Source organism: Rhizobium sp. TRM96647, assembly GCF_025780115.1.
Classification (GTDB): Bacteria; Pseudomonadota; Alphaproteobacteria; order Rhizobiales; family Rhizobiaceae; genus Mycoplana.
Map to the genome: position 1 here is coordinate 223,905 of NZ_JAOXHF010000006.1, position 105,990 is coordinate 329,894.

The 105,990-nt window shown below is 64.5% G+C and carries 94 protein-coding genes, 2 pseudogenes and 1 riboswitch (1 of these 97 cut by a window edge); of the genes and pseudogenes, 28 read left to right on the forward strand and 68 right to left on the reverse strand.

Annotation, left to right across the window (positions count from 1 at the left end):
- The 3 genes from OCK02_RS13690 to OCK02_RS13700 all read right to left on the reverse strand — a co-directional run.
- Nucleotides 1–718: the 5' portion of a homoserine dehydrogenase gene (locus tag OCK02_RS13690; RefSeq protein WP_263813531.1), read on the reverse strand. The gene continues 317 nt to the left of window position 1, outside the view; only the first 718 of its 1,035 coding nucleotides appear in the window; its start codon is at nucleotides 716–718; its stop codon lies beyond the left edge, outside the window.
- 65 nt (nucleotides 719–783) lie between these two features.
- Complete coding sequence (locus OCK02_RS13695) at nucleotides 784–2,544, reverse strand: monovalent cation:proton antiporter-2 (CPA2) family protein (RefSeq protein ID WP_263813532.1); 1,761 nt, start codon at nucleotides 2,542–2,544, stop codon at nucleotides 784–786.
- 353 nt (nucleotides 2,545–2,897) lie between these two features.
- Nucleotides 2,898–3,524: a glutathione S-transferase family protein gene (locus tag OCK02_RS13700; protein WP_263813533.1), complete on the reverse strand. Its 627-nt coding sequence runs from the start codon at nucleotides 3,522–3,524 to the stop codon at nucleotides 2,898–2,900.
- A 251-nt stretch (nucleotides 3,525–3,775) separates the two neighbouring features.
- On the opposite strand from OCK02_RS13700, the gene OCK02_RS13705 reads away from it, so the two are divergent.
- Nucleotides 3,776–4,660, forward strand: a complete 885-nt coding sequence (locus tag OCK02_RS13705) for a LysR family transcriptional regulator (protein WP_263813534.1) — start codon at nucleotides 3,776–3,778, stop codon at nucleotides 4,658–4,660.
- A 55-nt stretch (nucleotides 4,661–4,715) separates the two neighbouring features.
- On the opposite strand, the pseudogene OCK02_RS13710 reads toward OCK02_RS13705, so the two are convergent.
- Nucleotides 4,716–5,604 (reverse strand): annotated as a pseudogene (locus tag OCK02_RS13710) (LysR family transcriptional regulator).
- Nucleotides 5,605–6,198: 594 nt separating this feature from the next.
- Here OCK02_RS13710 and OCK02_RS13715 point away from each other — a divergent pair.
- Nucleotides 6,199–6,834: a hydrolase gene (locus OCK02_RS13715; RefSeq protein ID WP_263813535.1), complete on the forward strand. Its 636-nt coding sequence runs from the start codon at nucleotides 6,199–6,201 to the stop codon at nucleotides 6,832–6,834.
- A 272-nt stretch (nucleotides 6,835–7,106) separates the two neighbouring features.
- Here the strand turns inward: OCK02_RS13715 and OCK02_RS13720 are convergent, their stop codons facing one another.
- The 6 genes from OCK02_RS13720 to OCK02_RS13745 all read right to left on the reverse strand — a co-directional run bounded on the left by OCK02_RS13720 (nucleotide 7,107) and on the right by OCK02_RS13745 (nucleotide 12,931).
- The gene (locus tag OCK02_RS13720; protein WP_263813536.1) at nucleotides 7,107–8,384 is read right to left on the reverse strand and encodes a glycerate kinase; all 1,278 of its coding nucleotides are present in this window, start codon (nucleotides 8,382–8,384) and stop codon (nucleotides 7,107–7,109) included.
- On the reverse strand, nucleotides 8,381–8,746 hold the full coding sequence (locus tag OCK02_RS13725) for a hypothetical protein (RefSeq protein WP_263813537.1): 366 nt from the start codon (nucleotides 8,744–8,746) through the stop codon (nucleotides 8,381–8,383). Before OCK02_RS13725 ends, OCK02_RS13720 begins: the two co-directional genes overlap by 4 nt.
- Before the next feature lie 21 nt (nucleotides 8,747–8,767).
- The gene (locus tag OCK02_RS13730; protein ID WP_263813625.1) at nucleotides 8,768–10,273 is read right to left on the reverse strand and encodes a tripartite tricarboxylate transporter permease; all 1,506 of its coding nucleotides are present in this window, start codon (nucleotides 10,271–10,273) and stop codon (nucleotides 8,768–8,770) included.
- Between the two features lie 13 nt (nucleotides 10,274–10,286).
- Entirely contained in the window at nucleotides 10,287–10,754 is a 468-nt protein-coding gene (locus OCK02_RS13735; protein WP_263813538.1) for a tripartite tricarboxylate transporter TctB family protein, read from the reverse strand.
- Between the two features lie 44 nt (nucleotides 10,755–10,798).
- A complete protein-coding gene (locus OCK02_RS13740; RefSeq protein WP_263813539.1) occupies nucleotides 10,799–11,875 on the reverse strand; it encodes a tartrate dehydrogenase in 1,077 nt (358 codons plus the stop codon).
- 87 nt (nucleotides 11,876–11,962) lie between these two features.
- Nucleotides 11,963–12,931, reverse strand: a complete 969-nt coding sequence (locus OCK02_RS13745; protein ID WP_263813540.1) for a tripartite tricarboxylate transporter substrate-binding protein — start codon at nucleotides 12,929–12,931, stop codon at nucleotides 11,963–11,965.
- Nucleotides 12,932–13,165: 234 nt separating this feature from the next.
- Between OCK02_RS13745 and OCK02_RS13750 the strand changes: the two genes are divergently transcribed.
- Nucleotides 13,166–13,816: a GntR family transcriptional regulator gene (locus OCK02_RS13750; RefSeq protein ID WP_263813541.1), complete on the forward strand. Its 651-nt coding sequence runs from the start codon at nucleotides 13,166–13,168 to the stop codon at nucleotides 13,814–13,816.
- A gap of 252 nt (nucleotides 13,817–14,068) precedes the next feature.
- On the opposite strand, the gene OCK02_RS13755 is transcribed toward OCK02_RS13750, so the two are convergent.
- Complete coding sequence (locus OCK02_RS13755; protein ID WP_263813542.1) at nucleotides 14,069–14,410, reverse strand: hypothetical protein; 342 nt, start codon at nucleotides 14,408–14,410, stop codon at nucleotides 14,069–14,071.
- 282 nt (nucleotides 14,411–14,692) lie between these two features.
- On the opposite strand from OCK02_RS13755, the gene OCK02_RS13760 reads away from it, so the two are divergent.
- Nucleotides 14,693–15,745 carry an AI-2E family transporter gene (locus tag OCK02_RS13760; RefSeq protein WP_263813543.1) on the forward strand — a complete coding sequence of 351 codons (1,053 nt, stop codon included), beginning with the start codon at nucleotides 14,693–14,695 and terminating at the stop codon, nucleotides 15,743–15,745.
- A 37-nt stretch (nucleotides 15,746–15,782) separates the two neighbouring features.
- On the opposite strand, the gene OCK02_RS13765 is transcribed toward OCK02_RS13760, so the two are convergent.
- The 10 genes from OCK02_RS13765 to OCK02_RS13810 all read right to left on the reverse strand — a co-directional run bounded on the left by OCK02_RS13765 (nucleotide 15,783) and on the right by OCK02_RS13810 (nucleotide 23,496).
- A complete protein-coding gene (locus OCK02_RS13765) occupies nucleotides 15,783–16,217 on the reverse strand; it encodes a hypothetical protein (RefSeq protein WP_263813544.1) in 435 nt (144 codons plus the stop codon).
- Between the two features lie 60 nt (nucleotides 16,218–16,277).
- Nucleotides 16,278–16,538 carry a YMGG-like glycine zipper-containing protein gene (locus OCK02_RS13770; protein WP_230807610.1) on the reverse strand — a complete coding sequence of 87 codons (261 nt, stop codon included), beginning with the start codon at nucleotides 16,536–16,538 and terminating at the stop codon, nucleotides 16,278–16,280.
- Between the two features lie 108 nt (nucleotides 16,539–16,646).
- Nucleotides 16,647–19,748 carry a proton-conducting transporter membrane subunit gene (locus OCK02_RS13775; RefSeq protein ID WP_263813545.1) on the reverse strand — a complete coding sequence of 1,034 codons (3,102 nt, stop codon included), beginning with the start codon at nucleotides 19,746–19,748 and terminating at the stop codon, nucleotides 16,647–16,649.
- Nucleotides 19,742–20,110, reverse strand: coding sequence for a sodium:proton antiporter (locus OCK02_RS13780; protein ID WP_263813546.1), 369 nt, complete (start codon nucleotides 20,108–20,110; stop codon nucleotides 19,742–19,744). The genes OCK02_RS13775 and OCK02_RS13780 overlap by 7 nt, the downstream gene beginning before the upstream one ends.
- A gap of 16 nt (nucleotides 20,111–20,126) precedes the next feature.
- Nucleotides 20,127–20,813 carry a hydrogen gas-evolving membrane-bound hydrogenase subunit E gene (gene mbhE / locus OCK02_RS13785; protein ID WP_263813547.1) on the reverse strand — a complete coding sequence of 229 codons (687 nt, stop codon included), beginning with the start codon at nucleotides 20,811–20,813 and terminating at the stop codon, nucleotides 20,127–20,129.
- A complete protein-coding gene (gene mnhG / locus OCK02_RS13790) occupies nucleotides 20,810–21,157 on the reverse strand; it encodes a monovalent cation/H(+) antiporter subunit G (protein ID WP_263813548.1) in 348 nt (115 codons plus the stop codon). The genes mbhE and mnhG overlap by 4 nt, the downstream gene beginning before the upstream one ends.
- Before the next feature lie 3 nt (nucleotides 21,158–21,160).
- On the reverse strand, nucleotides 21,161–21,409 hold the full coding sequence (locus OCK02_RS13795; RefSeq protein WP_263813549.1) for a hydrogenase subunit MbhD domain-containing protein: 249 nt from the start codon (nucleotides 21,407–21,409) through the stop codon (nucleotides 21,161–21,163).
- Nucleotides 21,410–21,411: 2 nt separating this feature from the next.
- Entirely contained in the window at nucleotides 21,412–21,672 is a 261-nt protein-coding gene (locus OCK02_RS13800; RefSeq protein ID WP_263813550.1) for a monovalent cation/H+ antiporter complex subunit F, read from the reverse strand.
- Nucleotides 21,665–22,198 (reverse strand): Na+/H+ antiporter subunit E, encoded by a 534-nt coding sequence (locus OCK02_RS13805; RefSeq protein WP_263813551.1) that lies wholly within the window; start codon nucleotides 22,196–22,198, stop codon nucleotides 21,665–21,667. Before OCK02_RS13805 ends, OCK02_RS13800 begins: the two co-directional genes overlap by 8 nt.
- A 158-nt stretch (nucleotides 22,199–22,356) precedes the next feature.
- The gene (locus tag OCK02_RS13810) at nucleotides 22,357–23,496 is read right to left on the reverse strand and encodes an alpha/beta hydrolase (RefSeq protein WP_263813552.1); all 1,140 of its coding nucleotides are present in this window, start codon (nucleotides 23,494–23,496) and stop codon (nucleotides 22,357–22,359) included.
- A 227-nt stretch (nucleotides 23,497–23,723) separates the two neighbouring features.
- Here OCK02_RS13810 and OCK02_RS13815 point away from each other — a divergent pair, with 227 nt between their 5' ends.
- From OCK02_RS13815 to OCK02_RS13835, 5 genes are all read left to right on the forward strand, one after another.
- Nucleotides 23,724–25,151: a basic amino acid/polyamine antiporter gene (locus OCK02_RS13815; protein WP_263813553.1), complete on the forward strand. Its 1,428-nt coding sequence runs from the start codon at nucleotides 23,724–23,726 to the stop codon at nucleotides 25,149–25,151.
- 239 nt (nucleotides 25,152–25,390) lie between these two features.
- Nucleotides 25,391–26,824 carry a basic amino acid/polyamine antiporter gene (locus OCK02_RS13820; protein WP_263813554.1) on the forward strand — a complete coding sequence of 478 codons (1,434 nt, stop codon included), beginning with the start codon at nucleotides 25,391–25,393 and terminating at the stop codon, nucleotides 26,822–26,824.
- Between the two features lie 19 nt (nucleotides 26,825–26,843).
- Nucleotides 26,844–28,088, forward strand: a complete 1,245-nt coding sequence (locus OCK02_RS13825; RefSeq protein WP_263813555.1) for an arginine deiminase — start codon at nucleotides 26,844–26,846, stop codon at nucleotides 28,086–28,088.
- Between the two features lie 67 nt (nucleotides 28,089–28,155).
- A complete protein-coding gene (locus tag OCK02_RS13830) occupies nucleotides 28,156–29,259 on the forward strand; it encodes an efflux RND transporter periplasmic adaptor subunit (protein ID WP_263813556.1) in 1,104 nt (367 codons plus the stop codon).
- Nucleotides 29,256–32,345, forward strand: a complete 3,090-nt coding sequence (locus tag OCK02_RS13835; RefSeq protein ID WP_263813557.1) for an efflux RND transporter permease subunit — start codon at nucleotides 29,256–29,258, stop codon at nucleotides 32,343–32,345. Before OCK02_RS13830 ends, OCK02_RS13835 begins: the two co-directional genes overlap by 4 nt.
- Nucleotides 32,346–32,448: 103 nt before the next feature.
- On the opposite strand, the gene OCK02_RS13840 is transcribed toward OCK02_RS13835, so the two are convergent.
- Both OCK02_RS13840 and OCK02_RS13845 read right to left on the reverse strand, forming a co-directional pair.
- A complete protein-coding gene (locus OCK02_RS13840) occupies nucleotides 32,449–33,513 on the reverse strand; it encodes a helix-turn-helix domain-containing protein (protein ID WP_263813558.1) in 1,065 nt (354 codons plus the stop codon).
- A gap of 774 nt (nucleotides 33,514–34,287) precedes the next feature.
- The gene (locus OCK02_RS13845) at nucleotides 34,288–35,301 is read right to left on the reverse strand and encodes a zinc-binding alcohol dehydrogenase family protein (RefSeq protein ID WP_263813559.1); all 1,014 of its coding nucleotides are present in this window, start codon (nucleotides 35,299–35,301) and stop codon (nucleotides 34,288–34,290) included.
- A 103-nt stretch (nucleotides 35,302–35,404) separates the two neighbouring features.
- Here OCK02_RS13845 and OCK02_RS13850 point away from each other — a divergent pair, with 103 nt between their 5' ends.
- A complete protein-coding gene (locus OCK02_RS13850) occupies nucleotides 35,405–35,785 on the forward strand; it encodes a winged helix-turn-helix transcriptional regulator (protein ID WP_263813560.1) in 381 nt (126 codons plus the stop codon).
- Between the two features lie 50 nt (nucleotides 35,786–35,835).
- On the opposite strand, the gene OCK02_RS13855 is transcribed toward OCK02_RS13850, so the two are convergent.
- A complete protein-coding gene (locus OCK02_RS13855) occupies nucleotides 35,836–36,570 on the reverse strand; it encodes a 4'-phosphopantetheinyl transferase family protein (protein WP_263813561.1) in 735 nt (244 codons plus the stop codon).
- Nucleotides 36,571–36,812: 242 nt separating this feature from the next.
- Between OCK02_RS13855 and OCK02_RS13860 the strand changes: the two genes are divergently transcribed.
- Nucleotides 36,813–37,286 (forward strand): hypothetical protein, encoded by a 474-nt coding sequence (locus OCK02_RS13860; protein ID WP_230807592.1) that lies wholly within the window; start codon nucleotides 36,813–36,815, stop codon nucleotides 37,284–37,286.
- A gap of 95 nt (nucleotides 37,287–37,381) precedes the next feature.
- Complete coding sequence (locus OCK02_RS13865) at nucleotides 37,382–38,521, forward strand: AI-2E family transporter (protein WP_263813562.1); 1,140 nt, start codon at nucleotides 37,382–37,384, stop codon at nucleotides 38,519–38,521.
- Between the two features lie 27 nt (nucleotides 38,522–38,548).
- Here OCK02_RS13865 and ppk2 read toward each other — a convergent pair whose 3' ends face one another.
- The 4 genes from ppk2 to OCK02_RS13885 form a co-directional block, all read right to left on the reverse strand.
- Nucleotides 38,549–39,379, reverse strand: coding sequence for a polyphosphate kinase 2 (gene ppk2 / locus OCK02_RS13870; RefSeq protein ID WP_263813563.1), 831 nt, complete (start codon nucleotides 39,377–39,379; stop codon nucleotides 38,549–38,551).
- A gap of 23 nt (nucleotides 39,380–39,402) precedes the next feature.
- Entirely contained in the window at nucleotides 39,403–41,115 is a 1,713-nt protein-coding gene (locus OCK02_RS13875; RefSeq protein WP_263813564.1) for a SulP family inorganic anion transporter, read from the reverse strand.
- 96 nt (nucleotides 41,116–41,211) lie between these two features.
- Complete coding sequence (locus tag OCK02_RS13880; protein ID WP_263813565.1) at nucleotides 41,212–42,369, reverse strand: HlyD family secretion protein; 1,158 nt, start codon at nucleotides 42,367–42,369, stop codon at nucleotides 41,212–41,214.
- On the reverse strand, nucleotides 42,369–42,710 hold the full coding sequence (locus OCK02_RS13885) for a DUF3302 domain-containing protein (RefSeq protein ID WP_183806633.1): 342 nt from the start codon (nucleotides 42,708–42,710) through the stop codon (nucleotides 42,369–42,371). Before OCK02_RS13885 ends, OCK02_RS13880 begins: the two co-directional genes overlap by 1 nt.
- A 509-nt stretch (nucleotides 42,711–43,219) precedes the next feature.
- Between OCK02_RS13885 and OCK02_RS13890 the strand changes: the two genes are divergently transcribed.
- Complete coding sequence (locus OCK02_RS13890; protein ID WP_263813566.1) at nucleotides 43,220–45,157, forward strand: methyl-accepting chemotaxis protein; 1,938 nt, start codon at nucleotides 43,220–43,222, stop codon at nucleotides 45,155–45,157.
- 97 nt (nucleotides 45,158–45,254) lie between these two features.
- Here OCK02_RS13890 and OCK02_RS13895 read toward each other — a convergent pair whose 3' ends face one another.
- From OCK02_RS13895 to OCK02_RS13930, 8 genes are all read right to left on the reverse strand, one after another.
- Nucleotides 45,255–46,301 (reverse strand): glutathione synthase, encoded by a 1,047-nt coding sequence (locus OCK02_RS13895; protein ID WP_263813567.1) that lies wholly within the window; start codon nucleotides 46,299–46,301, stop codon nucleotides 45,255–45,257.
- An 11-nt stretch (nucleotides 46,302–46,312) separates the two neighbouring features.
- Nucleotides 46,313–48,208, reverse strand: a complete 1,896-nt coding sequence (locus OCK02_RS13900) for a flavohemoglobin expression-modulating QEGLA motif protein (RefSeq protein ID WP_263813568.1) — start codon at nucleotides 48,206–48,208, stop codon at nucleotides 46,313–46,315.
- Entirely contained in the window at nucleotides 48,205–49,029 is an 825-nt protein-coding gene (locus OCK02_RS13905) for an N-formylglutamate amidohydrolase (RefSeq protein ID WP_263813569.1), read from the reverse strand. Before OCK02_RS13905 ends, OCK02_RS13900 begins: the two co-directional genes overlap by 4 nt.
- 108 nt (nucleotides 49,030–49,137) lie before the next feature.
- Nucleotides 49,138–49,932, reverse strand: coding sequence for a class I SAM-dependent methyltransferase (locus tag OCK02_RS13910; protein WP_263813626.1), 795 nt, complete (start codon nucleotides 49,930–49,932; stop codon nucleotides 49,138–49,140).
- A gap of 5 nt (nucleotides 49,933–49,937) precedes the next feature.
- A complete protein-coding gene (locus OCK02_RS13915; RefSeq protein WP_263813570.1) occupies nucleotides 49,938–50,756 on the reverse strand; it encodes an ABC transporter ATP-binding protein in 819 nt (272 codons plus the stop codon).
- A complete protein-coding gene (locus OCK02_RS13920) occupies nucleotides 50,753–51,781 on the reverse strand; it encodes a FecCD family ABC transporter permease (RefSeq protein ID WP_230807582.1) in 1,029 nt (342 codons plus the stop codon). The genes OCK02_RS13915 and OCK02_RS13920 overlap by 4 nt, the downstream gene beginning before the upstream one ends.
- Complete coding sequence (locus OCK02_RS13925; protein WP_263813571.1) at nucleotides 51,778–52,809, reverse strand: ABC transporter substrate-binding protein; 1,032 nt, start codon at nucleotides 52,807–52,809, stop codon at nucleotides 51,778–51,780. The genes OCK02_RS13920 and OCK02_RS13925 overlap by 4 nt, the downstream gene beginning before the upstream one ends.
- A 178-nt stretch (nucleotides 52,810–52,987) precedes the next feature.
- Nucleotides 52,988–53,218: riboswitch (cobalamin riboswitch) on the reverse strand.
- A gap of 380 nt (nucleotides 53,219–53,598) precedes the next feature.
- The gene (locus OCK02_RS13930; RefSeq protein WP_230807747.1) at nucleotides 53,599–54,303 is read right to left on the reverse strand and encodes a transcriptional regulator NanR; all 705 of its coding nucleotides are present in this window, start codon (nucleotides 54,301–54,303) and stop codon (nucleotides 53,599–53,601) included.
- A gap of 174 nt (nucleotides 54,304–54,477) precedes the next feature.
- Here OCK02_RS13930 and oiaX point away from each other — a divergent pair, with 174 nt between their 5' ends.
- From oiaX to OCK02_RS13980, 10 genes are all read left to right on the forward strand, one after another.
- A complete protein-coding gene (oiaX, locus tag OCK02_RS13935) occupies nucleotides 54,478–55,731 on the forward strand; it encodes a 3-oxo-isoapionate-4-phosphate decarboxylase OiaX (RefSeq protein ID WP_263813572.1) in 1,254 nt (417 codons plus the stop codon).
- A 6-nt stretch (nucleotides 55,732–55,737) separates the two neighbouring features.
- On the forward strand, nucleotides 55,738–57,069 hold the full coding sequence (locus OCK02_RS13940; RefSeq protein WP_263813573.1) for a four-carbon acid sugar kinase family protein: 1,332 nt from the start codon (nucleotides 55,738–55,740) through the stop codon (nucleotides 57,067–57,069).
- Nucleotides 57,070–57,119: 50 nt separating this feature from the next.
- Complete coding sequence (locus tag OCK02_RS13945) at nucleotides 57,120–57,563, forward strand: RpiB/LacA/LacB family sugar-phosphate isomerase (RefSeq protein ID WP_263813574.1); 444 nt, start codon at nucleotides 57,120–57,122, stop codon at nucleotides 57,561–57,563.
- A gap of 80 nt (nucleotides 57,564–57,643) precedes the next feature.
- On the forward strand, nucleotides 57,644–58,471 hold the full coding sequence (locus tag OCK02_RS13950) for a phosphogluconate dehydrogenase C-terminal domain-containing protein (RefSeq protein ID WP_230807577.1): 828 nt from the start codon (nucleotides 57,644–57,646) through the stop codon (nucleotides 58,469–58,471).
- Nucleotides 58,472–58,551: 80 nt separating this feature from the next.
- On the forward strand, nucleotides 58,552–59,493 hold the full coding sequence (locus OCK02_RS13955; RefSeq protein ID WP_263813575.1) for a D-ribose ABC transporter substrate-binding protein: 942 nt from the start codon (nucleotides 58,552–58,554) through the stop codon (nucleotides 59,491–59,493).
- 75 nt (nucleotides 59,494–59,568) lie between these two features.
- Nucleotides 59,569–60,213 carry a DUF2291 family protein gene (locus OCK02_RS13960; protein ID WP_230807575.1) on the forward strand — a complete coding sequence of 215 codons (645 nt, stop codon included), beginning with the start codon at nucleotides 59,569–59,571 and terminating at the stop codon, nucleotides 60,211–60,213.
- Nucleotide 60,214: 1 nt separating this feature from the next.
- Nucleotides 60,215–61,759 carry a sugar ABC transporter ATP-binding protein gene (locus tag OCK02_RS13965; RefSeq protein ID WP_263813576.1) on the forward strand — a complete coding sequence of 515 codons (1,545 nt, stop codon included), beginning with the start codon at nucleotides 60,215–60,217 and terminating at the stop codon, nucleotides 61,757–61,759.
- Nucleotides 61,759–62,823: an ABC transporter permease gene (locus tag OCK02_RS13970; protein ID WP_230807573.1), complete on the forward strand. Its 1,065-nt coding sequence runs from the start codon at nucleotides 61,759–61,761 to the stop codon at nucleotides 62,821–62,823. Before OCK02_RS13965 ends, OCK02_RS13970 begins: the two co-directional genes overlap by 1 nt.
- A 4-nt stretch (nucleotides 62,824–62,827) precedes the next feature.
- On the forward strand, nucleotides 62,828–63,862 hold the full coding sequence (locus OCK02_RS13975; protein ID WP_263813577.1) for a Gfo/Idh/MocA family protein: 1,035 nt from the start codon (nucleotides 62,828–62,830) through the stop codon (nucleotides 63,860–63,862).
- Nucleotides 63,859–65,724 carry a hypothetical protein gene (locus OCK02_RS13980; RefSeq protein ID WP_263813578.1) on the forward strand — a complete coding sequence of 622 codons (1,866 nt, stop codon included), beginning with the start codon at nucleotides 63,859–63,861 and terminating at the stop codon, nucleotides 65,722–65,724. Before OCK02_RS13975 ends, OCK02_RS13980 begins: the two co-directional genes overlap by 4 nt.
- A 77-nt stretch (nucleotides 65,725–65,801) precedes the next feature.
- Here OCK02_RS13980 and OCK02_RS13985 read toward each other — a convergent pair whose 3' ends face one another.
- The 9 genes from OCK02_RS13985 to OCK02_RS14025 all read right to left on the reverse strand — a co-directional run bounded on the left by OCK02_RS13985 (nucleotide 65,802) and on the right by OCK02_RS14025 (nucleotide 74,675).
- On the reverse strand, nucleotides 65,802–66,719 hold the full coding sequence (locus tag OCK02_RS13985) for a LysR substrate-binding domain-containing protein (protein ID WP_263813579.1): 918 nt from the start codon (nucleotides 66,717–66,719) through the stop codon (nucleotides 65,802–65,804).
- Nucleotides 66,720–66,830: 111 nt separating this feature from the next.
- Nucleotides 66,831–68,411, reverse strand: a complete 1,581-nt coding sequence (gene ahpF, locus OCK02_RS13990; protein WP_263813580.1) for an alkyl hydroperoxide reductase subunit F — start codon at nucleotides 68,409–68,411, stop codon at nucleotides 66,831–66,833.
- A gap of 107 nt (nucleotides 68,412–68,518) precedes the next feature.
- Nucleotides 68,519–69,082 carry an alkyl hydroperoxide reductase subunit C gene (gene ahpC / locus OCK02_RS13995; protein WP_112597245.1) on the reverse strand — a complete coding sequence of 188 codons (564 nt, stop codon included), beginning with the start codon at nucleotides 69,080–69,082 and terminating at the stop codon, nucleotides 68,519–68,521.
- Between the two features lie 193 nt (nucleotides 69,083–69,275).
- On the reverse strand, nucleotides 69,276–70,370 hold the full coding sequence (locus OCK02_RS14000) for a lactonase family protein (RefSeq protein WP_263813582.1): 1,095 nt from the start codon (nucleotides 70,368–70,370) through the stop codon (nucleotides 69,276–69,278).
- A gap of 136 nt (nucleotides 70,371–70,506) precedes the next feature.
- Nucleotides 70,507–71,256, reverse strand: coding sequence for a FadR/GntR family transcriptional regulator (locus OCK02_RS14005; protein WP_263813583.1), 750 nt, complete (start codon nucleotides 71,254–71,256; stop codon nucleotides 70,507–70,509).
- A gap of 68 nt (nucleotides 71,257–71,324) precedes the next feature.
- Nucleotides 71,325–71,801, reverse strand: coding sequence for a VOC family protein (locus OCK02_RS14010; RefSeq protein WP_263813584.1), 477 nt, complete (start codon nucleotides 71,799–71,801; stop codon nucleotides 71,325–71,327).
- On the reverse strand, nucleotides 71,801–73,087 hold the full coding sequence (locus tag OCK02_RS14015; protein WP_263813585.1) for a TRAP transporter large permease: 1,287 nt from the start codon (nucleotides 73,085–73,087) through the stop codon (nucleotides 71,801–71,803). The genes OCK02_RS14010 and OCK02_RS14015 overlap by 1 nt, the downstream gene beginning before the upstream one ends.
- Nucleotides 73,088–73,121: 34 nt before the next feature.
- On the reverse strand, nucleotides 73,122–73,625 hold the full coding sequence (locus OCK02_RS14020; RefSeq protein ID WP_263813586.1) for a TRAP transporter small permease: 504 nt from the start codon (nucleotides 73,623–73,625) through the stop codon (nucleotides 73,122–73,124).
- A 12-nt stretch (nucleotides 73,626–73,637) separates the two neighbouring features.
- Nucleotides 73,638–74,675 carry a TRAP transporter substrate-binding protein gene (locus OCK02_RS14025; protein ID WP_263813587.1) on the reverse strand — a complete coding sequence of 346 codons (1,038 nt, stop codon included), beginning with the start codon at nucleotides 74,673–74,675 and terminating at the stop codon, nucleotides 73,638–73,640.
- 348 nt (nucleotides 74,676–75,023) lie between these two features.
- On the opposite strand from OCK02_RS14025, the gene OCK02_RS14030 reads away from it, so the two are divergent.
- Entirely contained in the window at nucleotides 75,024–75,899 is an 876-nt protein-coding gene (locus OCK02_RS14030) for a sugar phosphate isomerase/epimerase family protein (protein WP_263813588.1), read from the forward strand.
- Between the two features lie 38 nt (nucleotides 75,900–75,937).
- Nucleotides 75,938–77,035: a Gfo/Idh/MocA family protein gene (locus OCK02_RS14035; protein WP_263813589.1), complete on the forward strand. Its 1,098-nt coding sequence runs from the start codon at nucleotides 75,938–75,940 to the stop codon at nucleotides 77,033–77,035.
- 235 nt (nucleotides 77,036–77,270) lie between these two features.
- Here OCK02_RS14035 and OCK02_RS14040 read toward each other — a convergent pair whose 3' ends face one another.
- From OCK02_RS14040 to OCK02_RS14115, 16 genes are all read right to left on the reverse strand, one after another.
- A complete protein-coding gene (locus tag OCK02_RS14040) occupies nucleotides 77,271–78,020 on the reverse strand; it encodes a hypothetical protein (protein ID WP_263813590.1) in 750 nt (249 codons plus the stop codon).
- Between the two features lie 90 nt (nucleotides 78,021–78,110).
- On the reverse strand, nucleotides 78,111–78,629 hold the full coding sequence (locus tag OCK02_RS14045) for a PTS sugar transporter subunit IIA (RefSeq protein WP_263813591.1): 519 nt from the start codon (nucleotides 78,627–78,629) through the stop codon (nucleotides 78,111–78,113).
- 410 nt (nucleotides 78,630–79,039) lie between these two features.
- Nucleotides 79,040–81,910: an FAD-binding and (Fe-S)-binding domain-containing protein gene (locus OCK02_RS14050; protein ID WP_263813592.1), complete on the reverse strand. Its 2,871-nt coding sequence runs from the start codon at nucleotides 81,908–81,910 to the stop codon at nucleotides 79,040–79,042.
- A gap of 97 nt (nucleotides 81,911–82,007) precedes the next feature.
- On the reverse strand, nucleotides 82,008–82,841 hold the full coding sequence (locus tag OCK02_RS14055) for a phosphoenolpyruvate hydrolase family protein (protein ID WP_263813593.1): 834 nt from the start codon (nucleotides 82,839–82,841) through the stop codon (nucleotides 82,008–82,010).
- A gap of 12 nt (nucleotides 82,842–82,853) precedes the next feature.
- Nucleotides 82,854–84,179 (reverse strand): Tm-1-like ATP-binding domain-containing protein, encoded by a 1,326-nt coding sequence (locus tag OCK02_RS14060; RefSeq protein WP_263813594.1) that lies wholly within the window; start codon nucleotides 84,177–84,179, stop codon nucleotides 82,854–82,856.
- Between the two features lie 105 nt (nucleotides 84,180–84,284).
- On the reverse strand, nucleotides 84,285–85,361 hold the full coding sequence (locus tag OCK02_RS14065; RefSeq protein WP_263813595.1) for an ABC transporter ATP-binding protein: 1,077 nt from the start codon (nucleotides 85,359–85,361) through the stop codon (nucleotides 84,285–84,287).
- Between the two features lie 30 nt (nucleotides 85,362–85,391).
- Entirely contained in the window at nucleotides 85,392–86,216 is an 825-nt protein-coding gene (locus OCK02_RS14070; protein WP_263813596.1) for a carbohydrate ABC transporter permease, read from the reverse strand.
- A complete protein-coding gene (locus tag OCK02_RS14075; RefSeq protein WP_263813597.1) occupies nucleotides 86,213–87,148 on the reverse strand; it encodes a carbohydrate ABC transporter permease in 936 nt (311 codons plus the stop codon). Before OCK02_RS14075 ends, OCK02_RS14070 begins: the two co-directional genes overlap by 4 nt.
- Nucleotides 87,149–87,230: 82 nt before the next feature.
- A complete protein-coding gene (locus OCK02_RS14080; RefSeq protein WP_263813598.1) occupies nucleotides 87,231–88,478 on the reverse strand; it encodes an extracellular solute-binding protein in 1,248 nt (415 codons plus the stop codon).
- Between the two features lie 88 nt (nucleotides 88,479–88,566).
- On the reverse strand, nucleotides 88,567–89,199 hold the full coding sequence (locus OCK02_RS14085) for a cupin domain-containing protein (RefSeq protein ID WP_263813599.1): 633 nt from the start codon (nucleotides 89,197–89,199) through the stop codon (nucleotides 88,567–88,569).
- A 10-nt stretch (nucleotides 89,200–89,209) separates the two neighbouring features.
- The gene (locus OCK02_RS14090; RefSeq protein WP_263813600.1) at nucleotides 89,210–89,959 is read right to left on the reverse strand and encodes an SDR family NAD(P)-dependent oxidoreductase; all 750 of its coding nucleotides are present in this window, start codon (nucleotides 89,957–89,959) and stop codon (nucleotides 89,210–89,212) included.
- Nucleotides 89,960–90,444: 485 nt separating this feature from the next.
- Nucleotides 90,445–91,428 carry a dipeptidase gene (locus OCK02_RS14095; RefSeq protein WP_412178832.1) on the reverse strand — a complete coding sequence of 328 codons (984 nt, stop codon included), beginning with the start codon at nucleotides 91,426–91,428 and terminating at the stop codon, nucleotides 90,445–90,447.
- Nucleotides 91,429–91,476: 48 nt separating this feature from the next.
- Complete coding sequence (locus tag OCK02_RS14100) at nucleotides 91,477–92,544, reverse strand: ABC transporter ATP-binding protein (RefSeq protein ID WP_263813602.1); 1,068 nt, start codon at nucleotides 92,542–92,544, stop codon at nucleotides 91,477–91,479.
- Between the two features lie 17 nt (nucleotides 92,545–92,561).
- Entirely contained in the window at nucleotides 92,562–93,377 is an 816-nt protein-coding gene (locus OCK02_RS14105; RefSeq protein WP_263813603.1) for an ABC transporter permease, read from the reverse strand.
- A gap of 9 nt (nucleotides 93,378–93,386) precedes the next feature.
- The gene (locus OCK02_RS14110; protein ID WP_263813604.1) at nucleotides 93,387–94,259 is read right to left on the reverse strand and encodes an ABC transporter permease; all 873 of its coding nucleotides are present in this window, start codon (nucleotides 94,257–94,259) and stop codon (nucleotides 93,387–93,389) included.
- Between the two features lie 189 nt (nucleotides 94,260–94,448).
- The gene (locus tag OCK02_RS14115) at nucleotides 94,449–95,516 is read right to left on the reverse strand and encodes an ABC transporter substrate-binding protein (protein ID WP_263813605.1); all 1,068 of its coding nucleotides are present in this window, start codon (nucleotides 95,514–95,516) and stop codon (nucleotides 94,449–94,451) included.
- Between the two features lie 144 nt (nucleotides 95,517–95,660).
- Here OCK02_RS14115 and OCK02_RS14120 point away from each other — a divergent pair, with 144 nt between their 5' ends.
- Nucleotides 95,661–96,584 carry a LysR family transcriptional regulator gene (locus OCK02_RS14120; protein WP_263813606.1) on the forward strand — a complete coding sequence of 308 codons (924 nt, stop codon included), beginning with the start codon at nucleotides 95,661–95,663 and terminating at the stop codon, nucleotides 96,582–96,584.
- 74 nt (nucleotides 96,585–96,658) lie between these two features.
- Here OCK02_RS14120 and OCK02_RS14125 read toward each other — a convergent pair whose 3' ends face one another.
- Nucleotides 96,659–97,561 carry a LysR family transcriptional regulator gene (locus tag OCK02_RS14125; RefSeq protein WP_263813607.1) on the reverse strand — a complete coding sequence of 301 codons (903 nt, stop codon included), beginning with the start codon at nucleotides 97,559–97,561 and terminating at the stop codon, nucleotides 96,659–96,661.
- Nucleotides 97,562–97,738: 177 nt separating this feature from the next.
- Between OCK02_RS14125 and OCK02_RS14130 the strand changes: the two genes are divergently transcribed.
- Nucleotides 97,739–98,461 (forward strand): isochorismatase family protein, encoded by a 723-nt coding sequence (locus tag OCK02_RS14130; RefSeq protein ID WP_230807542.1) that lies wholly within the window; start codon nucleotides 97,739–97,741, stop codon nucleotides 98,459–98,461.
- 117 nt (nucleotides 98,462–98,578) lie between these two features.
- Here OCK02_RS14130 and OCK02_RS14135 read toward each other — a convergent pair whose 3' ends face one another.
- A complete protein-coding gene (locus OCK02_RS14135) occupies nucleotides 98,579–101,701 on the reverse strand; it encodes an efflux RND transporter permease subunit (protein WP_263813627.1) in 3,123 nt (1,040 codons plus the stop codon).
- 23 nt (nucleotides 101,702–101,724) lie between these two features.
- A complete protein-coding gene (locus tag OCK02_RS14140; RefSeq protein WP_263813608.1) occupies nucleotides 101,725–102,924 on the reverse strand; it encodes an efflux RND transporter periplasmic adaptor subunit in 1,200 nt (399 codons plus the stop codon).
- Between the two features lie 142 nt (nucleotides 102,925–103,066).
- On the opposite strand from OCK02_RS14140, the gene OCK02_RS14145 reads away from it, so the two are divergent.
- Nucleotides 103,067–103,723 carry a TetR/AcrR family transcriptional regulator gene (locus OCK02_RS14145; protein ID WP_263813609.1) on the forward strand — a complete coding sequence of 219 codons (657 nt, stop codon included), beginning with the start codon at nucleotides 103,067–103,069 and terminating at the stop codon, nucleotides 103,721–103,723.
- 70 nt (nucleotides 103,724–103,793) lie between these two features.
- Here OCK02_RS14145 and OCK02_RS14150 read toward each other — a convergent pair whose 3' ends face one another.
- The 4 genes and pseudogenes from OCK02_RS14150 to OCK02_RS14165 all read right to left on the reverse strand — a co-directional run.
- Entirely contained in the window at nucleotides 103,794–104,630 is an 837-nt protein-coding gene (locus OCK02_RS14150) for an alpha/beta fold hydrolase (protein WP_263813610.1), read from the reverse strand.
- A complete protein-coding gene (locus OCK02_RS14155) occupies nucleotides 104,618–104,800 on the reverse strand; it encodes a hypothetical protein (RefSeq protein ID WP_263813611.1) in 183 nt (60 codons plus the stop codon). The genes OCK02_RS14150 and OCK02_RS14155 overlap by 13 nt, the downstream gene beginning before the upstream one ends.
- Nucleotides 104,801–104,860: 60 nt before the next feature.
- Nucleotides 104,861–105,128, reverse strand: a pseudogene (locus OCK02_RS14160) (MFS transporter); the annotation flags it as partial.
- Between the two features lie 94 nt (nucleotides 105,129–105,222).
- Nucleotides 105,223–105,990: aldehyde dehydrogenase family protein (locus tag OCK02_RS14165; protein WP_263813612.1), on the reverse strand; the 768-nt coding region annotated here is incomplete at its 5' end.

The window sequence follows — 105,990 nt, forward strand, 5'->3', positions numbered from 1 at the left end:
CCGACTGGATACCCTCGACGGTGAGATCATCCATCGCCAGATCGGCGCCGAGGCCGAAATTGGCGAGGATCAGCAGCTTGCAGGCCGTGTCCCAGCCATCCGTGTCGTTGCGCGGATCGGCCTCGGCGAAACCGCCCTGCTGCGCCTCAAGCAATGCCGCGTCGAAGCCGATCCCGCGTGTCGTCATGGCATCGAGCAGGTAATTGGTGGTGGCGTTCAAAATGCCCTCGATGTGGAGCACCTCGCAGCCCTTGAGGCTATGCTCGACCAGATCGATCGTCGGCAGAGCGGCTGCGGCGGCACCGCTGAGTTTCAGCATGGCACCGGACCCTCGGGCAAGCTCCCGCAATTCCCGCCCGCGATGAACCAGCGCGCCCTTCGATATGACGATCGTGTCACGCCCGGCCGACAGCGCCCAGCGAAGATAAGCAAGCCCCGGGCCACCGGTGCGAAAATCACTCGGCCCCGCTTCGATCAGGATGTCGGCGCCGCTCTCCTCGACGAAGGCGGGCCCCGACAGGCCGTCCACGAGCGTGCCCAGCTGCTCTTCTTCAAGCCCGTCCGCACTTCTTGCGCCGGACCGTGATCCGCAGACGGCCACCAGCCGCACATCCGCGCCGTAGATCTCGCGATAACGCGCCCGTCGGGACAGAAGCAGGCTCGCTGTCGCCCGTCCCACACCGCCGAAACCTGCAATCGCAATCCTGTATGTCTTCATCTTCCCGGCTCTTCCGGTTTCAGGCGCAACCGACACCTGTACGCCGCCGCGCCACTTCCTCTCGTCTATTTTGCTGCTGTGCTGCTCAATGGCTCCGGAACGGGCCGGATATGCAGGTGGTCCCGGCCGGACATGGCGTCTCCCTGCACCTGCTCGGATAGCCGCTCATTGTCCCGTCGGCGAACGTCCTCTGCCGCCTCCTCCACGTCAAGCTCGGCATAGCCCAATGCGCGCAGGCCTTCCGCTCCCATCAGGTAGGCGGATTCGACTGTCTCGCGGACCTGGTAGTCGACGCCGGCTCGGATCAGGTCCACGGCATGACCGCGATCGTAGCTGCGCACGAGTATCTTCGCCTGCGGGAATTCATGCTGCACGAGTTCCACGATCTGCAGGGCGGCCTTGGGATCGTTGATGCAGATCAGCAAGGCCTCGGCGGATCCGGCGCCGGAATGATGCAGCGTGTCGAGACGGGTGCCGTCGCCGAAAAACACCTTGAAGCCGAAGCGTCCCGCTTCACGGATACGATCGGGGTTCATGTCGATGACGGAAAGGTTCACGCCCTTCGACAGAAGCAGTTGCGAGGCGATCTGGCCGAAGCGGCCGAAGCCAATGACGAGCACCCGTCCGCTCAGGTCGCGGGCCGCTTCCACACCCTCCATCGAGGCCTCGCTGCGCAGCAGCCGGTCTGCCGCGATCATCAGCAGCGGCGTCAGGGCCATGGAGAAGATCACGACGGTCGTGAACAGCGCATTTTCGCGCGCATCGATCACGCCGCCGGTGGTCGCGGCGGCATAGAGCACGAAGGCAAACTCGCCGCCCTGCAGGAACATCGAGGTGCGGTGCAGGGCCTGGTGATTGGAGCCGCCGAACAGGCGGGCGACCGCGTAGACCACCGCGCCCTTCGCGACGGTGAAGGCGATCAGCATGATGAGCAGGAGCCGCCATTCGGCGGCCACCACGGCGAGGTCGAGCGACATGCCGACGGCCATGAAAAACAGGCCCATCAGCAGGCCGCGGAACGGCTCGATATCGATTTCGATCTGGTGCCTGTAGCTGGAACTCGACAGCATCACCCCGGCCAGAAACGCGCCCATCGCCATGGAAAGACCGGCGCCGGCCATCAGCAAGGCGGCTCCCAGCACCACCAGCAGCGCGCCTGCCGTCATCACTTCGCGCGTCCTGGCCCGCGCCAGCAATGCAAAGAACGGGTTCAACCCCCATTTCGATACGCCGAGAAGAATGAGCAGTGCGCCAAGCGCCAGGAGAATGTCCATCCATCCCGACTGCCCCTGTGACAGCGGCGACAGAAATGCGACCACCGCCAGAAGCGGCACGATCATCAGATCCTCGAAGAGAAGGATGGAGACGGATTTCTGCCCCTCGAGGCTCGAGATCTCGCCACGATCCTGCAGCACCGACATGATGACGGCGGTCGAGGACAGGACGAAACCCGCCCCGGCGACAAAGGCCACCGTCGCAGGCAGGCCGAAGACCAGCATGCCCGTGAGCGAAAGTGCTGCCGTCGCCGCGGCAACCTGCACAAGACCCAGCCCGAATATCTGGCCGCGCATGGCCCATAGCTTGTAGGGTCGCAGTTCCAGCCCGATGACGAACAGGAACATCACCACCCCGAGTTCGGAGAAATGCAGAATGGACAGGGCATCGGTGAACAGTCCGATCACCGACGGTCCGACGAGCACGCCGGCTGCGAAATATCCGAGAACCGAGCCGAGGCCGAGCCGCCGAAACAGGGGTACCGCGACCACGGCCGCCCCCATGAGGACGATCGCCGGCCCGATCGTCTGCCCCAAGCTCGCTTCAGCCATGCACTCACCCTTCCGATCTCACGCGCCGCCCGCTCGACCGGCGTCGGCCGATGACGCCTTCTGCCACCCATGTTGCTCCGCATGGCGGCAGGCAGCCGCTTATCCAGATGCAAGGTCCACCCGGAGGCTCTTCGTCGACGAGTCTCAACGCCTGTTGGTAGCGTTGCGAACACCTGCAGCATAGTCGCACGATCCGCGAAAGTCTGTCGCGAATGGGGGAACGCTACCGTTCATCGCAGCGGGCGGCACCATGGATGCGCTCAATATCAAGGCAGCGCCCGACTTCGGTGCCGTTGTCGCACAACGCGGAATGGCCTTGTCCTGTGCTCCGCCGTGGCCCTTAACCTCTCTGACTACCCGCCCGTGCTCGCCTCGCGCGCCAGTATTCTCCCGACAGCCGGATCCGCTCTTATCCTGTCATGCAACGCCTGCACGTTGGGATACTCTGTCAGGCCGCCCGGCAAGAGCTTTATCGCCCAACGGATCATCGGGAAGGAGTAGGCGTCGATCATCGAGCGTCCTCCATCGAGGATGAACTCTCTGCCGTTGAGGTGACGATCCAGAATACCAAACTGCTTTGCCACCAGCTTGTGCCCTGCTTCAACGACAGAGCGCAGAGCCTTCTCGCTTTTGTCAGTCGAGTAGCGATCAGGCACAAAGATTGGCCAGAAGGCAGCATGAACATCCGAGGTGAAAAAGGCCGACCAGCGACGCGCCTCAGCTTTGGCGCGCATATCATCGCCGCCGCCGATCGCGGCCTCGGGGTGCTTGTGCGCCAGATAATCGAGTATTGCGCCGGCCTGTGTCAGGAGCCAGCCATCGTCCTCGCGAAGGGTCGGTACGGCGCCGGCCGGATTAACCGATAGCAGCTTTTCAGAGCCATACTGCACTTTGATGGCCTCATATGGGGCGCCTATCCATTCGAGAGCGATATGGGGCGCAAGCGAACACGCACCGGCGGCATAGTAGAGTGTGGGCATTGTTCTAACAGTCACCTTTCTGTTCAAGATCGAGTCGGGAGCCTCGGCGACCAAGAGCGTTTCCGTGGCAGGTATCGGCGACGCGAAGCGGCTGGCAGGCCTGGCAACGGACCGCCTTCACCGTATTCGACAAACCTGGGTTGAACACGATTGTCCCGAGTACCGGTTTACGATGCGGACCTTGTCACTCGCGCCGGCAATACGGTAGTGCTGCCTGATGCCATACAATGTCGCAGAATGGGGAACGCAGCTTGGACGTCGAGGACATGCGAACATTTGTGGAGGTTGCCGATACTGGCGGAATTACCTCGGCAGCACGGCGGCTCGGCACGTCCAAATCGATGGTGAGCCGGCAACTTCGCCGGCTGGAAGCGGAACTCGGTGTACAGCTTCTGGCGCGTTCGACACGCGGTGCGTCATTGACCGAAGCCGGTGCAACGTTTCGCGATCATGCAGCCAGAGTTTGTGCCGAGATAGACATCGCCAGGGAAACGATCCTGCCAGACGGTGAGCTTCGCGGTCTGCTGCGAATTGCGGCACCCCTCTCCTTCGGCCCGACCCATTTCGCACCAGTGCTCGTGAAAATGGCAAGACTCCATCCACGTCTGAAGGTCCATATCAACTTTAGCGATCACGTCGTTGACCTCGCCGCCGAAGGCTTCGATTGCGCGATCCGTCTCGGCTATTTTAAAGATTCCGATCTGGTGTCGACTCGCATTGCATCGGTATTTGGGACGGTCGTTGCGAGTCCGGAGTATATCAAAGCGCATGGATCGCCTGAGACACTGGACGAACTCATCGACCATCAGGCACTCATGCAAGGGAACGAGACTTGGCAGCTCATGGATGGCGATGACATCGTTGCCGTCAACCCCAGGGGGCGTTTCAAGGCAGACAATGGCATGGCTCTGGTTGCTGCCGCCGTCGCGGGGCTTGGAGTGGCAATCCTGCCCACCGGCCTCATTCGCGAGCATCTGAAGTCGGGCGCACTGGTTCCGGTGATGACGCGCCATCCAGTCCCGCAAGCCGGCGTATACATCGTCTGCCCTCGCACGCGACATCCTGCCAGGAAGATTCGGATTCTCTCCGAAATGCTGATTGAGAGCCTTGCTCGCGGCCCAATCTCAGGAGGCTAACGCGTGTCCAGTTTGCTGTGTCGGGGCAAGGAATGGAGTTCGCGGCTGGTCGAAATCAGAACCCGGCGGCGGCGCGGCTCAAACCTGGCTCGAGGTATTCGATCAACAGTTCGGAGAGAACCCGGACCTTGCGGTTGGGTTGCTCTCCCGGGGGCCTGACCACATATATTCCTGCCTGCGGGAGCGGATAGCGCTTCATGACCGGTACCAGCGTTCCGGCGGCCAGATGTTCCCGGATGAACTGATTGGCCAACGCAGCAACGCCGAGACCAGCGACCGCAGCGGCGGCAAGAACGCTCCCGCTATCGGCCTTGAAACGGCCCCTGGGGCTGACGGAGATAAGCTTGTCTCCGTCCATCAGTTTCCATGTTTCCGTTCCTCCCATCAGGGCCTGGTGCGCGGAGAGTTCCTCCAGAGTTTCCGGCGATCCATGCGCTTTGATATAGTCCGGACTGGCGACCAGCTTCCCGTGGAGCGGGCCTATGCGTTTTGCAATCAGGTTCGAGTCGTCGAGGAAGCCCGCGCGAATGCCACAATCAAAGCCCTCGGCAACGAGGTCGACGAAGCGCTCGCCATAAGAGGTGTGGATCTGGAGTTGGGGGTGGCGTCGCCCCATTTCCGCCAGCACCGGTGCAAAGTGTGTCGGACCAAACGACAGCGGCGCTGCCACGCGAAGAAGCCCCCGAAGTTCGCCCGCAGGCAGGATCGTTTCCTTCGCCGCGCTAATCTCGGACCCTGGCTGCATAATCGTGGAAGGCCGCACCAGCTTCGGTCAGGGACATTCCCCGTGTCGTCCGTTCCAGAAGCCGGGCACCGAGCGCCGCTTCAAGCCGGCCGAGCCCGCGGCTCACCATTGATTTCGAGATGTCCAGCCGCTGCGCCGCTGACGCGACTCCGCCCGAGTCGGCAACTTCGAGAAATGTCCGCAGATCATCCGTGTCCAATTGTTGACGCCCTCTCATCCTGAACGACGGCTACTTCGAAAGAACGTCGTGCCATTCCGGGTGACGACCCATTTGCGCCTTTGCCCTCGCCTGCGCGAGATTGTCATCCCGGCCTCGGATAGGGTAGCGCGGCCACAAGCGACAGTGTGTCCCGCATCGGGGAACGCCGGATTGATATGGAGGCCTCGCGCCTTCTTCCGGCATCGCCAACGTTGCCGCCGCAGTTCCCGAAGTGCCTGGCCTGCCCATGCGCCCCAATGGGCTCGCTGCCGACCCGCTGAAACCATCCTTGTTCGAGATGCTAGCCGGCGTCCTGTTCCGGATCACCCGCATGGAAGCTCCAGGGTATCCGGTCTGGCTTTGGCGATCCGCCTATCGTTCCCCTTCGCGTGACACAGTTAGTCAGACCCTGCGACTACAGAAGCCATTCATGCGGCGCTACCGTGCGTGCTCGCGAGGGAGGCTCCACACTGACCGACGGCTGGACCGACCTCGCGCCAACTCCGTTGCCTGTGGAGGGCGCGCTTGCCCTTAACCTTGATAAGAGGCCTCGGCTCTTTTTCAGCGCGGATACATGAACAAGGAAAAGCGATTATGACGAGCGACGCAATCCGTAATCCGAAAACTGATAATCTTCTCACGCCGGAGAATTCCGCATTCATTATCATCGACTATCAACCAATCCAGGTCTCATCGATCCGTTCCATGCCGCGCGAGGAGCTGGTCTTCAACATCGTGAGCACAGTTAAGGCAGCAGTAAATTACGACCTGCCGATCATTCATTCGACCGTCAATGTCGCAACGGGGCGCAACAAGCCACCGATCCAGGAACTCCGGGAGGTAATCGGTCACCTGCCGATCTACGACAGAACCTCGATCAACAGTTGGGAAGACACCGAGTTCAGGCAAGCCGTCAAGACGATCGGTCGCCGCAAGCTCATCATGACGGCGCTTTGGACAGAAGCGTGCCTGGCCTTCCCCGCACTGGATGCGCTTCAGGAAGGCTACGAGGTCTATGTTCCGGTGGATGCCGTCGGCGGCACTTCGCTTGCCGCGCACGAGGCCGCGCTGCGACGCGTTGAACAGGCGGGCGCCAAGCTGATCAGCCGCGTTCAAATGTATTGCGAACTTCAGCGCGACTGGTCGCGCGAAGCAACCGTTCCAGGCTTTATGGGTGTGTTTGACAATGCCGACGGCTTCAATCCGGAAAAAGCCAACCACGCCGCGTAAGGCGGAAGCATGAACCTCGCGGCGATGGCGCATGCCGTCGCCGCAGTTTCAAGCCCCTGACGCGTGAAGGAATGCAAATCGTCGCCTCGCGGCTCGGCCCCGAGGACATGCGACGCCTCCGCGAACTCACAACAGAGACGGCCGGCTCCCGCGCCCAGAAATATCGCTTGAACCGCTGGCGCTTTGATGCGCGCCTGCTGGCATGCGCTGTGCGGCTCCAAGGCGATGCTCCATCTTCAAAGCAAATGGTGACGTAAGGTAAGACCGTTGTGTCAATATGTGAAAATTGCACGGATGTCGTTTACGTTCGTCAGCGTCGGTCCGGTAACGACAAGATCGTTGACACCCTGAAACGCAGAATAACTGTCGTGATTTTCCAACGCGTCCATTGGATCGATCCCGGCCTCTCGCATGCGCGCCAAGGTCGTGGGGGTGACGATGGCCCCGGCAGCGCTTTCGGAGCCATCGATCCCATCGGTATCGCCCGCGAGTGCCCATATTCCCTGGGCGCCCTTTAGTTCCAGCGCAAGTCCGAGCAGGAATTCGGTGTTTCGGCCGCCACGCCCTGGAGACCGGTCACCAAGGGAGACTGTTGCCTCACCGCCCGACAACAGCACGGTTGGCTGCTGCGAATGCACCATCTGATGTCGCCTGGAAAGCGCCAATCCGGCATGGGAGCGGCCCATCTCCTTTGCTTCGCCTTCAAGGGCATCACCCAGAACGAGCGGTGACAGCCCATGCCGTCGTGCGACCCTCGCCGCGGCTGCCAGCGCCATGGAGGGGGCTGCGATGATACGGGCCTCCCCCTCGGGCGTTCCCGGTTTGGGCGTCTCCAGTCCTGCGGCCAGCACGTCCAGGGCCGTGTCTGGCAGTTTGAGGCCGTAGCGAGTTATGATCTCCCTGGCATCATCGACGGTCGTCCGATCTGCGACCGTCGGGCCGGAAGCGATCTCCGCGATTTCGTCGCCAGGAACATCGGAGATAGCCAACGTCACGACCCGGGCCGGGCGCGCCATTTCAGCAAGGCGTCCGCCCTTGATCCGCGACAGATGCTTGCGGACGGTGTTCATCTCCGAGATTGTCGCTCCGCAGGCAAGCAGCATGCGTGCCATCGCCTGCTTGTCCTCGAGCGACATGTTGCCCGCCGGGGCAGCAAGGAGCGACGACCCGCCCCCGGAAATCAGGGCCACGACCAGATCCTGCGGTTGAAGGCCGTCCACTGCATGCATAATCCTTCTGGCGGCTTCCATGCTCATGGAATTGGGGACCGGATGCGCCGCCTCGATGATCTCGATGCGACCGGCCGGCACCGCATGGCCGTAGCGTGTCACGACCACCCCCGAGACGTCGACGTCGGGCCAGGCCGCATCGAGTGCAGCGGCCATGGCCGCCGAGGCCTTTCCGGCGCCGATCACCACACACCGGCCGCGCGGTCGCTCCGGCAGGTTCCTCAGAACAGCGGATCGGGGATCGGCGCTCTCCACCGCCGCATCGAAAATCTCCCTCAGCACCGCACGGACGGTCGCGTCATCCCAGTTCGTAGTCATCATTGGGCCGCATGGCCCATGAGAATATCCGTCCACGTTCCAATCTCCCTGACCACCAACTCCTGCATATGCGAGCCTGCCTGTTTGTCGACAGGTGGAATACTGGCTCCGAGCGCCCCAAGTCGCCCTGCCACCGCAGGATCCTTCAAGACCACGGCCAGCGCGTCTTCAAGCCGCTTCACGACATCATCCGACGTGGTACCGTAGAAGCTCGGCTGGGTGATGACGAAGTGATCCACACCATATGGGGCCGCCAGGCGCTCGAGCGCCTCCAATGGCGCCGGGGCGACCAGGAACGTTCGCCCCCTGATCTGCTGGTGCTCCGTCGCGGGAGCAACGACATGAACGTGGCTGTCGCATCGCATGTCCATCTTCCTCCAATGAGATCAATCGTCTTCCACGAAGACCTCGTCCCGTTTCGAGCGGATGGAGGGCAGCAGAGCGAGGATGATGCACAGCAGGCCGACGCCGAGCAGGGAGGCGCCGATGGGACTGGTGACAAAGACCGCCGGGTCGCCGCGCGAAATGATCATGGCGCGGCGCAGATGCTCCTCAAGCAAGGGGCCAAGGACGAAGCCCAGCAGGAGCGGTGCAGGCTCGCAGCCGAAGCGGATGAGGGCATAGCCCACCAGGCCCGCCACGATGATCGCGTAGACGTCGAACGGATTGTTGTTGATCGAGTAGCAGCCGATCGAGGCAAAGATCACGATCGCCGGGAACAGCATCCGATATGGGATCGTCAGCATCTTCACCCAGAGGCCGATCAGCGGCAGGTTAAGGATGACGAGCAGCAGGTTGCCGATCCACATCGAGGCGATGATGCCCCAGAACAGCGCCGGCTGGCTGGAGATGACCTCGGGTCCCGGCGTGATCCCCTGCAGGATGAACGCTCCGACGATCAATGCCATCACCGGATGCGCGGGAATGCCGAGCGTCAGCAATGGAATAAACGATGTCTGAGCCGCCGCGTTGTTTGCGCTCTCGGGCCCCGCGACGCCTTCTATCGCACCGTGGCCGAACTCCTGCGGTGTCTTCGACAGGTTCTTTTCCAGGGAGTAGCTTGCGAATGACGACAGAACGTGGCCGCCACCCGGCAGGACGCCGAGGATAGACCCCAGGGCGGTGCCTCGCAGCACGGGTCCGGCAATCCGGCGGATGTCGTCCTTCCGCAGCCAGAGATTGGTCACCCGCGTCACGCCGACTTCACGCGTCTGCTCGTGCTGCAGGTTCCGAAATATCTCGGCCACGCCAAAGACGCCAACGGCGATCGAGACGAAATTGATCCCTTGGGAAAGCTCCAGGCGTCCGAATGTGAAGCGCTCCTCGCCCGTGTAGATGTCCTGGCCGACAGTACCAAGCAGAAGCCCGACGATGATCATCCCAAGAGCCTTCACCACGGAGCCGTGGGCAAGCGATATCGAGACAAGAAGACCCAGAACGATGAGTGCAAAATATTCGGGCGCACCGAATTCCAAGGCGACCGATGCGAGTGGAGGCGCGGCAATGGCGAGAAGCATGGTCGCCACGCAACCTGCAAAGAACGAGCCCAGCGCCGCCGTCGCCAGCGCCTGTCCGGCACGGCCCTTGCGCGCCATTTGATAGCCGTCGATGGCGGTCACGGCGGAAGAGCTTTCCCCGGGCAGATTGATCAGGATGGCAGTCGTCGAGCCTCCATACTGCGCCCCATAGTAGATGCCAGAAAGCATGATCAGGGATGTGACCGGAGAAAAGGTGAAGGTGATCGGCAGCAACATCGCAATGGTCGCCGTCGGACCTATGCCGGGCAAGACGCCTACCAAGGTGCCCAGGAGCACCCCCACGAAGCACCAAAGGATGTTTATGGGCGTCAGGGCCGTTTCAAACCCGAGGCCAAGGTTCGAGATGAGGTCCATCATGTACGTCACCTCAGAACCCGACCAGCGGGCCGAACGTCGGCAATGCCACCGCCAGCCCGACCTTGAAAATCAGATAGCACAGCACGGCCAGGACCACGGACATGATGGCTGCAGATCCGAGCGAGTTCCTACGCGAGGCCATGGCCGCCAGGAAAGTGCAGATCAAGACAACCGGGACCAATCCGAGCGAGCGCGCACCACCCGCAAAAATTGCCAGCGACAGACAGATCAGCACGATGCTTCGCAAAGCGAGGGGACCATCGGTCGCTACCGGCGGATTGCGCAGGCCCGATACGACGACCGTCACGCCGAGCGCAAAAAGAATGCATGCCAGGACAACGGGAAAGAAACCCGGTCCCATCTGAAAGAGGTTGCCGAAATCGTAGCGCAGTCCTTGCAGTGCAAAGAACGCAGCGATCGCGATGAAGATGCCGCCAGCGAACACGTCGTGCCGGCTTTGCTTTTCGGATATGTTCACCGTGTTCCTCCCGGGTGACTGTCTCCTTCGTAGCCTCGCGGCGGCTACAGAATGTTCGAGCCTGCGATTGCCGCGCAGACTGCGTCGGTCACCTGTTGCGTATTTGCGGTGCCGCCGACGTCGGGTGTCAGGATTCCCGCTTCAGTCACGCGCTCGATGGCGCTCATCAGACGAGCCGCCGCTTCCCCTTCTCCCAGGTGCTCGAGCATCTGGGCTGCAGTCCAGAACGTCGCGACAGGATTGGCGATGCCCTTGCCCGTGATGTCGAACGCCGACCCGTGAATGGGTTCGAACATCGACGGATACCGCCGCTCCGGGTCAATGTTGCCGGTTGGGGCCACGCCAAGGCTTCCGGCAAGCGCGCCGGCAAGATCGGACAGAATATCGGCATGAAGGTTGGTGGCAACGATCGTGTCCAGGCTTTGCGGCTTCAGCGTCATCCGCACGGTCATGGCGTCGACCAGCATCTTGTCCCAGGTGACGTCCGGGAATTCCTTGGAGACTTCGGCGGCGATCTCGTCCCACATCACCATGCCGTGACGCTGGGCGTTGGACTTGGTGACGACGGTGAGCAGCTTGCGCGGGCGGGCCTGCGCCAGCTTGAAGGCGTAGCGCATGATGCGGGTGACGCCGACGCGGGTAAAGATCGCGACTTCGGTGCCGACTTCTTCGGGCAGCCCCTTGTGGGCACGACCGCCATGCCCGGAGTATTCTCCTTCCGAATTCTCGCGCACGATCACCCAGTCGAGGTCACCGGGGCGGCAGTTGCGCAGCGGAGGCGTAATCCCCGGCAGGATCTTCGTGGGGCGGACGTTGGCGTACTGGTCGAATCCCTGGCATATAGGCAGTCGGAGCCCCCACAGGGTGATGTGATCCGGCACGTCCGGCGCGCCGACCGCCCCGAAGTAGATCGCGTCGAACGCCTTGAGTTGCTCCAGCCCGTCCGGCGGCATCATGACGCCGTGCTTCTTGTAGTAGTCCGAACCCCAGTCGAACGTTTCGGTCTGAATTCGGAAGTCGCCGCTCCTTTGCTCGAGAGCTTCCAGCACCTGCAGGCCTGCTGCAATGACTTCGGGGCCGATCCCATCGGCGGGTATGGCGGCTATCTTGTACTGGCGCATGTCTATCTCGATTTCCTGGTGGGGGGAAGGCAAGGTGGCCGGCTGCAGCCACCTTGAGAACTGGACGCTCGAAGGACGTCGACAACCTCAGTTCGATGACGTTCCGATGAGCTTGGTCAGGCGCTCGACTTCGGACTTGAACTTCTGGTCCAGTGCGGCGGGCGTGGCGAGTTCCGGCGGAACGGGAGCCGTGCCGAGGCTGGCGAACCGTTCGACGACGACCGGGTCTTTCAGTGCCGCCTGCAAGGCCTCGGCCAGCTTGTTCCGGATCGGTTCGGGTGTGTCCTTGGGCGCCCAGATCGCATGCCAGGCACTCAACTCGAAGCCCTGAATGCCGCTTTCCGCGACCGTGGGCAGATCGGGCAGCACCTCGATCCGGGCAGATGTCGTGACGGCGTAGGGATGGATCTGGCCGGCCTTGATCTGCGTGGTGGTGTTCGTGGTCTGGTCGCACGCCAGGTCGATGCGGCCACCAATCACATCGGTCATGGCCGGCCCCATACCTTTGTAGGGCACCAGCGTGAACTTGCTGCCGAGGCCGTCCTGAAGGAGCCGCCCGCACAGGTCGGAAACGGCACCGGTCCCTGCGGTCCCGAAGGTCACTGCCTCGCCCTGCTCCTTGATGTAGGCGACAAGATCGACAAAGCTTTTGGGTCCGAGCTCATTGCGCCCAACGATTGTCATCGGCACCTCAGTGATGAGACCGACGCTCGAAAAGTCCTCGATAGGCTTGTAGGGAAGGTTCGGGTAGAGCGCGGCGAACGTCGCGACGCCGATATGGTACAGCAGCAAGCGATATCCGTCCGGATCCGCCTGGGCAACGGTACTCGCGCCAAGCGACCCTCCCGCCCCGCCCATGTTCTCGACCAACACCTGCTGACCGAGCGTCTTGCCCATGGATTCGGCGACGAGCCGCGCCACGGTGTCGCTGGGCCCGCCGGCCGCTGCCGGCACCATGATGGTGATGGGTTTGTCGGGAAAATTCTCCTGGGCGAACACGCCCGTCGATGAAATTGAAAGGGACAAAGCTGTGGTCGCGAACATAATTCGAAGCATGTGCAAATTCCTCCCGGTTCGAGCAGATGCCTCCACATCTGTTCCATGCGATCTTGCATGCAAGGCGGAATTTATCCTTGCTTGGGCATTTGTCAACCCTCGCTGCGGCGCGTATAAGTGGGCTGCCTGCAACGAGATGAACCTGCGAAGGTGAAAATGGGTGAGATGCTAGCTCCTGCGCCTTTGCGCTCTGCAGTCGATACGACGTCCTCGGATGAAGGAACGGCGGGGAGAGTGACGGCGGCCTACAACGCCATCAAGCAAGCCATCCGATCCAATGTGTTCCCTCCAGGCTACCAGGCCGCCGAGATCGAGATCGCCCGGCAGCTCGGCATGAGCCGCACCCCTGTTCACGAAGCCATGGCACGCCTCCAGGAGGACGGGCTCGTCAGGATCCTGCCCAAGAAGGGCATCATCATATGCGCCTTGTCTCCAGTGGACATCGAGGAGATTTATGAGGTGATCATCGCGCTCGAGGGCGCTGCCGCCGCGCGACTTGCGAACCTTCCCGAGGAGGAGCGCAAGCCCGTCGTGCAGATCCTGAAGGACGCTACCAACAGGATGGTCAAGGCTCTTGTAGAGGACGACCTCACCGATTGGGCTGCTGCGGACGAAAATTTCCATGAGACGCTCGTGACCCGGTGCGGAAACCGCAGGCTGATGCGTATGACCGGAACCGTTGCCGACCAGCTTCACAGGGCACGGATGTTCACGCTGCGGCTGCGGCCGCTGCCAGTGAATTCATCTGACGAACACTACGCCGTGATCGACGCCATCGAAAACGGCGACGCAGAAGCAGCGAGCCGCGCAGCAAGGCGTCATCGCCAGCACGCACATGACGCGCTGGTTCCGCTCATCGCACGGTACGATCTTCGCAATCTGTGACGCCAGCACGGCATGAACTGGCATCCGTCCCGCTCGGAGGCGCGCCAGCAACACTGAAATTCACGACTTTCCAATGCGCGATCGCCCTGCGGCGATGGAGATGGACGGCAATAGCGGGCCGTTTCGAGCGAGGCGCCACGAAGAGATTTTCGGACCGCCAAGTCATGACCGCCCGACTTCCAGCCAGCAACTTCTTAGCCGGCGAACCTGGCACCTCGACCATGCGCGGCCCTATCCGCGGCACCGTTTCGTTTACTTCGGTGGGTAGGGCTCGATATCCGCTGACCAATAGTGCCTGGCGATGTTCTGGCTGTTGCGGATGACGTGGTAGGCGATATCCGGATCACCTCCTTCGAAAGTGTCCGGGTCCGCACCGCACATCAGGCAATACATTCTCTGATGGACAACGCTTGCAAAATATTGCATCGCCGGCGCCGCGTCTTCCTGCCCGAGCGCTCGCATTTCTTCGGCAGCCTGTCTGGTAGCCTCCTCCAAGGCCCGGGACACTGAAACCGCCAGCGAATCCTGGGTCCGCTTGATGATATCGACGATCTGCCTTTCGGCCGGTGTGAGGACAGGGCAGCTTTTTGTCATGGCTCCATCTCATATGGGGACTGGATCAGGCAGGCAACCGCGATTGCGTGTTCTGGCGATGTGATGAGAAGCGGCATGTCCCCTCTTGCTTTTTCCTGTGAGCTCACGATCTGCCACTGAGAGGCGTTGTCACGTTGTCTCACTGAGCCGGTCACGGCCCACCACTGCGCCATTGCGCGAAGGGAGCGAAAAGATTTCGCGGGCACATTGCAGTTTCCCTCGAACGTTGCGTAATCTCGCCTTTGACATCGCCGACGGCGGCGGCGGAAGAGGGGACGGCGAATGCTCAAACTGGAAGAAGGGCGCATCACCGCGCTGGTGACGGCCGGCGTGCTCACGCTGGCGCTGCTCTATGTGGCGCAGTCGGTGTTCGTTCCGCTGACCTTCTCCATCCTCGTCATCGCGCTGATCTGGCCGCTGCAGGCCGCCCTGCAGCGCGTGATGCCACGGATGCTGGCACTGCTGATCACGCTCACGGTCACGATCGTCGCCGTCGTCGCGGTCGGCTCTTCGATCGCCTGGGGGTTGAGCGTGCTCGGGCACTGGCTGTTCGTCAACGCGGGCCGGTTCCAGGCCATCTACCTCGACTGGACGCAATGGCTGGAAGAGCACGGCGTCGCCATCGCCGGACCGTTGTCCGAACAGTTCAACGTCGGCTGGCTGGTGGGAATGCTCCAGGGCGTCGCGGGGCGGATGAACAGCTTCGCCGGCTTCACGATCGTGATTTTCATCTCGGTGCTGCTGGGGCTGATGGAAGTGGAGGACTTCAAGCGGCGGCTGATGCTGCCGAGCATCCAGCCGCTCGGCGCCCTGGTCCTGGAATCGAACCTCAGGATCGCCGCGAAGCTGCGGCGCTTCATGGCCGTGCGCACCTTCGCCAGCGTGCTGACCGGCCTTGTCGTCTGGATTTTCGCCAGTTTCGTCGGACTGGAACTGGCCGCCGCCTGGGGCGCGATCGCCTTCGCCCTGAACTACATCCCCTTTCTCGGCCCCTTCATCGCGACCGTGTTCCCGACGCTCTTCGCCATCGCCCAGTTCGATTCCTGGCAGTCTGCCGTCGTGGTGTTCGCGGGCCTCAACCTGATCCAGTTCGTGATCGGCAGCTATTTCGAGCCGCGCCTGACCGGGGCCTCGCTGGCGATCTCGCCCTTCGCGGTGATCTTCGCCGTCTTCTTCTGGGCCTTCATGTGGGGTTTGCCCGGCGCGTTCATCGGCGTGCCCATCCTCATTTGCCTGGTCGAGTTCGGCCGCCGGATCGAGACGACCCGGTGGATCGCCGTCCTCCTGTCGGGCGAGCAGCCGCCGACCGATGCCCCGTCGCCGACCGACCGGTAGCGAAAGGACCGGGGGGTCGGTGGACGGGAATGCCGGGCTATCGCCTGAGCCGACGCACGTCGACGACCCGGCCGTTATGGCGGTTCACCGCAATCTCGTAGCGGCGCGCGCCGCGCCAGGCCCGATAGACGAAGAAGCGGCCATGGCAATCGATGATCCGAACGTCCCGGAAGCCCCGGTTGCGCAGCCGCCTCTGGCCCTCGCGGCAACTGATGGACCGCCCACCGCTGACATTGCTGCCGACGTGGATGTTGATCGTGACCGCTTCGGCGGGAGCCGGCGCCAGCACCGGCGGCGTGGCGAGAAGGGCGACGAAGAGGGAAGCAAAGACAAACCGGTTCAATACGGCCTCCTGAAAAGACGGCGTGACGTTGGATTGCTGACGCTGGATCGCTACGGATGGATTGTCAGTCGGAGACATGAATGCGGGACAGTTACAGCACGCAGGCTGTTCCGGTTCTCCGCCGCTCATGTCGTCTCCGGCGGGCGCAAGACGACGCCCGCCGGAGAGAGTTGCCCCCTGGATGACCCGCTAGCGCGGGCAGGCGGCGATATAGCGCCGGCCGTACCGATCGCGGTAGTAGCACTGGCCGGGCCTGCCGGCGACGTTACCGATGACCGCGCCCGAGACGCCACCGATGGCCGCGCCGACGGCAGCACCGCGGACGTCGCCGGTGACCGCACCGCCGATGACCGCACCGGTCGCAGCACCGATCCCGGCACCTCTCTCCGTCGGTGTGCAGCCGCTGGCCGCAATCCCCGCCAGAACGAGTAAAAGGTAAAACTTAGGCATTTTCCTTCCTTTCCTGCTCGTTGAAATGCTTCATCATCGGTCCAAACTCCGCAACGTTATCCTTCAATGGCGCCTGTGTAAAATCGCCGGGGACGTCGTCGCGACACGCTATCCTCCTCTTATCATCGGAAAAACCGCGACGAAGAAATAGAGGACGAGCACGTAGGCGAGCACCTGGAGCGCATAGGTCTGGCCGTTGCCGGTATAGACCCGCCGCGCCGCCCCGGCGGCCCCGCTGACGGCGCCCGAAACGGCTTCCCAGAAGCGCTCGGCATGGGATGCCAGCATCGGCGCGAGCAGCGGCCGGTAGTAGCGGAAGAACCGCGTCGAACCGCCCGCCCGCGACGGCCAGCGGCCGATCCTGTAGATGACCCACAGGACACCGGCGCCGAGCAGGGCCAGACCAACGGCACCCGCCATCGCTCTCGCCGGATTCCAGTAGGCATAGATCAGTTCCAGCGACATGCCCTGCCAGACAAGCGTCGAGGCGAACTGCGGATCGATGGCGGCGGAAACGGGATCCATCAGCAGCCTGGGGAAGAACGACAGCAGCAGGATACCCGCCACCAGCACGAACTGCGGCACGAGAAGTGCTGCCGGCGCCTCGCGCAGTTCCGCATGCTCCGGCTTCAGCCGGCCGAGGAACAGGGCGTGGCCGAAGCGGAGCATGTAGAGCAGGCCGACGAGGGTCGCGAGCACGCCAAGCGCCAGGGGGCCGTACCAGCCCCTGTCCACCATCGCGCTGAGGAGCAGCCACTTGCCGCCGAAGCCGGCGAGCGGCGGCAGGCCGGACATGGAGACGAGCGCAACGATCGCGACCGCAAAGGTCAGCGGCATCCGCCCCACAAGCCCGCCGCACGCATCCAGCCGCCTCAGGCCCGTTCGCTCGATGATCGCCGCCGCCGCCAGGAACAGGATGCCCTTGACCATCAGATGGTTGGCGACGAGATAGAGCGCCGTCACCCAGCCGAGATGGCTCATCAGCGCCACCGCGGTAACGATGTAGCCGGTCTGGCTGAGGCTCGAATAGGCGAGCATCCGTTTCATGTCGGCCTGCTGGAGCGCGAGAAGGGCTGCAATGACGGTCGTCAGCATACCGATCCAGCCGACAAAGCGTGCAAGCTCGAGGCCCGCATCCGAGCGCGTCGCCAGATAGGCCGCCATGAACAGGCCGAACACCGCCACCTTTCCGACGACGGCGGACAGCATGGCGGAGAAATCGTCGTCCGCCTTCGCGTAGGAAGCGGGCAGCCAGACATGGGCGCCGATGACGCCGATCTTGACCATACATCCGAGCGCGATCAGCACGAATGCCGGCGCGGCCGCCGGGCCGGCGGCGAGGAAGGCGGCAAGATCGGTGGTGCCGGTGACGGCCCGGGCGATCGCAAACCCCGCGAGAATCAGGAAGGCGGATGCCAGAGAGAACAGTAGGAACTGGAGCATGACGCCGCGGGCGGCAGGGGAGAGCGCCAGCATGAAGGCCGATGCGAGCGTTACCAGTTCCCAGGCGAAGAAGAATTCCAGGCTGGTGGACGCCCGCAGAAGGGCGACGATCGACAGAAGCAGGACCGCCATCAGCGGATGGTAGCCGGGCCGCGCATCACCGCGATAGAGACCCGCTGCGGCGATGACGAGCCCGCCCGAAAGGAGAAGCGCGGCGAAAAGCCCGTTGATGCCGCCGATGCCCTGCGCCATCCAGGTTCCCGCGGCGAAGACGACGAGCAGCATCGACAGGCACCTGGCCCTGCCCGGCAGGCCCTCGATCACGAGAAGGGCGGCGCCGGCGACGAGCGGCGCATGGAGCCAGACGGAAGCGGCGCCGGCCGCCCAGGCGGCGACCATGCCGCCGACTGCCAGCAGCGCGACGCAAGCTGCGGCGGGAAAAAGACCCCACCGCGGCGCCCTGCCCGCCGGCTCCCCGCGTCCCGGCTTCACTGCGCGGGCGAACCAGTGGAACAGGTAGGCCGCCTCCAGAAGGGATCCCAGGAGGACGACGGCAATCCACGCATATCCGCCGTGTTCGGCAAGCCGCAGCACCAGTTCCCATTTCGCCCAGAAACCGGGAAAGGGCGGCAGGCCTGCGATTGCGACCAGCAGGCCGCAGAAGACAAAGATGAAAGGCGCGCCCGCGGACAATATGTTCCAGTCGCGGATCCTCCGGCGCCGCACCGCGCCCGCCAGCCAGAAGAGCCCCGCCTTGGCGAAGAGATGATTGAAGAAGAGCCCGCCGACGACGAGCGGCAGCGCATCGTCCTCGCCGTGCCGCATCAGCAACGAAAGCGCCAGCACCAGCAAGGCCATCTGCGCAATCGAGGAGCAGCCGAGCATGCGCTGGACATTCGATTGCCGCAGGCCGACCAGGTTGGAGAACAGGAAGGTGACGGCAGCCGAGACGGCGATCAGCGTCAGCTGCGACGCGAAAAGCGGCATCAGCTTGAAGAGCGCGAAGAAAACGCCCGCCGAAACGCCGACGGAAACAAGCGCCGCCACGCCCGCCGGCGCCGTTTCATAGACGTCCAGCCCCCAGCCGTTCGCCGGGAACGGCTTGAGTTCGATGACGAGACAGGCGAGCACAAGGACGAGTGCGGTTGTGCCGATCGGGCCGGCGATCAGGTCGCGCCGCGCGATCATCTCGTCGATGCTGAGCGTTCCCGTCACATGATAGAGCATTGCCGCCCCGAGCAGGAAGAACGACGAGGCGAGCACGGTCGCCATGATGTATTTGAAGGCGCCCGCCATGGCCGCCCGCGTCTGCCCGAGCCCGAACAGGCCGTAGGTCGCAATGGACACGATCTCCAGAAAGACGAACAGGTTGAAAAGGTCCCGCGTCATGATCATGCCGTTGATGCCCATGACGAGGATCAGGTAGAGCAGCAGGAAGGTGTAGCTGTCGCGCAGACGGTGCCAGAGATGCCAGGCGCCGAGCAGGGCCGCAAGATTGACCCAGAAGGCGAAGAACCCCTCCGCCGGGCCCAGGCGAAGACTGATCGCCAGGGGCGGCGCGGTCCCGGCGGTCTCGATTTCGAAGGCGTCCGCGCCGCCGAGCAGGCGCCACAGGCAGGCGCCGGAGATGATGGCGATGCCGGCAAGCGCTGTCCAGAACGCCACGGCCGGCAGGCGCTTCGACAGCCGGTAGAGCAGCGGGATCAGGAAGCCTCCGCCCAGCCCGAGCAGGAAGATGTTCAGCGGCTGGAGGAAGCTCTCTACCATTTCGAGTCCGTGAATGCGTCTATGGAGAGTGTCTTGCGCGCTTCATAGAGCCGGATCGCAAAGGAGAGCATGATCGCCGTGACCGAGAAGCCGATGACGATCGCCGTCACCACGAGGGCGGACGGAACCGGATCCACGGCGCGCGCGGCCGCCTCGCCGATCGGCAGCGCCTGGTCGATGATCGGCGCCGTTCCGCCGGTGACATAGCCCGTCGCGACGATCACGATATGCATGCCGGTGCCGAACAGCGAGAATCCGATGATGATGCGCAGGATGTTCCTGTGCACCAGCACGCCCCACATCCCGATCAGGACGAGGACGAGGCCCGTTACCAGAAGCAGATGTGAGATCGGCAGTCCCATCGTCTCCTCCGGCAGTTCAGTTTCGGAAGCGGTCGATGATGACGCTGAGTTCCGCGGCGACCTTGATGCCGAGCAGAGCGGAGATCAGCGGGATCGCGCCCGCGCTGACGAAGGCGCCGAACGTACCGCGCGGCAGAATATGGCTGTCGAGGAAGCCGCCGGCGAGGAACAGGCCGAGAATGCCGAGCGCCACATAGAGGACGCCGGCGAGCGACTCCGTCACGCTCAGGAAGCCGTGATGCAGCACCACCGCCGGCCGGGCCAGGACAAGGAGGACGACGCCCGAGGCAACGACGGCGCCGCCCTGGAAGCCGCCGCCTGCCGAAAGGTGGCCATTGACGATGACATAGGCGCCGAACAGGAAGGCGATCGGAAGGACGACCTCAGCACCGTTCACCACCAGTTCGCTCGGCGGCCGGGCCGGACGGACGCTACCGGCCGCAGGCGAAGCGCTGCCGGAAAGCAGCATCCCGACGCTGGCGGCAACCATGAACAGCACGGCGACTTCGCCGAGCGTGTCGAAACCGCGATAGGTGATGAGGATGCCGGTGACGACATTGGCGGCACCGAGGTCGGCAGGCACCTGCTCCAGATAGCGCAGGGCAAGGTCGGACGGCGCGGTGCGTTCGCTGTAGCCGAGGGCAAGTCCGGCAAAGACTGTGCCGAAGAGAAAGACAATAACGGCAGCCCACACCTTCGTCATGGCGATCCGTTCTTTTCGGTGCGCGCGGCGTTGCGTTCGGCCAGCGCATCCACGACCGTCGACGGGGCCATGGGAATGCGGATGGCATGGGCGGCCCGGGACAGGGCATGCGACGACAGCGGATTCGTCAAGAGCACGAAATAGGCGACGACCAGCAGCTTCAGGGCCCAGTCGGGATGGTAGAAGCCGAGCCCCGCCAGCACCAGGATGTTGCCGAGGGTGGACGCCTTGGTTCCGGCCTGGATGCGCGTATAGGTGTCGGGCATGCGCAGGAGGCCGACGCCGGCGGAGAAGAGAAAGAAGGCGCCGGCGAGAATGATGATGCTGCCGATCGTTTCCGCCACCCTCTAGTCCTCCTTTCCCGCGCTCGTCCTGCGGATCGCATGAAGGAAGACCAGCGTCGAAAGCCCCGCGCCGATGGCCGCTTCCGCCATGGCGACGTCGGGGGCCGCGAGCAGAACGTAGGATACGGCCGCAAACAGGCTGGCAAGGCCCGAACTGACCATCGCAGCCGTCAGCCCGCGCAGCGTCACGGCCAGCACCCCGCTGACGATGATGCTGGCGCAGATCAGGATGACAAACAGTTCCTGCAGCATGCCTACCGCCCCCTTTCCAGGAAGCGCGCGACGGCGAGCACTGCGAGGAAGCTCAGGAGCCCGTAGACCAGCGCCACGTCGAGGTAGACGAAGCGCCCGGAGAGGTGAGCATAGAGCGCCACCAGCGACAGCGAGATCACCGTCAGCGTGTCGATCGCGACCACGCGGTCCACGACCGTGCGGCCGAGGATCAGTCGCAGCACGGAAAACAGGATGCTGAGGAAGATCAGGGCGCCGGCAAGCATGAGGATCGTGTCAGCCAAAGACCTTCCCCAGATGCTTGTCGAATGCCCCGGCGATCATCTCGGTCGCCTCCGCCGGATCCGTCGTCCTGACGTCCAGCCAATGGATGAACAGGGTGTCCCCGTCGATGTCCATCACCAGCGAGCCGGGCGTCAGCGCGATCGAATTGGCCAGCGCCAGCCGGCCGATTGGCGAACGGAGCCGCAGGTTGATCTTCACGATGCCGGGGTGGATGTCGATGCGCGGCGCATAGACGTAGCGCAGCATGTTGAGGTTCGCCTTCACCATTTCGACGACGAAGACGCCGGTGTAGACGAGGAAATGGAAAAGCACCCGCGGCGTCAGCAGCACGTCGTTCCAGACCGCGCTGCGCGTCGCGAAGATCCAGGCGATGGCGCTCGCGACCAGCAGGCCGACGAGGAGAATGGCGGGGGCGGCCGACGCGTTGAAGACGATCCAGAGAACAAGAAGAAGCAGCCACAGTCCCGCAAGCCCTCTCGGCAGAGCGGCATTCGCGCGCGGGTTCTCTTCCTCGACCGGTGACACGGGCCATCCACTCCCAGGGGCGGTTTCAATCATGCCAGGCACTGCGACGACACGATCATGATGCACGCGGCACTATCGTTGTACATGGCATGGCGTCCCATTCGACGCCCGTCGCGGGAGCCTGGAATGGCGCCGCTCGTCCCCCTCGCCGACCGGACCTAGGGGACCGCGGCGAGCCTGCCGATCAGTCGCGCCGGCAGGAAAACCGTCAGCGATGCGGCGCCTTCGACGGCGGAGGCGCTGGCGGCAAGGGCAGTGGGCGACATCGCCGTCTGCTCGTCTTCCAGCGTGGCGCGCATCAGGCGGCTGTTGTCGATCAGTTTCATCAGCGTCTCGGAACTGGCAAAGACGCTGTGGCTACCGCCATCGACGTCGGAGACGTCCACCACGGTGATGCCGCGCGCCTGCAGGAAGGCAATGTCGGATCCGCTGCCGACACGCGGATGGCCGCCGGCGATCCGGCGGGAGAACCCGAGCGCGCGATCGCGGCGCGATACGATGATGGTGAACGGCTGGGGCAGCGTGCCGATATCGTCGACCTGGCTCTGGAAGGCGTCGATGTCGATGTCGGGCGCGGCAAGGACCACGCCGCCGAGCCGCTTCAGAATGGGCCCCTTGCCGCTCATCGCGAGGGTTCTCAGGGCTTCCATCACGACGTAGGCGCCCATGGAATGGCCGAGGATCACGACCCTGCTCGCCTTCGTCCGGGCGGCGATCTCGATCGTCTCGGCAAGCCCGCCGCGGCCGACGATGGCGCTGTCGCGGTCAAACACATAGAGGGGAACGGAAGCGCCCGACGGCCAGGCGTAGTGCACCGAAACCGAGTCTATATCATAGTCGTGGGTGAGCTGCGCGTTGCGGAACAGGCTCTCGGCGATGTTGTTGTTGTAGCCGTGAACGAAGATGAAGATTTCGCGGCTCTCGGGCTTGCGCTTTTCCAGGGCCGCGTTCAGCGCATCGATGAACGCCTGGCGGTCGGCGATCGGCGCATAGGCCAGCGCGGTGAAGTGGCGGGCGGGGTCGGGAACGCGGCCGCTCGTCTCGACGCGGCCCGGCCTGTGGTTGGCGGGGATGCCGATATCGAACTCCGCAAAGGCCAGTTCCTGCGAGCGCCCGGCGGAATAGGGCATGGCGGGATCGTCCGACCGGACGCGCGACGTCGCCAGATAGATCGGCACGACGGCTGAGGCGGCCGCACCCGTTGCGCTGCCCGGCAGGCCGGTGACGGCCCGCGGTCCGCCGCAACCGGCCAGCGCGGAGACAATCAGGAGAAGTGCAAGCGCACGGTATGCTGGCATCGTCGGGCCCGGCTTCTGGTCACACCGGAACCTTAGAGCATCCCGCCGGACGCTCGGCAAGGCGGCCGTTGGGGCCTTCGGGTGCGACCGGCGCATTTACATCTGCCGGGTGCGGGACTCCAGGCCAATTCTGCGGGACCCTCAGCCAATTACACCGTGTATTCGATGTTGCAGGATCGCCCGAAGCAGGTCCGGGACCGCCTCGTCGCAACCAGGGAAAGCATTGCATGGCGCAGGACACTCCACAGAAATTCTCGTTGTGGACACTGACGGCGATGGTCGTCGGCTCGATGGTCGGCGCCGGCATCTTCTCGTTGCCGCAGGCGTTCGGGCGCGCGACCGGCCCCTTCGGCGCGCTCATCGCCTGGACGATCGCCGGCATCGGCATGCTGATGCTGGCGCTGGTCTTCCAGACGCTGTCGCGGCGCAAGCCCGATCTCGACGCCGGCATCTATGCCTACGCGAAAGCCGGATTCGGCAATTATCCGGGTTTCCTCTCCGCACTCGGGTATTGGTCGGCGGCCGTTCTCGGCAACGTATCGTACTTCATCCTGATCAAGTCGACGCTCGGGCTGTTCTTTCCCGTCTTCGGCGACGGCAATACCGTTCCTGCCATCGTCATCTCCTCCGCCCTGCTGTGGTTCATGCACACGCTGATCCTGCGAGGCATCCGCGAGGCGGCCGCGCTGAACACGATCGTCACCTTCGCCAAGCTCATCCCGATTCTGCTCTTCGTCGTGTTCGTCGCTCTCGGCTTCAAATCCGACGTCTTCTCCGCCAGCTTCTGGGGTGGCGAGGAGGTCAGCCTTGCGACGGTCGCCGGGCAGGTCCGGGCGACCATGCTGGTGACCGTCTTCGTCTTCGTCGGTATCGAGGGCGCGAGCGTCTATTCGCGCTATGCCCGGCGGCGCTCCGATGTCGGCCTTGCGACGCTGATGGGGTTTCTGGGCGTCCTTTGCCTGATGGTCCTCGTCACGCTCCTGTCCTATGGCGTTCTCCTGCGGCCGGATCTCGCCGCCTTGCGCAATCCGTCGATGGCGGGCGTTCTGGAGGCCGTGGTCGGGCCATGGGGCGCCGTCTTCGTCGCCGTCGGGCTGCTGATTTCGGTCGCAGGCGCCTACATCTCCTGGGTGCTGCTCGCAGCCGAGATCCTCTATTCCGCCTCGAAATACGAGACGATGCCGCGCTTCCTCAGCCACGAGAACAGCCGGGGCGTTCCCTCCAACGCGCTCTGGCTGACGAACATCATCGTCCAGATCTTCCTGATCCTGACGCTGTTCACCGAATACGCCTTCCGCCTGGCGCTCGAGTTGACGAGCTCGATGATCCTGATCCCCTATTTCCTCGTCGCCGCCTATGGCGCGAAGCTCGCCTTCAGCGGCGATACCTACGGCCGGGACCCGACCGCCCGGCGCGCCGATCTGGCCCGGGCGGCGATTGCCACGATCTATACCGCCGGGCTCGTCTACGCGGCCGGGGCCCAGCATCTGCTGCTCACGACAGTCATCTATGGCCCCGGAACGATCCTCTACCTCATTGCGCGCCGTGAACAGGGCAAGCGCGCCTTCACCCCGCCCGAACTGGCTCTGTTCATCCTCGCCGCGCTCGGCGCCTGCGCCGGGCTCTACATGATCGTGACCGGCGGGGTTGCCTGAGGGATGGAACCCGGCGCAGCGTCCCGTGAACACGAGCAGACGAAGTTGCGGTACCCAGCGTATCGCCATGATCAGCAGACTGCCCGCGTCTTCTGCGTGGGCGCCAATTCTGAACGCACAGCATAGTTTTGGGATTCTGTGCTGATCACAGTGGTTGTTATTACGCCTATTAATTTCAACAGGTGCCACCAGTCTTCGAGCCAAAACATCGGGAAATTGAGGCACTTATCGGGGGAACCATGGCATCGCAATCGACGCAGAAACTCTCGCTCTTCGCACTCACGGCCATGGTCGTGGGTTCCATGGTCGGCGCTGGCATTTTCAACCTGCCTGGCCGCTTCGGCGCCGCCACCGGCCCGTTCGGCGCCATGATCGCCTGGGCGATCGCGGGCACCGGCATGTACATGCTGGCGCGCGTCTTCCAGGCGCTCGCGGAGAAACGGCCGGATCTCGATTCGGGCGTGTTCGCCTATGCCAAGGCCGGCTTCGGCAACTACATGGGCTTCCTGTCGGCCTTCGGCTACTGGCTCGGCAGTTGCCTCGGCAACGTCTTCTACTGGGTACTGATCGGCTCGACGCTCGGCCGCTTCTTCCCCGAGATCTTCGGCGACGGCAGCAGCACGATTGCGATCATCGTATCGCTGATCGGCATCTGGATCTTCCATTTCATGATCCTCCGCGGTGTCGAGCAGGCAGCGTTCATCAACACCATCGTCACCATCGCCAAGATCGTCCCGATCATCGTCTTCATCCTGGCGCTGATCTTCGTCTTCAACTATGCCCAATTCTCCGAGAACTTCTTCGGCGGCCCGGGCATGCCGGAGAAATCGCTGATCGCACAGGTGCGCGACACCATGCTGATCACCGTGTTCGTCTTCCTCGGGATCGAGGGCGCGAGCGTCTATTCGCGCTTCGCCAAGGAGCGCTCGGATGTCGGCAGGGCGACGATCCTGGGCTTCGTCGGCGTGACCGGCCTGATGGTCGCGGTCACGCTCCTGCCCTATGCGGCGCTGCCCCAGGCGGAGATCGCAGCGGTCCAGCAGCCGTCGCTCGCCACCGTTCTCGAGGCGGTCGTCGGCCATTGGGGTGCGGTCTTCATCTCCATCGGCGTCCTGGTCTCGGTTCTGGGCGCCTATCTCGCCTGGTCGCTGATCTGCGCCGAAGTCCTCTTCGCCGCAGCCAAATCCCAGGACATGCCGAAGCTCTTCGCCGCGCAGAACGGCAACCGGGTTCCGGCGAATGCCCTGTGGCTGACGAACATCGTCGTGTCGCTCTTCGTCATCTCCACCTACTGGTCGCGCGACGCGTTCAACTTCATGCTCGACATGACGAGCGTCACCGCGCTCTTGCCCTATCTGCTGGTCGCCGGCTATGGCGTCCTGCTCGCCCGCAGCGGCGTGGGCTATGAGACCACGCCGGATAAGCGCGGCCGCGACCAGGTCTTCGCCTGGATCGCCGTCGTCTACACGATCTTCATGTTCATTGCCGCCGGGCTGAAATACGTGCTGCTGGTCGCCGTGCTGTTCGTGCCCGGCACCATTCTCTACTTCTGGGCACGGCGCGAGCAGAACTTGCAACTGTTCACCCCGACCGAACTCATCGTGTTCGCAGTCACGCTGGTCGCCGGCCTGATCGGGGCCTACGGCCTGCTGACCGGCCTCATCACACCTTGAACAGAAAGGCAGAGACGTCATGACAACAGATACTCCGTTCGGCGTGCATTCCGAAGTCGGCCAGTTGCGCAAGGTCATGGTTTGTGCCCCCGGCCGCGCGCACCAGCGCCTCACGCCCTCCAATTGCGACGACCTTCTCTTCGACGACGTGCTGTGGGTCGACAACGCCAAGCGCGACCATTTCGACTTCATGACCAAGATGCGCGACCGCGGCATCGAGGTCGTGGAGATGCACAACCTTCTCGCGGAGACGGTGGCGATCCCCGAGGCCAAGAAATGGATCCTCGACAACCAGGTGGTGCCCAACCAGATCGGCCTCGGCCTGCTGGACGAGGTGAGGTCCTATCTCGAGGGCCTTTCGAACCGCGAACTGGCCGAAACCCTGATCGGCGGGCTGTCGACCTTCGAGTTTCCCGAGGCCGTGGGCGGCGAGCAACTGGCCCTGATCCGCGATGCGGCCGGCGTCAACGAATACCTGCTGCCGCCGCTGCCGAACACGCTCTACACGCGCGACACCACCTGCTGGATCTATGGCGGCGTGACGCTCAACGCGCTCTACTGGCCGGCCCGGCACGAGGAAACCATCCTCACGAGCTCGATCTACAAGTTCCACCCCGATTTCGCCGGCAAGGTCAACGTCTGGTGGGGCGACCCGACCAAGGACTGGGGCCTTGCGACGTTCGAGGGCGGCGACGTCATGCCGATCGGCAAGGGCAACGTGCTGATCGGCATGAGCGAGCGCACCTCGCGCCAGGCGATCAGCCAGGTCGCAGCCGCCCTGTTCGAGAAGGGCGCGGCCGAGCGTGTCATCGTCGCTGCCATGCCGAAGCTGCGCGCGGCCATGCACCTCGACACCGTCTTCACCTTCGCCGACCGGGACTGCGTCTTGCTCTATCCCGATATCGTCAACGGCATCGAGGCCTTCTCCTATCGCCCCGACGGCAAGGGCGGGGTCGAGCTTCACAAGGACAAGGGCAGCTTTGTCGAGACCGTGCGCGATGCGCTCGGCCTGAAGAAGATGCGCGTGGTGGAAACCGGCGGCAACGACTACATGCGCGAGCGTACCCAATGGGACAGCGGCGCGAACCTCGTCTGTGCCGCGCCGGGCGTCGTCTATGCCTATGACCGCAACACCTACACCAACACGCTGCTGCGCAAGGAAGGCATCGAGGTGATCACCATCACCGGCGCCGAGCTCGGGCGCGGCCGCGGCGGCGGGCATTGCATGACCTGCCCGATCATCCGCGACGCGGTCGACTACTGACAACATATGCTAAAGCCTGTGCGCGGGCGACCGCGCACAGCACCTTTTCCCTCCAGATGAGGTCGCCATGACGCGCACGCTTTCCGCATCGAGAAAAGTCATCCTGCGCGGTCTGGGGCTGGCCGCCGCCCTGTTGCTCGTGTCCGGCTGCCAGGGCGAGGACGAGCAGGCGGAACTGCCGCCGCGGCCGGTCAAGACGGTCACCGTCTCCTTCAACCCGGACGACACCTTCGGCTCGCTGGTCGGCGAGGTCCAACCCAGGTTCGAAACCAGTTTCAGCTTCCGCCAGGGCGGGGAGGTCCGCGAGCGCACGGTCGATGTCGGCGACCTCGTCAAGACCGGCGACGTGCTCGCCCGGCTCGACAGCGAAGACCAGCAGGACGCCGTCCGCAAGGCGGAGGCCAATACCTTCGCCGCCCGGGCAAACCTGGACAACGCCGTCCTGAACCGCGACCGGCTGCAGTCCCTCTATCCGCGGACGGCGACGCGGCAGGCGCTCGACGCGGCGATCGCCCAGGCGACCACGGCGCAGGCAAGCGTGGATGCGGCGGACGCGGCCCTGCGCGTCGCCAACAACAACCTCGACAACCGGACGGTGATGGCCAATGCCGACGGCGTCGTCACCGCCGTCGGCGCCGAGATCGGGCAGATCGTCGGCGGCGGCCAGATGGTGGTCCGGGTAGCGCGCATGGAGGAGAAGGACGCCGTCTTCCAGGTGCCCGAAAGCGCGATCCAGTCTGCGAGCCGCGACATGCGCATCGAGGTCCGCCTTCTCAGCAACCCGCAGAGCACGACGGGCGGCCGGGTGCGCGAGATCTCGCCGGTGGCCGATCCGATCACCCGCAACTTCACCGTCCGCGTCGCCCTCGACAACCCGCCGGAGGACTTCCGCTTCGGCAGCGCCGTACGCGGCAGCGTCCGGCTGACCGGAGATCCGGTCGCGCGGCTGCCGATGACCGCCCTGTTCAACCAGGGCAGTGGCTCGGCAGTCTGGATCGTCGACCCCGGCAGCAGCACGACGAAGCTCATGCCGGTCACGGTTCTTCGCTTCGAGACGCAGGATTTCCTGGTCACCAAGGGCATCGCCGACGGCGACCACGTCATCGTCGCCGGCGCGCAGCAATTGCGGCCCGGCATGGCCGTCCGCCTGCTCGAAGGAAGCCTTCAATGAGCGGTGGCTTCAACCTGTCCGAATGGGCGATCAAGCGCCAGGGCCTGATCGTCTTCCTCATGCTTCTCGGCGCCATCGCCGGCGCCCTGTCCTTCTGGAACCTCGGCCGCAGCGAGGACCCAGACTTCACCGTCAAGACCATGCTCGTGAGCGCCGCCTGGCCGGGGGCGACGATCGAGCAGCAGAGCGACCAGGTGACCGATCGGCTGGAACGCACGCTCCAGCAGGTACCCTTCTTCGATTCGCTGCGCAGCCTGACGACGGCGGGCCAGTCCGTCATCTACGTGGTGCTTGAAGACTCGACGCCGCCGGCCGAGGTCGCGGAAGTCTGGTACCAGGTCCGCAAGAAGGTGGGCGACATCCGCCACACATTGCCGCCCGGCGTCGCCGGCCCGTTCTTCAACGACGAGTTCGGCGACACCTTCGGCATCATCTACGGATTGACCTCCGAGGATTTCAGTGACCGGGAACTGCGCGACTGGGCCTATGAGGCGCGAAATCGCCTCCTGCAGGTCGAGAAGATCGGCAAGGTCGAGATGCTCGGCACCCAGGACGAGACGATCTATATCGAATTCTCGACGCAGCGGCTGGCGAGCCTGGGCTTGAGCGGCGGCACCATCATCAGCACGATCCAGGCGCAGAACGCCGTCCTGCCCGCCGGCACGGTGACGACCAACGCCGACCGCACCGTGCTCGAGGTTTCCGGCGACCTCAAGGACGAGAACGACATCCGCAACCTGAACATACCGACAGCGTCCGGCTTCGTCCGGCTGGGCGACATCGCCAGCGTCGTGCGCGGCACCGTCGACCCGCCGCAGCCGATGTTCCGCATCAAGGGCAAGCCGGCGCTCGGCATCGCCGTATCGATGGCGAGCGGCGGCGACATCCTGGCGCTCGGCCGCAACATCGACACCGTGATGGCGCGCTTCCAGAACGACCTGCCGATCGGCATCGATCTGGTGCAGGTCGCAAGCCAGCCCGCCGTCGTCGACACCGCGATCCGCGGCTTCACCGTTTCACTGCTGCAGGCGATCCTGATCGTGCTCGGCTGCAGCCTCGTGGCGCTCGGCCTGCGCGCCGGCCTCGTCGTCGCCGTGTCCATCCCGCTCGTGATGGCGATGACCTTCCTGATGATGGAGATGACGGGGATCGCGCTGCAGCGCGTCTCGCTCGGCGCCCTCATCATCGCGCTGACGCTGATGATCGACGATGCCATGGTCGCCGTCGAGATCATGCTGGCCAAGCTCGAGGAAGGGATGGAGCGCGTCCAGGCGGCGTCCTTCGCCTACACCTCCACCGCCTTTCCGATGCTCGCCGGCACGCTCGTGACGATTGCCGGCTTCATCCCGGTCGGCCTCGCCCAGAGCGTTTCCGGCGAATATGCCCGCTCGCTCTTCCTCGTCATCGCCTATGCGCTGATCATTTCATGGCTGATCGCCGTGCTCCTGATACCGATCATCGGGCTTGCGGTGCTGAAGTCGGGAACGGCGGCCGACAGGAAGCCGGAGAGCGCGCTGATCGGCACCTTCCGCCGCCTGCTGCACACATGCGTGCGAATGCGCCTTGTCGTCATTGCCGCAACCGTCGGGCTGTTCGTCGTCTCGCTGCTGGCCTCGGGGCTGATGAACAGGCAATTCTTCCCGCCGTCCGACCGTCCGGAACTGATGCTGCAATTGGTGCTGCCGCAGAATGCCTCTATCCATGCCACCGAGGCGACCGCGCGACAGGTCGAGGAGATTCTCGCTGGCGATGAAGACGTGGTCGACTGGAGCTTCTATGTCGGCTCCGATGCCATCCGCTTCTACCTGCCGATGGACATCCAGCCGCCCGCGCCGTTCCGGGCGCAGGCGGTCATCATTGCCAGCAGCGTCGAGGGGCGTGACGCCCTGCAGGCGCGATTGCAAACGGAAATGGACGAGAAATTCCCCAACGTCGTCGCCCGGCTGTCGCCGCTCGAAATGGGCCCCCCGGTCGGCTGGCCGGTCCAGTATCGCGTCAGCGGTCCCGATGTCGCGAGCGTGCGCGACCTGGCCTGGAAAGTGGCCGACGTGCTGGGCGACGTCCGCGGCGTCATCGCGCCGAGCCTCGACTGGAACGAGCCGATCCGCAAGGTCGTCATCGAGGTCGACCAGGACCGCGCCCGTCTCGTCGGCCTGAACTCGTCGGCGATCGCGCAATCGCTCTTCGCAACCACGTCCGGCCTGCCGATAACGCAGGTGCGGGACGCGATCTACCTCGTCAACGTCGTGGCGCGGTCGGCACCGGAGGAGCGCGCCGACATCGAGACCCTGCGATCCCTGCAGATCCCGATCGGCCCGAACCGCACCGTGCCGCTGGCCAGCATCGCCACGATCGAATACCGGACCACCCAGCCGCTGATCTGGCGGCGCGACCGCATCGCCACCATCACCGTCCAGGCCGACATGACCGAAGGCGTGCTGGCGGAATCCGTCGTCGAGGAGGCAGAGCCCCGGATCGAGCAGTTGCGCCGGGACAACCCAAGCTTCAGCATCGAGATTGGCGGATCGGTCGAAGGTGCCGAGACCGGCATGGCCTCGGTCACCGAGATGCTGCCGGTCATGGCGATCGTCATGATCATCATCCTGATGTTCCAGTTGCAGAGCATCAATCGCCTGCTCCTGGTGTTCAGCGTCGTGCCGCTCGGGCTCATCGGCGTGGTGGCGATCATGCTGCTCACCAACACGCCGGTCGGCTTCATCGCCGTCCTCGGCATGATCGCGCTCATCGGCATGATCATCCGCAACTCCGTGGTGCTGGTCGACCAGATCGACAAGCGGATAGAGGAAAAGGGCAAGACCTGGCAGAGCGTCATCGATGCGACGGCCAACCGCGTTCGCCCGATCTTCCTGACCGCCGGCTCGACCATTCTCGGCATGCTGCCGATCGTGCGCGATCCCTTCTGGAAGCCGCTCGCCTTCACGGTGATCGGCGGGTTGATCGTGGCGGCGGTGCTGACGCTGATCTTCCTTCCGGCCCTCTACGTGGTCTGGTTCCGCGTGCCGCCGGAAGCGACGGCAACACCCGTGCCTGCCGACAGGAAGGAGCCGGCGCCGGCTCCCGCATGATCGTCATGCTGAAAATGGAACGGTTTCGGGGAGATGCCGGCGATTTCGTCGCCGGCACGGATCGCAATCCGGAAGCACCCGGAGCACGGCTGCCCCGGCGCCGTCAGGCGATCGCGCAGCAGGGAGCGATTTCGGATTTGGCGCCGCTCTGGAGGCGCCAGAGAAGCGCGCCGAGCCGATCTTCCGGCGGCAGGCTCGCCAGGTTGGCGTCGGCATGGTTGGGCGAGCCGATCCGCTTTCCCTTGCGGACCTCGCTGGGGCTGTAGCCGAATTCCCGCTTGAAGGCGCGGCTGAAATCGGCGCTGTCGAAGCAGCGTTGTTCGGCGATATCGAGAATGCGACGCTGCTCGCGCGGGTTTGCCAGCGCGGAATGGGCGTCGAGCAGGCGCCTGTGCTGGATATAGCGGTTGACGCCGCCCGCCGGCTCGAACAGACGATAGAGGCGGGTGCGCGAGACCGCCAGTTCACGCATCAGCAGCTTGGCGCTCAGTCGCGGATTGAAGAGGTTCATCTGCACGAACTGCCGCGCCCGCTCCTGCAGGCCGCCCGAAATGGCATCGCTCTCGTCCTCCAGGCGGTCGTCGGTCGGGGCCACGCAGGCCAGGATCATGTCACGGGTGGCTGACATCAGCCGCGGCAACTCGTCGATCCGCATGCAGGTCAACTGATGGGCGAGACCGATCATGAAACTGGTGAACATGCGCCCCATGGCCGTATCCAGCGTGGTGAATTCCGCCGCATCCAGGATCCGCGCCATGTCGCGGCAGAAGTCGCGCGGCACCCAGAGCACCAGCATCTCGCTGTCGGACACCACGCCGTGATACGGCCGCCCCAGCGAGTGGATCTGGACGATGCCGGGCCGCCCGTGGAAGGTGGAACGCTCCGTCGTCGTGGTGCACTGCCCGCTGAGCAGCACCGTCATCACCCAGTGGTCGAGCGGGCGGCACTGGACATGGGCCGGGTGGCTGGAAAAACGCAAGGCTCCCGTCTTGATGCGCGAGAAGCCGAGGCCGCCCAGATCCCACAGGGCCTGGCTGCCCTGGAACTCCGTCCGCGCATCCCGCGTCACCTCGAGCATCGGTGCGAAGGAGCGTCGCCAGGCATCGAAGCGCTCGGCGACCGGCAGGTCATCGGTGGAGAAGGTATAGCCCGCGACCGAGGGCGACATTGCTGTATCGACCGGCGCCGGCGTATTGGCGCGGGGCGGGCGCAAATGCAGGGCGGCGGGGCTAAAGCCAGGATCGAACGCTTGCGATATGCTTACTCCATTGTCTGTTCTCATGACAGAACTCCCATTCGCACGACGTCCAAGCTTCTTGACGGAGATCCGCAGAGCTTTCGGCGAACATGCGCGACACCACGCATCAGCGCGGAAAGCGCTTCCCCTCTTCGACCAGTTCAGGACAAGTATTGATGCGGAACGTCCGCTCGGCAGGACACCTGCCGCCAACTCCGGCGTCAGCAGGCGCCAGACGGGACCTTCATCAGGCACCGCAACATTGAGGGGAATTTGCTATTCGCTTCAGGCATGCCGACACTCCATGGTCGAAGTTTTGTCCCTTCGGGTGGACTTATGCGATGCACTGCTTGCCGTCGATCATCGTCGGGAGGAACAGACACGACCGAACCAGTCTTGCCGCCGGATGACAAGGCATCCCCGACTTGTCTCCCTATCCCGACTTGAAGACTAGCCGGGAATGGCATGTGATTCAACTACAGGATGGGTCAGTTATTCATATATTCCGCGCGCTTAATTGATGGCTGACGCATGGTATCGGCAGCTGCGCTGCCGATACTTCGGCCACCGCCGTCTCTCGTCTCTGCCTCGGCCACCGGCGGTCATGTTTCGAAAGGTCCTGATCCCGGCGAAGGCCGCGGCGATGACGATCGACAGTCGGACGGACCACGGCAAGCGCACGCCCGCCTCGCCCTGCCTGCGAGATCAGAAGCCTTCCAGGACGATCTTGCCCCGGGCCTTGCCGCTTTCCAGAACGGCATGCGCCCGCTTGAGGTTGGCGGCATTGATCGGTTTCAGCACTTCGGTCACGGTCGTCCTCACCTGTCCTTCATCGACGAGGCGTGCGACTTCGTCGAGCAACTTGCCCTGCTCGTCCATGTCGGCGGTCTCGAATATCGACCGCGTGAACATCAACTCCCAGTGGATCGAAACCGCCTTCCGCTTGAAGCCGGTCACATCGAGGCTCTGTGGATCGTCGATCAGTCCGAAGCGGCCCTGCGGCGCGATCAGCTTGATGATCTCGGCAAGATGGCGCTGCGTCTCGGTCGTGGAGAACACGTACGACGGCGCGCCGATGCCGAGCGCCTCCACCTGCTCGGCCAGCGGCTTGCCATGGTCGATCACGTGGTGGGCGCCGAGTTCCAGAACCCAGTCCCGCGTCTCCGGCCGCGACGCCGTGGTGATCACGGTCAGGTCGGTCAGGGCGCGCACCAACTGGATCGCGATCGAGCCGACGCCACCGGCACCGCCGACAATGAGAATGGATTTCGAGGCGCCGGCGACCGGCCTGCGGATGTCGAGCCGGTCGAACAGCATCTCCCAGGCCGTGATCGCGGTCAGCGGCAGCGCGGCCGCCTCGGCGTCAGAAAGCGTCTGCGGCGCATGCCCGACGATCCGCTCGTCGACCAGGTGATACTGGCTGTTCGCACCTTGACGGATCAGCGAACCGGCATAGAAGACGCGATCACCAGGCTTGAACGACTGAACATTCTCTCCCACCTCGAGCACGCGGCCGACCGCATCCCAGCCCAGAACCTTCCACTGGCCGGGCTCGGCCGAGACCCCCTTCCTGATCTTGTAGTCGACCGGGTTTACGGAAACGGCGGAAACCTCGACCAGGATGTCCCGGCCCACGGCCACCGGCTTTTCCAGCTCCACGTCCACCAGCGCGTCCGGCCGGTCCAGGTCTCCCGCGTTCTTGTAGGCAACGGCTTTCATGACATTCTCCTTGAGACAAGTTGATATGACGCAAGGATGGAACTATGTTTTCCGAGGCGCAATACGCACAAAAAAAGCCTATAGTGCACAAAAGGATACTGTCATGGCCAAGGTTCGCCACAGCCGCTTCGATTGCAGTCCGGGTTGCTCCGTCGAGGCTGCGATCGGGCTCATCGACGGCAAGTGGAAGTCGGTGATCCTGTTTCACCTGCTGGACGGGACGCTCAGGTTCAACGAGCTCCGCCGGCAGATTCCCGGCGTCACCCAGCGCATGCTGACCAATCAGCTACGCGAACTCGAGCAGGACGGCCTCATCGATCGCAAGGTCTACGCCCAGGTTCCACCGAAGGTCGAATACAGCCTCTCGCCGCTGGGGCGGAGCATGGAGCCTGTCCTGCTGGCCCTGAAAGACTGGGGGGATGCGAATATCGGGCTCTACGGCAAGCCCGACGCCCTGCGCGAGAAGGACGTGAAGGCCGCCTGACTGGACCCCTTGTTGCGGAGCTTTCAACCGACCACGCCGGCATTGCGCATTTAACCCGATGCGGGACCAGCCAGTTCGTGCAGCGCCTTGCGCAACGCGTCCGGATCGCGGCACCGCACGAGCCGCAGGGGCGCGCCGTCGGTCGCGGCCGCGAGCAGGTGGCCGTCGTCGAGGCTCAGCCAGCATCCATCGTATGTGCCCGCGGCAAGGACGACGCGGAAACCGTCCGGCCGGTGCTCCACCGTGACCCGGTCGGGCGCGATCGACAGCCCGCTGCCTGCCGCCTTCAGGGCCGCCTCCTTGGCGGTCCACAGTTTCAGGAACGGGACCGCGGCGGGCGACAGGGTTGTCGAAACCTCTTCCGGTGACAGAAAGGACGCGGCGATCTCGCGCCAGAACAGCTCGGGCCTGTCCGCCTCCACATCAATGCCGACCTGTCCGGAACCCGACAGGCCGACCGCGATCCAGTCGCCGCCATGGGACAGGTTGACGTCCACGCCCGGCGTGCCGACGAGAACCGGCTTGCCGTTCGGCTCCCGCCGGAAGGCGAGGCTTGCGGGGTCGCGACCGATCGATGCCCCGATCGTCGCGCGCGCCAGAAGGTGCGCGGCCCTGTAGCGGTGCCTGTCCTCGTCGCGGACGAAATTCGCCGCCTGCCGCCGTTCCGCCCGGTCGAGCACATCCCGATGGCCGAGCAGGACCAGTGCGGCCTTGACCGGCGCGGCGATGACCCAGTCCCCGACCTTCCTGTCGTTCCCCGCAGCCACGGCATATCGCTCCTGCATCGGCATCGCCTCTCCACCCCGGACAGCAGGATACGAGGTCGGAAGCGGGCTGCAAGCATCGCATTCAACACACTCGCTCCGGACAGGGATAGTTGGTATCATTTCGACATCGGGCCGGCTGCGATATCGGGGGGCACCGCAACCGCCATCCGCTCGGCATTGGCCGACGAACTGCCGTATGTCGCCGCGGCCCGGCGATCAGGATGCGTCATCTACCCAAGCGACATTCCAGGAGGTGTGCCATGAGCCAGAATGACAAGGCAGACACCGGCAGGCCTGCCGTCCCCAGCGCCGAGGACCTGCGCAAGAACATCCTCACGCAGCAGATGGCGGAGATGGACCGGGAGGACCAGATCAGGAAGCGCCAGCAGGAAGAACTGTCGAAGTTCGCCGACGACTTCTTCCACAAGCATGTCGGCGAAGAGGAACGGTCGATCATTCGCAACGTCGTCATGCGGGCGGTCAAGGAGGGCAAGATGGAGGCGCTGGTCTACAGCTTTCCGTCGAGCTTCTGCAGCGACAGCGGCCGGGCGATCAATAATGCCGACCCGGACTGGCCGAGCACACTCCAGGGCAAGGCGAAGGAGCTCTTCGATGCCTTCAAGGCCAACGCCCAGCCGCAGGGTTATCGCCTGAAGGCCATGGTCATCAATTTTCCCGGCGGCATTCCCGGCGATATCGGCTTTTACCTGAACTGGGAACCGCCGGTCGCCTGAGAGACTGCAAGCGTCCCGTTTCAGCATGACGCCGCGCCTCGGGGACCGCGAGCGCGAATGGCGTCCCGACCGCATCAGGCGTCCGGAGGTGGCGCATGGACAAAGAGATTGCCCCCGATCCCGCCAGGCAGCAGGGCACGGACGAAATAGAGACGAGGATCACCGACTTCGTCAGGCTCGGCATCGTCGGGCTGTTCGCCTACTGGTCGCTGAAGCTGGTGGCGCCGTTCCTCGTCATCATCATCTGGGCGGCGATCCTGGCGGTGGCCCTCTACCCGGCCTACCTGGCCCTCACGGTTGCCCTTGGCGGCAGCAAGCGGCTTGCGGCGATCACGCTGACCGCGCTCAACCTCGCTCTCATCCTGGGGCCGCTGACGGCGCTGAGCCTCGGCTTTCTCGAGGCCACGGAGCATCTCGCCCGCAACCTCGACACGAGCACGCTGCACCTGCCGAGCCCTCCGGCCGGACTTCGCGAATGGCCGGTCTTCGGTGAGGACCTGCACCGGGCCTGGTCGCTGGCGACCAGCAACCTTGCAGAGACCATCGATCGTTTCCAGCCCACGCTCATCAAGGCCGGCGGCGTCGCCCTCGCCAAGGTCGCCAGCATCGGCATGGGCCTGCTCGCCTTCATGGCTTCGGTGATCGTATCGGGTTTCCTGCTCGTGCCCGGGCCGCGGCTGGCGGAGAATACCAATCGCTTCGCCCATCGGATCGCCGGCGAGCGGGGCGTGGGCTTCATCCGGCTCGCCACCTCCACGATCCGCAACGTGGCAAGCGGCGTCATCGGCGTGGCCCTGCTTCAGACGCTCCTGGCCGGGATGGTGCTCTATGGCTTCCACGTGCCCGCCACCGCCATCCTGACATTCGTCATTCTCATTCTCTGCATCGTCCAGCTCGGCCCCGGACTGGTGCTCCTGCCCGTCATCATCTGGGGCTGGCTGTCGATGTCGGCCGGAATGGCGCTGGTGCTGACCCTGCTTCTCGTGCCGATCGCCGTGATCGACAACGTCATGAAGCCGATCCTCGTCTCGCGCGGCCTGTCGACGCCGATGCTGGTGATCCTCACCGGCGTGATCGGGGGCACGATCTCCTACGGCCTGATCGGCCTGTTCCTCGGGCCAATCGTCCTCAGCGTGTTCTACGACCTGCTCGTAGCCTGGGTCCGGCATCCGGACGGCCCGCCGCCGGTCGCAAAGCCGACAGCGATCGCCGGAAAGCCGCCCGCAGCGCCGTGACGCAAGGGCTCTGCGGGCTGCAAAAAATCACCACTCCACGTCGGGCACGACCTTGCGCGGGGTCTTGTCCTCGACATAGTCGTCCGGCCGCTTCTGCCGCTTGCCGAGTTCGGGCTCATCGAACTTCACGCGCTCATAGGGGATCGAATCGAGCAGGTGCGAGATGCAGTTGATCCGAGCCTGCTGTTTGTCATCCGAGGGCACGATCCACCAGGGCGCATGCTCGCTGTCGGTCATGCGGATCATATCGTCGTAGGCGCGCGTATAGTCCCACCACTTGCGATAGGATTCGAGGTCCATCGGGCTGAGCTTCCATTGCCGCACGGGGTCGTCGATGCGCTGGCGGAAACGCCGCTCCTGTTCGTCCTCGCTGACGGTGAGGAAGTATTTCAACAGGATCGTTCCGCTTTCGACGATCGCCGCCTCGAAGCGCGGTGCCAGTTCCAGAAAACGCCGGGCCTTCTTCTCGGTGGTGAAGCCCATCACCCGATCGACGCCGGCCCGGTTGTACCAGCTGCGATCGAAGATGACGATCTCGCCGCCCGCCGGCAGGTGGGCGATGTAGCGCTGCATATAGATCTGCGTCTTTTCCCGGTCGGTCGGCGCGGGCAGCGCCACCACCCGGAACACGCGGGGACTGACACGCTCGGTGATGCGCTTGATGACGCCGCCCTTGCCCGCCGCATCCCGGCCCTCGAAGATGACGACGATGCGTGCGCCCGACTTCTTGACCCAGGCCTGGAGATGCGCGAGTTCCACCTGCAGGCGCGCCAGTTGCTTCTCGTAGCTCTTCTTCCTGCTCTTCTTGTCCTCCGCCGGCGCGGAAGATGCTGCCCGTTCGCCCTTGTGCTTGCCCATCGCCTCATCTCCTCGGATTGACGTTAGCTTTCAGCGACTGCCCTGCTTTCGATCTCGTGGATCCGGAACGCCTGCAACACATCGTCGAGGTCGTCGAAGACGCGGTCGGCGCCGATGCGGTCGATCACGCCGGCCCGCTCCAGCAGCACCCGCGCCTCGGCATGGACCTCGACGAGGCCGAGCTCGACGCCGCGGGCGGCCATCTCCTGCCTCACCTCGTCGATCATCGCCGTCGCGGTGCTGTCCATCTGGGTAATGGCGCTCGCGTCCAGCATGAACCAGCGGGTGCCCTCGGGAAGCTCCGCGATGATGGCGCGCAGGCGGTCGTGCACGTAGTCGGTGTTGAAGAACAGCAGGCTGCCCTCCAGCATCCAGACCACCAGGCCGGGAACGGCCCGCGCCTCGGCGCGGCGATGCAGCTTGTAGAAGCCGTCGCTTCCGGGAATGCGCCCGAGGAAGGCGTCGCGCGGATACATCATGTTCCGTAGCAGGTAGACGAGGGTGGCGGCGATGGCGATGACCACGCCGTTCAGGACGCCCATGCTGATGGCGCCCCACATGGTGATCAGCGCAAAGGCGAATTCCGCGCGGCTGATCCGCCAGATCTGCTTCAGCTCGGCGATATCGATGAGGCTTATGGCAGCCGCGGCCAGGATCGCCGCAAGCGCCGCCACCGGCAGGATGCGCAGGGCATCGTTGAGGAAGAGCAGGGTCGCGATCAGCGCCAGCGCCGAAACCACGCCGGCGAGTTGCGAGCGGCCGCCGACGGAGAGATTGATCGCCGTCCGGGAATCCGAAAAGCTGACGGGGAAGGCGCCGAAGAGCCCGCTCGCGATGTTGACGCTGCCGAGGCCGGCAAGCTCCCGGTTGGCGTCCACGTCCTCGCCGATCCGGGCGCCGAAGCTGCGTGCGGCAACGATGCCGGATCCGAAGCTGACGAGGAACACCGAGGCGGCTCCGAGGAGGAGGCCGTCGATCGGCAGGCTGGCGACAGGCGGCAGCGAAAGAGTGGGAAAGCCAGTGGGAATGTCGCCGACGACGGCAACCCCCCTTCCCTTGAAATCGAACAGCGCCGACAGCGCGACGGCAACCGCCACCACGACCACCGGACCGGGGACAGGAAACCGCAGGACCCTCGCCACCTGCAGTACCGCGAACATGGCGAGTGCGAGCGCCACCGTCGGCCAATGGATCAGATCCCGCTTCTGCACGAGCTCGATCAGCGGAGCGAGCAGCCCGTCCGCCTCGATCCTGACGCCGGTGAAGCGGCCGATCTGTCCGATCAGGATCGACACCGAGATGCCGGCGAAGAAGCCGACGAGGATCGGGCGGGAGAGAAAGGTTGCGAGAACGCCGAGCCGCATCGCCCTGGCCGCCAGGCAGAGCACGCCGACACCGATCGCAAGGGCAGCCGCAATGCCCACCCGGTCGATCGCTGCCGAGGCCGGCATTGCCGCGGCGATGGCCGTGATCGCAGCCGCAAGGACGGTCATCGTCGCCGCGTCAGGACCGACGACCAGGCGCCGGGAATCGCCGAAGACGGCATAGGCAAGCGGCGCCGCGATGCTCGCATAGATGCCCGTCTCCGGCGGAAGGCCGGCAATGGCGGGATAGGCGATCGCGCTCGGCAGGCCGACGGCTGCGATGGAGAGACCAGCCGAAATATCTCCGCGCAGCCAGCCTACCCTGTAGCCTGACAGCCCCCTGAACACGGGCAGGTCAAAACTGCTGCTCATTGCTTCTGCCTGTCCTTGCCAAGCTTCGTGTGACGGATCTCGCCACCCGCCTGAGACCGGACGGTTGCCGCCCGAACAGCTGTGGCGCCCGGCCGTTCAATGCTCCAGGAATACGAAATTCATCCAGGCGCTCATCCGCAGCAGGACCTTGCGCAGGATCGCCACATGATGCCAGTGCTCGGTGTAGACGGCGACGTCCGCGACGACGCCGCCCGGCAGCTGGTAGGCGCTGAGGTCTTCCTGGATCTCGATCACGGCGAGCGTCTGCCCGGGATTGAGCCGTTCGGGCGCCTGGGGATCGATCAGTGCCCCCGTGGGCTGCAATTGCCCTTGCGCCATCACATCGATGATGTTGCCGACCTTCGCCTTGAAGATCCGGCCGGGAACCGCCTTGAACGACACCTCGGCCTCGTCGCCGACGCGAACGCGCTGGAGCGAATTCTGGATGAAGGCCGCGGCAAGGATGCGCTCCTCGCTGCTGATGAAGACCATGACCGGGCGAAACGGCAGGGGATTTGCCATCATGCCCGGCCGCAGGAACACCTGCGTCACATAGCCGTCGCTCGGCGCCCGCACCGTCGTCTGGTCCAGTTCGAATTCCGCATTGCGCAATTCCGCTTGAAGGCGGGCCACGGTGGGATTGATGCCGTTGATCTGCGATTCATAGGCGAGCCGTGCCTGCATGGCCTGTGCCTGGGCCGTGCCGACCGCCGCCTGTGCCGTCAGATAGGCGCCGCGGCGATTTTCGACTTCCAGCTCCGAGACCGCCGTCTCGCCGGTGCGGGTCCTCGAGCTCTCGAATATCTCCAGATAGCGCTCGTAGCTCTGCTGCGCCCTGTCGCGCGAGGCTTCCGTTCCGGCAACGAGCGAGACCGCCCCGTCAAGCGCCGCCTTCAACTGGCGCACCGACTGTTCCGCTTCCGCAAGCGATGCCTTCTTCTGGTCCACTGTATACTGGTAGGGCCGCGGATCGATGCGAAAAAGCACGTCCCCCTTCTTCAGGGGGGCATTCATCTTCACCGGCACCTCGACCACGATGCCGCCAACGGCCGGGATCACCGGAGCAGAGGTGAAGTAGATGCGGCCGTCCCCGGAATAGGGGTGGTTGTAGCTCATGATCAGGAGCAGGGCCGATATCAGGAAGATCCCGCCGAGAACGGCGGTGGAGACCGTCCACTGGTTGACCGGAACCCGGAATATCTTGAAGATCGCCACGCAGATCGCCGCATAGGTCAGGATGAGGAGAAGATCCATCAGGCGATCTCCCTCTGTCCGAGCTTTTCTTCCAGCTCCGCGACGCGCGCCTGCAACCGGGCGACCTCGGCGTTCGCCTGTATCTCGGATTGCAGCTTTCCGTCCCGGCGGATGCCCCACCCGCGATCCTCGCGATAGACCGTCGCCCAGATGAAGAGGAAGGGCCAGATGGCGTGCAGCGTGAACAGGCTGACCCAGCCGGCGACGTGGATGGCGTCCTGGTGCGGGTGCTTGCGTGACTTGGCGATCCTGTGCGGGATGTCGTGAATGGCGATGATGCCGTAGAACAGCGTGAGCACGGTAAACAGCAGCACGCCGAGCGCAAAATAATCGAGAAACACGCCCAATCCTCCGCCCCACAGCTCGCTGCGAACGCAGCGATTTCAATGCATGCATCGAAGGCGGCTGCCCGCCCCTGGTCATCGCCTGTGCTCTAACCCGGTCGGGAGCGCGGTCCGTCGGCGGGGCTTTCCGGTCCGGCCGGAAGGTCTGCGTATTTGGCTCGGTCCATGGCTTTCCTCCGGGCCGGGGCCTGTGTCGCCACAGGCGATAACGCCATAGTTTCAGGTATCTTACGCCAAGGCCGCGTCGCGATCCAACAATATCGCATCGGTTGCGTTGCGATGATCGGGCCAACGGCTGCAGCGGCGAAGACGGGGAGCTGCGTCATTAACAGTTCCTACATCGTCGCTGCCTATGACGGCAGATGACGACCTCGGGGGGCTCCGTCTGCCATCACGGCACGATGCGATCGTCATGTTTCCTTGTACGGCAACAGGCAAAACGGTGCTTCCGCACCGTGTGCTCGACGCGCCGGCATTCAGATTTCATCTCGCAAGCGAGCCGACAGATGATCCTCGAGAATATCAAGATCCGCACAAAAGTTGTGCTTGTCATCGTGCTGATGGCGCTGGTGGCCCTTGCCGGGCTGGCCTATGTGAACCTGCAGCTCAAGAACGTCGACAGCCGCTATTCGGCCTTCATCGCCAATGAGACGACGGCAGCCACCCTGAATGCCCGGGCGTCGCTGAACCTCGTGCAGATGGGCCTGCAGCTGACGAACGTCACGCTGCTGTTCACCCACGGCTCGAAGGACTACAAGGATGCCATCGAGCGCTACACTTCGAGCAAGTCGTTGATCCTCGGCCGTCTCGACCAGGTGGCCGAGAAGGTGCCTTCGATGGCATCGGCCGTCAATGAATTGGAGGCCGGCGTCACCGAGATCATCAAGCTCGACGAGCAGATCATCGCCTATACCGACCAGAACCGGAAGGCGGATGCGCTGCCGGTCCTGAAGAAGCGCAACGAGCTGGCGCAGGCGATCACGCCGCGCTTCTCGGCCATCACCGACGAGCTCATGACGACCGTCGACGACGGCAGCAACGCACTGGCGGAAGAGACCGGCCACACCATTCTCGTCAGCCTGGTGGCGCTGGGTGCGGCAGTGCTCCTCGTCAGCGGCCTCGGCCTCTACGTTTCCTCGCGCGGCATCACCGGCCCGATCGAGCGCCTGCGCCACCGCATGCTGTCGCTCGCCGACGGCCAGACGGCGGAGGAAATCTTCGGCTTGCAGCGCAAGGACGAGATCGGCCAGATGGCGGCCGCCGTCGGCGTGTTCCGCGACAATGCGCTGGATCGTATCCGTCTCGAACAGGACGCCGAAGCCAGCCGCAGCCTGTCGGAGAAGGAACGCCTGGAGCGCGAGGCCCAGAAGGCAAGGGAAGCCGCCGACACACAACTGGCCGTCGATGCGCTCGCGGCGGGCCTGACGCATCTGGCTAACGGCGACGTCACCTACCGCATCGAAACGCCCTTCGTCGCCCATCTCGACGGTCTTCGCGGCAACTTCAACGATTCCGTCGACAAGCTCCAGCGCGCGCTCGAGGCCGTCGGCGAGAACGCCCGCAGCATCGACGCCGGCGCCAACGAGATCCGGTCTGCCGCCGACGACCTCTCCAGGCGCACCGAGCAGCAGGCCGCCTCGGTGGAGGAGACCGCCGCCGCCCTCGAGCAGATCACGACGACGGTCACGGATTCCACCAGCCGTGCCGAAGAGGCCGGCCATCTGGTCGACCACGCCCGCGCGCAGGCCGAACGGTCCGGCGAGGTCATGCGACGCGCGGTGACTGCCATGCATGCGATCGAGAAGTCGTCCGAGGAAATCAGCAACATCATCGGCGTCATCGACGAGATCGCCTTCCAGACCAACCTGCTGGCACTGAACGCCGGCGTGGAGGCCGCGCGCGCCGGCGATGCCGGCAAGGGCTTCGCCGTCGTCGCCCAGGAGGTCCGCGAACTCGCACAACGCTCCGCGCAGGCTGCCAAGGAGATCAAGGCGCTGATCAGCGCCTCGGGCGAACAGGTCCGCACCGGCGTCGAACTCGTCGCCGAGACCGGCGGCTCCCTGGAGGACATCGTCGGCCAGGTCCGCGAGATCAACGCCCACGTGCGGGCGATCGTCGAGGCGGCGCGCGAACAGTCGACCGGCCTGCAGGAGATCAACACCGCCGTCAACACCATGGATCAGGGCACGCAGCAGAACGCTGCGATGGTCGAGCAATCGACGGCTGCGAGCCACGCGCTGGCCCGCGAGGCGGCGGCGCTGAACGATCTCCTCGCCCAGTTCACCCTGTCGAAAGCGCGGGGCCGCGCGGCGCCGCGAGCCGCGGCCATCGAGAGCCGGCCGGTGGCCTCTCCGGCCAGGGCACTCGGCCGCAAGATCGCCAACGCCTTCTCCGCCCGCGGCAATGCCGCCGTCGCCCAGGATGCCTCTTGGGAGGAATTCTGAGGCCGCAAGAAGAAACTGACGCCGCACGACAGACAGGACGGCCATCCGCGAACCGCGCGGATGGCCGTTTTCAGTTGAAGGATCGCTATCGGGCACTCTAGAGAGTGGCGAGCATCCGGTTGGCGATCGCGCCCGCATAGGCGTCGCGCAGGGTCACCTTGCGCTCCAGCGCCTCGATCACGGTTTCGGCAAAGTCGACCTCGTAGAGGTCGTGCATGATGTTCAGCCCGCCGGGTGTGAACACGTTGATCTCGAGGATCTTGTCGCCGACGATATCCAGCCCCACCAGGAACATGCCGTCCTCCACGAGCTTGGGCCTGACCGTCTCCGCGATGGCGAGGATTTCCGGCGTGATCTCGACGGCCACCGGCTTGCCGCTGGCATGGATGTTGGAGCGTACCTCGCCCTTCGCCGGGACCCGGCGGATCGCCGCATACTTACCGTCCCGCTCGAGCGGCCGGCCGTTCATCAGGAACAGGCGGATATCCCCTTCGGTCGCCGCAGGCAGGTAGTTCTGCGCGATCAGGTATCCCTCGCCGCTGACCGCCTCGAAGATCTGGTTGAGGTTCGCCTCGTCGGGCGAGCCGATCTTGAAGACGTTCTTGCCGCCGGATCCCTGCAGCGGCTTCATGATCGCGCCCTTGGGGTGCGCCTCGAGGAAGCCGCGGATTTCGTCGATGCTCTTCGATATCAGCGTCTCCGGCCGGACCGCCGGCGGGAAGCCCTGGAAGTAGAGCTTGTTCTGCGCGAGCGACAGGCCGTCGGGATCGTTGACGACGACGACCCCGCGTGCCGCGGCCAGCCGGCCGAACATGGCGCCCACATGCGCCGCCCAGGGCCGGGCATCTGCATCGAGGGAGGGATCGTTGCGCAGAAGCAGGACGTCGATATCGCGGACGTCCATCGTCTCGACCGCCGCCTCCTCGCCCTGCAGTGCGGCATGGAGGCTCTCGGCCTTCTTGTAGCGTTTGGACGGCAGCGTGCGGCCGCGCACGCTGAGGCTGTCGTCGGAGCGCAGCACGAAATCCTCGGGCGTCAGATAGCAGATGTCGTGACCCCGGCTGAGGGCGGCGAGCGCCAGCCCGGTCGTGGTATAGGTGGGGGTCTCCCCCTCGATCGAATTGACGAAAAAGGCAATACGCATGAGTGCTCTCCTCAAGCTTCGAGCATGGCAAGGGGGGACAGGCCGGCGCGCGCCCTGGCAAGGCGTTCGCGGCCACGATCGGTTTCCAGACAGAGCGGCCGCAGGATCGGCGCCTTGAGCAGGCCGCGCGCGCCCAGTTCCTCCATCACGCCGAAATGGGCGGCCGAGATCTTGCCCATCCAGAACGGATCCAGCGCCGCGCCGGCCTTCAGGTGGCTCAGCAGCGTCAGCAGCCCGCGCAGATAGATGGCGTCCTTGGCGAGCCCGCCGCCGCGGTAGACGCGAAGCAGCAGCGCAAAGGCCGTCTCGGGGTCGAGCCCGTGCTCCCCCGTCATGACGCGGAACGCCTCGACGAAGGATGCGCCCGACAGCATGAGGTTGCAGCCGACCACGCGCGCAGCCAGCAGGCGCAGCCGCTCCGAGGTGAACCCGCCCGCGAGATATTCGGCAAAGACCGCAAGCCCCTCCTGCATGCCCTCATATCCCGCAAGACCGGTGCGGAAGACGCGCAGCCCCTGCGCGGAGCCGTTGAAATAGGTGAGCAGGTGGACGCCCACCTCGTGGCTGAGAAGCGCATCGACGCGATGGCGCATCATGCGCGTGCGCCGCGAAATGAGAAGCCGCCGGCCCGACACCATCAGGCCGGCCGGCACGTCGTCGCGCAGCTCGATCGCGGCATCGAAGCCGTCGTAGCGCCGATGATAATCCGCCATCATCGCACGTGCGCGGCGCTCCACGAACCCGGAATCCACGGTCTCGTCGTGGTGCTGCGCAAGCGCCGGCATGCGCCTTGCGCCCTGCGTGCGCCGAAGCACATCGAGGGCGCCTTCAAGCAGCGGCGGCTCGACCGGACCATACAGCGCGCGGCCGAACTCGATGAAACGCACCGTCTCGCGATGCCCGATCAGTGTCAGTTGCAGATCGAGTTCCTGCCGCTTCTCGCGGTAGAGCTGGTGCAGGACGGGGTCCTCGAGCCGGTCCAGCGAAATCGAATAGAGGCGGCGCTTCTCGCGCTCGACCAGAAGGGCCAGGGGCCGATAGAGAAAGCGCGGCGGGCGGTCGAAGCCATTGGCCCTGAACTCCTGCCATGCCGCAGCCGCATTGATCGGCGTGACGGCCAGTAGGAAATCGAAGCTGGAGGCGACCTCGTCCATGCCGCGGTCGGCGCGCTCCACGGCATCGATGAAGGCCTTGCGCCCGTACGCCCGATGGGTGGCGGGCTTCGGCAGCCCCTCCTCCGCCAGAAACGTCGTGAACGCCTGCAGGCCAGCGTCGAGAAAGTTGTCGACGATGCGCTGGCGCAGCTCGGGATAGACGATCTCCGAACCCGGCGAACGATGGATCGGCGCAAAGCGCAGCGTCAGGAGCGGCAGTTGCAGTCCCATCAGTTGTGCGCGGACGCAGGGATCCTCTTCCGCCTTGCGGCACTCCACCTGCGGCGTGCGGAAGCGGGCCTTGAAGGCCTCCACCGCGCCGGCAAAGGCCATCATCGCGGCAGTGGCCGACGTGCCGTCCGTCGCCGAGAGCCTGACCTCGAAGGGTTGCAGGAAGGGCGCATCCTCCGACAGCAGCCGGTCCCGTTCCAGTTCGTCGACGTCGAGCAGGACGAACGCGCCGAAGCGCCGCCTCAGCGCATCGGCAAGCGGCGGAACGATCGCCACCGCATCCTCGACACGCTCGACAAGCAGGTAGGACGCATGCGCCGCCGCGATCTCGCGGGCGACCGTGTGGGTATCGGCGGCCCCCACATGCAGGCAGAGGAAGGGCAAGGGCCGGTCGATATGCAGCCGGCCGCCGGGAAATTCCTGGCGCACGGACTTGCCGGCTTCCAGAGCCGCGAGCGCCTCTTCCAGCGCAAACTCCTGCCGTGCCGGCCGTTCCTCGGGCTCCGTCTTCGCCGCGTTCATGAAACCTCCCGCAGCGCCCTTTCCAGCGCCGGCACCGACGCATTGACCAGATCGCGCAGCGCTGCGACGGCGCGCGGGTCGGGCTGCCCGGTCCACTCGTCCATGAAGATCTTCTTGAATTCCACCGCCAGCGCGCAACCGTTCTCCGGAAAGCGCTCATGGATGAAACGCGTCTGCTCGCCGCGCCCCTCGAACGCCACGTTCTCCCGCACGTCCAGCTTCCTGCCAGGATATTCGAAACGACGCGCGGCATCGACGAAGGCGTCTACCACGGGCGCCCAGCGCTCCCGGTCCATCGAGTGGGTGCCGATGTTGATGTCCGGCGCCTTCTCCGGGTCCGTCGGATCTTCGGCAGGGCCGGCCCGGCGGTGGTTGTAGCTATGGATGTCGAGCACGACGAAACGCCCGTGCTGCTCCTCGATGTCGCGAAGATAGGCTTCGAGCATGACGTAGTAGGCATCGTGGATCGCGAGGCTTTCGGCCACCATGGCCTCCGACGGCTGCTCGCGCCAGACATCGATGCCCCATGCCTGTTCCGGCCGGAGGTAGACGGCGCCGTCGCGCGGCCGGTTCAGGTCGATCTCGAAGCGGGACTGGTGGAAGACGATCCGGTTCGGCAGGTCGGCGATCGTCTGACCCGTAAACGGATCCTCCTCGCGCAGCCGCTCGTCCTCCGAAATCCGCATCTTCCGCAGGATATCGGGCCGCACCGCGTGACCGTCGTGTATGGCGGTGCCGACGACCGGCGACGTGCCGCCCCGGTGCGTCGTCCACCGGGGGGGCGCGTTCACATGGTCGGCATGCTTTGCATCTTCCTGCATCTGGATCGTCGTTCCCTCGCAAACCTCGGAAGGAAATGCCCAGAGGCGTCTTTCGTTCCGTGCCGCGGACAGGGAACGCCGACGATGCGGTTCAGATGCCGCGCATCGTCAGGCCCGCTCGTCCGGCACTGCAGGCCGCGAGGCTGCAAGGATGAAACGCCGATAGAACAGCGTTCGCAGCCTGTTGCGAAGATCGGCCGTCCGGCGCTGGGCAGCGGCGATCGGGCGATGCGACGCCAGGCGGATATGGCCGAAGCCGGCAGCTTCCACGAGCGGCACGAGCCTTTCGGCCGTCAACCCCTCCCCAAACGGCAGGCGGTCCATGATCGACTGGTGGCGTTCGCTCATCGCCCCGTCATAATGCGGATCGTGACCGACGAAGCGCTCGAGCGCGCTCACCGCAAGCAGGGCCAGGCGCCCGATCGGCGTCGGCCTCGCCCAGTTCCCGTCGAACACGAGAAGCCTGCCGCCCGGCTTCAACACCCGGAACCAATCCGCAAGCGCCTGTTCCGGCTCCGTCAGGGTCCAGACGAGATGCCGGCAGACGATGGCGTCGTAGCGCTCGTCCGGCTCCATCGTCCGCTCCGCATCGGCAAGAATGAAGCGGACCCGTTCGTTTCCCGCATGCTTGTCCCGCGCGACCTTCAGCATCGCCTCGGAGAAATCGAGGGCGACCACCTCATGGCCGAGCGAGAGCAGGACATTGGTCACCTCCCCGGTTCCGCAGGCAAGCTCCAGAACCCGGCACGGCGCCTCCCCCAGGACACCGCGGATCGCCCCCGCCCAGGCGTCGTGTTCCGGCCCCGGCGGGATCCGGTGACCGAAGGCAAGGTCGAACGTCTCCGACCGCTTCGACCAGTATTCGCGGATGTCTTCCTTCAGATGGTGGTTGCGCGCATCCATCGGCATCAGGTTCCCGTTGTCGCAAGGGCTACGGCGGGAGCGGCACGCCGCCCCGGCGACGTTCTCCCGGGACGGAAGCGGATGTGGCAGCCGCCGTCCGGCTCGTGCTCGATTGCGACATCCACGCCGAAGACGTCGCGGATGCGCTCCACGGTCAGGACATCCCGCGGCCGCCCCAAAGCGACGAGCCTGCCGGCCTGCATCACGGCGATCCGGTCGCAGAACATGGCCGCGTGGTTGAGGTCGTGCAACGCCGCCACCACCGTCAGGTCCTGGCGTCGCACCAGGTCGAGCAGGCTGATCTGATGGCCGATATCGAGGTGGTTGGTCGGTTCGTCCAGCAGCAGGATCCGGGGCTGCTGGGCCAGCGCGCGGGCAATGTGCAGCCGCTGGCGTTCGCCCCCCGACAGCGTATGCCAGCTCCTGCCTGAAAGGTGGGCCATGTCGACATTGTCCAGCGCCGCGTCGACGATCCGGTCGTCGTCAGGCGACCAGGGCGAGAGCGGCCCGAGATAGGGCGTGCGGCCGAGTTCAACGGCCTGGCGTGCGGTGATACGCTCGCCGGTCTCCGCCTGCTGTTCGACCAGCGCCAGCCGCTGCGCCACCGTGCGCCGACCGAGCGCGCCGATCGGCACCCCGTCCAGCAGCACCTCTCCCGACCGGGGCTTGCGGATGCCGGAAAGCAGCGACATCAGGCTCGTCTTCCCCGAACCGTTCGGCCCGATGATGCCGAGAAATTCGCCGGTCTCGACCGCAAGCGAGACATCCTTGAGAATGTCGGCGCCGCCGGCCGACCATGAAACGCTTCTGGCGGTCAGCCTCATGCGCGCGCCCTCCCCTTTGCGAGGATCAGGGCGAAGGCCGGCGCACCGATCAGCGCGGTGATCACGCCGATCGGCAGGACCTGGCCGGGAATGATGGTGCGCGACAGGATGTCGGCGAGGATCATGAACACCGCCCCGGTCAGGGCCGCGGCCGGCAGCAGCACGCCATGGCGCACGCCGACCAGGAGCCGCGCCGCATGCGGAATGACGAGGCCGACGAAACCGATGGAGCCGACGATCGAGACCATCACCGCGGTCATCATCGCCGACACGCCGACGAGTGCAAGATAGGTGCGTCGCACCGAGATCCCGAGCGAGGCGGCCGATTCCGCGCCGAAGGTGAAGGCGTCGAGCGAGCGCGCATGCCACAGGCAGACGACGAGACCCACAAGTGCCGCCGGAACGGCCAGCCAGGCATCCGCCCAGCGCACGCCCGACAGATTTCCGAGCAGCCAGAACATGATGCCGCGCGCCTGCTCCGCCGTCGCCGCCTTGGTGACGATGAAGGAGGTGAGCGCGTTGAAGAGTTGCGAGCCAGCGACGCCGGCGAGGATGATCGCCGCCGTGCCGCGCCCGGCCTTCACCGCCAGGACGCTGACCAGGACGAAGGCTGTGATCGCGCCGAGGAAGGCCCCGAGCGGCAAGGTCAGCACGCCCGCGCCGATACCCAGGATGGCGACGCCGACCGCGCCCGTCGAGGCGCCCGCGGAAATTCCGAGGATATAGGGATCGGCGAGCGGGTTGCGCAGCAGCGACTGGAGGACCGCGCCGGAGAGCGCCAGCGCCGCTCCGCAGGACGCCGCCACGACGGCCCGGCTCAGCCGGTAGCTCCAGATGATGCCCTCGTCGATCGGCTCCAGCGGGTAGCCGGCATTCCACAGCCGGTTCGCCACCGTCTGGGCGACCGTGGCGAGCGGGATCGCCGTCTCGCCGATCGCAGCCCCCATCCACAGCGCCAGCAAGAGGATGACGAGCGCGGCGATGGCCGCACCCGTCCGTCCGCCCGATGTCAGCGTCCGGTTCACTTGGCGAGGCCGGCGTTGGCGATGGCGTCCGCCAGGGCTTCGATGCCCTCGATCGTCCGGATCGTCGGGTTCATCGCCTGGGCGTCCATGTCGAAGACATGGCCGTTCTTCACCGCCGGCATCAGGCTGGCGACCGGATCGGCCTTCAGGAATTCGAGCTTGGCCTCGAGGCTGTCCAGCGGATAGCGCCGCCGCTCCATGGAGCCGGCGACGATGATCGCCGGATCGGCCTTGGCAATCGTTTCCCAGCCGACCGTCGGCCACTCGTCGTCGGTCTTGATGATGTTCTCGATGCCGAGCGCCGACATGATGTAGCCGGGCGCGCCGTTCTTGCCGGCGACATAGGGATCGGCGTCGGCGGCGCTGGAGAACCAGAAGACGGCCGACAACTTGCCCTGTGCGGAGGCGACCTTGGCGCGGGCGGCCTCCTCGCGTTTCTTCAGATCAGCGACGACAGCCTCGCCCTTTTCCTGGACGTTGTAGATCTGCGCAAGCTCGCGGATCTCCTGATAGACCAGGTCCATGGTGAAGACCTGATGGCGCACGCCGTCGCTCGCGGCAGAATTGTCCTTGCCGACGCAATCGGACGGCGAGGTGTAGACCGGGATGCCGAGCTCCTCGAACTGTTCCGGCCTTCCGACCACGCCCTCCGGCCCGACCTGCCACTGGAACTGCACGGCGACGATATCCGGCTTCTTGGCCAGAACGCTCTCGAAGCTCGGCTCGTTGTCGGCGAGCCGGTCTATCCGCGCGTTCACCTCTTCATAGCCCTTCAGCACCGGCCCGACCCAGAGCGCGGTACCGACCACCTTGTCGGCAAGTCCCAGCAGATAGAGGATCTCGGTGCTGCTCTGGCCGATCGAGACCGTGCGCGACGGCGCACTTTCGAAGGTCACCGGGCGACCGCAATTCTGCAGTGTCAGCGGATAGCTGGTCTCGGCAGCACTCGCCTGGCCATGGAAGGACGATGCGGCGAGGCACAGGGCGACGAAGCCCGCGCGGAGCGGTTGTTTCAAATGAATTTTCATGGAATTCCCCGAAATAGCTGGGACGCCCGCAGGGGCGCCGTTGAAAAAACGGACAAGCCGTCAGGCCGTCCGGTCGCTCGAAGGATCGCCAGGTCTCGGGAAAGGCAGCGTGAAGACGCACAGCAAGGCGCCGATGGTCGTCATGATGGCTCCTGTTCCGGGCTTCCCCGCCCGTGACGTTGGATCGATGGCTGACGGCAGGTCTCCTGGCTCGCGGACATGCGCCGTTCATCTGCCTTCCCGCGCGTTGCGCAGTGGCATGGCGCCGAGGCGCCACGAGGATGAACGGCAATCCGCTTACAGTTGCGGGGGCAGCCACGGTTTTGGTCCCGACTTGGGTCGTCCGCACCGTGTTCCCTATTAATCCCCTCCGCTTCGTGGGCGGGGAACCGTCGTCTTCCAGATAGACGTTTGCGCACCGCGCCGTCAAGCAAGCCCGACCGGCAACTTTGCGTTCTGCACGCAATAGGCGCGGCCGGACCGGCACCCGTGCCGGCGCATCCGATGCGGGGCAGGGGTTTTCGGCACGGTCTGGAACGGTCATCGAACTTCCCTCGGGATCTGACCGGGCCTGATTAGTGTAATGGTATTACGTGAGTCAATCGAGTTGTTATTTTATAACATCACATATCAAGCGCAAATGCGGCCGCCGTCCCGCGCCGAACGCGCGGGGCCCATCACGACCCGGAGATTTCAGGAGGATCTGCGACCGTCCGCAGCGGTCCGGACGGTCGAAGCGATGAATGGGGATAAGACGCTCCGGAACGGCGCCACGGACCTGTGGCCGGGTCAGCGGTTGTAGAGCGCTCTCGATCGTTCGAGATGCTTCAGCATCGCCGCTTCCGCCCCTTCGGCATCCCTGCTCCTGAGCTGGTCCAGGATTTCCTCGTGCTCCACCAGCGTGAGCTTTTCCTTGCCGGTCCAGATCAGCATGTCCGTGTGGTATTCCTTCAGCCAGGCCAGCATGGCCTCGCTGACGGCAACATAGATCGGGTTACCCGAAATCTGGGCGATCCGGCTGTGAAACTGCATGTCGGCGGCGATGAAAGCTTCCGCGTCCCCGAGCGAGCGTCGCTGGCGCTCGATGATGGCCCCCAGATCGTCGATATCGCCGCTCCGGGCACGTTGCGCCGCCTCGCGGGCCATGCCGCGCTCGAAGAAGATGCGGGCGCTCTTGAGATGCTCGAGCGTATCGGTCGACTGCGACAGCATGATCTTCGCCGTCAGGTCGACCTGACGGAAGATCGATTGCGCGGTCAGTTGCAGCACCTTCGCCCGCTCGCCGTGGGAAATGCTGAGCAGGCCCTTGTTGGCGAGCGACTGCATCGCCTCGCGGATGGCGGGACGGCCGACGCCGAAACGCTCCATCAGCACGCGCTCCGAAGGCATCTCGTCGCCCGGCTTCAATTCTCCCGACGTGATCATCCGCTCCAGCCGGTCGAAGACCTCGTCCGACAGCTTGCGCCTGACGATCGGCTCGATGGTTTGGGGCATGGCGTCTCTCTGGCTCATTCTCCCTCCCTTAACATTTCTGCATCTTGCGACAAGCCAGGACGGCCGGAATCGGTTTTCTGAAAATTTCCGTTGCAGAAATTGGAATACTTATTATACCAGATCATGAGTTGACGCCACGACAAAGTGACGTGGCGAGGAGGAGCAACGGCTTTCATGCTGATCACCCTAACCTACCGCATCGAGACGCCCGGCAGCGTCGAGGCGATGGCGAACAAGATCGCCAGCGACCAGTCCACGGGCACCTTCGTCGCGGTGCCGGGCGAGACGGAGGAGCTGAAGGCACGGGTCGCAGCGCGCGTACTCGCCATCCGTCCGCTGGAGGACACCTTCTCCCCCACCTGGCCGGAGGCCGAGCCGGGGCAGCGGCTCAACCGCGCCGACGTCGACATCGCCTTTCCGCTCGATGCCATCGGCACCGACCTTTCCGCGCTGATGACGATCGCGATCGGCGGCGTCTTCTCCATCAGGGGCATGACCGGCATCCGCATCGTCGACATGAAGCTGCCGGAGGCGTTCAAGGGCGCCCATCCGGGCCCGCAATTCGGCATCGACGGCAGCCGCCGGCTGACCGGCGTCGAGGGCCGTCCGATCATCGGCACGATCGTCAAGCCGGCGCTCGGCCTGCGCCCGCACGAGACGGCCGAACTGGTTGGCGAACTGATCGAGTCCGGCGTCGATTTCATCAAGGACGACGAGAAACTGATGAGCCCGGCCTACTCGCCGCTGAAGGAGAGGGTAGCGGCGATCATGCCGCGCATCCTCGACCACGAGCAGAAGACCGGCAAGAAGGTGATGTACGCTTTCGGCATCTCGCATGCCGACCCGGACGAGATGATGCGCAACCACGACCTCGTGCTCAAGGCCGGCGGTAACTGCGCGGTCGTCAACATCAATTCCATAGGCTTCGGCGGCATGAGCTTCCTGCGCAAGCGCTCGGGTCTCGTGCTGCATGCGCATCGCAACGGCTGGGACGTGCTGACCCGCGACCCCGGCGCGGGCATGGATTTCAAGGTCTACCAGCAGTTCTGGCGCCTGCTCGGCGTCGACCAGTTCCAGATCAACGGCATCCGGATCAAGTACTGGGAGCCGGACGAGAGCTTCGTCCAATCCTTCAAGGCCGTCAGCACGCCGCTGTTCGACCCTTCCGACCGGCCGCTTCCCGTTGCGGGGTCCGGCCAGTGGGGCGGCCAGGCGCCGGACACCTACCGGCGGACGGGGCGGACGACCGACCTTCTCTATCTCTGTGGCGGCGGCATCGTCAGCCATCCGGGCGGCCCGGCGGCCGGCGTCCGCGCCGTCCAGCAGGCCTGGCAGGCCGTAGTCGCCGACATCCCGCTTGGCGACTACGCCAGGGACCATCCCGAGCTTGCGGCCTCGCTCGCGAAATTCGGCGACGGCAAGGAGTAAGCATTCATGTCAGACCTGCTCGTCAGCTACTACGGAGACGATTTCACCGGCTCGACCGACGTGATGGAATCGCTTGCCGCAAGCGGCATTCCGACCGTCCTGTTCCTGGGCGTGCCGCAGCCCGAAATGCTGCAGCGGTTTGCCGATTGCCGCGCCATCGGCATCGCCGGCACGAGCCGCAGCGAGACGCCGGAATGGATGCAGGAGAACCTCGTTCCCGCATTTCAGTGGCTGAGGAGCCTTGGTGCTGCGGTCTGCCACTACAAGGTCTGCTCGACCTTCGATTCCGCGCCCCAGGTCGGCAACATCGGCAAGGCGATCGAGATCGGCCGCGACGTGTTCGGCCAGGCCAGCGTGCCCGTCATCGTCGGCGCGCCGCAACTGAAGCGCTACACCGCCTTCGGCCACCTCTTTGCCGCCTATCAGGGCCAGGTCTACCGCATCGACCGCCACCCGGTGATGAGCCGTCACCCGGTGACGCCGATGGCGGAGGCGGATCTCGCCATCCATCTCGGCCGGCAGACCGATCTGCCCGTGGCGCTGGCCGATCTCGTCACGCTCGCCGCGCCGGATGCGGATGCGCGCCTTTCAGCCCTTGCCGGCGCGCCCGGCATCCTGCTGATGGACGTCGAGTCCGCCGAGAGCCAGGCGGCCGCCGGCCGGCAATTGTGGCGGCTCAGGACCGAGGGCGGCTTCTTCGTGGCCGGCTCGTCCGGCGTCGAATATGCTCTCCTCGAAGCCTGGCGGCAGCAGGGCCTGATCGGCGGAAAGGTCGAATTCGCCGAACCCGGCAAGGTCGACCGCCTCGCGGTCGTCTCCGGCAGCGTCTCGCCCACCACCGAACGCCAGATCCGCACGGCGCTTTCCCAGGGCTTCAAGGGCATCGACCTCGATCCGCTGTCGCTCGTCGGCGAAAGCGGCGACCGGGCGATCGAGACCGCCATCGCTTCCGGGATCGCGGCGCTGAAGGAAGGCAGCAGCGTGCTGCTGCATACGGCCCTCGGCCCGTCCGCCGATCGGGGCAGCGAGATCGACCGCGTCGCCGGCGCGCGTCACCGGCTCGGCCGGGCGCTCGGAACGATCCTGCGCCGCCTCGTCGAGAGCGAAGCCCTGCCCCGCGCCGTCATCGCCGGTGGCGACACCTCCAGCCACGCGCTGCAGGAATTGCGCGTCGAGGCGCTGACGACGCTCCTGCCCCTGCCGCAGACGCCGGGCTCGCCGCTCTGCACCGCGCATGGCAGCTACGCCCCGACCGACGGCCTGCAGATCGCGCTGAAGGGCGGCCAGATCGGCACCGACGGCTACTTCGCGCAGATCCGCGACGGCAGCCGCGCCTGACAGGACCGGAACCGGAATTCACGCCAGTTGAGCGATCGAAAGGAAGAACCATGAAAATCGTCATTGGAGCCGACAGCGCCGGCAAGCCGCTGCTCGACGTCATCGCCACCCATCTCGCGGGCCGGGCGGACCTCGACGTCCACGACCTGAGCCAGTCCGGTTTCTATGCCGACCTGTCGCAGAAGGTCGGCCAGTCGATCGTCGACGGCGACCACGAACGCGGCATCCTGTTCTGCGGCACCGGCATCGGCGTCTGCATCTCCGCCAACAAGGTTCCCGGCATCCGCGCAGCGCTGACGCACGATACGTATTCGGCGGAACGCGCGGCCAAGTCCAACAACGCGCAGATCATCACCATGGGCGCCCGGGTCATCGGCCCGGAGCTCGCCAAGGCGATCGTGGACACGTGGCTGGCCTCCAGCTTCGACCCCGAAGGTCCGTCGGCCGGGAACGTCCAGGCGATCGACCGTCTCGATGAAGGCAAGAAAGCCTGATCGTTGCCACAATAATGATGGGATTGTGATTGACTCATCATACCAGTTATTATACCAATCCAACCCTGAGGTGAGGAAACATGACAGCAATTGCTCTCTTTGGCGCCGGTGGCAAAATGGGATACCGGCTCGCCAAGAACCTGAAGGGCTCGCGTTTTGACGTGCGCCACGTTGAGGTCAGCGACGCCGGCAAGGCGCGGCTGAAGGACGATCTCGGCATTTCATGCGTGTCTGCCGACGAAGGCCTGAACGGCGCCGAGGTGGTAATCCTGGCCGTTCCGGATACCGCGATCGGCAAGGTCGCCGCCGGCATCATCGACAAGCTGAAGCCCGGCACCATGGTCGTGGTGCTCGATGCCGCCGCCCCTTTCGCTGGCCACCTGCCGGAGCGCGCGGACCTGACCTATTTCGTCACGCACCCCTGCCATCCGCCGATCTTCAACGACGAGACCGACCCGGCCGCCAAGCGCGACTTCTTCGGCGGCGTCGCCGCCAAGCAGCACATCGTCTCCGCCCTGATGCAGGGCCCGGAAGAGGCATATGCGCTGGGCGAGGAGATCGCCAAGGTCATCTGGGCCCCGGTCATGCGCTCGCACCGCGTCACCGTCGAGCAGATGGCGATGCTCGAGCCGGGCCTTTCGGAGACCGTCTGCGCCTCGCTGCTGGTCGTCATGCGCCAAGCCATGGATGAGTGCGTCCGCCGTGGCGTCGACAAGGAAGCGGCCCGCGACTTCCTGCTCGGTCACATGACCGTGCTTGGCGCGGTCATCTTCGAAGAGACGCCGGGCGTCTTCTCCGATGCCTGCAACAAGGCCATCGAATTCGGCATTCCCGCGCTGATGCGCGACGACTGGAAGAAGGTTTTCGAACCTCAGGAGATCGCCGAAAGCATCCGGCGCATCACCTGATGCCCTCGGGAGGGGCCAAGGCCCCTCCCTTTTCGCCCCGCTGAGGATGGGGCCTATCGTTTTACTTTGGGAGGAAAAACATGAAACTGACTCGCAGACTTACGCTTGCGGCCTTCGCCGGCGCACTCGCCCTCGGCACCGCAATGCCGGCCTCCGCGGCCGACCTGATCGCCATCATCACCCCGTCTCACGACAACCCGTTCTTCAAGGCCGAAGCCGTCGGCGCGGAAGCGCGTGCGAAGGAGCTCGGCTACGAGACGCTGGTCCTCGTCCATGACGACGACGCCAACAAGCAGTCCCAGCTGATCGACACGGCCATCGGTCGCGGCGCCAAGGCGATCATCCTCGACAATGCCGGCTCGGAAGCCTCGATCGCCGCCGTCCAGAAGGCCAAGGACGCGGGCGTCCCCTCGTTCCTGATCGACCGCGAGATCAACGCCACCGGCATCGCCGTCTCGCAGATCGTCTCGAACAACTACCAGGGCGCGCAGCTCGGCGCCGAAGAGTTCGTCCGCCTGATGGGCGAGAAGGGCAACTACGTCGAACTGCTCGGCCGCGAAGCCGACCTCAACGCCGGCATCCGCTCCAAGGGCTATCACGACATCATCGATGAATATCCGGACATGAAGATGGTCGCGCAGCAGTCGGCCAACTGGAGCCAGACGGAAGGCTACTCCAAGATGGAGACCATCCTTCAGGCCAACCCTGACATCCAGGGCGTCATCGCCGGCAACGACACGATGGCGATGGGCGCGATCGCAGCGCTCCAGGCCGCCGGCCGCAAGGACGTCATCGTCGTCGGCTTCGACGGCTCCAACGACGTTCGCGACTCGATCAAGGCGGGCGGCATCAAGGCGACCGTCCTGCAGCCGGCCTATGCGCAGGCCCAGATGGCCGTCGACCAGGCCGACACCTACATCAAGACCGGCAAGGGCCCGGCCGAGGAAAAGCAGCTGATGGACTGCGTGCTGATCAATGCCGACAACGCAGATCAGCTCGAGACCTTCGCGCTGAAGGACTAAATCCTCCCAGGACAGGCTTGCGAGGCGGAGCGATCCGCCTCGCAAGTCGCATATCGACATGACGGAGTGCGTTCCATGGCATTTGTCCGGACTGCGACGCTGACGGCGGCCGCGCTGGCGCTGGCTTTGTCCGGCTGCAAGATCATCAAGACACCGACCGCCGAAGAGGCGGCCGAAGCGGCCAGCGGCGGCTTCAACCCGGAGCGGCAGGCAGCCGAGCTCTGGGACGAGAAGGTGATCCCGTTCCTCGACCAGCGCGCAGGCCCCTTCCAGGAGGTCGCGGCACTGGCAGGCAGCGACCCCGATGCGGCCGGCGCCAAATACGGCCACAAGGAAGAACAGGGCAGCGCGCCCTGGACCTATGCGGCGAAGGTCTCCGGCACCGTGGTGAAGGCCGAGACCAAGTCGCGCGCCGCCTATCTCGACACCGACATCGACGGCGACGGCAAGGCCGACGTGCGCATCCAGATCGGCCCGGTCATCCGCGGCACGGCGATCCGCGACAGCCTCGACTTCGTCAACTTCAACGAATTCAAGAACCAGATCCAATGGGCCGAGTTCGGCAAGGCCTTCAACAACCACCTCAATGCGGTGACGCTGGATAAGCTGCCGCGGGAGGCCCTGGAGGGCCAGAAGGTCGAGGCCGTCGGCGCTTATCCGCTTCCCTCCAAGGGACAGCTGCCGCTTCTGACCCCTGCAACGATCACGATCGGTGGCTGAGATGGCCGACATCGACGAAGGCGACATCATCCTCAGGCTGGACGACGTGACGAAGGTCTATTCGGGCATCGTCGCCGTCAAGCACGCCAACCTGGCGCTGCGGCGGGGCGCGGTGAACGTGCTCGTCGGCGAGAACGGCGCCGGCAAGTCGACGCTGATGCGCATGATCGCCGGCGTCGAGAAGCCGTCGCTCGGCCGCATCCTGCTCGACGGCAAGGAAGTGGAGTTCAACTCGCCGGCCGATGCGCAGAAGCACGGCATCGGCATGGTGTTCCAGGAACTGAACCTGTTCGGCAACCTCTCGGTCGCCGAAAACATCTTCGCCACCCGTGAAATCATCCGCGGCATCCGCGGGATCGACCACAAGGCGCAGGTCGAGAAGGCCAACCATTTTCTCGACAAGCTGGATGCCGGCATCAGTGCCGAGACCATGGTGGAAGACCTGCCGATCGGCCAGCAGCAGCTCGTCGAGATCGCCAAGGCGATCTCGCTCGACACCCGCATCCTGATCCTCGACGAGCCGACCTCGGCGCTGTCGGCCGCCGAAGTCGACATCCTGTTCAAGGTGATCGGCGAGCTGAAGGCGCAAGGGGTGGCGATCGTCTACATCTCGCACCGGCTGGAAGAACTGATGCGGATCGGCGACTACATCACCGTGCTACGCGACGGCCAGATCACCGGCCAGGCCATGGTCAAGGACATCGACACCAAGTGGATCGTCCGCTCGATGATCGGCTCGGACGCCAAGGACTTCGCCAAGTCGGTCGATCACAAGCTGGGCGACGAGGCCTTCCGCGCCGAGGAAATCAGCCTGCCGCGCAAGACCGGAGGGCTCGCCGTCGACCATCTGTCGATCTCGGTCCGCGCCGGCGAGGTGCTTGGCATCTATGGGTTGATGGGCGCCGGGCGCAGCGAGTTCTTCGAATGCGTCATCGGCCAGCATCCGCACTCGACCGGCAAGGTCTTCGTCGCCGGCAAGGAGGTCGTCGAACGCGACACGCCGGCGCGCATCAAACGCGGTCTGGCGTTGATCCCGGAGGACCGGCAGCGCGAGGGCCTCGTGCAGGTGCTTTCGATTGCGGCGAACCTGACCCTCGCCAGCCTCGAGAAGCTGACGCGCTTCGGCTTCCACATTCGCGGTGATCGCGAGCAGGGCGCGATCCGCGATGCGATCCGCGATCTTTCCATCAAGGCGCCGAACCCGGATTTCGACGTCACCTCCATGTCCGGCGGCAACCAGCAGAAAGTGGTCATCGGCAAGGCGCTGATGACCAATCCGAAAGTGCTTCTGATGGACGAGCCGAGCCGTGGCATCGATGTCGGCGCCAAGGCTGACGTGTTTCGCACCATGCGCCGGCTCGCCGGCGAAGGCCTCGCCATCCTGTTTTCGACCTCCGACCTCGAAGAGGTCATGGCGCTGTCCGACCGGATCGCCGTCATGAGCAACGGCAGGATCACCAAGATATTCGACCGGGCGGACGCGACCGAGGAACTCATCGTCAAGGCCGCATCCGAGGGACACAAATCGACAAGGGAAGTCGCGTGATGAGCACCGTAACCACGACCCAGAACACCCAGGCCGGCGACGGCGGCTCGATGCTCCTGACGCTGATGAAGCTTCGCACCTTCATCGCGCTCTTCGCCGTGATCGCCTTCTTCTCGGTCTTCGCGCCGAACTTCCTGTCGACCGCGAACCTCATCCTGATGTCGAAGCACGTGGCGCTCAACGCGTTCCTCGCGATGGGCATGACCTTCGTCATCATCACCGGCGGCATCGACCTTTCCGTCGGCTCGATCGTCGGCCTCTGCGGCATGGTCGCCGGCGGGCTGATCCTGTACGGCATCGACCTGCAGATCGGCTACACGATGTACTTCAACATCTTCGAGGTCGCCGCCATCACCCTGCTCGTCGGGATCGCGATCGGCGCGGTCAACGGCCTGCTGATCACCAAGCTCAACGTGGCGCCGTTCATCGCAACGCTCGGCACGCTCTACGTCGCCCGCGGCCTGGCGCTCCTGTCCTCCGGCGGACAGACCTTCCCGAACCTCCAGGGCAACCCGGATCTCGGCACCACCGGCTTCGCCTTCCTCGGCTCGGGCCGGATCCTCGGCCTGCCCGTCTCGGTGTGGATCCTGGTGATCGTGGCGCTGGCTGCGGCCTATATCGCGAAATACACGCCGATCGGCCGCCAGATCTTCGCCGTCGGCGGCAACGAGCGCGCCGCGCGCATGTCGGGCATCAAGGTCGACCGCGTGAAGATGTTCGTCTACATGTTCTCCGGCTTCTGCGCCGCCATCGTCGGAATCGTCATTTCCTCGGAGCTGATGGCCGCGCATCCGGCGACCGGCAACTCCTTCGAGCTCAACGCCATTGCGGCGGCCGTCCTCGGCGGCACCTCGATGTCCGGCGGCCGCGGCACGATCGGCGGAACCATCATCGGCGCCTTCGTCATCGGCATCCTGTCGGACGGCCTCGTCATGATGGGCGTTTCCTCCTTCTGGCAGATGGTCATCAAGGGTATCGTGATTATCGTGGCAGTGGTCGTGGACCAGGCCCAGCGGCGCCTGCAGCAGCGGGTCGCCCTGATGCAGCTCGCCAAGAAGGACTGACGGCATGCAGGAACTTCGTGGTGCCCTGATCGGCTGCGGCTTCTTCGCCATCAACCAGATGCACGCCTGGAACGATGTCGAGGGTGCCGGAATCGTCGCCATCTGCGACCGCGACCCGGAGCGGCTCGCAATCGTCGGCGACCAGTTCGGCATCGCGCGCCGCTATACGGACGCAGCACAGATGTTTTCCGATGGCGGCTTCGACTTCGTCGATATCGCCACCACCGTCCAGAGCCATCGGGCGCTCGTCGAGCTGGCTGCCCGGCACAAGGTGCCGGCGATCTGCCAGAAGCCCTTCGCCAGGACCCTGTCGGACGCAAAGGCCATGGTCGCCGCCTGCCGCACCGCCGGCATTCCGCTGATGGTGCACGAGAACTTCCGCTGGCAGACGCCGATCCAGGCGGTCCGCAAGGCGCTCGACGCGGGCGCGATCGGCGAGCCCTTCTGGGGCCGCTTCTCCTTCCGTTCGGGCTTCGACGTCTTCTCCGGCCAGCCCTATCTCGCCGAGGGCGAGCGCTTCATCATCGAGGATCTCGGCATCCATACGCTCGACATCGCCCGCTATATCCTCGGCGACGTGAAGAGCCTGACGGCGCGGACCAGGCGCGTCAACCCTGACATCAAGGGCGAGGACGTGGCGACGATCCTGCTCGACCACGAGGATGGCGCGACGTCCATCGTCGACGTCAGCTATGCGACGAAACTCGGCACGGAGCCCTTCCCCGAGACCCTGATCGAACTCGACGGTACCGAAGGCACGATCCGCCTGTCGCAGGGTTATCGCCTCGAGATCAGCAACGCCTCCGGCACCACCGTCACCGATGTCTCGCCGAAGCTTCTCTCCTGGGCCTCGCGGCCCTGGCACAACATCCAGGAAAGCGTCTTTGCGATCCAGCAGCACTGGGCCGAACGGCTGCAGGACGGCGGCGAACCGTCCACCTCGGGCGCGGACAACCTGAAGACCTTCGCGCTGGTCGAGGCAGCCTATGAGAGCGCCGCCTCCGGCCGTCCGGTGGATATCGGGGCGCTGTTGAAATGAGCACGGAGCCGTTTCTGCTCTATGGCACGCATGAAGCCGAGGAGGCGCCGGTCCGGCTGGTCGCGGGCCGGCTTTCGGCGGACCTCGCAGACGGCAATCTCCGCACCATCACCTATGACGGCGTCGAGGTTCTTCGTGCCATCTCCTATCTCGTTCGCGATCGCGACTGGGGCACCTACAGCCCCAGGATCGAAGACCTGGAGATACAACAGCGCGACGAGGCCTTCATCGTCTCCTATCGCGCCCATTGCGAGGGACCGGGCGGAAGCCTGCTTGCGATCGACGTGCGCATCGCCGCATCGGAAGGGCGCCTGACCTTTGAATCGAAGGCGCAGTCGGCGACCGGTTTCGAGACCAACCGCTGCGGCTTCTGCGTTCTCCACCCGATCGACGGCATAGCCGGCAAGCCGGCCATGGTCGAGCACGTCGACGGCCACCGTGACGAAACCGTCTTTCCGGATCTGATCGAGCCGTGGCAGCCGTTCAAGGACATGCGCGCCATCACCCACACCGTCGCCGACGGTGTCGTGGCCGAATGCCGGATGGAAGGCGACACCTTCGAGATGGAAGACCAGCGCAACTGGTCGGACGCCTCCTACAAGACCTATGTCCGTCCGCTGGCACTCCCCTGGCCCTACAAGATCCAGGCCGGAGAACCCGTGCAGCAGCAGATCGTTCTCTCCATTCAAGACCGCCGCGAGAGCAAGGCCACGAGGACAGATGGCGGCCATGAGACGGTGACCATTCACATGGGACAGCACCGGGGTCGGATGCCCGCGATCGGTCTCGTCATAACGCCGGAGGAAGCGAAGGCGACGCTCGCCGCCCGCACGCTGATGGCCGAGATCGATCCCCAGGAGCTTCTCTTCCACTTCGACCCGGGTGCCGGGCACGGGCTGGAGGCGCTGAGGGACTTTACGGAGCTCGCAGCGCTGCACCGCGGCCGCACGACGCTGGAAATCGCCCTGCCCTGCCGCAAGGCGCCGGCGGACGAGACGCTGGAGATCGCCCGGCAGATGCATTCCGCCGGGTTTGCTCCCGATGCGATCGTCATCTCCCCGTCCGTCGATCGCCAGTCGACGCCGCCCGGCAGCCAATGGCCGGAATGCCCGCCCCTCGATGAGGTCTATGCGGCCGCCCATGCGGCCTTCCCGGGCGTCCGGATCGGCGGCGGCATGCTCAGCTATTTCACCGAGCTGAACCGCAAGCGCGTGCCTCCCGAGAGGCTTTCCCTCGTTTCACATTGCACGAACCCGATCGTCCATGCCGCCGACGACCTCAGCGTCATGCAGACACTCGAGGCCCTGCCCTTCATCACCCGGTCGGTGCGGGCGATCTATGGCGACCTGCCCTACCGCATCGGCCCGTCCACCATTCCGATGCGGCAGAACCCCTATGGCAGCCGGACGATGGACAATCCCGGCCTCGGCCGCATCCCGATGGCCAACCGCGATCCGCGCCACAACGGGCTCTTCGCCGAAGCCTTCGCGCTCGGCTATGCCATCCGGGTGCTCGAGGCGGATCTCGAATGCCTGACGCTCGCGGCGCTGACCGGCCCGTTCGGCCTGGTCGCCGGCCGCGAAGAACCGACCCCGGAAGGCAGCGAGCGACCGCTTTCGCGAACTGTCAGGACATTGGCCGGTCTCGCCGGCGCGCCATGGCAGTCCTGCGTCTCCTCCGCACCGTCGCAAGTGCTCGCCTTCGTCGCCGAAGCCGCCGACGGCCCGACCCTGCATCTCGTCAACCTGACGCCGACGACCAGGACGGTCGATCTCCACGGTCTGCAGCCGGCAGATCATCCAGCCGGGCCCGGCGTGGAACTCTCCCCTCACGCGACCCTGACAGTGGCGCTTGCTCGGTGACGGTGGCGCCCGACGCGCCGGATCGCGCGATCCGAGCCTGATCGGGCAAGCACGCTCTTGTGCGAGCTGAATCGGCTTCAGCCCGCCTTGTCCATAAACTCGTCGACAAGAAGGGATTGCGAGACCTCGCGCAGGAGCAGGGCCATGTCCTTCAGGAAGTCGCCCAGCGCCGAACTCCGGCGCCAGCACAGCGCGATCTGGCGGCTCGGGGCCGCGTTCTGGAAGCGCAGGATCCGGATATGGTCCGAGGCGGGAGACCGTGTGGCGAGCTCCGGCAGGAGCGTCATGCCGACATCGGCGCCGACCATCTGCCGCAGCGTCTCCAGGCTCGTGGCCCGGAACGAGCCGCGCTCGGCCGCGCCCGAGGCACGGCAGACGTCGAGGGCCTGGTCGCGCAGGCAATGCCCCTCTTCCAGAAGCATCAGGTCGTAGCCGGAGAGTTCGTCGAGTGCGAGGCAACTGCGCCTTGCCAGATCGTGCGTCGCCGGCACGGCGAGCAGGAACGGTTCCTCGAACAGAAATTCCGCCTGCAGCCGCTCGTCGTCGATCGGAAGCGCCAGCAATACTGCGTCGAGCTTGCCCTCGCGCAGCCGCGCCACCAGGCTCTCGCTCTTCTCCTCGAACAGCAGCAGTTCCAGCTTCGGATAGCGCGCGCGGATGCGGGGCACGACGTGCGGGAGGAGATAGGGGCCGAGCGTGGGGAAAATGCCGAGCCGCAGCGAGCCCGTCTCCGGATTGCGGCAGCTCATCGCCGAACGGCGCATCTCGCCGACCTCGGTCATGATGCGCCGCGCACGCGCCACGACGTCGCGCCCGAACGGCGTCAGCATGACGGATCTCGGCGACCGCTCGATCAGCGGTGCGCCGAGGTCTTCCTCCAGCTTGCGGATCTGCATGGACAGCGTTGGCTGGCTGACATGGCAAGCCTCGGCGGCCCGGCCGAAATGCCGGTGGTCGGCGAGGGCGATCAGGTATTCCAGCTCGCGCAGCGTCATGAGGGGTTCGATCCGTATGCGGCCCGCGGGTCTCGCGACGGGTCCCCGCGGTGCCGCTTCAGGGCCATCTTGAAGGTACGCCGCGCCTTACCGACGCGGCCTGGAGCAGCATCAGGCTGCCTTGGCGGAATCCGCCTCGGGGGCAGACGTCCGCATTAGATGGTCGAACGCCGCGAGCGAGGCCTTGGCCCCCTCGCCGACCGCGATCACGATCTGCTTGTAGGGCACGGTCGTGCAGTCGCCGGCGGCGAACACACCGGGTGCCGAAGTCTGCCCGTGGTGGTCGACGACGATCTCGCCGCGCGAGGACAGCTCCACCGTGCCCTTCAGCCACTCCGTGTTCGGCAGCAGGCCGATCTGGACGAAGATGCCTTCGAGGGCGAGCGTATGGCGCTGGCCGGCGATGCGGTTCTCGTAGGTGAGACCCGTCACCTTCTGGCCGTCGCCCAGAACCTCGGTCGTCTTCGCCGAGAGCAGGATGTCGACGTTCGGCAGGCTGCGGAGCTTGCGTTGCAGCACGTCGTCGGCGCGCAGCTTGTTGTCGAACTCGATCAGCGTCACGTGGCTGACGATATTGGCGAGGTCGATCGCCGCCTCCACGCCGGAATTGCCGCCGCCGATGACGGCCACGCGCTTGCCCTTGAACAGCGGGCCGTCGCAATGCGGGCAATAGGCGACGCCCTTGTTGCGGTAGTGATCCTCGCCGGGCACGCCCATCTGCCGCCAGCGGGCGCCGGTGGAGAGGATGACGGTCTTCGAACGCAACGTCGCACCGTTGGCGAGCTCGACCGCGATCTCGCCGTCGCCGGGGATCAGCTTCTCGGCCCGCTGCAGGTTCATGATGTCGACGTCGTATTCCCGGACATGCTCTTCGAGCGAGGCGGCAAGCTGCGGGCCTTCCGTGTGGCGGACGGAGATGAAGTTCTCGATCGACATGGTATCGAGCACCTGGCCACCGAAGCGCTCGGCGGCGATGCCGGTGCGGATGCCCTTGCGCGCAGCATAGATCGCAGCCGCCGCCCCCGCGGGGCCGCCGCCGATCACGAGAACCTCGTAGGCGTCACGGGCGTTGAGCTTCTCGGCGGCACGGGCGGCCGAATTCGTGTCGAGCCGGGCGACGATTTCCTCGATCTCCATCCGGCCCTGCCCGAACAGCGCACCATTCAGATAGACGGTCGGGACCGACATGACCTGCCGGCTCTCGACCTCGGAGGGGAAAACGCCGCCGTCGATCGCCACATGCCTGATGCGGGGGTTCAGCACCGCCATCAGGTTCAACGCCTGCACCACGTCGGGGCAGTTCTGGCAAGAGAGCGAGAAATAGGTCTCGAAGGTCAGCTCGCCGTCGAGATCACGGATCTGGTCGATGATGGCCTGCTCGGTGCGCGGCGGATGGCCGCCGACCTGCAGCAACGCCAGCACCAGCGAGGTGAACTCGTGGCCCATCGGGATGCCGGCGAAACGTAGGCTGATGTCGTGCCCGGGGCTGTTCAGCGCGAACGACGGGGCCCGCTCGCCGTCGTCGCGGCGCTCGGTGACGGTGATCTTGTCGCAGAGGCCGATCAGGGCATTCAGGAGCTCCATCATCTCCTTCGACTTCGCCCCGTCATTGACGGAGGCGACGATCTCGATCGGGCGAACGACCTTTTCGAGATAGGCCTTGAGCTGGGATTTCAGGGTTTCGTCGAGCATCGGGCACTCCACTCTAAGCGTATAGACTGTAGCCACGGTCCCTTGGGGAATATGGCGGGATAAGACCGCCCCTCCGAACCGGCCGGAGGGGCGGTGGTCACTTGAGATCAGATCTTGCCGACGAGGTGCAGCGAGGGAGCGAGCGTCTTTTCGCCCTCTTCCCACTTGGCCGGGCAGACTTCGCCCGGATGCGCGCGCACGTACTGCGCCGCCTTGATCTTGCGCAGCAGGTCGGCGGCGTTGCGGCCGATGCCCTCGGCGGTGATCTCCATCGCCTGGATGATGCCGTCGGGATCGACGATGAAGGTGCCGCGGTCGGCAAGGCCTTCGCCTTCGCGCATGACGTCGAAGTTGCGGGTGATCGTGCCGGTCGGGTCACCGATCATCGCATACTGGATCTTGCCGATGGTCTCGGAGCTATCATGCCAGGCCTTGTGGGTGAAGTGCGTGTCGGTGGAAACCGAGAAGACCTCGACGCCGAGGCGCTGCAGTTCGGCATAGTGGTCGGCGACGTCACCGAGCTCGGTCGGGCAGACGAAGGTGAAATCGGCGGGGTAGAAGAAGAAGACGGCCCACTTGCCCTGGATGTCGGCTTCGGTCACTTCGATGAACTTGCCCTGCTTGAAGGCCTGTGCCTTGAACGGCTTGATGGGGGTGTTGATGAGGGCCATGGGAACTCCTGTCAGAAATTGCTGCAAAGCGAAACGTCGCCTTCGCGGCGCAACATAGACAGGTTGTCTCGATAAATGAAATAGATAAATCCTCGATTTTCGATAGGTGCGAACTATCGTCGCGACACTGCAGCAAAAGACGGGGACGAGCGGCGATTCACCGTCCACATCGCGTTGCGCGTTCAGAAAACAGTCAGGCGAACAGGACGCAGACGGGGCTGCCGGTCTCGAACGTCTCCCCGACCGGCGTCAGGGAACCGTCGTCCCGGTCGATCGAGAACACCGACAGGCAATGACCGTCCTGGTTGGCAGCGGCCAGATAGCGGCCGCCGGGATCGATCGCAAAGTCGCGCGGCACCGCGCCCCTGGTGGGATACCAGCCGATCCGCCTCAGCGAACCGTGCACGGGATCGACCTCGAAGGCGGCGATCGTGTCGTGGCCCCGGTTGGAGGCATAGACGAAGCGGCCACCGGGATGGACGCGGATCGCGGCGCATGCCGATTTGCCTTCGAAGCCGTCCGGCAGGGTGGAAACCTCGTCGAGCAGCCTGATCTCCGTCTGCGAATAGGCATAGCAGCCGACCGTGCAGCCGAGTTCGTGGACGACGAAGACCTTCGTCCCATCGGTCGAGAACGCCAGATGCCGCGGCATGTGGCCGCCCTTCGTCTTCACCACGAGGTCCGGTTGCGGATCGATCAGCGATCCCCCGATCGCATGCCGGGCGATCTCGTCGGTCCCCGCGTCGCAGACGAGAACCCTGCTGCCGTCCGGCGTAACCGTCGCCTGATGGACATGCGGCCCCTCCTGCCGGCTTTCGTTGGGCCCGGTGCCATGGCGTTGCAGGTTCGTCGCAACGCCGGTCGGCATGCCGGCCGCGTCGAGCGCAAAGGTGAACAGGTTGCCGCTCCCGTAGTTGGAGACGAAGAGCCGTCTGGCCTCCCGATCGAGCGAAACATGGCACGGGCAATCGCCCGCAATGCCCACGCGGGCAAGAAGCGTCATGTCCCCGGTGCGCGGATCGAGGCTCAGCGCCACGGCCGCCGCCCCGTCCCTCTCCGGCATCTCCTCCACCGCGTAAAGCATGCGGCGACCATCGGCCAGCGCCAGATAGGTCGGGTTGCGCAGGGCCGTGAAGCACGATACCGGCGTGATGCGACCCGTATCGGCCGACAGCCGCAGCACGCTGATCCCCTGTCCGCGTGCAGCCACATGCGGCAGGGAATGGGTGTAGCTGCCGACAACGAGCGTGAAATCGTCCGGCGGGCAGGCCTGTTCTGCGATCGTCAAGGCTTCCTCCACCAAGCGGGTCCGGCGCCCTCCCGCGATCGTCCGGCACCTTGTCGTCGTGGCCGAAAGGTCAAAGCGTCATGAAAACCGGGTTCCATGTTCAATTGTTGCCGGTCCCATGGCCTGAGCACGGCTCTCACATCGGCGGAGATTGCTGCCAGAGGGCACTCCCCTCGACGGTTTCGCCGAAGAAAAGCCGGGCCTGAGCCGTCCGGATGTGGAATTGCATCCGCTCGCGCGCCGCAACGGCGTCACCCCTCCGGATGGCTTCAAGCACCAGGCTGTGTTCGCGCTGCACCGCTTCGATGTTCTTTGCAGGACGCCCCTGGAGAAGCGTTCGGGCCAGTTGCACGATGAATTGCATGTCCGGCGCGATCCTGTCGAGCACCTCGACGAAAAAGGCGTTGCCGGTCGCGAGCGCCACGGCGCGGTGGAAGATGATGTCCTCGTTGGTGCCGTCAGAGGCGCTGTGCATCGTGGAGGCGAGATCCGCGGCCGCCTTGGCGATGGCCTCCAGTTGCTCGTCCGTCCGGTTCTGTGCAGCAAGGAACGCTGCCTCTCCTTCCAGCGAGACGCGGAACTGATAGAGCTTCTGAACGTCGGAAATGCTGGAGACCGTACGCGCGGCGGCGCCGCCGTTTACGCCGTCCCGCCTCTCGGCGGCGGCGACATAGCTGCCCGAGCCCTTCTTCGAGCGGATGATCCCCTCCTCCCGGAGGCGGCCGAGCGCTTCGCGAACGATCGGACGGGAAACGCCGAACTGGGCACTGAAATCAGCCTCGGAAGGAAGGCGCGTTCCCGCGCCATACTTTCCGGAATGGATTTCCTGCAGCAGATCCGCATAGAGGACATCGCTCAACCTAGGACGCTGGCCCGCTTTCGACACTCCGGATCGTCTCCCCTAACCTTTGCAATCAACCTAACCTGTTAGGACAACTTCAGCAATCTGACAACTCAGCGTGGTCCACCACCCGACCGGGGATCGGCCCGCTGCAGGAGTTCGACAAGAAGGCCGTTCGGATCGCGAAGATAGACGCCCGTCAATCCCGTCGCGGCACCCTCCGTGATGGTGGTGACTTTCCCGGCCGATTTCGCCCCGGCGGCCACGCAGCGCCGAAGCGCTTCGGCCGGATCATCGACCCTGAGGCAGACATGGCCGACACAGCTGGCATTGGCCGGCGCGGGCTGCTCCGGCGTGGCGCCGCCGCGGATGAACTCCAGGAACTCCAGATGCACGCCCTCGCCGAAGAGATGGACGATCCGGAGCGCTGCGTTCGGAACGCCCGTGAAGGCGCTGATCCACGCACCGGTGCGCTCGACGATGGGACTTGCCGTCAGGCCGACAACCCGGGTCCAGAACTCCACCGTGCCCTCGATATCGCGCGTGACGAAGCCGGTATGGTCGAATGTATTGTCGATTGCAGTCGCCATCAGTCCATCAACCCCATGAGACGCGGCAGGAAGAGCACGAAGCCGGGCGCGAAGGTGATGACCATCAGCACGACCGCGTTGATTGCCAGGAACGGAAGGACCGCCCGCGTGACCGCTTCGAAACGAACCTTGGCGATTTGGGCGGTGATGAACAACAGCAGCCCGACAGGCGGTGTCAGCATGCCCTGGATGATGTTGAAGCAGACGACGACGCCGAAATGGACCGGATCGACGCCCAGTTGCTGGGAGACCGGGAAGAGGACGGGCACGCAGATGATGAGCGCCGGCAGCGTATCCATGAAGGTGCCGAGCACCAGAAGCAGGATGTTGACGAGCAACAGGAAGATCAGCGGATTCTCGCTGATGGCGAGGATCAGTTGCGCCGCCTTCGCCGGCATCTGCTCGGCGGCCAGAACCCAGCCGAAGAGGAAGCCCGTCGCGGCGATGAGAAGCAGGCCGCCGGTGCTGACTGCCGTCTTGATCAGCACCTCGCGCAGCTTGCCGAGCGTCAGCGTGCGATAGAAGAAGGCGCCGACGACGATCGCATAGAGGACGGCCGCACCCGCGGCCTCCGTCGTCGTGAAGATGCCGCCGAAAATGCCACCGAGAATGATGACCGGCATCATGAAGGCCAGCGTCGCGTCCTTGAAGCCGGCATGGATGTCCTTGAAGCTCGAGCGCGCTTTCGGCGCCGGGAGCTGCCCGGTGCGGGCGTAGTAGTAGACGAGCCCCATCTGGGCGAGACCGAGCAGGATGCCCGGAAGGATGCCGGCCGCAAAGATCGCGGCGACCGACACGTTGGCGAAGACCGCATAGAGGATCATCACCATGCTCGGCGGGATGATCGGCGCAATCGTCGCGGAGGCGGCCTGAAGGGCTGCCGCGAATTCCGGCTTGTAGCCTTCCCTCTTCATGGCCGGAATCATGACGCCGCCGACGGCGGCCGCATCCGAGGTCGCAGTGCCGGAAATGGCGGAGAAGAACATGCCCGCAATGACGTTGACCTGCGCGAGCGCCCCGCGGACGTGCCCCATCAAAATGACGAAAAAGCCGATCATGCGCTGCGTGATGCCGGTCGTGTTCATCAGTTCGCCGGCGAGCAGGTAGAAGGGAATGGCGAGCAGGATGAAGTCGTCCGTTCCCTGATAAAGCTTCTGCGGCATGACCATCAGCGTGTTCAGGTTGCCGGTCGAGAGGATGTAGACAAGGGAGCTTGCGCCGAGCACGAAGGCGATCGGCATGCCCATGAGCATGAAAATGGTGAAGCTAGCGGCAAGCGCAATCATGGATCGGGTACCTGTCTGAAGCCGGGGTGATCGCTCAGGCGATCTCGTCGACGTGGAATTCCTGACGAAGCGGCACGCGGCCGGCAATGAGGCCGCGGATCCTGACGACGAGGTGCAGGATCATGAGGACGCAGGAGATGGGAATCGCGGAATAGGCAATCCAGAGCGGATAGCCCGTGACCGGATAGGTCTGGCGGGAGGTGAGCGAGATCAGCCGCCAGCTGGCATAGATCACAAAGGCGAGGAAGATCATGACAAGGATGTCGGTCGCGACCCGGGTCGCGAGCACCTTCCTGTCCGACCAGCCGTCGCGCACCGATTCCATGGCGACCAGTTCGTTTGCCCTCAGAGCACTCGACGCGCCGAGAAAGACCATCCATGTCAGGATCGCGCGCGCGAGTTCCTCCGACCAGGGGAAGGAGCTGTTGAACACGTAGCGTGCGACGACGGCCGTGATGATGATCACCGTCTCGATGGCCGCGAACAGGAACAGGAGGTTGCGGACCACCTGGTCGATGCCGGAACTGATCTTCTCCATGCCTTGCCCCGATCAGTTCTGCGCAGCCGTCTTCATGGCGTTGACCTGCTCGACGAATGTGCGGGTCACCTCGGATTTCTCCTGGAATTGTGTATAGACCGGCAAGGTCTCCATGCGCAGCGCCTCGATGTCCACCGTGTGGAAGATGACGCCCGCATCCTTCAGCTTCTGGGTATATTCCTCGACCTGCGCGACACTCTGCTCGTAGCTGCGCGTGCCCGCATCGTCAGCCGCCTTCTGCACGACTGCCTGCAGTTCGGGCTCCAGCCCGTCCCAGGCCGCCTGATTCATCGAGATCAGCGGCACGTTGTTGAAGTGGCCCGACGTGGTGACGTGTTTGGCGACTTCGTGGAACTTGCCGGAATACATGCCCACCACATCCGTCTCGAAGCCGTCGACGACACCCGTCTGGAGCGCGCCATAGACTTCCGGGAACGGGATCGGCGTGGGATTGGTGCCGATCGCCGCGAAGGTCGCGACATTGAGCGCGCTCTGCATCGTCCGCAGCTTCAGCCCGCGCAACACGTCATTGCCGGTAATCGGCCTGGTCGTGACGAAATCCCGGAAGGGCGAATAGATGAAGGAGAGCGTCTTGGTGCCCGTGTCCTCGTCGACGGCCTTACGGATCGTTTCGCCCGGTGCCGCCTGAAGCGCCTCGTGCATGAGCTTGAGGTCGCCATCGAAGAGCCAGGGCAACGAGAGACCGTCCAGCGAATCGGTGAAGGCGGACATCGGCGCCGGCGAGATGAAACCGATATCCTGCGTGCCGATCACAATCGCCTCGAACATTTCCCGATCGCCGCCAAGCTGGCCGCCGGGGAAAAGATCGATCTGGATGGCGCATTTCGAATTAGTCTCGACCTGCTCCTTGAAATGGACGGCGGCGGCGTAGGACGGATGGCCGGGATCCGGCGCCTGGACGAGACCGAGCGAGAAGGTATGGGTCGGCGCTTCGCAGGCGGATACGACCTGATGGGACGCCGCCATGAAAAAGGCGGCGAGCGCTGTCGTTGCAGCAAATTTGCCGAGAACGCGTTGCGGCTTGGACATGGTGATCTCCTCCAAAGACAGACTGGCTGCGCTGACCCTCCCGCAACCTTTGTCCGGACCATGCGGATTTATGACATATCTGTCAATATGTAAATTAAGACTTTTGGGACGGATATTGGCCGTTGGCCCGCACGGTCGATCAAAGGCCCCGCAAGCACAGGGACGGAGGAAGCCTGAGAAACAAGGATATTTCAGACGTAGGCGCACTTTCAATTTCGCAATCCCCGTCACTCGGCAACACGACCGCCATATCCGCAGAGAAACGGCAAGAAAAAATTACATCTTGACCTATCCTGTAAAGAAACCTAGGGATGACGCCATTCCGAAGGATGAGGAGACAAGCGGGATATGCGGCTTGGAGGCGTGGCGGTCGGACCGCAAACGATAGCGGACATCGGCGAATTCTGCGAGAAGGCCGACCGGTACGGCATTTCCGCCATCGTCGCCCCGAAAGCGATCGCCACCATGACCACCGAGGAAGCCCGTGCTTTCGGTGAAGCCGCGACGGCGGCCGGCCTCGTCATCGGCGAAACGGGCTTCTGGGAAAATCTCATCACCGAAGACCGCGACCTCCGGCAGGACCGGCTGGCGCGCCTCAGGATCGTGCTGGCAAATGCCGAGGCCATGGGCTGTCGTTCCGTGGCGATCCTTTCGGGCACGCGGCATCCCTCCGACAAGGCCTTTGCCGCCCACCCCTACATGTTCACCGACGCCTGCCGCAACGAGGTGCGCGAGGTGGTGCTCGCCGCGCTCGACGGGCTCGACCTTGGCAGGACCCGGCTCGGCCTCGAGCCCTATGCCCACAGTTTCTTCTACGGACCGGAGGCGGTCCGCGACTTCATCGATTGCGTCGATCATCCCCGCTTCGGCGTCCATCTCGACCAGGCGAACATGATCGCCCCCGGTGATTTCTTCGCGACCGGTCCGCTGATCGAAAAGACCTTCGCACTCCTCAAGCCCTACATCGTCAGTGTTCATCTGAAGGATCTCGCCTGGCCCGTCTCACCGCTCGGGCTGAGATGGGAAGAGGTCGATCTTGGTGAGGGCGTCATGGATTTCGACGCCTATTTTCGCCATGCCGCGACGCTCGATCCGGATATGACCTGCTTCTGCGAGCATTTTGCAAGCGAAGGGGACTACGCCCGCAATTTCGCCCACGCGCACAGGCTTGCCGGCCGTTCCGGACACACGTTCAGGCCGCGGCGCGAAACCACGACCGCCTGACCGCAGGCTGCCGCGACACAATCTCATCGGAGGAAATCATGACTGTTCGACTGGGTCTCATCGGCTGCGGCCGCATCTCGCATGCCCATGGCATAGCCGTCGGCCGTATCGGGGCGGACAAGGTCCGTTTCGTCGCCTGCAGCGACGTGCGCCGGGAGGCGGCCGACGCCTTCGCCGGGGCCTATGGCTGCGACAAGGCCTATGACGATGCCGCGCAGATGCTGGCTGAGGAAAAGCTCGACGCCGTCGTGCTCGCGACCTGGCCGGCGCAGCATCTCGAACAGGTCAAGATGTGCCTCGAGGCCGGCCACAAATTCATCCTGTGCGAAAAGGCGCTCGCTACGAGCGGCGAGGATGCCGTCAGGATCTGGGATCTGGCAAAGGCGCACGGCGCGACGATCGTCGAAGGCTTCATGTACCTGCATCACCCGATGATCGCGAAGCTGAACGACCTCGTCGAGAACGGCGAGATCGGCGAGATCGACTGGATCCGCAGTTGCTCGTCCTATTATTTCCCGGAGGTGGCGGCCGGCGATGATGCCACACGCAGCTGGCGCTTCAAGAAGGAGACGGGCGGCGGCGTTCCATGGGATCTCGCCTGCTATACGGTCAATGCCGTCTCGACCTATGCCGGCCGGCTTCCGGAAAAGGTCTCCGCCATGGGCACGTTCAGCCCGAACTACGGCACCGTCAACCGCATCTTCGGCTCGATTGCCTATGAGGGAGGGCGGACGGGCGTCATCGAAAGCAGCGCAGGCGCCACCTTCAACCAGGCACTCGAAATCCACGCCACCAAGCGCACGCTTCATCTCGAAACCGTTTTCACGCCGCCCGGCGACACGATCGTGCGGGAACTGACGACGCTGAAGCCGTCCCATATCCATGTGAAGGAACATGAAGTCGCAAGCCCGCTGCCGCTTCAGGACGATCTCCCCGCCTTCTATTGCTACCAGGCGCAGATGGAGAGCTTCCTCAAGGTGATTGCGGGTGCCGCAAAGCCGCTCCCCGCGCTCTCCCATTCGGTTGTGAACGTCATCACGATCGAGACGATGATCCGTAGCATGATCGAAGAGAAGACGCTTGCCGTCGAGATCCCGGATCGCATCCGCGCCGCCTGGACGACCGAGCTGGCCTGACTGTGACGACGATCATCGTCGCCGTCACGGCCCTGCCTGCGAATGGCGACGATGAAGACGCCCCACGGGATCGTCATCACCGGGTGAATCAGCGCCAAGGAGGCGATCCGTTTCGCCGGCATCGTCACGCAAGCCGGGTGTCAGTGGCAGGCGTGTAGAGCACACGGGATGACAGCCCCCGTGTCAGCGATAAGCGTCGTCGTGCCCCGCATGACCACCCATGCTGTATCGCCGTTCAGACCGACAAGCCCCTGCCTTCGGGATGTCGTCCCGGTTTGGAATGCATGCCCGTGGGTCTCGCATCAACAGACCGAGGCAGGCCACCGCCCGCGAAATAGATGTGGTGAACGGCGTCGGCGCGGCCGCTGATCAGGCTGACGTCGTCGCGACGCCATCGCCAGGGCAGGGCGTCCAGCCGGTCCTCGAAATCGGCAGACACCGTTGCGGACCAGAAGGCGGCGATGCCGTCCGGCGCAAGGCGGCGATGGACGGCCTCAAGTCCGCTCTCGCCGTAGATCGCGTCATTGGTCTCCCGCACGGTGAAATCGGGACCGTTGTCGGTATCCATGAGGATTACGTCATAGTCGCTGCCGTTCCACTCCAGAAGGCGCTGCACGTCGACGATGCGAAGATCGACCCGACGGTCCCGCAACGGATGGCCAGCCAGATGGCCGATATGTTGCCGGTTCCAGTCGACGATCTCCGGCACGAGCTCGCAAACGGTCACTTCGGTATTTTCGCCGATCCAGTCGAGCGTCGCGCGCAGCGTGAAGCCCATGCCGAGGCCTCCGATCAGGACGCGGCGCACCGGACGTCCATGAAGCCGAAGGCTTCGCTCCGCCAGCATGGTTTCCGATCGGAAATTGATGTTGGACATCAGTTCCAGTCCGTTGAAACGGATTTCGTAGAGATCGCCCTTTCTGCGCAGGTTGATCTCGTCGCCGGCGGTGGTCGAGGCTCGGGCGAGTTCCGTCCATAAAGTCATGTCATTTCCTTGCATTCTTGCTTGCCGGCGCTCGCATTCGCGCGACGGCCGGCGGTCCACAGTCGGCTGGTCTTCCGGGCTGCCGCTGCTTTACGGGCGCGGCAACCCATAGACATGGCCAGCGGTACGAACGAGAAGGGGCTCAGAGGACCGAAGAACGCAGTTGCGGGCATGGAAAAGGCTACGAATGCGGCCGGGCGCGCCTGTGCCCCGCACCGCCTCTAGGACAGTGGGGTCGGAGAGAATCCGATTGGCCAGCAGGGAGAACCGGACGAAATCGCCGACCCTGTTCTGAGGCCATATCAGAGCCAGAACCACATCGACGCTGCGATGATCCGGGGCATCGAAGTCGACGGGGGATGCCAGGCTGACGAGCGAGAGGGCCGGGCGAGGGCAGGTCCGCGATACGGCATGCGGCATGGCGATCCCCTTGCCGAGGGCGGTGGAGCCCAGGGCTTCTCTATGGGCGAGCGCGTCCTTGACGTCCCCATAAGCCATGCCGGTCGTCTCCGCGAGCCTGTCGGCGGCAAGGGCGATTGCTGCCTCCTTGTGCGGCACGATGGCGGCCAGGGATATATCCATGGCGAGAAACAGGCCGTGATTGTCCAAAATGCTCTCCAGCGGGCGTCGGGTACGCGCCGGTCTGGTCCTGCAAACGAGATACGGCACGCCGTCGAAGGCGTGGCCGACTTGCATGGGTGCAGGAGGACAGGCGCATGAATCTTTTCCCTGGACGACCTCCCGCAAGGGAGGCGTCCAGGGTCAGAGGCCCGTGAGCAGACGAAGCTTGGGCTCGTGGTGGGTGCGCAGCATGTCCATACGCTGGTTATCGGCCAATTGGACGGGGAAGTCAAATATTTGAAAAAAAAGAAAAATCACAGCTTTCCGATTTTGCAAGCCAGTGATCTCACATTTCCATCGGCTCCGCGCCGAAGTCGGTCACGACCCGTCGGGCCGGACGAAGCCGATCGCCTTCAGGAGGATGAAGTCGGCAACGCGCATGTCGCCCTTCCCGGCCCCTATCGACCGGACGCCTGCCGGGCCATCGCGATCAGTGCCATCGGATGGCGCCCCCGCTTTCCTGCAAGCCGCTTGACCTGGCAGCGGCAGGAGAAGCCCGTCGCATAGACCGCGTCTTCGGCCTCGACGGGCTTGCGCCAGGACATGTCGAACAGTCGCCGCGACCAGTCCTGATGGCGCGCCTCATGGCCGAACAGGCCCGACATGCCGCAACAGCCGGTATCGGGCACATTTGCCGCAATGCCGAACCGGGCAAGCGCCTCGATCCAGTCACGGCCAGAGCGCGGCCGCATCGACTTTTCCGTGCAGTGCAGGAAGACCGTCGCTTGTGTGACGGGTTGCGCAGATGCAGCAGGCGGGGCGTGCCGGAGAAGGAATTCCTCGAGCGCAAGCACCTCCGGCAACGCGCCGAGACCGAGCTTCGCAATCTCGCTTCGAAACATGTAGACGAGGGCCGGGTCGGTCCCGACCACCGGCAGCCCCCGCGCCGCCGCGCGTCCTGCGACGTCCACGACGGCCCTCGCCTGTCGCGCGAAACGGCGCCGATCGCCTTTCACATGCGCCGCTTTGCCCGATGGCGTCAGCGGCAAGGCGACCGGTCGAAAGCCGAGCGCGCGGAGGCCATCGGCGATGTCCTTGATGGCCGCCATGTCGAAGAGTGTCGAAAAGGGATCGAGGAGAAGAAAGACATCCCCCTCCCTCGCATGCTCGGGCGGAAGGAGAGCGAGCCCGGCAGATTGAAGGCGCTGGCCACTCAGCTCCGGCGCATCGACAATGCCGAGGCGGCGCGTCACCGGGCCATAGAGCGGCAGCCGCGCCATCAGGCCCAGCAGGGGGGCGAGCCGCAGCATGTGCGGCGAGAGCGCTTCCAGCCAGATGGCGGCATGGTCGGCAAGTCGACGCGGCACGCGCTTGTGGTAGTCCTCGAGAAAACGCGACTTCATCTCCGGAATATCGACATGCGTCGGGCAGGCGCCGGCGCAGGACTTGCAGCCGAGGCACCCGTCGAGCGCGGCGTGGAGATCCGCTTCCAGCCCATGATCTTCACGGCCACCGGCTTTCAGTTCCCGCCAGGCCCGCAGCGCTTCGGCCCGCCCCTTCGGCGAATGGCGAAGCTCCGCGCTCACCTTGAAGGAAGGACACATCGGCGTCCTGGCCGCATAATTCAGGCAGAGCGCATTGCCGTTGCAGGCATAGGCATCGCGAAAGCCGTCTTCCGCCATTGTTCTCGTCGTGCGAAAGGGCGTCGTCTCGATGCCATAGAGTGGCACGTCCAGTGAAACCAGCTTGCCGGGATTGAAGCGGCCCGCCGGATCGAAGGCGCGCTTGACGCGCTGGAACGCCTTGAACGCCTCCTCCCCGACAAAATCCCTCAGATAGGCACCGCGAATGCCTTTGCCGTGCTCGCCCCAAAAGATCCCTCCGTGGCGCGTGGCCGCCCGATACACCGCGTCGGAGACCTGCTTGTAGAGGCTGCGATCCCCTGGCTCGGCGACATCCAGCGCCGGGCGTGTATGGAGGCACCCGACATCGGCATGGCCATATATGCCGTAGCGCAAGCCGTGGCCTTCGAGGATTGCGGTAAAATCCGCAACGAAGGCCGAGAGGTTCTCCGGCGGCACCACGCAATCCTCGACGAAGGAGATGGGCTTCCGGTCCCCGGCAATCGCGCCGAGCAGCCCGACGCTTGCCGCACGCACCGACCAGAGTTCAACCATCTCCGCCGCGTCGGCTGCGCGATGCGCACCCCGATAGCCCGGAATGCCCTGTGCGATGGCGAGGCATGAATCAGCTTTCGCCTCGATCCCGGCCAGATCGTCGCCGGCAAATTCCACGAAGGCATAGACAGGGCGGCTGCCGCCGTCCCCTCTCAGCGCCGACGGTAGCTTGTCGAGCAGACCGGCCGCGTCGGCGAGCCCCTGCACCCACTCATCCATGACCTCGATCGCGATAGGATCGGTGACGAGAAGTGCATTGGTGGCATCCAGCATCCGGGCGAAGCTGTCGAAACCCACGACGAGCAGAACGCTCTGCTTGGCCCGTGGCACGAGCCGGAGCCGGACGCGGGTGACAAGTCCCAGAATACCCTCGGCGCCTATCGGCAGCCGCCACCATTCGAGCGTCTGGGGCGTCGGGCGCGCCCGCTCGAGATCAAGCCCGGAAAAGCGGCGGGAGAGCCTCGGCACATGGTCGAGGAGCGGTTGCCGCCCGCTGTCGCAGGCCGAGGCGACCTCGGCCAGCATTGCGGCGGCCCAGGCAGGCGGCGGGTCCGCGCTTGCAAGCAGCTGGCCTCCCGCGAGGGCGAGATCGAGGCCGAGCACATTGTCGCCGGTCTTGCCATGGATCCGCGAGCCCTTGCCGGACGCGTCCGTCGCCACCATGCCGCCGATCGTGCAGCGGTTCGCAGTCGATGTGGTGGGTGCGAAGAACAGGCCGTTCGCAGCGATCTGTTCGTTGAGATCGTCGAGCACGATACCCGGCTCCACCTCGACCCACCCCTCCTCGACATTGAGGTCGAGCACGCGATGCATATGCCGGCGGAAATCGACGATGATGCCGTGGTTGAGCGATTGGCCGTTCGTACCCGTCCCGCCACCGCGCGCAGTGATGGCCAGGTGTCCGAACGGCGTTTCGTCGAGCACCTTCAGGAGCAGGCAGACATCTGCCGCATCGCGCGGCGCGACGATTGCACCAGGCATGATCTGATAGACGCTGTTGTCCGTGGAGGCCGCCGCGCGCGAGGCCGCATCGATCGCGATGTCACCGCGAAATCCTGCTGCGAGCAGCCGGCGCCTGAGCGATTCCAGCAACAGGCGAGGCGCGTCGGTCGGTGTGGGAATCGGACGCGATCCGCCGATTTCAGGGCGCATGGCAAGCCTCGAACGGTTGGAAAGCCGCGCCCCTTCCTTTGAGGGGCGCGGCCGAAGGGCCTTGGGAGACGGGTTGCTTTCGATGCCGCCGGATCGTTTACGGCAGCACGATCTCCTTGAACCGCGTCGTCACATCCCTGACGGCGGGTTCGACGGGAATGCGCTCGATACTGGAGGCTCCGACGAAGCCGACGGCACCGGTCTTCGCCGCGATCTGCGCCGCATCGTCCGGCGTGATGATCGGCCCGCCATGGGAGAGCAGCACGGTCTTGTCGTTGACCGTGCGGATCGCCTCGAACATCGCCTGCAGGTCCGCAGCCGCCGCATCAATGCCGATCGCCTGCGTCGCGCCAACATCGCCGCCCGCCGTCAGTCCGACATGGCCTGCGATCATGTCGACGCCCGCCTTCGCCATCATCGCCGCCTCGTGCGGGGTATAGACATAGGCGACGGTATACATGTCGTTGTCGATTGCGCGGGACATCAGATCCACTTCGCGCTGGAACGAGATGCCGACGGATTCGAGGTCCCGGCGATAGGTCCCGTCGATACGGCCGATCGTCGGCACGTTGATGATGCCGGAGCAGCCGGCGGCCTTGACCTGGTTGATCGAGGTCTGGTGGTCGCGCGTCGGATCATGCGCATAGATGCCGCCGATGAGCGGCACCTTCTTCACGACGGGAACGATCTGCCGAGCGAGGTCGAGGACGGTGTCGTTGGCATTGCCGACGGGAAGCGTGCCATAGATGCTCGCCCAGCCATTCATGCGGTAGAAGCCGGTATTGTAGACGGCGATCAGGTCGACGCCCGCCTTTTCGACGAGACGCGCGATGAGCCCGATGCCTGCTCCCTGCATCAGCACGAAACGCTTCGCGTCGATCTCGGCCTGGATGCGGGCGATAACCTCGCCCCGCGTATACTGCACTGCCATGTCTGGTCCTCGTTATTCGGCATCCGCGAGATAGGCCAGCATGCGGTCTGCCGCCTGCCTCACGAAGCGTGGATCGTTGATGTGAAGGTCGAGTTCGACGACGTCGATCTCCGGCCGCGACGCGACGACCTTTTTCAGGCCGCTCGCGAAGGCATCGCTCGCCTTCGGGTCGTGGAAGGCAGAGCCGGGCCGGTCGTAGGAGGAGAAGCCGCCCATCGGCAGGAAGACCGAAATGGGGCCGCGTGCATGGACGAGCTTGCCGCCGATCCAGTCGCCGACGCGCCGTGCCTCGTCCGCATTGACCCTCAGCAGCGTGCTCGCCGGCGTATGGGTGATGAGCTGGCGGTGACGATAGCGTTCCGGCACGGTTTCGAGCCCGCCGAAATTGACGAGATCGACCGCACCGGGCACGACGACCTGCGGGATGCCCGCCTTGCCCGCCGCGTCGAGACGTCCGGGACCGGCGCTGCGCAGGCCGCCCAGCACCTCGTCGGACACCTCGGTGGTTGCGAGGTCGAAGGAGGCGGCAATGCGCCCCTGCGCGATCAGGTCCTCGAGCGCTATGCCGCCGGGTCCGCGCGCATGGAACACGTAGGTGCCGAAGCCTTGGGACTTGAAATGGTCGTCGGCCGCTTCCGCCGCCTCGGTCGTGGCGCCCACGGCCGTCATGCCGATGATGCGCCGCCCGTCATCCGCCCGCCAGAAGACGATGGGCAGCATCGCGGCCATGGCCGCCGCCGCCCTCTCCAGGCTGGCCTCAAGCGGCGCATTGAGGCCGATGAAGTCGACGACCGTATGGACGAGGACGACGTCGCTGCCCTCGACGAAGGGCTTGGTGTCGCCGGAGGCGGCCGTCGAGACGAGGATCTTCGGCACCCCGTAACGCAGAGCCCGGAAAGCCCGACCGGCAAGGGCCGCGTTGGTGCCACCGCCGAGCCCGATGAAGCCCCGAAGCAGGCCCCTCGATTGAAGCTCGCCAACGCAGCGCTCCAGTCCGTTCAGCATCTGCACGAGGGCCGGCGCCCGTTCCGGCCAGCTGCGCACCGTCGCCATGTCGGTTCCCGCGAATTCCGCAATGGTCTCCGCCGCTATATCGATGCGGTGGATGCCGGCCGGGCGTATGCCGCAATCGACAACGATGACGGCAGTGTCGCGCGCCTCCAGCTGGGCTCTCAGGAAATCGACCTGCTCACCCTTGGTGTCCATCGTCGCCGCGATGACGACCCCGGGCTTCAGGCCGGCAAACGGCGAGCGGCCGGTCGAGGCGACATTCCCTGCCCCCGCCTTTCCGGATACGGCGTCCGTCTTGGATGCAAATGTCTGGTCGCCGTAACTCAATGGAAACTCCTGCTGTCGCTGTCGGCATGCACGTGTCTGCACGGTAGCATGATTTGCAGATCTGTAAATTTAAAATTACAGGATTTGCAAACTTGGTAATTTCTTTCAGGCCGCCCGGCCGAGCGTCGTCACCTCCAGGCACCGTCCGCTCGTCGCGTCGAAAAGATGGATGCGGTCCAGCCTGGGGGTCAGCGAAAGCGTCTCCCCCGGCACGACTGCAGGCCCTTCCCGCAGGGCAACGACGATCGGCTGGCCGCCGAGCTTGCCGAAGATTTGCGTTTCCGGCCCTGTCGGCTCGACGACGTGGACATCGATCGCAACGCCCACGTCATCGACGATCAGATGCTCCGGCCGGATGCCGTAGACGATCTTGCCCGAAAGCGTCTGGTGCCCCTCCGGTAGCGGCAGCACGGTCCCGTCCGTTGTTACAAACTGCCCGCCTTTCGCCTCGCCCTCGAAGAAGTTCATACCCGGCGAACCGATGAAGCCGGCGACGAAGAGATTGGCCGGCCGGTCGTAGAGATCGAGCGGCGTGCCGATCTGCTCGATCCCGCCCTCCTTCATCACGACGATGCGGTCGGCCATGGTCATGGCCTCGATCTGGTCATGCGTGACGTAGATCGTCGTGGTCTTCAGCCGCTGGTGCAGTTCCTTGATCTCGGTGCGCATCTGGACGCGGAGCTTGGCATCAAGGTTGGAGAGCGGCTCGTCGAAGAGAAAGACCTGCGGATCGCGCACGATGGCGCGGCCCATGGCGACGCGCTGGCGCTGGCCGCCCGAGAGCTGCTTCGGGTAGCGGTCGAGCAGCGCGCCGAGGCTCAGGATCTCCGCCGCGCGATCGACCCGGCGCGCGATCTCGGCCTTGTCGGTCCGGTTCAGCGTCAGGGCGAAGGCCATGTTTTCGCGCACGGTCATGTGCGGGTAGAGCGCGTAGTTCTGGAAGACCATCGCGATGTTGCGCGCCTTGGGCTCGATGTCGTTGACGACCGTAGCGCCGATCAGCACATCGCCATCGGTAATGTCCTCAAGGCCGGCGATCATGCGCAGCAGCGTCGACTTCCCGCAGCCCGAGGGGCCCACGAGGATGACGAATTCGCCATCGGCGATCTCGATGTCGACGCCCTTCATGACGGAGAGCGCGCCGTAGGATTTCTGTACGTTGCGGATGGTAACGGAAGCCATGGGGAAAGTCCTTCTGACGACAGGTCGGGCTCAGCCCTTGACGGCGCCGGCGGCCATGCCGCGAACGAGGTGGCGCTGCATGAACAGCATGAAGATGAGGATCGGCAGCATGATGCCGATGGCGGCGGCGGCCGAGAGCGACCAGTAGGTGATGTCTTCCGCGCCATATTCGGCGATCGCGACGGGCATGGTCTTGGTGCCCTGCCGTGTGAGCACGAGCGCCAGCAGGAACTCGTTATAGGCGAGCAGCAGCGAGAAGAGCACGGTGACCCAGAGGCCCGGCTTGACGATCGGCAGCGCTACACGACGGAAAGTCTGCCATGGCGTGCAACCGTCCATGACGGCGGAATCGTAGAGTTCGCTTGGCACTTCCGCGAAGAAGCTGCGCATCAGCCAGATCGTGAAGGGCTGGTTCAGCGCCACGATCGCCATGATCATTGCGGGATAGGTGTCGATCATATCGAGCGCCTGGGCGATGACGAAGAAGGGGATGGCGAGCAGGATATGCGGAAACATGCGCATGGCGAGCAGGCTGAAAAGCAGCCCGTTCGCCGCCTTCGACTGGAGGCGCGAGAGGGCATAGGCCGCCATCGAACCGATCGACACCGAGATTGTGACGGCGAAGACCGAGACGATCGCCGTGTTGATCAGGAAGCGCCAGAACCCCTTGTCGACCCAGATTTCCCAGTGGAACTGAAAGGTCGGCTCAAAGATCAGCTTGGGCGGCACCGCGAAGGCATCGACGGGCTGGCGGATCGAGGTGAGAAAACCCCAGGCGACCGGCGTCAGGTTTACGATGCAGAAGAGCAGGAGCACGATGAAGAGCGGCACCTGCTTCATGAGCGACGGTCTCATTGCAGATCTCCCTTGCGGCGGAACACGGCCCAGAGCATGCCGGCGGTGATGCAGGCGACGAAAAGAAGCGTGATGACGCCGAGTGCCGAGGCCTTACCCACATCGAAGAAGCGGAAGGCGAGCGCATAGGTGTACATGGTCAGCGTCTCGGTCGCCGTTCCCGGACCGCCCGCCGTCAAAACGTAGATCGTGTCGAAGAACCGGAACGCATCCATGAAGCGGATCGCCAGCACGAAGACGATGAGGAATTTCAGCGCGGGCAGCATGATCCGGAAGAGGATCGTCAGCGGGCCGGCCCCGTCCATTTTCGCCGCCTCGATCGTGCTGGTATCGACCGTGTTGAGGCCGGCATAGAGCGTCAGCACCATGAACGGTGTGAACTGCCAGGCATCCGCGAGAACGACCGTGAACTGCGCCCAGCCGGCGCTGCCAAGGAAATCCGGCGGATAGAAGCCGAGGCCCATGATCGTGCCGCTGATCAGCCCGAACCGGCCCATCAACATCCAGCGCAGGAAGAGCGCGGCCACAGTCGGCGTGATGACATAGGGTATGAAGACGAGCATCAGCAGCGATTTCGCGCCGAAGGTGAGCTTGTAAAGGCCATAGGCGATCGCCAGCCCGAGACAGAATTCGAGCCCGACGGCGGATGTCACGATGAAGACCGTGCGGATGAGCGAGGACCAGAACCGCTCCTCGCCGAACAGCGCCTGATAGTTGGCGAGGCCGACGAATTCCGTCGTCGGCGCCGTCAGGTTGAAATTGGTGAAGCTCAGATAGACGGCATAGCCGAGTGGCACGAGCAGCACGCAGGATATGACGAGAAGGCTCGGCACGAGAAAGACCCAGAGCGCCCCCTCCTGGGTCCGGCGGCTTCGCCGGCGCGGAGCAGGGCTGGCCGCGCCGCCGCCCTTGCCTTCGATTTTCTGCATCATGTTCATGACCTGCCGACCCTGATCCGTGGCATCCGCCGACCGGGGACGGCGAGCCGAAGCCCGCCTCCCCGACCGCCGGGCGTTACTTGTAGTAGCCCGCCTGGGCGAGGTGGTTGCGCGTCTCTTCGGCAGCCGTGTTCAGAGCCGCCGCGACCTCCATCTCGCCGGCGACCGCCTGCAGGATGCGGCGACGGATGAACTCGCCTACGGCGAAGAATTCCGGGATCTTCGGGAAGGGAACTGCGGTGCTGATCGCCTCCATGCCGGCCGGGTAGTGGCGGTACTTCTTCTGCACCTCCGGGTCGGCGAGGATCGAGACGCGCGGCACCATGGTGAAGCCGGTGGCGCCCCGCATGCTCTGGTCGCTCGCGGCTTGGCAGACCATGCGGAAGAGCGTGTCGGGATCCTGCGTGGAGAAGGCAGAGATCGCATAGCCGTCGAGCGCGAGGCGGCCGTGGCCCTGCGGCGGGGCGACGAAATCGACCTTGCCGACGACGGCCGACTTTTCCGGATCGTCCATGGCGGTGGCGCGCGTCGTCCAGGAGAGGCCCATCGTGGCGATGTCCTGCTGCATGGCGATCGTGCACTCGTCGTTGTGAGCGTTCATGAAGCCTTGCTGGGCATATTGCGTGGCCTCCTTGAGACGCGTGATCGCGTGGATGCCCTTCTCGTTGTTGAAGACAGGCTTCCACTTGTCGTCGAACCAGCCGTCGCCCAAAGCATTGATGTACCAGTGCGATTCCCCGAGCGCGCTGTCCCCGCGCAGGCAGCTGATCGTGCCCGAGCGCATCGGCGAGTTCAGTTCGGAGGCGAGCCCGATATAGTCGTCGATCGTCTTCGGCGGCTGCTTGCCCGCCTCGTCCAGCACATCCTTGCGGTAGAAGAACAGATGCGAGATCGAGGTCAGCGGCATGCCGTAGATCTTGCCCTCGTAGGTGAAGTGCTTGAGGACGTCCGGATTGATGTCCTTGAGATTGAACTCGTCGGAGTATTTTTCCCAGAGATCGTTCAGCGGGCGCAGCCAGCCGCTCCGCATGAAGCCGGTCATGCTCTCGTTCACGTACATGACGTCGATGCTGTTCGACTTCGACGACAGCGCAATGTTCATCAGCTCGAAGGCCTTGTCGAAAGGCATGAGCTGCTGGTTGACATTGCCCTCCGGTGCGGCGGCCGAGAACTGCTGCGCATAATATTCGAGCGCCGGATAGCGGTGGCTGACCAACTGAATCGGTGCGGCAGCCTGCGCCGTGCGCCAGAGCGCCGGTGTCGCCAGCGATGCGACGGCGGCACCCGTGCCGGCCGCCACGAAAGAACGTCTTGTGAGTTTCATGCCCTGCTCCTCCCGTTGGACAAAGACTGTCCGTTCGCATCCCCGACCGTCGGCGATGCGCTCATGAATGCCGATGCTGTCTTCTTTTTCAGACCCGCGCCGGATCCGGCACGGCCTTGCCGTGCTTGTGGTTCCAGAGATGGCCGATGCGCTTTTCGCCCGTCACCGTGGTCTCGAGATAGACCGCCTTGAAGGGCGCATGGACGATCGGAATATCGTGGTGGTGCCCCTTGCCGGTCGCGACGCAATCGCCCCGGCGGACCACGAATTCCTTGTCGCCAATCCGGACCACGCCGGAGCCCTCCAGCACGATCCAGTATTCGTCATAGTCGTGGTAGTGGCTGTCGATCCCCGTCAGCTTCGGATAGCTGACGGGATCGCCGACATTCTTCGGCCCGTCGCCGGGATTGACCCGGAAAACGCCGCAGCCGCCGATGTCCTTGCCCCAGGTGCCGGAAAGCCGCATGAAGCTCGCCGGCCGGCCATGAGCCCGCAATGTATAGGTTTCCGCATCCGCCGGAATGGCGAGGAACTGCCCCTCGGCAAGCGCCATGGAGCCGGCGCTGCTTTCGACCTGCCCGGTACCATAGACGGCGACCACGATTTCCCGGCACGTCCCGCGCGTGACCGAGACCGTGTCGCCCGCACCGAGCTCGGTGAGATCGAACTCCCGAAGTTCGCACCAGGCGGGGACCGCATCTTCCCTGCGATAGACTGGCATCGGCCCCTCCTCAGGTGATGGCGAGACCGCCGTTGGGGCTGACAACCTGACCCGTCATGTAGTCGGAATCGGGCGATGCGAGGAAGACGATGACGCCCGCCATGTCCTCCGCCGTGCCCCAGCGGGCAAGCGGAATGTCCTTGGCGCGTTCGGTGAAATACTCCGGCGCGAGGCGGTTGGTCGTCATCGGCGTGATGGTCGGGCCGGGCGCGATCGCATTGACGAGGATGCCGTGCTTGGCGAGTTCCTTCGCCCAGCCCTTCGTCATCGCGGCGATTGCGCCCTTGGCGGCATTGTAGGTCGTCGCCATCGGATTGCCGACCGTGCCGGAAATCGAGGAGACATTGACGATCTTGCCGCCGCCGCGCGTCTTCATGCCGGGAACAACGGCCTGGGTCGCGAAAAGCGTGCCCTTGGCATGGGTCATGATCGACTTCTCGAACATGTCCTCCGTCACGTCCTCCAGTGAACAGAAATCGCTCGTGATGCCGGCATTGTTGACAAGTATGTCAATCGGACCGAGGACTTGTTCGGCCTTGGCGATGGCGCTCTGCGTGGCCGCCACATCCGAAACATCGCTGATGAAGACATCGGCAACGCCGCCTGCGGCTGCAATCGCCTCGACCGTCTCGCGCGCCGCCGATACCGACCGGTCATGCACCGCAACCTTCGCGCCCTCAGCCGCCAGGCGAAGCGCCGTTGCGCGCCCGATACCCGATCCCGCGCCCGTAATGAACGCCACCTTCCCTGTAAATCTCAAGTCGCTCTCCACCCATGTCACGCCCGCTTGCAGACGCCATTACAAGATGAGTGAAAAATATCCAGTATTACAGATGTGTCAACATAAAATTACAGTTCTGTAAATATCAATTTGGAATGACCCGAGGGACCGACCGTCCGCCGCCGAGACGCCCAAGGTCCCGAACCAGCCCGGAACCAGGACCTGGCCTGCCTAGAAATCCCAGTCTTCGTCGGAGGCGTTGTGGCCTGAGCCCTTCGCCCCGCTTACGGGGAGAAGGGCCGGCAGGCAGATCAGGGGTAATCGCGGACGCCGGGCTCAAACTAAAGCGCGCACAACACGCAGCCCTGCGCTTCCGCGCCGGGCAGCGCCATCTGGCGAAGGTGGATGGCATAGGTGGTCTTGAATTCAACCCGCTCCTGGCGCAATCAAGTCGTCCTGCCCTGTCGCTGGCGACGCGATGGGTTCAGCAACGATAGTGCCGGCCGAGCGGCGGGATCACACGACTAGCTTTCCCAAACGGACTTGAGCAATCGGAGCCAGTTTTCTCCCATGACCTTTTCGATGCGGCTTGATGTCCAGCCGCGACGAAGCATGCATTGGGTCAGGGACGGCGTCTCTCCGATCGTACGGATGCCCAGCGGGTTCGAGATCGTGCCGAAGTCGGTCAGGCGGCGGGCGTAGCCCTTGTCGTGGGTGATCCAGTCGAAGAATTCCTGGCTGTGTCCCTGCGTGAAGTCCGTACCGTAGCCGACATTGTCCTCGCCGCAGATGTTGATGACGTATTCCATCGCCTCGACATAGTCTTCGACGGTGGCATCGACGCCACGCTTGAGGAACGGCGTGAACATCGTCACGCCGACGAACCCGCCGCGCTCAACGATGAAGCGAAGCTCCTCGTCGGTCTTGTTGCGCGGATGGGGCTTCAGTCCGGCCGGAAGGCAATGCGAATAGGCTACGGGCTGACTTGAGGCCATGATGATATCGCGGCTGCTTTGCGAGCCCACATGCGACAGGTCGCACAGGATGCCGAGCCTGTTCATCTCGGCAACCACCTCGCGGCCGAAATCCGACAACCCGCCGTCCCTTTCCTCGTAGCATCCCGTCGCGACGAGGTTCTGCGTGTTGTAGGCCATCTGGATGATGCCGACGCCCAGTTCCTTGAAGAGCGAGAGGTAGCCGATCTGGTCCTCGATGCCGGATATGTTCTGCCAGCCGAGAATGATGCCGGTCTTTCCTTCCGCCTTGGCGCGGCGGATGTCGTCAGTGGTATAGACCTGCGTGATGAGGTCGGAATGCTCGTGCAGCCAGCGCTTCCAGCGCATGACATTGCGCATCGTCTCGGTGAAGTTTTCCCAGATGCAGCAGGTGCAGTTGACCGCGGTGAGCCCGCCTCGCCGCATGTCCTCGAAGATGTCACGCCCGAAGTCGGACACGATCAGGCCGTCGATGACCGTCAGGTTCCGGTGGAGCGCCTGGGCGTCAGGCATGGTCGTCAGATGTTCCATTGCTTTTTCCAATGTCGGGTTATGCGGTGATCAGACTTCGGGGACGAGGACGCCGGATGCATACGGCCAGAACAGCCGGACCTCGGTTCCGATCGGGATGGCATCCGGTCCACCGAGCCCGGGAGCCGCCGTCCGTGCCGTGAGGAACGTCGACGTACCGAGACGGACCCGGTATTCGAGGGAGGCGCCGTGATACGTCACGATCTCGACGGTGCCGGGCAGGCTGTTGAAGGCACCGGCCGGAGCGTCCTTGCCGATCCCGATCGATTCCGGGCGCAGCGCCAGTACGCACGATCCGTGATATCTCTTCTGGCCGTCGAGATGGACGGTCGTTCCGTCCTCGAGTTCGAACCGTCCGGGACCATTCATCCTGCCCGGCAGGAGGTTGGGGATGCCCATGAATTCTGCCGCGAACCTGGATGCCGGCTGGTCATAGATCTCGTCGGGTGCACCGACCTGTTCCACGCGCCCCTGGCGCATCAGCACCATCCGGTCGGCGGTGCTCATGGCCTCGTCCTGGTCGTGGGTCACGAAGATCGTCGTCAGGCCGAGGGACTGCTGCAATTGGCGGATCTCGATCTTCATTTCCTGGCGCAGCGTGGCGTCCAGATTGGACAGGGGTTCATCGAGGAGAAGCACGTCCGGCTCGATCACCAGCGCCCGCGCCAGCGCCACACGCTGCTGCTGGCCGCCGGAAAGCTGTTTCGGGAGACGGTCGGCGAAGCTGGAGAGACGCACGCGCGCGAGCGCCTGCGCGACCTTGCCACTGATATCCGACTTCGAGAGCTTCCGCATTTCCAGACCGAACGCCACGTTCTCCGCAACGGTCATGTGCGGAAAGAGCGCGTAGTTCTGGAACACGAAGCCCATGTTGCGCCGGTTCGGCGGCAGGGCCGTGACGTCACGGCCGCCGACGGAAATCCGCCCGGAAGTGATGTCGACGAAACCTCCGATCATCCGCAGAGTCGTCGTCTTGCCGCAGCCCGAAGGTCCGAGTAGCGCCACCAGTTCACCCGGACTGATATGCATGGACATGTTCTCGACCGCGACGCTCGAACCGTAGTGCTTGGCGACGTCTTGAAGGATCACTTCGGGCATGATTCGGTTCCTCTCGCTTAGAAAGCGCGGTTGAGCTTGGCGTACCGGTCGGTGACCAGCAGGAGCACGGTGATCAGCACGATCTGAACGGTGGCGACCGCGCCGATCGTCGAGTCCAGGTTCCATTCGAGGTAGTTGATCAGAGCAATCTGCAGGGTCGTCTTGCCGGGGCCGACCAGGAAGATCGATTTTTCGAGGTCGATGAAGGACACGACGAAGGAGAACAGGGCGCCGGCGATGATGCCCGGCTTGATGATCGGCAAGGTGATGCGGAAGAAGACGGTCATCGCCGAAGCGCCGAGACTATAGGCGGCCTCCTCGACGGAGCGGTTCATGCCGATGAGGGAGGTCGAAACCAGGCGCACCGTCCAGGGCAGGGCGATCAAGGCATGGGCGATGATGAGACCCGGCGCGGTTCCGGCGATCTGCACGCCCGTCAGCATCTCGATCTCGAGGAAGAAGACGAAGAGCGCGCTGCCGCCCACGATGCCCGGAACGATCATCGGCGACATCAGGATGTTGGTGATGATCTCGCGACCCGGAAAATTGTAGCGCACCAGCGCGAGGCTCGCCGGGACGCCGAGGACGAGGCTCGTCGCCATCGCGATCAGGCTCGTCTCAAAACTGACGACGAAGCCTTCGCGAAACTCCTGCGCCGCAAACGCCCGGACGTACCAGTCGAATGTGTAACCCTGCGGCGGGAAGGCGAGAATCTTGTTGGAAAAGAAGCTCATCCAGATCACGCCGACAAGCGGCAGGACGATGAAGCCCAAGATGACGGCGCTCATGGCGCCATAGGCAAAGCGGATGCCGGTCGACGTGTTGGTCGTCATGCCTCTCTCCTACTCGGCCCAGCGGCGATAGCGCCGTTGCACGATGCTGCTGGCGCCGACGGTCAGCGCCAGCGTCACCGCCATGAGGATGAAGGCGAGCGCCGAGCCAAAGGGCCAGTTCATTGCCTTTGAGACCTGCTGGTAGACCGTGGGTGCCATCATGTGGAATTTCGGGCCGCCGATCAGCACCGGCGTCGCATAGGCATTCATCGAGAGGATGAAGCAGAGCAGGGTGCCGGCGAGGATGCCGGGAAGGGCAAGGGGCAACACGATCCGCCGCAGCGCCGTCAGATGTCCGGCACCGAGGCTTGCCGCTGCGTCTTCGAGGTTGCGGTCGATGGATTCGAGCACGCTGTGCAAGGTTATGACCATGAACGGCAGCAGGACCGACACAAGGCCGATGACCACACCGGTCGTCGAATACATCAACCCGACAGAGCCCGTATACCCGAACATCCTGAGAAGCGCGGCCAGCATTCCCTGGTCGTTCAGGATGAGCATCCACGCGGCCGTCCGGACCGCATTGCCGATCAGAAGCGGTACGATGATCAGGATCAGCAGCTTCGACTTGAGCCGATCGGATGCCTGACGGACAAGAAAATAGGCAAGCGGAAAGCCGGCGACGAGACAGATCAGCGTCGACAGCGCGGAAATCCACACCGTACGGAACAGCACTTCCTGGTAGAACTCGTCCTGGAAGAAGCGTGCATAGTTTTCCAGGGTGAATGCGCTGACCATGAGTTCGCGCGGGTCGTACCTGTTGAAACTGTTCCTGAACATCAGGGCCAGCGGGGCAAGGAGGCCCAGGACGACGAAGATGGTTGCGGGGCCGAGCAGCGTCGGCGCCGTCATGTTCGGCCGCGGTTTAGGCTGCTCGTTCATGGGGGAAGTATCGATTGCCACAGCTTGCGAGGTCATGCTTCAAGTCCCGGTTAGTGCCGGCGCTCCTTTCCACGCGAGAAAGGGCGCCGGCGTCCGATGGAGATTTGCCGAAGCCGGACACATGCAATCCGCGTGCCCGATCGGCGAAGCGGCTGGCGGTCCGGACTGCATCTCCGGCGGTGACCTTGACTAGCTGCGGGCGACGTTCTTGTTCCACCACTCGAGCCACTCGGCCGTGTGATCGGCAACGTAGGCGTAATCCAGGAAACGCAACGTCGCCTTCTCGCTGTCGCTGAAGTCGATCTTTTCCCGCAGTTCGGGTGAGAGGGTCGCCTTGGAATTGGCCGGTGCATAGAAACTCGCCTCGGCAAGCCCCGCCATTGCCGTCGGATCGAGCATGGCGTCGGCATAGGCATAGGCTCCCTCGGCGTTCGGGGCGTTCTGCGGTATGCAGGCACCGAAGGTCACCGCGATTGCCCCCTCCTCGGGATACTGGATGGCGAGCGGCAGGCCGTCATTCGCCCATTGCAGACCGCGGGCCTTGTAGTTCACGGCGATGTCGACTTCACCGTTGGCGAGACCGGCCGCCAACTGCTGGTGGGCTGCGTAGAGCTTCGGCTGGATCTTCTCCGCCAGTTCCACGAGCGCGTCCTGCCCGGCGGCGACTTCGGTCATCTTGCCGGTCTTAATCAGGCCGGCCATCATCATGTAGTTGAAGTAGAGCTGGTTGGTGAAACCGATGCGGCCCGCCCATTTCGGGTCCCACAGCTCGGCGTAGGATTTCGGCGGCTCCTTGACCTTGTCGCGATTGTAGATGATCACGACGCCGCTGTAGAGCCACGGGACGAAGTAGTCGGCCTTCAGTTCCGGGACGACGTCGGCGTAATTCGGGATCTTCGCCACGTCCAGGTCGATGATGGCATCCTGCTGGCGCAGCTCAAATGCATCGGAACTGTTCAGGTGGATGACGTCCACCGAACTGCGGCGGATTCGTTTCTCGGCGATGAGCTTTGCCTTCCGCTCGGGTTCCATGCCCAGGTCGCGGACGATCGAATAGCCCTTGTCCTCCAGCAGCGGCTTTTCGACGAACTTGACGGTCCGGTCGTTCCAGTCACCGCCCCAGTTCGAGACGACGATCGAGCCGGCGGCCGATGCCAGCCTTGGCAGGCCGAGCGATAGAGCGGCCGCCCCGCCTGCCAGGCCCTGAAGAACGCGGCGGCGCGATACGCCTGGAATGCAAAGCGAGTTTTTTGTCATGTGGTATCCCCTGCGGCTTCGTTTTTCCGACCTGATTGGCTCCGCGCCATCAGGCTTTGCGGAAAATCTGACTCGCAAACGGTCGTTTGTGAAATATTAATTTTGCCATTATTAATGCAAAAATTGTTATCAATTGAGGTCGTCATGAGCTTCGATCTTCGCCATCTGCGGGCCTTCTCGGCCGTTGCGGAGGAGTTACATTTCGGAAAGGCGGCGGAGAGCCTGCACATGGCCCAGCCTGCCCTGACGCGGCTGATCCAGCAGCTCGAGGCGGATGTGGGGGTGACGCTGCTCGATCGCACGACGCGCCGGGTCGCGCTGACGGAGGCCGGGAAGACGTTCCTCGCCGAGATCCAGCTGGCTCAGGTTCATATCGAGCAGGCCGTCACCAGGGCGCGACACGTCGCCAACGGAATGCGTGGCGAACTGCGCATCGCCTACACCGACTTCGCCATCAACGGGCGCCTGCCGCAGTTCCTGAACGCTTTCGCCAACCGCCATCCCGACATCCGGATGAACCTCGTTTTCATGCCGACGACGGTCCAGCAGATGGCCCTGCTGGAGCAGAAGATCGACATCGGCTTCATGATCGGCAGCTTCGAACACGAGACGATGGACAGCTACCAGTTCGACGAGGACCGCTATGTCGCGCTGCTGCCGGTTGCCCATCCGCTGTGTGGCGAGGATCGCCTGACGCTTGCGCATCTTGCCAACGAGAACTTTGTTCTCGGAAATGGTGAAAACTGGACGGCGTTTCGCAATCGCCTGTTCGCACTTTGCCGGGCGCGGAATTTCTTTCCGCGCATCGTTCAGGAAGCGTCGAGCAGCGAAGGGATTTTCGGGCTTGTGGTCGCAGGCGCCGGGGTGACGGTCTATTCGAGTTGCGTCAGCAACCTGCAGCGTAAGGGGGTTGCGATCCGGACACTCGAGGACGTCGGCGCAACCCTTCCCGTTACCGCCGTCTGGGAGCGCCGCAACCGCTCGCCGGGCTTTCAGACCTTCCGGAACTTTCTCATGGCCGTCTGGGGACAGCGCCATCAGGCCCAGAGCGTGCCGTTGCCGCGATAGACGGAAAGCCGGAGAACGCCCGCATTATGCGGCACGCGCATAGATACTTGATCCCGGCGCATCGGATGGTCGCCTCAATTGCGCTGCAGCCCGGACCTCTTGGCGATCTCGACGAAATGGCCGACCGCCTTTGTGCGGTTCGTCCGCTTCCAGACGAGGATCGTCTCGATCCTGAATTCCGCATTGTCGATCGGGCGAACGGCGACGTTGGGCCCGAGATAACTGACGAGGCTTTGCGGGCAGATCGTGATCCCCAGCCCGGCGCCGACGAGACCGGCCAGCGCCAGGGTGTTGGACGCCTCCAGGCCGATCCGGAGGTTCACGCCTTCTCCCGCCAATAGCCGATCCACCTGCCATCGGTAGGCCTCCCACTCGTTCAGGTCCCCGAGGATCATCTCCTCCCCGTCGAGCTCTGCTGGAGCGATCGCCTCCGCATGCGCCAACCGGTGGTCGCGCGGCGTGACCACGAACAGCGGATCGGAACGCAGCACGACCGAATGATATTCGCTATGCTCGAACGGGCCGATCATGTAGCCCACGTCGATCTGGTCGCGGGCGAGCGCCAGCTTCTGCCCCTGCGTCCGGATATAGCTGAGGCCGACATCGATATGCGGATAACGGACCCTGTACTGCGCGACGGCGCGCGGCATCAGGTCCGGTGCGGCGAAGGTCATGTAGGCGACACGCAGGCTGCCCGTCTTGCCCTCAGCCACGAGCCGCGCTGCGGATACCGAACGCAGGAACGTGTGCAGCAGCGTTGTGTTCTCCTGGTAGAACGTCCGTCCCGCAGGCGTCAGCGACACCTCGCGCGTGGTGCGCTCGAAAAGGGCGAAGCCGAGGATGCCCTCCAGTTTCTGGATGCGGCGGGTGAGCGCGGACTGATCGACATTCAGACGTTCCGCGCTACGTCGGAAGTTCAGTTCCTCCGCCACCACGAGAAAGGATTCGGTCAGTTCCAGTCCATCGAGCGGATTCATCGCGTCTCCTTGGCTGTCCGGTCACACGGAAAGATTGATGCCCATCCTGCAATAATAATTGGAAAATCACCATTTCCGCTAGCTCCTGTCATCCGCAATTCTGTCCGTGGTCAAAAGACGGCCGGGCACCGGATGTCTTCGCCAGGCTGTTCCGGACGAGAACTGAAAGGACGAAACGTGAGCACCATTGACAACAAAGAACTGGATCGGATGCTGCAGCAGGCTTTCGAGGCCTCGACGAAGATCTATCAGGAGCGCGGCTTCCAGCGGCGCATCGGCTTCGGCAAGCGCCCGGCTGTCATCAGTGTCGACCTTGCCAATGCCTGGACGCGACCGGGCAATCCGTTCACCTGTGACCAGGACGCGATGGACAACGAGATCATCCCGGGCATGCAGCGCCTGCTGGCTGCCTGCAGGGCCAACGGGCATCCCGTGATCCATGTCACGACGGCCTACGAGATCACCGATCGCAATGCGCCCTTCACCGACATGGGCCTCTGGCACTGCAAGATCCCGGTCGACGTCGTCAATCTGGAGAACAAGGACCTGTGGGCGATCGACTCCCGCATCGCACCGATCGAGGGCGAGTACACGCTGCTGAAGAAGCGCGCCAGCGCGTTCCATGGCACCGGTCTCGGCGGCCTGCTGCGGGCGAACGGCGTGGATACGATCCTGGTCACGGGCGTCACGGCGACGGCCTGTGTCCGCACGACGATCTGCGACGGCCTTGCAGACGGCTTCCGTACGATCGCGGTTCGAGAATGCATCGGCGATCGCGTCCCCGGCGCAGTCGCGTGGAACCTCTACGACATCGACGCGAAGTTCGCAGATGTCCACAGCGTCGATGAGTGCGTTGCCTACCTCGAATCGGTCAACGGTACGGCAGCGGCGGCCGAGTAGGATCGAGGCGCCGGATCATCTTCGGCGCAGTGAGACCTGGCCGAACCTCGATAGACGCAGACTTCCGGGCCCTTGTAGTGCCCGGAAGTCTTGGGCGGACGGCGGGAGCATCGGCGTCTACGTCGGCAGCCCTTCCTCGGCGTCAACTTTACCGTGCCTGCCGGTGAGCCGCTGCACGGTCACGAACAGCAGCGGGACGAAGAACACGCCGAGGATGGTTGCGAAGATCATGCCGCCCATCACGCCGATGCCGATCGCGTTCTGGGCCGCCGAACCCGCCCCGGTGGCGCGCGCCAGCGGCAGCACGCCGAGGATGAAGGCGAGCGAGGTCATGACGATGGGTCGCAGCCGGAGGCGGGCCGCCTCCGTCACCGCCTCGACCGCCGTCTTGCCGCGCGCCATCAGGTCCTTCGCGAATTCCACGATGAGAATGGCATTCTTCGCCGTCAATCCGATGGTCGTCAGCAATCCCACCTTGAAGTAGACGTCGTTCGACTGATCGAACACGACCGCAAACAGCAAGGCCCCGAGGACGCCCACCGGCACGGCGAGGATGACCGAGAAGGGAATGGACCAGCTCTCGTAGAGGGCGGCGAGGCAGAGGAAGACCACGATCAGCGAGACCGCGTACAAGAGTGCCTCCTGCGAGCCCGCCAGCCGTTCCTGGTAGGACAGGCCGGACCACGATGCCGTATAGCCGCCGCCCAGCGCACCGACGAGCCGTTCGGCCTCCGTCATCGCATCGCCGGAACTCGAGCCCGGCGCCGCCGACCCGTTCATGGCGATCGCCGCAGTGCCGTTGAACCGGGCAAGGGAGGGCGACCCCTGCACCCATTCCGTAGTGGCAAAGGCGGAGAAGGGCACCATGTCGCCGTCGCCGTTGCGCACCGACCATCGGTTGATGTCGTCGGGCTGCATGCGGAAGGGCGCGTCCGCCTGCACATAGACCGGCTTGATCTCGCCCTTGTAGACGAAGTCGTTGACGTTCGAGCCGGAGAAGGCGGTGGTGATGAGGCTGTTCAGGTCGCTGAGGCTGATGCCGAGCGCGCTCGCCTTTTCCTGGTCGATGTCGATCTTGAGCTGCGCCTCCAGCGTCCGGGTGTTGCCGCGAATGTCGGCGACGACGGCGTTCGACTGCGCGCTGTCGGCCAGCCGGTTGCTGGCCTCGATCAGGGCATCGCGCCCCTTGTTTCCGGTATCCTCGAGGTACATCGAAAAGCCGCTGCTCTGGCCGAGGCCCTGGATTGCCGGCGGTGCGAGGACGAAGACCTCGGCGTCGCGGATCTTGCGGAAATGCGCCGAAGCGCGTTGTTGCACTGCGGCCGCCGAAAGCCGCGCGTCGCTGCGCTGGTCGAAATCCTTCAGCCGCACGAACCCCATCGCCGCGTTCTCGCCGCTGCCGCCGAAGCCGAAGCCGAGCGTCATGAAGACGCTCTGCACGGCGTCCTTCTCCTCGTCGAGGTAGTAGTCCCGGACCATGTCGATGACCGCCTGCGTGCGGGCGGCGTTGGCGCCGGACGGCAGCGTGATCTGCGTCATCAGCACGCCCTGGTCCTCTTCCGGCAGGAACGAGGTGGGCAGCCTGGTATAGAGCCCGTAGGCGGCGGCCAGGAGAACGGCAAACACGGCGAACACGCGCAGCGGACGCCCCACCAGCCAGCCGACCGCGCCGGCATAGCGGTTGGTGGCACGGTCGAAGCCCCTGTCGAACCAGCCGAGCCAGCGGGCGATCGGGCCGCCATGCGTGGGCCTCAGGATCATCGCGCACAGCGCCGGCGTCAGGATGACGGCGACGAGCACGGACAGCAGCATGGCGCTGGCGATCGTGACCGAGAACTGCCGGTAGATGACGCCGACCGAGCCCGAGAAGAAGGCCATCGGAACGAACACGGCCGTCAGCACCAGGGCGATGCCGATCAGCGCGCCGGTGATCTCGCCCATCGACCGTTCCGTCGCCTCGCGGGCGGAGACCTTTTCCTCGCGCATGATGCGCTCGACGTTCTCCACCACGACGATCGCATCGTCGACCAGGAGGCCGATCGCGAGCACCATGGCGAACATCGTCAGCATGTTGATCGAATAGCCGAGGGCTGCCAGCACGCCGAAGGTGCCCAGCAGCACGACCGGAACGGCGATCATCGGGATGATGGTCGCGCGCAGGTTTTGCAGGAACAGCAGGAGCACCACGAAGACGAGCACGATGGCCTCGATCAGCGTGTGCACCACCTTCTCGATCGAGAGTTCGACAAAGGGCGTGGTCTCGTAGGAATAGGCGATCTCCACGCCTTCCGGGAGCGACCCCGCCAGGCTGTCGAGTTCCGCATGCACGAGATCGGCGGTGGAAATGGCATTGGCGCCGGAGGCCAGCTGGACGCCGAAGCCCGCCGCCGGCATGCCGTTGTAGGTCGAGCTCTGGCCGTAGGTCTCGAGCCCGATCTCCACGCGCGCGACATCGGCGAGACGCACCACCGCGCCGTCGGAGGCCGTCTTGAGGATAATCCGCTCGAACTGGTCCACCGAGGTCATCTGGGTGCGCGCGATGATGCTGGCCTTCAGTTGCTGCCCCTTGACGACGGGCGTCGCTCCGATCGATCCGGCCGCGACCTGGACGTTCTGCGCGCCGATCGCGGCGGTGACGTCGCCTGGCACGATCTGGTACTTCTCCATCAGCGCCGGATCGAGCCAGATGCGCATGGCATAGCCCGAACCGAACGACTGCACCGAGCCGACGCCGTCCAGCCGCTCGATACGTTCCTCGATCTGGCTGGCCATGATGTCGGATAGCTGGTCGGAGGTGTAGCGGCCGTCGCGGGAGACGATGTTGCCGATCATCAGGATGCCCGAAGGCGAACGGCTGACGCGAACGCCCTGGTCCTGGACGGAGTCCGGCAATTGCGATTCCACCCGTGACAGCTTGTTCTGCACCTCCACCTGCGCGAGCTCCGGATCGGTGCCGTTCGAAAAGGTGAGCGAGATCGATGCCGAACCGGTGCTGGAAGTGGATTCCATGTAGAGCAGGCCGTCGAGCCCCGTCATCACGCTCTCGATCTTCTTCGTCACCGAGTTCTCCACCGCCTCGGCGGTCGCGCCCTGATAGGTCGCGCTGATCCGCACCGTGACAGGCGCGATGTCGGGATACTGCGAGATGGAGAGGGAGTAGATGCCCATCACCCCGGCCAGCATCGTTGCGATCGCCAGCACGATGGCAAAGACGGGACGGGCGATGAAGAAGCTGGCGATCACATTGCGCGGCGCGGTGACACTCATTGGCCGGCCTCCTTGCCCGCGTCCGAAGCCTTCGGCTCGAGGTCCTGGCGGACCACGCCGTCATCGTCGATGCTGGCCTCGACCGGCTCGACCTCGCTTCCATCCGAAATCTTCTGGAAGCCGTCGACGATCAGCCTGTCACCCTCCTTCACGCCGTCCGTGACGATCCAGTCGTTTCCGACGGAACCGCTGGTCGTGATCACATGCTGTTGGGCCCGCCCCTCCGCCGACACCAGATAGACGGTTGCCTTGCCGTCATCGCCGCGCGTCACCGCCCGCTGGGGAACGAGGAACGCGTTCGCCATCGTCCCGAGATCGACGGTCGCGGAGACGAACATGCCCGGTATCAGCATCCGCTCGGCATTGGGGAAGGTCGCCCGGACGGTGAAGGTCCCCGTCGACTGGCCGACCACCATGTCGATCAGCGAAATCTGGCCCTCGGTATCGTAGGCCGTGCCGTTCTCCAGGGTCAGTGTCACCGGGATCGGCGAGCCCGGCGTCCTGCCGATCCGCCCCGATCGCACCTCCTCGCGGATCCGCAGGAAGTTGGCGCTGGAATCCAGCAGGTCGACATGGATGGGATCGACCTGCCGGATGGTCGCAAGCGCGTCCGTCTGGTTCTCGGTCACCAGCGCCCCGACGCTGACGGTGGAGACGCCGATGACGCCGCCGATCGGGGCACGGATCGTGGCATAGTCCAGATTGATGCGCGCGGTTTCCAGATCGGCCTTGGCCGCTTCCTCGTCCGCCTGGGCCTGCAGCAGGGAAGATCGCGAATCATCGAGCGTCTGGGTGCTGACCGCGCGCGTCTCAAGCAGGGTCCGGTTGCGGTCATACGTGGTCTGCGCGCCCGCCGTTACCGCTTCCGCCTTCTTCAGGACCGCCTGGGCCGCCTCGAAGGCAGCCTTGAACTTCGCGTCGTCGATCTCGTAGAGCACGTCGCCCGCCTTGACCTCGCGCCCCTCGGCAAAGGCGATCTTGCGGATGATGCCGTTCACCTGCGGGCGAACCTCCGCCGTCGCATAGGCCACGACGCGCCCGCGCAAATCGATGGTCCGCGGCACGGATTGCGGCTTCAGCGTGACGAAGCCGACCTCCGCCTTGACGGGAGGCGGCCCTTCGCGGCCCTCCTGCGGGCTGCAGGCCGCCAGGATGGAAAACATGCCCAGAAGGCCCAGTTTTGTCGCCAGTCTCATGCCGCAGATCGCCTCGTTTCGCACCGGTTCCGCTCGCACCGCCGTCCCCTGTCATGGGAGATGGCCGGCGCGGCGATGTTTACAGTAATGTCAATTACGATTATTGTGAGGCTGATCGGATGTCAATTCGCGGAGGGTGAGAATGAGTGCCGAGCCGGGACAGAAACCCACGCGCGGTCGGCGTGGTCGGCCGAAGGTCGCCTCGGACGACACCCACAGGCAGGCCGTAACGAGGGCCGCCTGGACCTGTTTTCTCGAACACGGCTACGGCCGAACCACGATGGGGGACGTGGCTGCGGCCGCCCGCATGTCGCTCAGCACGATCTACCGGTTCTTTCCCAGCAAGACGGATCTCTTTTCCGCCGTCGTTGCCCTGCACCGGCAAAGCATGCTGGCCCTGCCGGGCGCCTATGACGATCTTCCGCTGGACGTGGCCCTGGGCCGCATCTTCCAGATCGATCTCGATGACGAGGACCGAAGGCAGCGAGAGGCATTGATGACGATGCTTCTAGTCGAATCGCGCCAGTTTCCGGAACTGGCGACGCTGCTCCACGAGCAGGGCCCCCTGCACGCACAACGCCTGCTGGCCGAATGGCTGGAGCGCCAGCAAAGCTTGAACCGCCTCGCCGTGCCCGATGCCGTCATCGCCGCCAGGATGCTGATGGACGTGGTCTTCGGCGCCTCGTCGATGAAGCCCCCCGATGCCCCGCACTGGCCGGGCGGCGACGACCGCCCGGCCTATCTCCAGCTCTGCTTCTCCATGATCGCCGAAGGGCTGAAACCGCGCGGTGCGGCCTGACCGGCCCGCCCCGGCCGACCTGCCGAAGACGGCCCCGTCGAATTCGGGGCCGCCGTGATCGCTATCCGGGCTAGGCCCGCGCGAAGGCCAGGATATCGGCGTTGAGGACGTCGGCGTTGACCGTCAGCATGCCGTGTCCAAAGCCCGGATAGGTTTTCAGCGTAGCGTTCTTCAGCAGCCTGGCCGACTTTGGCGCTGCGGCGACGATCGGCACGATCTGGTCGTCTTCGCCGTGCAGGACGAGGGTGGGGACGGTGATCGCCTTCAGGTCATCGGTCTGGTCGGTCTCCGAGAAGGCCTTGATGCCATCGTGATGCGCCTTGGCGCCACCCATCATGCCCTGCCGCCACCAGTTCTGGATCACGCCTTCCTGCGCCACGGCGCCCTCCCGGTTGAACCCGTAGAAGGGACCTGCCGGCACGTCGCGGAAGAACTGCGCCCGGTTTGCCGCGAGCGCTGCCCTGAAGCCGTCGAAGACCTCGACCGGCAGGCCTTCCGGGTTGTTCTCGGTCTTCAGCATCAGCGGCGGGACGGCGGACACGAGCACCGCCTTGGCGACGCGGCCGGCTGGCTGGCCGTGCTTGGCGACATAGCGGGCGACCTCGCCGCCGCCGGTGGAATGGCCGATATGGACGGCGTTCTTCAGGTCCAGCGCTTCGGCGACCGCGAAGGCATCGGCGGCATAATGGTCCATGTCGTGACCCTCGGCGACCTGGGCCGAACGGCCGTGGCCCCGGCGGTCATGGGCAACGACGCGATAGCCCTGCTGCAGGAAGAACAGCATCTGCCCGTCCCAGTCGTCCGACGAAAGCGGCCAGCCGTGGTGGAAGACGATCGGCTGCGCATCCTTCGGCCCCCAGTCCTTGTAGAAGATTTCAACGCCGTCCCCGGTGGTCACGTAAGCCATTGTCCTGATCCTTTCAGCGAGATGAAGTTGGTGAGCGTCTGCTCGCGCCCAAATGGATTGAGTTTGCTTCCGGTCGTCGGCGCCGTTCGTCGGTGCCATTGTTCGGTGCCCTTGTTTCTCATGACGAAGGCATAGTGGCCGGAAAAATTCGCATCAACAATTGCACCCATTGTTTCGACTTAATTGCATTTCCAGAAATAACAGAGGGGGCAATCGCCCCCTCCCCGTGTCTATGCCCTGCCCGGGCGGTTGATCGTCAGGACGTGTCGGACGACGGGCCGCCCGGGGCCGGCATGGTAGGTTATCACCTTTTGCTGAAGATCGGCGTCGGCGTCGGAGACGCGGCCGTGCCGGCGACGGTGCACGGCCCGGGATTCACCATTCGACGATCGTCTCCGGATCGGTCGAATCCTCGGTCCCCCGACCACAGGCGCCGCCGCGCCGTCGCTTCCAGGAAAGCGCGTCAAGCGCATGCAGGAAGGCGGTAGGGTGTTGCTTTCGACGAGCAGTTATCCGCTCACATGGTCATGCTGGGCCGGCGATCTACCATGCAACGGCCGCCCGGTCCTGTAAAGGCCGGGCGGCCCCGGTCTCACGCCAGCGTGTAGGCGGTCTTGACTGTGGTGTAGAACTCGTTGGCGTACTTGCCCTGTTCGCGCGGGCCGTAGGAGGAGCCCTTGCGGCCGCCGAAGGGGACGTGGAAGTCGACGCCGGCCGTCGGCAGGTTGACCATCACCATGCCGGCCTCGGCATTGCGCTTGAAGTGCGTCGCATGCTTCAGGCTCGTCGTGGCAATCCCCGAGGACAGGCCGAACGGCGTGTCGTTGGCAACCGCCAGCGCCTCGTCATAGTCCTTCACCCGGATCACGGAGACGACCGGGCCGAAGATCTCCTCGCGGCTGATCCGCATGGCGTTCGTCGCCTCGGTGAACAGCGTCGGCTGCAGGTAGAAGCCCGGATTGTCGCGCTTGACGAGATCGCCGCCGAAGGCGAGTTTGGCGCCCTCTCCCTTGCCGATCTCGATATAGTCGGTGTCCTGCTTCAACTGGCCGGCGTCGACCACCGGGCCGATATGAGTGCCCGCCTTCAGGGCGTCGTCGACGACCAGCGTCTTCAGCTTCTCCGTCAGCGCGGCGACGAACCTGTCGTGGATGCCCTCGGTGACGATCAGCCGCGACGAGGCCGTGCAGCGCTGGCCGGTGGAGAAGAAGCCGGAATTGGCGGCGGCCTCGACGGCGACGGTGAGGTCGGCGTCATCGAGCACGACGAACGGGTTCTTGCCGCCCATCTCCAGCTGGAACTTGCGGTTATGCTCGATCGAGGCTGCCGCCACCCGCTTGCCCGTGCCGGTCGAGCCGGT

What these genes read in the sequence shown, in the direction of transcription:
- OCK02_RS13825 (WP_263813555.1), top strand. Translation starts at nt 26,844, where the DNA reads ATGACAACAGATACTCCGTTCGGCGTGCATTCCGAAGTCGGCCAGTTG.
- OCK02_RS13895 (WP_263813567.1), bottom strand. Translation starts at nt 46,301, where the DNA reads ATGCGTATTGCCTTTTTCGTCAATTCGATCGAGGGGGAGACCCCCACC.
- mbhE (WP_263813547.1), bottom strand. Translation starts at nt 20,813, where the DNA reads ATGACGAAGGTGTGGGCTGCCGTTATTGTCTTTCTCTTCGGCACAGTC.
- OCK02_RS13745 (WP_263813540.1), bottom strand. Translation starts at nt 12,931, where the DNA reads ATGCTTCGAATTATGTTCGCGACCACAGCTTTGTCCCTTTCAATTTCA.
- OCK02_RS13740 (WP_263813539.1), bottom strand. Translation starts at nt 11,875, where the DNA reads ATGCGCCAGTACAAGATAGCCGCCATACCCGCCGATGGGATCGGCCCC.
- OCK02_RS13770 (WP_230807610.1), bottom strand. Translation starts at nt 16,538, where the DNA reads ATGCCTAAGTTTTACCTTTTACTCGTTCTGGCGGGGATTGCGGCCAGC.
- OCK02_RS13880 (WP_263813565.1), bottom strand. Translation starts at nt 42,369, where the DNA reads ATGGATCTTCTCCTCATCCTGACCTATGCGGCGATCTGCGTGGCGATC.
- OCK02_RS13840 (WP_263813558.1), bottom strand. Translation starts at nt 33,513, where the DNA reads ATGTCGCCCTCGGTCGCGGGCTATACCTTCTCCACCGATGACCTGCCG.
- OCK02_RS13795 (WP_263813549.1), bottom strand. Translation starts at nt 21,409, where the DNA reads ATGCTGCAGGAACTGTTTGTCATCCTGATCTGCGCCAGCATCATCGTC.
- OCK02_RS14085 (WP_263813599.1), bottom strand. Translation starts at nt 89,199, where the DNA reads ATGCCAGTCTATCGCAGGGAAGATGCGGTCCCCGCCTGGTGCGAACTT.
- OCK02_RS13765 (WP_263813544.1), bottom strand. Translation starts at nt 16,217, where the DNA reads ATGAGCGGCGGAGAACCGGAACAGCCTGCGTGCTGTAACTGTCCCGCA.
- OCK02_RS13950 (WP_230807577.1), top strand. Translation starts at nt 57,644, where the DNA reads ATGACAGCAATTGCTCTCTTTGGCGCCGGTGGCAAAATGGGATACCGG.
- OCK02_RS13775 (WP_263813545.1), bottom strand. Translation starts at nt 19,748, where the DNA reads ATGGTAGAGAGCTTCCTCCAGCCGCTGAACATCTTCCTGCTCGGGCTG.
- OCK02_RS13725 (WP_263813537.1), bottom strand. Translation starts at nt 8,746, where the DNA reads ATGCGATGCGACAGCCACGTTCATGTCGTTGCTCCCGCGACGGAGCAC.
- OCK02_RS14080 (WP_263813598.1), bottom strand. Translation starts at nt 88,478, where the DNA reads ATGAAACTCACAAGACGTTCTTTCGTGGCGGCCGGCACGGGTGCCGCC.
- OCK02_RS13810 (WP_263813552.1), bottom strand. Translation starts at nt 23,496, where the DNA reads ATGCCAGCATACCGTGCGCTTGCACTTCTCCTGATTGTCTCCGCGCTG.
- OCK02_RS13860 (WP_230807592.1), top strand. Translation starts at nt 36,813, where the DNA reads ATGAGCCAGAATGACAAGGCAGACACCGGCAGGCCTGCCGTCCCCAGC.
- OCK02_RS13900 (WP_263813568.1), bottom strand. Translation starts at nt 48,208, where the DNA reads ATGAACGCGGCGAAGACGGAGCCCGAGGAACGGCCGGCACGGCAGGAG.
- OCK02_RS13925 (WP_263813571.1), bottom strand. Translation starts at nt 52,809, where the DNA reads ATGAAAATTCATTTGAAACAACCGCTCCGCGCGGGCTTCGTCGCCCTG.
- OCK02_RS13970 (WP_230807573.1), top strand. Translation starts at nt 61,759, where the DNA reads ATGAGCACCGTAACCACGACCCAGAACACCCAGGCCGGCGACGGCGGC.
- OCK02_RS14100 (WP_263813602.1), bottom strand. Translation starts at nt 92,544, where the DNA reads ATGCCCGAAGTGATCCTTCAAGACGTCGCCAAGCACTACGGTTCGAGC.
- OCK02_RS14025 (WP_263813587.1), bottom strand. Translation starts at nt 74,675, where the DNA reads ATGTCCAAGCCGCAACGCGTTCTCGGCAAATTTGCTGCAACGACAGCG.
- OCK02_RS13835 (WP_263813557.1), top strand. Translation starts at nt 29,256, where the DNA reads ATGAGCGGTGGCTTCAACCTGTCCGAATGGGCGATCAAGCGCCAGGGC.
- OCK02_RS13985 (WP_263813579.1), bottom strand. Translation starts at nt 66,719, where the DNA reads ATGACGCTGCGCGAGCTGGAATACCTGATCGCCCTCGCCGACCACCGG.
- OCK02_RS13715 (WP_263813535.1), top strand. Translation starts at nt 6,199, where the DNA reads ATGACGAGCGACGCAATCCGTAATCCGAAAACTGATAATCTTCTCACG.
- OCK02_RS13890 (WP_263813566.1), top strand. Translation starts at nt 43,220, where the DNA reads ATGATCCTCGAGAATATCAAGATCCGCACAAAAGTTGTGCTTGTCATC.
- OCK02_RS13930 (WP_230807747.1), bottom strand. Translation starts at nt 54,303, where the DNA reads ATGCCCCAAACCATCGAGCCGATCGTCAGGCGCAAGCTGTCGGACGAG.
- OCK02_RS13975 (WP_263813577.1), top strand. Translation starts at nt 62,828, where the DNA reads ATGCAGGAACTTCGTGGTGCCCTGATCGGCTGCGGCTTCTTCGCCATC.
- OCK02_RS13845 (WP_263813559.1), bottom strand. Translation starts at nt 35,301, where the DNA reads ATGAAAGCCGTTGCCTACAAGAACGCGGGAGACCTGGACCGGCCGGAC.
- OCK02_RS13915 (WP_263813570.1), bottom strand. Translation starts at nt 50,756, where the DNA reads ATGAGGCTGACCGCCAGAAGCGTTTCATGGTCGGCCGGCGGCGCCGAC.
- OCK02_RS13830 (WP_263813556.1), top strand. Translation starts at nt 28,156, where the DNA reads ATGACGCGCACGCTTTCCGCATCGAGAAAAGTCATCCTGCGCGGTCTG.
- OCK02_RS13980 (WP_263813578.1), top strand. Translation starts at nt 63,859, where the DNA reads ATGAGCACGGAGCCGTTTCTGCTCTATGGCACGCATGAAGCCGAGGAG.
- OCK02_RS13695 (WP_263813532.1), bottom strand. Translation starts at nt 2,544, where the DNA reads ATGGCTGAAGCGAGCTTGGGGCAGACGATCGGGCCGGCGATCGTCCTC.
- oiaX (WP_263813572.1), top strand. Translation starts at nt 54,478, where the DNA reads ATGCTGATCACCCTAACCTACCGCATCGAGACGCCCGGCAGCGTCGAG.
- OCK02_RS14125 (WP_263813607.1), bottom strand. Translation starts at nt 97,561, where the DNA reads ATGAATCCGCTCGATGGACTGGAACTGACCGAATCCTTTCTCGTGGTG.
- OCK02_RS14120 (WP_263813606.1), top strand. Translation starts at nt 95,661, where the DNA reads ATGAGCTTCGATCTTCGCCATCTGCGGGCCTTCTCGGCCGTTGCGGAG.
- OCK02_RS13905 (WP_263813569.1), bottom strand. Translation starts at nt 49,029, where the DNA reads ATGCAGGAAGATGCAAAGCATGCCGACCATGTGAACGCGCCCCCCCGG.
- OCK02_RS14070 (WP_263813596.1), bottom strand. Translation starts at nt 86,216, where the DNA reads ATGAGACCGTCGCTCATGAAGCAGGTGCCGCTCTTCATCGTGCTCCTG.
- OCK02_RS13780 (WP_263813546.1), bottom strand. Translation starts at nt 20,110, where the DNA reads ATGGGACTGCCGATCTCACATCTGCTTCTGGTAACGGGCCTCGTCCTC.
- OCK02_RS14110 (WP_263813604.1), bottom strand. Translation starts at nt 94,259, where the DNA reads ATGAACGAGCAGCCTAAACCGCGGCCGAACATGACGGCGCCGACGCTG.
- OCK02_RS13850 (WP_263813560.1), top strand. Translation starts at nt 35,405, where the DNA reads ATGGCCAAGGTTCGCCACAGCCGCTTCGATTGCAGTCCGGGTTGCTCC.
- OCK02_RS14145 (WP_263813609.1), top strand. Translation starts at nt 103,067, where the DNA reads ATGAGTGCCGAGCCGGGACAGAAACCCACGCGCGGTCGGCGTGGTCGG.
- OCK02_RS13960 (WP_230807575.1), top strand. Translation starts at nt 59,569, where the DNA reads ATGGCATTTGTCCGGACTGCGACGCTGACGGCGGCCGCGCTGGCGCTG.
- OCK02_RS13700 (WP_263813533.1), bottom strand. Translation starts at nt 3,524, where the DNA reads ATGCCCACACTCTACTATGCCGCCGGTGCGTGTTCGCTTGCGCCCCAT.
- OCK02_RS14065 (WP_263813595.1), bottom strand. Translation starts at nt 85,361, where the DNA reads ATGGCTTCCGTTACCATCCGCAACGTACAGAAATCCTACGGCGCGCTC.
- OCK02_RS14050 (WP_263813592.1), bottom strand. Translation starts at nt 81,910, where the DNA reads ATGCGCCCTGAAATCGGCGGATCGCGTCCGATTCCCACACCGACCGAC.
- OCK02_RS14115 (WP_263813605.1), bottom strand. Translation starts at nt 95,516, where the DNA reads ATGACAAAAAACTCGCTTTGCATTCCAGGCGTATCGCGCCGCCGCGTT.
- OCK02_RS14055 (WP_263813593.1), bottom strand. Translation starts at nt 82,841, where the DNA reads ATGGCAGTGCAGTATACGCGGGGCGAGGTTATCGCCCGCATCCAGGCC.
- OCK02_RS14105 (WP_263813603.1), bottom strand. Translation starts at nt 93,377, where the DNA reads ATGACGACCAACACGTCGACCGGCATCCGCTTTGCCTATGGCGCCATG.
- OCK02_RS13730 (WP_263813625.1), bottom strand. Translation starts at nt 10,273, where the DNA reads ATGGACCTCATCTCGAACCTTGGCCTCGGGTTTGAAACGGCCCTGACG.
- OCK02_RS13955 (WP_263813575.1), top strand. Translation starts at nt 58,552, where the DNA reads ATGAAACTGACTCGCAGACTTACGCTTGCGGCCTTCGCCGGCGCACTC.
- OCK02_RS14010 (WP_263813584.1), bottom strand. Translation starts at nt 71,801, where the DNA reads ATGGCGACTGCAATCGACAATACATTCGACCATACCGGCTTCGTCACG.
- OCK02_RS13855 (WP_263813561.1), bottom strand. Translation starts at nt 36,570, where the DNA reads ATGCAGGAGCGATATGCCGTGGCTGCGGGGAACGACAGGAAGGTCGGG.
- OCK02_RS13720 (WP_263813536.1), bottom strand. Translation starts at nt 8,384, where the DNA reads ATGATGACTACGAACTGGGATGACGCGACCGTCCGTGCGGTGCTGAGG.
- OCK02_RS13760 (WP_263813543.1), top strand. Translation starts at nt 14,693, where the DNA reads ATGCTCAAACTGGAAGAAGGGCGCATCACCGCGCTGGTGACGGCCGGC.
- ahpC (WP_112597245.1), bottom strand. Translation starts at nt 69,082, where the DNA reads ATGGCCCTCATCAACACCCCCATCAAGCCGTTCAAGGCACAGGCCTTC.
- OCK02_RS14030 (WP_263813588.1), top strand. Translation starts at nt 75,024, where the DNA reads ATGCGGCTTGGAGGCGTGGCGGTCGGACCGCAAACGATAGCGGACATC.
- OCK02_RS13815 (WP_263813553.1), top strand. Translation starts at nt 23,724, where the DNA reads ATGGCGCAGGACACTCCACAGAAATTCTCGTTGTGGACACTGACGGCG.
- ppk2 (WP_263813563.1), bottom strand. Translation starts at nt 39,379, where the DNA reads ATGGGCAAGCACAAGGGCGAACGGGCAGCATCTTCCGCGCCGGCGGAG.
- OCK02_RS14035 (WP_263813589.1), top strand. Translation starts at nt 75,938, where the DNA reads ATGACTGTTCGACTGGGTCTCATCGGCTGCGGCCGCATCTCGCATGCC.
- OCK02_RS14155 (WP_263813611.1), bottom strand. Translation starts at nt 104,800, where the DNA reads ATGGGTGCAATTGTTGATGCGAATTTTTCCGGCCACTATGCCTTCGTC.
- OCK02_RS13945 (WP_263813574.1), top strand. Translation starts at nt 57,120, where the DNA reads ATGAAAATCGTCATTGGAGCCGACAGCGCCGGCAAGCCGCTGCTCGAC.
- OCK02_RS13865 (WP_263813562.1), top strand. Translation starts at nt 37,382, where the DNA reads ATGGACAAAGAGATTGCCCCCGATCCCGCCAGGCAGCAGGGCACGGAC.
- OCK02_RS13965 (WP_263813576.1), top strand. Translation starts at nt 60,215, where the DNA reads ATGGCCGACATCGACGAAGGCGACATCATCCTCAGGCTGGACGACGTG.
- OCK02_RS13755 (WP_263813542.1), bottom strand. Translation starts at nt 14,410, where the DNA reads ATGACAAAAAGCTGCCCTGTCCTCACACCGGCCGAAAGGCAGATCGTC.
- OCK02_RS13875 (WP_263813564.1), bottom strand. Translation starts at nt 41,115, where the DNA reads ATGAGCAGCAGTTTTGACCTGCCCGTGTTCAGGGGGCTGTCAGGCTAC.
- OCK02_RS13820 (WP_263813554.1), top strand. Translation starts at nt 25,391, where the DNA reads ATGGCATCGCAATCGACGCAGAAACTCTCGCTCTTCGCACTCACGGCC.
- OCK02_RS14040 (WP_263813590.1), bottom strand. Translation starts at nt 78,020, where the DNA reads ATGACTTTATGGACGGAACTCGCCCGAGCCTCGACCACCGCCGGCGAC.
- OCK02_RS14020 (WP_263813586.1), bottom strand. Translation starts at nt 73,625, where the DNA reads ATGGAGAAGATCAGTTCCGGCATCGACCAGGTGGTCCGCAACCTCCTG.
- OCK02_RS13940 (WP_263813573.1), top strand. Translation starts at nt 55,738, where the DNA reads ATGTCAGACCTGCTCGTCAGCTACTACGGAGACGATTTCACCGGCTCG.
- ahpF (WP_263813580.1), bottom strand. Translation starts at nt 68,411, where the DNA reads ATGCTCGACGAAACCCTGAAATCCCAGCTCAAGGCCTATCTCGAAAAG.
- OCK02_RS14095 (WP_412178832.1), bottom strand. Translation starts at nt 91,428, where the DNA reads ATGCCTGACGCCCAGGCGCTCCACCGGAACCTGACGGTCATCGACGGC.
- OCK02_RS14015 (WP_263813585.1), bottom strand. Translation starts at nt 73,087, where the DNA reads ATGATTGCGCTTGCCGCTAGCTTCACCATTTTCATGCTCATGGGCATG.
- OCK02_RS13910 (WP_263813626.1), bottom strand. Translation starts at nt 49,932, where the DNA reads ATGGATGCGCGCAACCACCATCTGAAGGAAGACATCCGCGAATACTGG.
- OCK02_RS14140 (WP_263813608.1), bottom strand. Translation starts at nt 102,924, where the DNA reads ATGAGACTGGCGACAAAACTGGGCCTTCTGGGCATGTTTTCCATCCTG.
- OCK02_RS14150 (WP_263813610.1), bottom strand. Translation starts at nt 104,630, where the DNA reads ATGGCTTACGTGACCACCGGGGACGGCGTTGAAATCTTCTACAAGGAC.
- OCK02_RS14075 (WP_263813597.1), bottom strand. Translation starts at nt 87,148, where the DNA reads ATGATGCAGAAAATCGAAGGCAAGGGCGGCGGCGCGGCCAGCCCTGCT.